This window comes from Singulisphaera rosea (genome assembly GCF_054877945.1).
In genome coordinates this window covers 346,029-461,371 of the sequence record NZ_JBTYIP020000003.1, presented here as the reverse complement: position 1 = coordinate 461,371, position 115,343 = coordinate 346,029, and the positions used below count along the sequence as shown (strand labels likewise).

77 protein-coding genes (2 of these 77 cut by a window edge) are annotated in these 115,343 nt (G+C 65.7%); 37 read left to right on the top strand and 40 right to left on the bottom strand.

Features of this window, described 5'->3' with window-relative positions:
• The 6 genes from ACYOEI_RS08100 to ACYOEI_RS08075 all read right to left on the bottom strand — a co-directional run.
• Positions 1-408 carry the start of a PP2C family protein-serine/threonine phosphatase gene (locus ACYOEI_RS08100; RefSeq protein WP_462848885.1) on the bottom strand. The gene continues 501 nt to the left of window position 1, outside the view, so the window shows 408 of its 909 coding nt (coding positions 1-408); its start codon is at positions 406-408; its stop codon lies off the left edge, out of view.
• Between the two features lie 336 nt (positions 409-744).
• Positions 745-1,248, bottom strand: coding sequence for a peptidase associated/transthyretin-like domain-containing protein (locus tag ACYOEI_RS08095; RefSeq protein WP_462848884.1), 504 nt, complete (start codon positions 1,246-1,248; stop codon positions 745-747).
• Between the two features lie 222 nt (positions 1,249-1,470).
• Positions 1,471-2,520, bottom strand: coding sequence for a DUF1559 family PulG-like putative transporter (locus ACYOEI_RS08090; RefSeq protein ID WP_462848883.1), 1,050 nt, complete (start codon positions 2,518-2,520; stop codon positions 1,471-1,473).
• A 976-nt stretch (positions 2,521-3,496) separates the two neighbouring features.
• Complete coding sequence (locus ACYOEI_RS08085) at positions 3,497-6,649, bottom strand: efflux RND transporter permease subunit (RefSeq protein ID WP_462848882.1); 3,153 nt, start codon at positions 6,647-6,649, stop codon at positions 3,497-3,499.
• Between the two features lie 480 nt (positions 6,650-7,129).
• Positions 7,130-8,449 (bottom strand): efflux RND transporter periplasmic adaptor subunit, encoded by a 1,320-nt coding sequence (locus ACYOEI_RS08080; RefSeq protein WP_462848881.1) that lies wholly within the window; start codon positions 8,447-8,449, stop codon positions 7,130-7,132.
• Positions 8,446-9,072, bottom strand: coding sequence for a TetR/AcrR family transcriptional regulator (locus ACYOEI_RS08075; RefSeq protein ID WP_462848880.1), 627 nt, complete (start codon positions 9,070-9,072; stop codon positions 8,446-8,448). Before ACYOEI_RS08075 ends, ACYOEI_RS08080 begins: the two co-directional genes overlap by 4 nt.
• 251 nt (positions 9,073-9,323) lie before the next feature.
• Here ACYOEI_RS08075 and ACYOEI_RS08070 point away from each other — a divergent pair, with 251 nt between their 5' ends.
• Positions 9,324-9,779, top strand: coding sequence for a protein tyrosine phosphatase family protein (locus ACYOEI_RS08070; RefSeq protein ID WP_462848879.1), 456 nt, complete (start codon positions 9,324-9,326; stop codon positions 9,777-9,779).
• Positions 9,780-9,872: 93 nt separating this feature from the next.
• Here ACYOEI_RS08070 and ACYOEI_RS08065 read toward each other — a convergent pair whose 3' ends face one another.
• Complete coding sequence (locus ACYOEI_RS08065; protein WP_462848878.1) at positions 9,873-10,379, bottom strand: hypothetical protein; 507 nt, start codon at positions 10,377-10,379, stop codon at positions 9,873-9,875.
• 358 nt (positions 10,380-10,737) lie between these two features.
• Between ACYOEI_RS08065 and ACYOEI_RS08060 the strand changes: the two genes are divergently transcribed.
• Complete coding sequence (locus ACYOEI_RS08060; RefSeq protein ID WP_462848877.1) at positions 10,738-13,491, top strand: outer membrane protein assembly factor BamD; 2,754 nt, start codon at positions 10,738-10,740, stop codon at positions 13,489-13,491.
• Positions 13,492-13,674: 183 nt separating this feature from the next.
• On the top strand, positions 13,675-14,736 hold the full coding sequence (locus ACYOEI_RS08055; RefSeq protein WP_462848876.1) for a tetratricopeptide repeat protein: 1,062 nt from the start codon (positions 13,675-13,677) through the stop codon (positions 14,734-14,736).
• Between the two features lie 70 nt (positions 14,737-14,806).
• Here ACYOEI_RS08055 and ACYOEI_RS08050 read toward each other — a convergent pair whose 3' ends face one another.
• Both ACYOEI_RS08050 and ACYOEI_RS08045 read right to left on the bottom strand, forming a co-directional pair.
• A complete protein-coding gene (locus ACYOEI_RS08050) occupies positions 14,807-15,424 on the bottom strand; it encodes a hypothetical protein (protein ID WP_462848875.1) in 618 nt (205 codons plus the stop codon).
• Positions 15,425-15,811: 387 nt separating this feature from the next.
• Entirely contained in the window at positions 15,812-16,654 is an 843-nt protein-coding gene (locus tag ACYOEI_RS08045) for a hypothetical protein (RefSeq protein ID WP_462848874.1), read from the bottom strand.
• A 297-nt stretch (positions 16,655-16,951) separates the two neighbouring features.
• Here ACYOEI_RS08045 and ACYOEI_RS08040 point away from each other — a divergent pair, with 297 nt between their 5' ends.
• Positions 16,952-18,139, top strand: coding sequence for a HEAT repeat domain-containing protein (locus ACYOEI_RS08040; RefSeq protein ID WP_462848873.1), 1,188 nt, complete (start codon positions 16,952-16,954; stop codon positions 18,137-18,139).
• A gap of 609 nt (positions 18,140-18,748) precedes the next feature.
• Here ACYOEI_RS08040 and ACYOEI_RS08035 read toward each other — a convergent pair.
• On the bottom strand, positions 18,749-20,149 hold the full coding sequence (locus tag ACYOEI_RS08035) for a spinster family MFS transporter (protein WP_462848872.1): 1,401 nt from the start codon (positions 20,147-20,149) through the stop codon (positions 18,749-18,751).
• Between the two features lie 217 nt (positions 20,150-20,366).
• Complete coding sequence (locus tag ACYOEI_RS08030; RefSeq protein ID WP_462848871.1) at positions 20,367-21,557, bottom strand: hypothetical protein; 1,191 nt, start codon at positions 21,555-21,557, stop codon at positions 20,367-20,369.
• 335 nt (positions 21,558-21,892) lie between these two features.
• Here ACYOEI_RS08030 and ACYOEI_RS08025 point away from each other — a divergent pair, with 335 nt between their 5' ends.
• The 7 genes from ACYOEI_RS08025 to ACYOEI_RS07995 all read left to right on the top strand — a co-directional run bounded on the left by ACYOEI_RS08025 (position 21,893) and on the right by ACYOEI_RS07995 (position 29,761).
• Entirely contained in the window at positions 21,893-23,410 is a 1,518-nt protein-coding gene (locus tag ACYOEI_RS08025; RefSeq protein ID WP_462848870.1) for a hypothetical protein, read from the top strand.
• Between the two features lie 19 nt (positions 23,411-23,429).
• A complete protein-coding gene (locus tag ACYOEI_RS08020; RefSeq protein WP_462848869.1) occupies positions 23,430-24,446 on the top strand; it encodes a membrane dipeptidase in 1,017 nt (338 codons plus the stop codon).
• Between the two features lie 271 nt (positions 24,447-24,717).
• Positions 24,718-25,791: a DUF1559 family PulG-like putative transporter gene (locus ACYOEI_RS08015; protein ID WP_462848868.1), complete on the top strand. Its 1,074-nt coding sequence runs from the start codon at positions 24,718-24,720 to the stop codon at positions 25,789-25,791.
• A 191-nt stretch (positions 25,792-25,982) separates the two neighbouring features.
• Positions 25,983-26,408, top strand: a complete 426-nt coding sequence (locus ACYOEI_RS08010; RefSeq protein ID WP_462848867.1) for a hypothetical protein — start codon at positions 25,983-25,985, stop codon at positions 26,406-26,408.
• A gap of 403 nt (positions 26,409-26,811) precedes the next feature.
• Positions 26,812-27,102: a co-chaperone GroES gene (locus tag ACYOEI_RS08005; protein WP_462848866.1), complete on the top strand. Its 291-nt coding sequence runs from the start codon at positions 26,812-26,814 to the stop codon at positions 27,100-27,102.
• 72 nt (positions 27,103-27,174) lie between these two features.
• Positions 27,175-28,800: a chaperonin GroEL gene (gene groL / locus ACYOEI_RS08000; protein WP_462848865.1), complete on the top strand. Its 1,626-nt coding sequence runs from the start codon at positions 27,175-27,177 to the stop codon at positions 28,798-28,800.
• 274 nt (positions 28,801-29,074) lie between these two features.
• Positions 29,075-29,761 carry an REP-associated tyrosine transposase gene (locus ACYOEI_RS07995; RefSeq protein ID WP_462848864.1) on the top strand — a complete coding sequence of 229 codons (687 nt, stop codon included), beginning with the start codon at positions 29,075-29,077 and terminating at the stop codon, positions 29,759-29,761.
• Between the two features lie 608 nt (positions 29,762-30,369).
• Here ACYOEI_RS07995 and ACYOEI_RS07990 read toward each other — a convergent pair.
• Positions 30,370-31,161, bottom strand: coding sequence for a DUF502 domain-containing protein (locus tag ACYOEI_RS07990; RefSeq protein ID WP_462848863.1), 792 nt, complete (start codon positions 31,159-31,161; stop codon positions 30,370-30,372).
• Between the two features lie 245 nt (positions 31,162-31,406).
• On the opposite strand from ACYOEI_RS07990, the gene ACYOEI_RS07985 reads away from it, so the two are divergent.
• The 5 genes from ACYOEI_RS07985 (at position 31,407) to ACYOEI_RS07965 (ending at position 37,304) form a co-directional block, all read left to right on the top strand.
• On the top strand, positions 31,407-32,396 hold the full coding sequence (locus ACYOEI_RS07985) for an AAA family ATPase (protein WP_462848861.1): 990 nt from the start codon (positions 31,407-31,409) through the stop codon (positions 32,394-32,396).
• 81 nt (positions 32,397-32,477) lie between these two features.
• Complete coding sequence (locus ACYOEI_RS07980; RefSeq protein WP_462848860.1) at positions 32,478-34,373, top strand: hypothetical protein; 1,896 nt, start codon at positions 32,478-32,480, stop codon at positions 34,371-34,373.
• Positions 34,374-34,480: 107 nt separating this feature from the next.
• A complete protein-coding gene (locus ACYOEI_RS07975) occupies positions 34,481-35,512 on the top strand; it encodes a hypothetical protein (RefSeq protein ID WP_462848858.1) in 1,032 nt (343 codons plus the stop codon).
• A 235-nt stretch (positions 35,513-35,747) separates the two neighbouring features.
• Positions 35,748-36,680 (top strand): riboflavin biosynthesis protein RibF, encoded by a 933-nt coding sequence (gene ribF / locus ACYOEI_RS07970; protein ID WP_462848857.1) that lies wholly within the window; start codon positions 35,748-35,750, stop codon positions 36,678-36,680.
• A 33-nt stretch (positions 36,681-36,713) separates the two neighbouring features.
• Positions 36,714-37,304: a hypothetical protein gene (locus tag ACYOEI_RS07965; protein ID WP_462848856.1), complete on the top strand. Its 591-nt coding sequence runs from the start codon at positions 36,714-36,716 to the stop codon at positions 37,302-37,304.
• A gap of 24 nt (positions 37,305-37,328) precedes the next feature.
• On the opposite strand, the gene ACYOEI_RS07960 is transcribed toward ACYOEI_RS07965, so the two are convergent.
• The 4 genes from ACYOEI_RS07960 to ACYOEI_RS07945 all read right to left on the bottom strand — a co-directional run bounded on the left by ACYOEI_RS07960 (position 37,329) and on the right by ACYOEI_RS07945 (position 41,998).
• Positions 37,329-37,661, bottom strand: a complete 333-nt coding sequence (locus ACYOEI_RS07960; RefSeq protein WP_462848855.1) for a hypothetical protein — start codon at positions 37,659-37,661, stop codon at positions 37,329-37,331.
• Positions 37,662-37,848: 187 nt separating this feature from the next.
• Positions 37,849-39,237, bottom strand: a complete 1,389-nt coding sequence (locus ACYOEI_RS07955; RefSeq protein WP_462848853.1) for a fatty acid desaturase family protein — start codon at positions 39,235-39,237, stop codon at positions 37,849-37,851.
• 365 nt (positions 39,238-39,602) lie between these two features.
• Complete coding sequence (locus ACYOEI_RS07950; RefSeq protein WP_462848852.1) at positions 39,603-41,375, bottom strand: serine/threonine-protein kinase; 1,773 nt, start codon at positions 41,373-41,375, stop codon at positions 39,603-39,605.
• Positions 41,372-41,998: an ECF-type sigma factor gene (locus ACYOEI_RS07945; protein ID WP_462848850.1), complete on the bottom strand. Its 627-nt coding sequence runs from the start codon at positions 41,996-41,998 to the stop codon at positions 41,372-41,374. The genes ACYOEI_RS07950 and ACYOEI_RS07945 overlap by 4 nt, the downstream gene beginning before the upstream one ends.
• A gap of 896 nt (positions 41,999-42,894) precedes the next feature.
• Between ACYOEI_RS07945 and ACYOEI_RS07940 the strand changes: the two genes are divergently transcribed.
• The 4 genes from ACYOEI_RS07940 to ACYOEI_RS07925 all read left to right on the top strand — a co-directional run bounded on the left by ACYOEI_RS07940 (position 42,895) and on the right by ACYOEI_RS07925 (position 53,055).
• A complete protein-coding gene (locus ACYOEI_RS07940; protein WP_462848849.1) occupies positions 42,895-43,089 on the top strand; it encodes a hypothetical protein in 195 nt (64 codons plus the stop codon).
• Positions 43,090-43,275: 186 nt separating this feature from the next.
• Positions 43,276-44,325 carry a DUF1559 family PulG-like putative transporter gene (locus ACYOEI_RS07935; protein WP_462848848.1) on the top strand — a complete coding sequence of 350 codons (1,050 nt, stop codon included), beginning with the start codon at positions 43,276-43,278 and terminating at the stop codon, positions 44,323-44,325.
• A 374-nt stretch (positions 44,326-44,699) separates the two neighbouring features.
• The gene (locus tag ACYOEI_RS07930) at positions 44,700-46,526 is read left to right on the top strand and encodes a hypothetical protein (RefSeq protein WP_462848847.1); all 1,827 of its coding nucleotides are present in this window, start codon (positions 44,700-44,702) and stop codon (positions 46,524-46,526) included.
• An 859-nt stretch (positions 46,527-47,385) separates the two neighbouring features.
• The gene (locus ACYOEI_RS07925) at positions 47,386-53,055 is read left to right on the top strand and encodes a tetratricopeptide repeat protein (protein ID WP_462848846.1); all 5,670 of its coding nucleotides are present in this window, start codon (positions 47,386-47,388) and stop codon (positions 53,053-53,055) included.
• A gap of 133 nt (positions 53,056-53,188) precedes the next feature.
• Here ACYOEI_RS07925 and ACYOEI_RS07920 read toward each other — a convergent pair whose 3' ends face one another.
• From ACYOEI_RS07920 to ACYOEI_RS07910, 3 genes are all read right to left on the bottom strand, one after another.
• A complete protein-coding gene (locus tag ACYOEI_RS07920) occupies positions 53,189-53,485 on the bottom strand; it encodes a hypothetical protein (RefSeq protein ID WP_462848845.1) in 297 nt (98 codons plus the stop codon).
• A 67-nt stretch (positions 53,486-53,552) separates the two neighbouring features.
• Complete coding sequence (locus ACYOEI_RS07915) at positions 53,553-53,741, bottom strand: hypothetical protein (RefSeq protein WP_462848844.1); 189 nt, start codon at positions 53,739-53,741, stop codon at positions 53,553-53,555.
• Positions 53,742-54,260: 519 nt separating this feature from the next.
• The gene (locus tag ACYOEI_RS07910) at positions 54,261-54,542 is read right to left on the bottom strand and encodes a hypothetical protein (protein WP_462848843.1); all 282 of its coding nucleotides are present in this window, start codon (positions 54,540-54,542) and stop codon (positions 54,261-54,263) included.
• A gap of 354 nt (positions 54,543-54,896) precedes the next feature.
• Here ACYOEI_RS07910 and ACYOEI_RS07905 point away from each other — a divergent pair, with 354 nt between their 5' ends.
• Together ACYOEI_RS07905 and ACYOEI_RS07900 are read left to right on the top strand one after the other, a co-directional pair.
• On the top strand, positions 54,897-55,130 hold the full coding sequence (locus tag ACYOEI_RS07905; protein ID WP_462848841.1) for a hypothetical protein: 234 nt from the start codon (positions 54,897-54,899) through the stop codon (positions 55,128-55,130).
• A gap of 21 nt (positions 55,131-55,151) precedes the next feature.
• Positions 55,152-55,505 carry a type II toxin-antitoxin system PemK/MazF family toxin gene (locus ACYOEI_RS07900; RefSeq protein ID WP_462848840.1) on the top strand — a complete coding sequence of 118 codons (354 nt, stop codon included), beginning with the start codon at positions 55,152-55,154 and terminating at the stop codon, positions 55,503-55,505.
• 278 nt (positions 55,506-55,783) lie between these two features.
• On the opposite strand, the gene ACYOEI_RS07895 is transcribed toward ACYOEI_RS07900, so the two are convergent.
• Positions 55,784-56,644 carry an SDR family oxidoreductase gene (locus ACYOEI_RS07895; protein WP_462848838.1) on the bottom strand — a complete coding sequence of 287 codons (861 nt, stop codon included), beginning with the start codon at positions 56,642-56,644 and terminating at the stop codon, positions 55,784-55,786.
• Positions 56,645-56,728: 84 nt separating this feature from the next.
• Here ACYOEI_RS07895 and ACYOEI_RS07890 point away from each other — a divergent pair, with 84 nt between their 5' ends.
• Positions 56,729-57,187, top strand: a complete 459-nt coding sequence (locus ACYOEI_RS07890) for a winged helix-turn-helix transcriptional regulator (RefSeq protein ID WP_462848837.1) — start codon at positions 56,729-56,731, stop codon at positions 57,185-57,187.
• A 140-nt stretch (positions 57,188-57,327) separates the two neighbouring features.
• Here the strand turns inward: ACYOEI_RS07890 and ACYOEI_RS07885 are convergent, their stop codons facing one another.
• Both ACYOEI_RS07885 and ACYOEI_RS07880 read right to left on the bottom strand, forming a co-directional pair.
• A complete protein-coding gene (locus tag ACYOEI_RS07885) occupies positions 57,328-57,924 on the bottom strand; it encodes a hypothetical protein (protein ID WP_462848836.1) in 597 nt (198 codons plus the stop codon).
• A gap of 433 nt (positions 57,925-58,357) precedes the next feature.
• On the bottom strand, positions 58,358-61,423 hold the full coding sequence (locus ACYOEI_RS07880) for a sigma-70 family RNA polymerase sigma factor (RefSeq protein WP_462848834.1): 3,066 nt from the start codon (positions 61,421-61,423) through the stop codon (positions 58,358-58,360).
• A gap of 398 nt (positions 61,424-61,821) precedes the next feature.
• On the opposite strand from ACYOEI_RS07880, the gene ACYOEI_RS07875 reads away from it, so the two are divergent.
• Positions 61,822-62,706, top strand: coding sequence for a carbon-nitrogen hydrolase family protein (locus ACYOEI_RS07875; protein WP_462848833.1), 885 nt, complete (start codon positions 61,822-61,824; stop codon positions 62,704-62,706).
• A 116-nt stretch (positions 62,707-62,822) separates the two neighbouring features.
• Here the strand turns inward: ACYOEI_RS07875 and ACYOEI_RS07870 are convergent, their stop codons facing one another.
• Positions 62,823-63,317 (bottom strand): pyridoxamine 5'-phosphate oxidase family protein, encoded by a 495-nt coding sequence (locus ACYOEI_RS07870; RefSeq protein WP_462848832.1) that lies wholly within the window; start codon positions 63,315-63,317, stop codon positions 62,823-62,825.
• Positions 63,318-63,673: 356 nt separating this feature from the next.
• Between ACYOEI_RS07870 and ACYOEI_RS07865 the strand changes: the two genes are divergently transcribed.
• From ACYOEI_RS07865 to ACYOEI_RS07845, 5 genes are all read left to right on the top strand, one after another.
• Positions 63,674-63,859: a hypothetical protein gene (locus tag ACYOEI_RS07865; protein WP_462848831.1), complete on the top strand. Its 186-nt coding sequence runs from the start codon at positions 63,674-63,676 to the stop codon at positions 63,857-63,859.
• Positions 63,860-63,943: 84 nt separating this feature from the next.
• Complete coding sequence (locus ACYOEI_RS07860) at positions 63,944-64,093, top strand: hypothetical protein (RefSeq protein ID WP_462848830.1); 150 nt, start codon at positions 63,944-63,946, stop codon at positions 64,091-64,093.
• Positions 64,094-64,673: 580 nt separating this feature from the next.
• Positions 64,674-66,065 (top strand): efflux RND transporter periplasmic adaptor subunit, encoded by a 1,392-nt coding sequence (locus tag ACYOEI_RS07855; RefSeq protein WP_462848829.1) that lies wholly within the window; start codon positions 64,674-64,676, stop codon positions 66,063-66,065.
• A gap of 64 nt (positions 66,066-66,129) precedes the next feature.
• The gene (locus ACYOEI_RS07850; protein ID WP_462848828.1) at positions 66,130-69,363 is read left to right on the top strand and encodes an efflux RND transporter permease subunit; all 3,234 of its coding nucleotides are present in this window, start codon (positions 66,130-66,132) and stop codon (positions 69,361-69,363) included.
• 250 nt (positions 69,364-69,613) lie between these two features.
• Positions 69,614-70,069: an Rrf2 family transcriptional regulator gene (locus tag ACYOEI_RS07845; RefSeq protein WP_462848827.1), complete on the top strand. Its 456-nt coding sequence runs from the start codon at positions 69,614-69,616 to the stop codon at positions 70,067-70,069.
• A gap of 11 nt (positions 70,070-70,080) precedes the next feature.
• Here the strand turns inward: ACYOEI_RS07845 and ACYOEI_RS07840 are convergent, their stop codons facing one another.
• The 5 genes from ACYOEI_RS07840 to modA form a co-directional block, all read right to left on the bottom strand.
• Positions 70,081-71,169: an RMD1 family protein gene (locus ACYOEI_RS07840; protein WP_462848825.1), complete on the bottom strand. Its 1,089-nt coding sequence runs from the start codon at positions 71,167-71,169 to the stop codon at positions 70,081-70,083.
• 141 nt (positions 71,170-71,310) lie between these two features.
• Positions 71,311-72,963, bottom strand: coding sequence for a serine/threonine-protein kinase (locus ACYOEI_RS07835; protein ID WP_462848824.1), 1,653 nt, complete (start codon positions 72,961-72,963; stop codon positions 71,311-71,313).
• 228 nt (positions 72,964-73,191) lie between these two features.
• The gene (locus ACYOEI_RS07830) at positions 73,192-74,292 is read right to left on the bottom strand and encodes a molybdenum ABC transporter ATP-binding protein (protein ID WP_462848823.1); all 1,101 of its coding nucleotides are present in this window, start codon (positions 74,290-74,292) and stop codon (positions 73,192-73,194) included.
• Positions 74,289-74,957, bottom strand: coding sequence for a molybdate ABC transporter permease subunit (gene modB, locus ACYOEI_RS07825; RefSeq protein WP_462848822.1), 669 nt, complete (start codon positions 74,955-74,957; stop codon positions 74,289-74,291). The genes ACYOEI_RS07830 and modB overlap by 4 nt, the downstream gene beginning before the upstream one ends.
• A gap of 34 nt (positions 74,958-74,991) precedes the next feature.
• Entirely contained in the window at positions 74,992-75,954 is a 963-nt protein-coding gene (modA, locus tag ACYOEI_RS07820) for a molybdate ABC transporter substrate-binding protein (RefSeq protein WP_462848821.1), read from the bottom strand.
• 253 nt (positions 75,955-76,207) lie between these two features.
• Here modA and ACYOEI_RS07815 point away from each other — a divergent pair, with 253 nt between their 5' ends.
• Complete coding sequence (locus ACYOEI_RS07815) at positions 76,208-77,683, top strand: hypothetical protein (RefSeq protein ID WP_462848820.1); 1,476 nt, start codon at positions 76,208-76,210, stop codon at positions 77,681-77,683.
• Positions 77,684-77,858: 175 nt separating this feature from the next.
• On the opposite strand, the gene ACYOEI_RS07810 is transcribed toward ACYOEI_RS07815, so the two are convergent.
• The 11 genes from ACYOEI_RS07810 to ACYOEI_RS07760 all read right to left on the bottom strand — a co-directional run bounded on the left by ACYOEI_RS07810 (position 77,859) and on the right by ACYOEI_RS07760 (position 95,767).
• Positions 77,859-78,650, bottom strand: a complete 792-nt coding sequence (locus tag ACYOEI_RS07810) for a DJ-1/PfpI family protein (protein ID WP_462848819.1) — start codon at positions 78,648-78,650, stop codon at positions 77,859-77,861.
• Positions 78,651-78,776: 126 nt separating this feature from the next.
• Positions 78,777-79,388, bottom strand: coding sequence for a TetR/AcrR family transcriptional regulator (locus ACYOEI_RS07805; RefSeq protein WP_462848818.1), 612 nt, complete (start codon positions 79,386-79,388; stop codon positions 78,777-78,779).
• Between the two features lie 369 nt (positions 79,389-79,757).
• On the bottom strand, positions 79,758-81,755 hold the full coding sequence (locus ACYOEI_RS07800) for an alpha/beta hydrolase family protein (protein ID WP_462848817.1): 1,998 nt from the start codon (positions 81,753-81,755) through the stop codon (positions 79,758-79,760).
• 241 nt (positions 81,756-81,996) lie between these two features.
• Positions 81,997-83,265, bottom strand: coding sequence for a hypothetical protein (locus ACYOEI_RS07795; protein ID WP_462848816.1), 1,269 nt, complete (start codon positions 83,263-83,265; stop codon positions 81,997-81,999).
• Complete coding sequence (locus ACYOEI_RS07790) at positions 83,262-85,982, bottom strand: PQQ-dependent sugar dehydrogenase (RefSeq protein WP_462848815.1); 2,721 nt, start codon at positions 85,980-85,982, stop codon at positions 83,262-83,264. Before ACYOEI_RS07790 ends, ACYOEI_RS07795 begins: the two co-directional genes overlap by 4 nt.
• Positions 85,983-86,357: 375 nt before the next feature.
• Complete coding sequence (locus tag ACYOEI_RS07785; protein ID WP_462848814.1) at positions 86,358-87,065, bottom strand: hypothetical protein; 708 nt, start codon at positions 87,063-87,065, stop codon at positions 86,358-86,360.
• Positions 87,066-87,220: 155 nt separating this feature from the next.
• A complete protein-coding gene (locus ACYOEI_RS07780) occupies positions 87,221-88,372 on the bottom strand; it encodes a hypothetical protein (protein ID WP_462848813.1) in 1,152 nt (383 codons plus the stop codon).
• A 21-nt stretch (positions 88,373-88,393) separates the two neighbouring features.
• Positions 88,394-89,860 carry a B12-binding domain-containing radical SAM protein gene (locus ACYOEI_RS07775; RefSeq protein WP_462848812.1) on the bottom strand — a complete coding sequence of 489 codons (1,467 nt, stop codon included), beginning with the start codon at positions 89,858-89,860 and terminating at the stop codon, positions 88,394-88,396.
• Positions 89,861-90,514: 654 nt separating this feature from the next.
• Positions 90,515-92,380, bottom strand: a complete 1,866-nt coding sequence (locus tag ACYOEI_RS07770) for a hypothetical protein (protein ID WP_462848811.1) — start codon at positions 92,378-92,380, stop codon at positions 90,515-90,517.
• Between the two features lie 206 nt (positions 92,381-92,586).
• Positions 92,587-94,953, bottom strand: coding sequence for a protein kinase domain-containing protein (locus ACYOEI_RS07765; protein ID WP_462848810.1), 2,367 nt, complete (start codon positions 94,951-94,953; stop codon positions 92,587-92,589).
• Positions 94,954-95,011: 58 nt separating this feature from the next.
• Entirely contained in the window at positions 95,012-95,767 is a 756-nt protein-coding gene (locus ACYOEI_RS07760) for an RNA polymerase sigma factor (RefSeq protein ID WP_462848808.1), read from the bottom strand.
• A 446-nt stretch (positions 95,768-96,213) separates the two neighbouring features.
• Between ACYOEI_RS07760 and ACYOEI_RS07755 the strand changes: the two genes are divergently transcribed.
• From ACYOEI_RS07755 to ACYOEI_RS07735, 5 genes are all read left to right on the top strand, one after another.
• Positions 96,214-97,653 carry a DUF1501 domain-containing protein gene (locus ACYOEI_RS07755; RefSeq protein WP_462848807.1) on the top strand — a complete coding sequence of 480 codons (1,440 nt, stop codon included), beginning with the start codon at positions 96,214-96,216 and terminating at the stop codon, positions 97,651-97,653.
• Between the two features lie 304 nt (positions 97,654-97,957).
• Positions 97,958-102,172 (top strand): hypothetical protein, encoded by a 4,215-nt coding sequence (locus ACYOEI_RS07750; RefSeq protein ID WP_462848806.1) that lies wholly within the window; start codon positions 97,958-97,960, stop codon positions 102,170-102,172.
• A gap of 154 nt (positions 102,173-102,326) precedes the next feature.
• Positions 102,327-105,512, top strand: coding sequence for a DUF1553 domain-containing protein (locus ACYOEI_RS07745; protein WP_462848805.1), 3,186 nt, complete (start codon positions 102,327-102,329; stop codon positions 105,510-105,512).
• Positions 105,513-105,516: 4 nt separating this feature from the next.
• Entirely contained in the window at positions 105,517-106,947 is a 1,431-nt protein-coding gene (locus ACYOEI_RS07740) for a DUF1501 domain-containing protein (protein ID WP_462848804.1), read from the top strand.
• A gap of 285 nt (positions 106,948-107,232) precedes the next feature.
• On the top strand, positions 107,233-108,369 hold the full coding sequence (locus ACYOEI_RS07735; RefSeq protein ID WP_462848803.1) for a sialate O-acetylesterase: 1,137 nt from the start codon (positions 107,233-107,235) through the stop codon (positions 108,367-108,369).
• Between the two features lie 285 nt (positions 108,370-108,654).
• Here the strand turns inward: ACYOEI_RS07735 and ACYOEI_RS07730 are convergent, their stop codons facing one another.
• Positions 108,655-112,194 (bottom strand): CocE/NonD family hydrolase, encoded by a 3,540-nt coding sequence (locus tag ACYOEI_RS07730; protein WP_462849113.1) that lies wholly within the window; start codon positions 112,192-112,194, stop codon positions 108,655-108,657.
• Positions 112,195-112,500: 306 nt separating this feature from the next.
• Here ACYOEI_RS07730 and ACYOEI_RS07725 point away from each other — a divergent pair, with 306 nt between their 5' ends.
• Complete coding sequence (locus ACYOEI_RS07725) at positions 112,501-113,931, top strand: neutral/alkaline non-lysosomal ceramidase N-terminal domain-containing protein (protein WP_462848802.1); 1,431 nt, start codon at positions 112,501-112,503, stop codon at positions 113,929-113,931.
• A gap of 338 nt (positions 113,932-114,269) precedes the next feature.
• On the top strand, positions 114,270-115,343 hold the 5' portion of the coding sequence (locus ACYOEI_RS07720) for a DUF1501 domain-containing protein (protein WP_462848801.1). It continues 291 nt past the right edge of the window; 1,074 of the gene's 1,365 nt are visible here — the first part of the coding sequence; its start codon is at positions 114,270-114,272; its stop codon lies off the right edge, out of view.

Genomic DNA, 115,343 nt, shown 5'->3' with positions numbered 1-115,343 from the left:
CTCGAGTCCCTGGCGGAGCTCGGCGAACAGGGCGTGCTCCTCGAGCCCTTCGAGGTGGAGGAACCACTTGAGCGTGTCCAGGACGAAGCGCTCGACGCTCTCGACGGCCAGGGCGCTCGCGGTCTCTCCCGCGGCGGCCCCCCCCATGCCGTCGGCCACGACCATCAAGTATCCCTCTTCGTCCGAGAAGTGGGTGCCGCCCGCTCCCGGGAGGCTCGTCGAGCAGACCGTCATCGCCTTCGCCAAACGAGCGACCAGGAAGTGGTCTTCGTTATTCTTCCGGACCTTCCCGGGATGCGTCATCGCCCCGTGTTCCAACCTGACCCGTTGCCTCGCCGTCTGGCCCTTCACCGGGAGATCCACGGTCGAATTGGACGAGGGGCCGGGGGTCATCTCGAGTCTTGGCATCGCGGTAATCCTGTTGGAGGGCGGCGGTCGACGGCGGCAACTCTCGCCACGAACAGGATATGCAAAACCAAGGCCGATAAGAATCGCGTCGCGAGATGTCCGAACCTTGTCCTCGAATGCCAGGATGGTGCGGACTGGGCGCGGCTAGTCGATTCGAGTTCGTAGCGATCGGGAAATGGGTCGCGGGTGGGGGGATTCGTGCCGGGGGATTGGTCGAGGGGAATTCGGTGGGAGGGGGATGGGAGAGGCGTTGAAGTCGTCGGTGTCCGTCCCCGTCTCGAAACCCGGTTTTTCAGGAAAAACCGGGTTTCGAGGGCCGTGGTTCGAGACGGACACTCAGTCCGCCAGGTTGATGTCGATCGTGTTCGACTCGGCTTTCACGTCCTTCTGGAGGTCGGAGGTCTCGGCAATCTGATACTTGCCCGGGAGGGCACCCTTTGCCTTCTTGGCGGCCTTGATCTGGAGCTCCTGGGGGATCGCGTTGTAAGTCACGCCTCGCTTCTTGGCGAGGGCGTTGGAGTCGGTTTGGACCTGGTTCGAGTCGACTTGCCGGTCGTCCACCGTCACCTTGTACGACCCGGGCAGGGCGCCGTCTCCGGGGGTGAGCGTCGTCAGCGAGTAGTAACCGTCCTGGACGGATCCGGTGGCCCCGCGCCCATCCGGCGAGGTGGGGATGAAGCTGATGTTCGCCTTCTTCACCGGCTCGCCCTTGTACAGCACCTTACCCGACACGGAGTAGCGCGTCCCCAGGCCGTCATCACCGCACCCCGGCGCGGCGAATGCGGCGATTGCGATGGCGGACGAGGTCGCGAGCGAGCTGAGATTCCATTGCCGTTTCATGTCGGAACCCTGCAATTCCCAAGAGACCGCCCCTGCCCTGACGTTGTCCGATTCACTTCTCGACGAGGGGCAATGTCCGAGGACTGACCTTCGGAAGGAAAAGTCGGGACGGGCGGTCGGTCGCCAGTGGTATGGCCCGATCGGAAGGGGCCAAATCCCAAAATAAAGCCGAGGCCGCGGGCAGGGCGAACCCCGCCGCGACCTCGGGCGATGAGTCGACGATCAATAGGCGTCGGCGCTGATCACTTCGCCGCCGTTGCGGCTGCCGAGGGCCGCGTAGGTCACGCGGTTGACCGAGTTCTTGAGGAACCGAACCGAGCCGTCGGCGAAGAGGAAGTTGGCCCCGCCGGGGTGTCGGCTCTTGAAGCCTCGGGCGGCGTAGCTGAACCGGCAGTTCCAGTCGGACGAGCCGTAGCCGCCGCCGTCGGTGCAAGCCGGCTTGAGCTTGCTGGTGTTCCAGTTGATGGGCACCGTCACGCCCGCCGCGCCACCGGTGAAGCCCCACATCTCGTTGTTCGGGTCGTCCGAGGGGAGGCCCTCGCCGACGATCAGCGTGTTGCTGGTGCCGTCGGTCACCGAGGCGATCGTCGCGGTCTGGCCGTCACGGTAGTCGGCGAAGGCCCGCATCGTCCCGCTGGTGTCCGTCGTGCCCCAGAAGCCGTTGAAGCCGATCCGGGGGTTGGTCGTGGCCCCGACGGGGGTCTCCCAGGGATTCGCGGTGGCGGTCAACGGGCCGATGGCGTAGTTGTCACCGAAGCTCATCAGGTAGTTCGAGACCGGGACATAGTTCCGGTTCGGGTCCGGCGGGGTGATGACCGAGTAGGTGCCGTTATCGCCGTAGGGGACGTAGCCCGCCGGCGCCTGGCCCTGTCCGTCGGAGGGGCAGAGGAAGACGTTGAAGCTCGTGTACCAGATCGTCATCATCGCCGGGCCGGGGCTCTCGTTGAGCTGGAGGCTGAAGTTGATGGTGTTGAACTGGTTGCCCAACTCCATCTGGGGCAGGATCGCCGCCCTCCAGGTCATGCCGTTGCCGGTGAACGCCCAGCCGCCCTTGACGGCCGACGGGGGGAACATGTCTTGCGAGCTAATGTAGTTGTGAATGCCCAACCCGATCTGCTTCAGGTTGTTGGTGCACTGGATCCGCCTCGCCGCTTCGCGGGCCGCCTGGACGGCCGGCAGCAGCAGCGCGATGAGGACCGCGATGATCGCGATCACGACGAGGAGCTCGATCAGGGTGAAACCGCGACTGCGAACCCGCGAACGAAAGAACATGAATCGATCCTCGTAGCCTCAGAATTGATGAGTGCCCCACACCTCGAAATCGAGGTGAAACGATGTCTGCACTAATCGATACAGCGGAAGGGACGGGCGCGATTCACTGCGGGCCATCGGCGAGTACGAAAGCGCAGGACGCTGTCGACGCGGCCAGACGGCTAGCGTGAATCAACCTGGGTCGATCGCATTACTTCACAAAGAAAGTGCAGAGCCAGCGCCGAATTCGCGAGAGGTGGGGGGACCACTGAATACGGTTAACTGGTCTTCGTAGCGTGACAATGCACTGGGGATAGTATCTGCGGATTTAGGCCCGGTCAAGGACCCCCAAGGAAGTAGTCTGAAAAAATCAAGAGATTTCCGGGCCCAACGGCCGCCGTTTGACTTCAACCGACCTGCGGGGCCTCGGAGCCCTGTAAACAGGCGGCCCCCGGGTCGTGGCCGATTCGACAGCTGTCCGGGTGCAGTTGTCATGAAATGAGCAGGAACAAAAGTTTCGCACGACGAACGAGTTGCGGCGAACTCTCCGGAAGCAGCATCCGATGTTAATTAAGACAACTTATGCGTGAGATCCCTGGATCCGTCATGCTCGAATGCGGCTATGTCCATGCGGCCTCGCGTGGGGAAACGTCCCGGAAAATAAATTTGAGGGCGAACTCGATTCGTCTTCAATCGATGCGTACGTGCGTGCAGAGACCCGTGGAGGGTACGACAGACGCTCGGATCGGGCGGAAATCACTCCGCCGGGTGTGTCTTAATAAGATAGGATTCGTGGCCAGCCGTCCCTGCCGATCGGCGAGGTTCCGCCGGGGTGGCCAGAGCCAGAATGCACGGGAGCTTGAATTCTCCCGTACACGCAAGGCGACTCCATGAACGCGAGAGGCCCGCCCCCCCCACTCATGAGGGGGACGGGCCATCCATCCCGGGATCAGTCCCTGCGGCGGCGAGGTGGGTTGATGTTACGAGAGGGCCTCGATCAAGAGGCGCCATGCACGGCCTCGAGCTCCGGCGAGGGCCTGGCCTCGCGGGGGGCGGTGGGCGCGACCGAGAAGCGAATCCCGATGCGCCGGGTGAAGTTCACCCACATGTCGATCAGGGCGTAGAAGACCGGGGTCACGAGGAGCGCCAGGAGGAGCGAGAGCATCTGGCCGCCGATGATGACTTTGGCCATGCTCGCCCGGGCCCCGGCGCCTGGGCCTTGGCCCAGGGCGATGGGCACCATCGCCGCGACCAGCATGACCGTTGTCATCAGGATCGGCCGGAGCCGGGTGTGGTTCGCCTCGATGATCGCGTCGTGGCGCGGGACGCCCTTGGCCCGGAGTTGGTTCGTCGCGTCGACCTGGAGGATCCCGTTCTTCTTGACGATCCCGATGAGCATGAACAGCCCGAACATCGCGTAGAGGTCCATCGGCGTCCGGAAGAAGACCAGCGAGAGCAGGCCGAACGGGACGGTCACCGGCAGGGCCATCAGGATCGAGATCGGCTGGGTCCAGCTTTCGAACTGGGCGGCCAGGATCATGAACATGAACAGGATCGAGAGTCCGAAGGCGATCAGGAAGTATTTGCCCGTCTCGCCCATCGTCTTCGCCTGACCGGTGAAGATGAACGAGTATTGCTTGGGCAAATCCAGCTCCTTGATCGCGGCCTCGGCCCTGGCGACGGCCTCGCCCAGGGGGATCCCCTCGGGGTTGCCGAGCACGGTCACGATGCGTTCGCGGCTGAGTCGTTCGATCTCGGTCGGCCCGCGCTCGTCGACGAGCTTCGCCATGCTCGAGAGGTCGACCAGGCCGGCGACCGGCGAGGGGAGCTTGAGCTGGTAGAGGTCCCGGCTCGTCGACCGGTCGGCCGCCTCGGCGCGGAGCCAGACGTCGTACTGCTCGGCGCCGTCGCGGAACTTCGAGATCGGCATCCCGCCGACCAGGATCCGGAGCGTGTCGGCGATCAGGCCGACCTCGATCCCGAGGTCGCTCGCCCGCTCGCGGTCGACGATCACCTGGACCTCGGGCTTGCGGAGCGAGACCGTCGTGTCGAGGTCGACCAACCCCTGCTTCGCCTTGAGCTTCCGGACCAGCTTGTCCGCATAGTCGGCGAGGCCGTTGATGTCGGGGCCGGACAGGCTCACCTGGAAGGTCTGCGGCCGACGCCCACCCTGGAAGGGCGAGACGTCGTTCACGCTGGCGCGGAGGTCGGGGTAATCCAGCAACATGTCGCGGGCCTCCTGCTGGATCACGAACTGGCTGTAGTCGCGCCCGGCCAGGTCGACCATCCGGACGTAGACCGTCGCCCGGGTCACGTCCCCCTGCCCCTTCACGACCCGCCCGCCCGTCGCCTGGCCGATCGTGGTGAAGAGGTGTCTCGTCCCCTTGAGCTTGCGCAGCCTCGACTCGAGCTCCGCGCAGAGCGAACTCGTCCGCTCGAGGCTATACCCTTCGGGCGTGGTGATGCTGACCTCGAACTCGCTCTGGTCGTCGCGGGGGATGAGCGAGACCCCCATGATCCCCGCGATCGGCACCGTGCTGATGATCACGCCGATCGTGATCAAGACAACGATTGGCTTGAACCGCAGGGCTCCTCGGAGCGTCAGCCCGTAGCCGACGTCGATCAGCCGGTAGATGAAGCCCGACTTGCTCTTGGCGTGCCCCGCCTCGCTCGGGTCGAGCTTGAGGAAGCGGCTGCAGAGCATCGGCGTCAGGGTGAACGAGACGAACAGGCTCATCATGATCGCGAAGGCGACCGTCAGGCCGAAGCTCGAGAAGAACCGGCCGACGATCCCCCCCATGAATGCGATCGGCACGAAGATCACGACCAGCGAGAGGCTCGTCGCCAGCACCGGCAGCGCGATCTCGCGGGTGCCGACCCTCGACGCCTCCATCGCGTCCATGCCGTCTTCTTCCATGTGCCGGAAGATGTTCTCGTGGACGACCACCGCGTCGTCGATCACGATCCCGATCGCCAGGATCAGGCCCAACATCGTGATGTTGTTGAGCGTGAACCCCATATAGCTCATGAACATGAAGGTTGGGATGATCGACGTCGGGATCGCCAGCGTGGCGATGACGGTCGTGCGCCAGTCTCGGATGAAGAGGAGGATCGTCGCCGACACCAACGCCGCGGCGAGCAGCAGGTGGAACTTCACCTCTTCGATGGATTTTTTGATGAACCGCGACTGGTCGCGGATGATCTCGGTGGTGATGTCGCCCGGGAGGGTGGCCTTGACCAACTCGAGCCGTTCCTTGACGGCGTCGGAGACCTTGACCGTGTTCGAGCCCGACTGCTTCTGGATCACGAGGCTGACGGCGTTGACGCCGTCGAGCCTGGCGAGCGTGCGGGGTTCCTCGTACGAGTCCACCGCGCGGCCGATGTCGCGGATCCGGATCGGGTAGCCCTTGCGGTTGGCGACGATCAGGTCGTTGAACTCGACGGCGGTCCGGATCCGGCCGAGCGTCCGCAGGACCAATTCGCGAGGGCCCTGGTCGATCCGGCCGCCGGGGACCTCAAGGTTCTGACGCACGAGGGCGAAGCGGACGTCCTCGACCGAGAGGCCGAAGCCGGCGAGCTTGTTCGTGTCGACCACGACGTTCATGGCCCGGACCCGGCCGCCGACGAGCGAGACCGCGCCGACGCCGCCCACCGTCTCGAGCCGTTCCTTGATCCGCTTCCGCGCGATCTCGGTGACCTCGCGGAAGTCGCGGCGGCCGGAGATGGCGATCGTCATCACGGGGATCGAGCCGGTGTCGAACTTGTCGATGATCGGCGACTCGGTCCCGTCCGGCAGGTCGGCCAGGATCGTGTTGACCTTGTCACGGACCTCCTGGACCCCGACGTTGCCGTTCTTCGAGAGCTGGAACTCCACCGTGATCGTCGAGACCCCTTCCTGGGTCGTCGACCGGAGCTCCTCGATCCCGCTCACGGTGTTGATGATGTCTTCGAGTGGCTTGGTGACCGAGGTCTCCATCTCCTCGACGCTCGCGCCGGTGAGGACCGTGGTCACGGTGCAGACGGGGAAGTCGACGTCGGGGAAGAGGTCGACGCCGAGTCGGTCGTAGGAGACGAGGCCCAGCACGACCGGGATCGCCACGAGGACCCAGGTGAAGACGGGCCGTTTGATGCAGAGATCGGAGATGGTCATGGGACGACCTCAACCTGAAATGGGGGGCCGGGATGCGGCCGGGGTCCGACCCGGGCGGGCCCGGGGCCTTCGCCTTCGCGATTCGTCGGGTGGGATCCGCCCACCGGTGATCCGCCTGCGTCTCGGGCCGTCCGGCCCTCGACTCTCGGCGAGTGACGCCCTCTTCGGCGGCGGAGAGGGCGCGCAGGACGTACTTCGTCCGCCTTACCCGAGTTTCATCCGAATTTCGAGATGTGCACAAAACCGGACATTTTCATGCTAGCAATTCATTGGGGACGTTAGCTGTTTCTCTCGAAACCTGTTTTTTTCCTTAAAAAAACGGGTTCCTGACGCTCTCGGCATCGACAACCCCACGCGGGGATGGCGTCGTGGCTCCCGGCAGAAACCCGTTTCCTAAGAAGAAAACAGGTTTCAGGACCGGGTCCTGAGAGCCAGGTTCCACGAGTTGGTACCCCAACCCGCGGGACCTCCCGGATCCCGTCAGCCCGCCGGACTCGGGGCGGCCTTAGGCGGCTCCGCGGCCTTCGGCGTTTCGGGCTTCGACGTCTCGGGGGTTCGGACGACGACCTCGGTGCCGTCGGCGAGTTGGGTCTGGCCGGTCGTCACCACGCGGGCTTCGGCCGGGAGGGCACCGATGATCTCGACCCACCCCGACCCCTCCAGTCCGGTTTCGACGTTGATGGCGCGGGCCTTCGTCCCCTCGACGACGAACAGCTTCGTGACCCCGGCATACTTGACGACCGACTCGAGGGGGACGACCGTCGCCCGCGAGTTCTGGTCGGTCAGGATCGAGGCCTTCGCGAATCCGCCGGGGCGGAAGAGGCCTCGGTTGTTGGGGATGGTGATCTCGACCTGGAACGTCCGGTTCACCGCGTCGATCGACGGGTTGATTCGAGCGACCGTCCCCTGGATGGCCATCGTCGGGTGCGAGGCCAGGCTCATCCGGGCCGGCTGGCCGAGCTTGACGTCGGCGCTGAAACGCTCGGGGACGTTCGCCCAGAGCTTCAGCGGGTTTTCGATCACCAGCTCGGCGATCGGGTCCCCCGATTTGAGCATCTGCCCTTCGGAGACCGAACGTCGGACGAGGGCGTACGAGACCTCCTCGGTGACCCCTGGGGCCCGTTTCGATGGGAGCGGGACGTGAATATCCATGTCGCGCCTCGCCTGCTTGACGACCTCGACCGCGACCTGGCTCGACTTCGCGTTCGCCAGGGTCGCGTTCGCGTTGAGGATTGCGTTGGCCAGGGTGGCCTTCCCGGCCTGCTCGTCGTTCTCGGCGTTCTGGAGGTCCTGCGTCGTCCCCGCGTTCCGGCGGGTGAGCGAGCGTTCCCTCGCGAGATTCTGTTCGTAACGCTCGAGCGTGAGCTTGGCCTGGACGACCGAAGGCACGGTCGACACGTCGAACTGGCCCTCTCGAGGGACCTCCTTGAGCCCGAGCTTGGCGAGCTCGGCCTGGAGTTCCCGCTCGGCCTTCTTGATCGAGAGGTCGGCGTCGATCGGCTCGAGCTCGATGAGGATCTCGCCCGGCTTGATCCGGTCTCCCATGTCGTGGAAGACCTTGAGAACGCGTCCCTCCTTCTTGGAGCCGACGGTCACGTCTTCCCAGCCCCTGAGCGTCCCGACGGCCTCGACGGTCCGCTCGACCGGCCGGTACTCGAGCGGGGCGACGGTCACGGGCACGGGCTTGGGGGCGGTGCTCGCCTTGGCCGTCGACTCGACGGCCTCGTGGCCGCATCCGCAGAACGAGAACGGCGCCAGTCCGGCCAATCCCAGGGCGATCGCCCATTTCCGAGCGTTCATGATTCTATTCCCCGGCGGGGGGTCTCCGGAGTGCCGAAGCCTGTCAGCAGGTCGCCCACGAGGCGTCCCGCCAGGTCAGGCCCCAATTCCCCGTTCTTGTACAGGAACTCCAGGATCGAAACGAAGATCAGCCCCATGCACGCCTTGGCGAACGACTCGACCCGGTCCGGGTCGATCACGCCCGCCTCGGCGGCTCGGCGAAAGACCTCGAACATCTGACAATCCACGCCGCCCTTGAATCGTTCCATTTCGCCGACAAGGCCCGAGGCGTGGGGTCCGAAGAACAGGGAAAGGACGAACCGCGTGCAATCGGGATCCTCCCGGCAGAACGCGAACCGCGCCTCGACGACCTGGACGAGCATCTCGACCGGGTCTTTCCCCTCGTCGAGGATCTTCTGCAACGCCTCATTGAGGCGGATCATCGGCGACCGGAAGAGGGCTTGCGCCAGTCCTTCCTTGCTGCCGAAGTGGTAGTAAAGCGTCGGCTTGGTAACCCCCGCCTCCTCGACGATCGTCCGCACCGACGTCGCGTCGTACCCCTGCGTGGCGAACAACCTCGCCGCCACACGCGCGATGTGTCGCGCGACCTCACTCGTGGTTTCGCTCGTCGTTTCGTTCGTCAACTCGATCCCCGACATCGGTTGGACGCCCGTCTCTCGGCCCGTACTCGCCCGGCTTATACCGAACGGTAGGTATACCGTATACCGAACGGTAGGTATTATCGGCGAAAGTCCGAAAAGCACAACCGAGAATTTGGGAAATTCTGGCTGTGAGAGGCGGGCGAGGCGGGTTAAGGTCGCAGTCGACGAGCGCGCACCGGGAACCGATTGGCGCGGTGCTGACGATCGAAATCCTCACGAAGGGAGAGTTTGCGATGAACTTCAAGCGCGAGATCACGCCGGGGATTACCATCGGCGATCAACCGTCCGGGCCCGAGATCGAGGCCTTCAAGGGCGAGGGATATGTCGGCGTCGTCAACCTCCGCAACGACGGCGAGCCCGAGCAACCCCTGGGCACGGCGGCCGAAGGCGAGCACGTGCGAGGCCTCGGGATGGATTACCTCCATTACGGAGTCGGCGCCGCCCCGTTGACGAAGGCGGGCGTCGAGTCGGTCCTCGAGTTCCTCGACCGACACGCCGGTTCGGGCAAGGTCATGGTCCACTGCCGCAAGGGGGCCCGCGCCGCCGCCCTCGTCCTGATCCACCAGGCCAAGGCCCAGGGATGGTCACCCGACGAGGCCGTGGCCAAGGGGAAGGCGATGGGGCTCGACGTCGAGGGCGGCCTGAGAAACCTGGCCGAGGCCTACCTCAAGGTACACTCCGAGAACTAGGCCGGGATTCGGTATCCTGTTACCTTGGCCCCCGGAGTGACCGGACGACACCGTCGTGACTGTCGGAGGACGCTGAAGCCGGGGGCTTCGTCCTCAATAAGCGAACTCGGTCCGGTCCCAGCCCCGTTCTTTTACGAGACGTGATAGGTCGGCCTCCAGGGCCTGGAATGCGGAGGGTTGGCGCAGGGGTTTAAAATTATCAAGATATCGCGACACGAGTCGGGCCTGCCCGATCATCGAGGGTTTCCGCAGGTGGCGCCCCTTGAGTTCACTTGCCTCGCGCAGTATTCGAGTGAGAACTTCCTTGGGATCCGGCTCGTGCTCGATCCTGGACATCCGGGGTAGTGCCAGAGGGACCTTGCCGTTCGGGTTACCGGCTGCCTTGCGTATGGCGCCCTCGTCGAAGAGGAGCCACGCTTCCGTCATCCGAACCGGGATGACGCAGATTGCAGGAGGGACCTCCGGGGCCACGATCGAGGCCATGGCGCGCTCGATCTCTTCGCGTCGGCGCTCGGCGGGTTGGTTCTCGGCGTCGCGATGGACGAAGACGTCGACGCCGATCAGGTTCTTGAATCCCGAGGCTTTCAGCCGGGTCAACATCGTCCGCCTGCATCGCCAGTTAGGAGGGCATGGGCTCGAGTCGAGGGCCCAGTCCAAGTCGATTCTAGGGGATGCGGCCCGTCTCGGGAATCATGTCGGCGAGCGAATATGGAACGTCAGGACATCCCGACTGGAATCACAAAGATGACGCCGAGGGTGGCATCGAGGCTGGCCGGATCGGGTTGATCGGGCCGAGTCGCCGCAGGCGATCTTGCGGTCGGAGTCGGCCCTCGGCCGCTTGACGAGGCGGTTTGGGTCGCCGTAGGATTAGGCAGAAATGCATCCGTGCACGAAAGAACGACCTGCGGGGACGGCTCCGCGAGGGGGCCTGCGCCGAGGGTGCCGGGAGGAGCCGTTCATGATGCGCCGTGCGCTTGTGCTGGCCGCGTGGTTCGCCGCGTCCCTGGTGGCGATCGGCCCGGCCCGGGGTCAGGAAGACTTGAGGACGGCGGCGAAATTCGTCGAGGGGCTTCGCGAACGCGGCTACTACGACCTGGCCGAAGAGTTCCTCGAACGGCTCCGGGCGAATCCCGAGACGCCCGAAGACCTCCGCCTCAAGATCGACTTCGAGCAGGCGAAGCTGATGTCGGCCGAGGCGGCGACCTCGGCCGACATCGTGCTCCAGAAAGAGATGCTCGACAAGGCCCGGTCCAAGCTCATCGCGTTCACCAAGGACCACCCGACCCACCCGCAGGCGGCCGAGGCGTTCGTCAAGCTCGGGAGCTTGCTGGTCGAGCGCGGGTACCTCGCGATGATCCGCGCCGAGGACCCCGACGAGAAAGACAAGCCCCGATTCCTCTCCGAGGCCCGCACCTCGTATCGCGAGGCCCGCGACGCCTATGTCCAGGCCGACGAGAAGCTCACCGCCGCTTTCAACTCTTTTCCTCCACACATCCCCGAGAACAAGCCGGATCTCATCGAAGAACGCAATCGCGTTACCAGTGAAAGGATGATGGCCCAGCTTCAGAAGGCGATGGTCGACTATCAGGAGGGGCAGACGTTCCCCGCCGGCTCGAAGGAACGCAACGAGAGCCTGACCAAGGGGCTCACCCAATTCGATGATATCTACAAGCGATATCGAACGATGCACGCCGGCCTCACCGCGCGGATGTGGCAGGCCAAGTGCTACGAGGAGAAGGGCGAATACGGGGCGGCGATGGGCCTCTACAACGAGCTGATGCGCCACGATGCCCCCGAGCTCCGCGGGCTCCAGCGGCATGTCGGATACTTCCAGATCCTTCTCTACAACAAACGCAAGGAATACCCGCTCGCCGAACTCGGGGCGCAGGGTTGGCTCAAGACGTACGGGAGCGCCGCCGAGCTGAAATCGAGCCTAAGTCTCAGCATCGGCGTCCGGCTCGAGATGGCCAAGGCGATCCTGGCGCAGATCCCCGAAGCGTCGACGGCCGGGGAGAAGGCCGACCGCAAGGGGCGGGCCGTCGAGCTGCTCTCTCAGATCGTCCGCTATACCTCCCCCCAGAAGGCGGAGGCGCTCAAGCTCCTGAAGGAGAACAAGCCGAGCGCCGCAGCCCGGTTCGAGGACGTGGCGAGGCTGAACTTCGACGAGGCGATGGGGCAGGCCGAGGAGGCGATGGCCTCGCAGGAGTGGCCCAAGGCGATCCTGCTCCTCAAGCAGGCGATCCGGAGGGCCGACCCGGTCAAGGACGCCGACAAGGTCCTCCTCCCCCGCCATCGGTTGGCGCTCAGTTACTACAACAACCACCAGCCCTACGAAGCCCTGGTCATCTCCGAGCACATCGCCCGGCGCTATCCCTTCAAGCCGCTCGGCCCCAAGGCGGCGGAGCTCGGGATCGGCTCGCTGGCCGAGGCTTACAACACGTTCGTCGAGATCGACCGCGGCAGCGACCTCAATCGGCTCATCGATCTCGCGAAGTACACCGTCGCGACGTGGCCGGACAAGGAGGAAGGGGACTACGCCCGTACGACCCTCGGGCAGATCGCCCATGGCCTGGGCAAGTACACCGAGGCGATCGAGGCCTACGAGTCGGTCCGGCCCAAATCACCCCGACGAGTCGCGGCGCAGACGGCGGCGGGGGCGTCTCACTGGGAGCAGAGCCGGTCACTCTTGCGGGCCGGGAAGACCGCCGAGTCCGACGAGGAAGTCAAGAAAGCCCTCGCGACGCTGAATACGGCGCTGACCGCCAGGCGCGAGGCCGGTACGCCGCCAACCGACGGTGACCTGGTCGGCAACGTGTGCGACATCGCGAACATCCGCCTCGAGACCGGCAAGCCGGCCGAGGCGATCGCCCTGCTGGACCCCCTCGCGAAGGCCCAGGCCGCGTCCCCCGGGCCGTCCTACCCGCGGCTGATGGCGACCCTCCTGAAGGCCCACATCGGCGCGGGCCAGGTCGATCTGGCCCAGGCCGACATGGCCGCGCTCGAGAAGGCCGGCGGCGGAAACAACCTGACCCAACTCTACTACAACCTCGGCAAGCTCCTCGAGAAAGAGATGGACGCGCTGAAGGCCAAGGGCGACAGCGCCGGCCTGGCGAGGACCCGCACCTCTTACCAGAAATTCCTCGCGGCCCTCGCCGACGCCAAGGCGGGGCAAACCTACGAATCGCTCCAATGGGCCGGTGAGAGCATGCTCAAACTCCAAAATCCGAAGGAGGCCGGCGCGGTCTTCAAGCGGATCCTCGAGACCGCGGATAAGGACGCCGGCTTCCTCGGTTCGGAGGGCAAGGACTTGCGCCGGCAACGCACTCGGCTGTCCCTCTCCTCTGCCCTAAGAGGCCAGCGCGATTTCAACGCTGCCGAGGCCATGGTCGCCGGGCTCCTCAAGGATTACCCCAAGACGATCGAGCCCCTCATCGAGAAGGGTCTGCTGCTCGAGGACCAGGCCGCGGTCGACTCGAGCAAGTGGAAGGCGTCGATCGCCTACTGGCAAGGCCTTGCCCCCCGGCTGGGAAAGGCGAGGACCAAGCCCCCCGAGTATTACGACGCCTGGTACCACGTCGCGTATGCCCTCTCGAAAGACGGGCAGAAGGCCAAGGCCAAGCAGATCCTCGGCGGCGTGATGAGGCTCTCGCCCAACGTGGGGGGGGCGGAAATCAAGAAGAAGTACACGAGCCTGCTCGCAAGCCTCAAATAATCAAAAATCTTTAGCCACGGATGGAACACGGATAAAACACGGATAAGAAAATACAAATTATCAAAATTTGTATTTTATTTGCGGTAATCTGTGTCATCTGTCGAGAAATCGCCTTCTCTGATCCGTGTTCCATCCGTGGCAAAAAATCAATCCAACGACCCGACATCCGAGGAGCCCCGCGTGATGAAAGTCCGACGCATCCGTCCGGCCGGGTTGGTGATGCTCGTCCTGGCCGCCTCCGCCGCGGTCGCCGACGAGGTCGTCCTGGTCCCGAACGCGAACGTGAAGAATGCCATCGGGGGGCGGGTCCGCGGGACGATCGAGTCCGAGACGGCCGCCTCGGTCGTGGTGAAGGTCGGGGCGAACTCGACGACGGTCCCCACCGGCGACATCGTCTCGGTCTCGTACAACGCCGCGCCCCCGAGCATGATCCAGGCCGAGACGCGTGAGTCGGCCGGGGCCCTCGCGGAGGCCGCCGATCTCTACAAAAAGGCGATGGGCGAGGCAGAGGGCAAGCCGCTCATCCAACAAGAGGCCCGGTTCCTCCAGGCGAACGCCCTGGCCGAGCTCGCACTTGTCGACGCATCCCGGGCCACCGAGGCCGTCGGCCTCCTGGAAGCCTATTTGCGGGCGCACGCCAACACCCGGCAGGTCGTTCAGGCGTACGACGACCTTGCCCGGCTCCAACTCCAGAAGGGGGACATCCCGGCCGTCGAGAAGACCGTCGCCGCGATGTCGAAGCTCCCCCAGAGCGCCGACCGTGCCGCGGTCTTAAGGGCCAAAGTCTTTGCCAAGCAAGGGAATTATGACAAGGCGATCGAGGAATACGACCGCCTCATCAAAGGGGCGGCCGAGGGCTCGGTCCGTCGTCGGGAGGCCATGCTGGCGAAGGCCGAGAGCCTCGCGGGCAAGAAGCAGTATGCCGAGGCCGAGGCCGCGGTCCGCGCCGTCATCAAGGCCGCCGGACCCGAGGACGTGACGACCCAGTCCGCCGCCTACAATACCCTGGGCGATTGCCTGGCCGCCGCCGGCAAGCCCAAGGAGGCGCTCGACGCCTACCTCCACACCGACATCCTCTACTCCAAGGACAAGGAGCAGCACCCGAGGGCTCTGGCTCATATTTCGAGACTTTGGCGCGTGCTGAAGCGAGACGACCGCGCCGAGGAGGTCTGGCAGCAGCTCAAGAAGGACTACCCGACCAGCCGTTGGCTGTCTGCGGCTTCGGCCTCGGGCGTTACCCCGTAAAAGGAAGCGGCCCGCCGTCCGAGGGGACGGCGGGCCGGGTTCGGGGCGAGGGTCGAGCGGCCAGGCGACGTCAGGTGGTCGTGGTTGGGTTCGTCAACTGGGCCATCTTCTCGGCCTTGTTCTTCAGGATGTCCTTGTGGCTCAGGACGGGGCCGGGCCCGCGGTTCGTGAGGCTGATCGGGACCTGCACGGGGATCGTCTTGCCCGTCCAGCCATCGACGTCCTTGGCCGCGACCGTGATGTAGTAGCGCCGACCGGCCGCGTACTCCGTCACCCGGCTCGCCTGGAGGTTGATGGTGAACGAGAACGAGAACTTCCCCTGACCCAGGTCGGTCAGGCGGAGCGGGGCCGACGGCTCGTCCCGATGGTATTCGTCGACCACCGAGAAATTGGCCTGCTTGGGTCCCAACAGGGCTTTGAAGACCTGTTTATTTCCGACGACCGTGAATTCCTGGAGCGTGCCCGAGACGACGACGGGGACGTAACGCCCGTTCGGCGGCCAGAGCGTGTTCGGGACGGCCGTGAGCGTGTTCATCGAGAAGGAGAGCAAGGAGCGGCCCTCCAATGCCCCGACTCCGGGGGCGAATCGCGGCCGCACCCGCGCGGGCCCGGCCTTGCGCCGGCCGGGACGGAACTCGTCCAGCAGGCGTTTCAGCGCGGCCACGGCCGGGCGGAATCTCGGGTGCATCCCTGCCTCCCTTCCTTGGGACGAGCCTGGTCGTCTTCCTTGACGATCCGATCCGAAACGAGGCCGATGACGTGACGCCTCGAGGTTCCACCGGGCGAATGCCCGGGATTCGGCCAGGGGCCAAAGCGCGGACATTATAAATCGATTTGGGAAGTTGGGGAACGGCTCTTTTGGGAAGAGAACCTCCCCCCCTTCTGCAACCCCATCCCTCGGGTCCTCGCAGTAACGTGGGGAATTCTGGCAAACGAGGTGGACATCGGGGCGGGCCCGACGCGTTCCTCCGAGGAGGAAGATGCGTCGGGCCCGCCCCGATTGAGCTTTCGCGAAGTCCGGCCTCGGTCGGAGGGAGAAACCCAGCCGCCTCGTGCCATTTGACAACCGGTCGCGTCAACGACGCTTGAGGTTTGGGTTGGCCTGGCCGTTGTCCACCAAGGTGGGACGCCCTGTGGATGCCCCTGGTCGCTTCGTCTGGATCACGACGTCGCGGAACTTCTGGCGGACTTCGGAACTCACGTCCGAGGGCTTCATCGTCACCTGGCAGGCCCAGTTCGGGTACATCGCGACGAGCCGTCCCATCAACGAGACGAACCAGCCGGCCTCCCGCACCTGGTCTTCCAGCAGCTTTTCGATCAGCGGTCGGACGGTCCGGGCCACGGCCTTCCAGCCTTTCGAGTCGACTTTGACGTAGGCCTCGATGTCATGCTGGATCCACTGCTCGCCATTCACCTCGCGATAGAAGCCGGAGTGGACGACCAGGACAACCCGCCCTTCGAGGTGGGCCGCACCCCTGGGGCTGGTGTAGTTCAGGTGGCAGAGCAGGACGTGGAGCTTGGGCGAGCGGTGGGCGAACTCCCAGGTCGCCTCCGCCCCCGCGCCGTCGGTCCCTTGATATCGATTCGGCCCGATCTGCTGGAGTCGAACCGGGCTCGTGGCTAAGTCTTGCCAAAGGGCCAAGGTAATCCCTGGCTCATTCAAGAGGCTGAGATAAATCCGAGGGTTGCAAGGGAATGTTTCGGGAGCTCCCTTGCGATAGAAGGTGTTATCTCGGATGACCTCGGCCACGGACTCGCGCATCTCGGGCGCGATCTGCTCGAGCGGGACGACCTGCGCCGGGTCCACCTGCCGCGTCGCGGCCGAGGCGGCGGGACCGCCCCAAGTCGCGAGGGCGAGAAGCGTCGCCAGCCCGACGATCGAGGTCGCCAGCCTTCGACGGTCCAGGGGAGGATACATGGCAACTCCGTTGAGGCTAAGAACCGCCGAACGCCAAAGGGGGTGTTGGAGTCTCCGCCCCCTGCCCCCTGCGTTCACCTGTTCTTTGATCGGTCGTCTTGGCCCGATTCCTGATCGTCACTGTCTGATTGGGGCAATTTTTGGGGTCGTTGGGCAAATAGGGGTTTTGGGGAGACTGATCGTTTCGACGAGAAGAGTCGGATAAATGGTCTTGCCGGGATTTGGATCATCATTAATATGACCGGCCAATTGGTGTGTCCGTCAGCAACTCGCTCGGTCTTTGCAGGGAGGCAAGGCATGCCGGGACGTCGTCGAACGGGGCTGTGGATCGCGAGCGCTCTGGGCTTGGCGATCGTAGCCGGGTTGTCATTCATGGGTGTCCGCAACGGTCGATCGACTCCGAAGGCCAAACCGGTCGTCTTCGACGCGAAGACCCCGCTCGCGGACCTGGTGCCGGCGCTCCGCGACAGCGATGTGCGCGCCCTGAATGCGTTGGCCCAGAGGCTCACGCCGAAGGATGGCGACCCGGTCCTGCCGGTCGAGGAGGCCGAGGCGAAGTCGTGGATCAACGTCCTCTCCGCCGTGCGGACGGGCTTCCCGAAGTTCGGGGGCTACGGCCGGGTGACGGCGCTCTTGGTCACGGCCAAGGTCCTGAACCGATTTTCGGTCGAGACCGCACCCCCCTCCTGGACCAAGGTCCTGCCGCTTACGAGCGACATCTTCATCTCGGGCATGGTGGCCCCCGAAATCGACGTGAAGGTGAACGCCCTCCTCGAAGTCGGCAAGCTTTGGGGCTGGACGCCGGGCAAGACCCCGGAGCCGCTTGAAGAAGATGCGCTGGTGGAATGGAAGTCGAGCTTGCTCCGTTCGGCCACGGGCCGTTGCCTGGGCGACATCCAGCCGAAGGTCCGTGCCGCGGCGGTCGCCTGCCTGGGGAACCTGCCGATCGACGAGGTCGTGAAGCCCGCGGTCGCCTGCCTCGAAGATACCCGTAAAGGCGCCGGGGAAGTCCGTCGCCAGGTCCTCATCTCGTTCGCGAGGCGACGGACGCTCCTGAGCGAGGACGCCGTCCTCAAGCTCCTGTATGATCCCGAGCCGGGCATCCCCGAGATGGCGGAGATCGTGCTCAAGACCCGAGGCCTGACCAACGAGCAGATCAACCTCGGCCGGATGATCTTCCACCCCAAGCCCGAGCTGCGATCGTCGGTGATTACCCTGCTGCGCGACCGGACCGACATCGACCCCGTCGTCTGGCTGCTCCAACTCTCGCACGACTCCGACGAGAGCGTCCGCGCCAACGCCGTCGAGGCTTTGAGCAGCAAGCTCTCGCCCGAAGTTCGCCGCCGGCTCGCCGAGATGGCCAAGACCGACCGGTCGCCGTCCGTCCGCCAGGCCGCGGGCAAGGTCGTCCCGCCCGACGCGGAGAAGACCGCCGCCCTCCCCCCGCTCCCGGGCTCGCCCAACCTGAACCCGAAGGCGAACTGAGGTCGAGGGCGAATCCACACGCCTCGACGACAACCGACCGGCAAGCTCACACCGAAACCCGCCCTCTCGATGAAGAGGGTGGGTTTTTCGTCGTTTGCCTTCCCAGAACATGACGCCTCCAGGATTGCCCCGGCCGTAAAGGGAATGACGGAGGTGTCGAGATCCCGCCCCGGAGGATTGGGGATTCATCGTCGGGAGACCCTCTGCCGGTCCTGCGGAGCTCGGAAACCGGGAAACGGAAGGCCCGTTCCCGGTCCTCACGCCGTCAGGCGACAAGTTCTCCCACTTTCGAGTTGCAACTCTTCGGTACAAGCCCGAGGCGCAAGCGAGTGAATCCTCCTCGATTTCACTCGATGAGATTCACTCGCTTGCGCCTCGGGCTTGTAAGGAGTCATTCCAAGAGAGGTATCGGGAGCATGCAATCCGAGCAAGATCCGCTCGAGGAACTCGCCTCATCCATCCCCAGGGCACGACTACGGATTGTTGCTTGGAATGTCTGTCTGTCCTGACTTGTTCGTTCCCCAGCTCCGGAGGAGCGGTAGGGTATCGCAAGGCTTCGCGAGCCCCGGGGCCCTCGACGTGACCTGCCCCCCCGCACCTTCCGGTCGCTCAATGGCGGACGAATGCATCGGAAGACGGGGGGCCTCCCGACGCGGTTGCGCGGTCCTGGTCTTCGGGGAGGTGGCGTGAGCCGAGGAGGAAGAAGACGAAGCCGATCAGGAGGACGGGGGCGACCGAGAGCATGCCGACGGTGAGGTTGCTGTCCCCGGTCGTTCCGGCTCCGATCGAGGCGAATGCCTGCCCCACGGGGGATGCGGCGATGTTGGCCCTGCCGAACCACTCGGAGATGGCTCCGATCGCGATCGGGGAGCTGATGTCCCCGAGTAGGTGGAGCAGGAAGATGCTCACCGCGTATCCCGCGGCGCGCTGGTTCGAGGGGACGACGTTGGCCGTGACCGTGTTGCAGGGGCCGAGGACCATCGCGAGCAGGACCATGGCGCCGAAGAGGTACGCGAGGGACGTCGTCTGATCCGGGCTGAGGATCCCGAGGACTCCGAACGGAACCGAGGCGAGAACGACGAGGCTGGCCATCAACAGGTAGGCGCGACGGGTGAACCGGAGCAGGAAGTCGGCGAAACCCGTCCCGATCACGATGCCCAGCAGCCCTGCCAGGGCGGTCAGGGCGCCGATCTTCAGGCCGGCGTCCTTCGGAGACATTCCGCGGACCGTCTGATAGAACTCCGAGCCGAACACGGCGTATCCGCCGGTCGCATACGTGACGGCCGCCAATCCCGCGGTGTTATAGAGGAAGGATCGCGTCCGGAAGAGCTTGAGGTAGTCGCGGATCCGAGGCTTCTCGACGAGCTCCCCGGCCTTCCCTTCCGAGGCGCCTCGGCCCGGGTCGTGGATCAGGAGCCCGGCGAGGGCCACGAACAGTCCGGGCAATCCCACGACCAGGAACGCGGCCCGCCAGTTCCAGGCCTCCGCGAGCCAGCCGCCGATCCCGTATCCCAGGGCCCCGCCGAGCGGCAAGGCCAGATAGTAGACGCCCATCGCCCGGCCTCGGGCCTTGGGCGAGAAAAGGTCGGCCAGCAGCGCCGGGGCGATGACGCCGTAGGTGGCCTCGCCCACTCCCAACAAGGCACGCCAGAAGAACATCTCGTTGAAGCTATTCGAGAAGGCGGTCCCGACCGTCGCCAGGCTCCAGAGTCCCACGCCGAAGGCGAGCATGATCCGACGGCTGTAGCGGTCACCGAGCCAGCCCATCACGGGCGAGACGATCGTGTAGGCGATCATGAACGCGGAGCTCAGGATGCCGTAGCGGACATCCTTGATCACCAACGTGGCTTTGACCTGGGTTGCGACGGCGTAGAACGAGTAGCGATCGATGTAGTTCAGCAAGTTCATGCTGAACAGGACCGCCAGGGCGAACGCGCTGGTCGCCGCACTCGGCATCTTGCCCGCACCTCGAGCCGAGGCGACCGCCGGACCAGACGTGGGAGACTGCATGATGTTGCGGGCACCTCGGGGGGAGTCGGGTACACTCGTTGAGGAAGCCCCATTGTTATACACGCCCCCGGGGCGCCTGGCGAGGCAGGTTGGGGCCGCGGCCGGGGCTCAAGGACCGGTCCTTTGGGGACGCCTCGGGCGAAGACGGGAGGCTCAACCCTCGACCTGCGACCCGGCGGCACCGCCGGGAGATCGGGCCGTCGAGCGGATCGGCCGATCACTCCACCTCTTCGTCCTTGGCCTTGGACCGCTTCAGCTTCGGCGCCTCGCGTTCCACGACCTTGGCTTCGATGAAGACCAAGACCTCGTTGTTGTTGGGGCCGGTGCCTGGGATTCGCAGGTTATTGAAGAGGCCCGTCTTGGGCTGGAGGATCCCGGGATGGATCCCGGTCGAGATCAACAGCGTCTGCCCGAGCTGCCACCCTTTGACCATCTTGTTCAGGTGGGTTTCGGAGACTTCGGGGATCTCGAGCGTGATCTCGGGAGTCCCGACCTCGCGTGGGGTGAGGACGCTCGTGCGGTGGTAGTTCCGGACCGTGTTGGCGGTCAAATCGATCGCGGCGTCGATCTTGTCACCGTCGAAGGCCAGCAAGGGGCTGATCCGGAGCGAAACTCCCTCTTCCAGGGCTTCGGCGCGGGGCTGATAGCCGAGCCCGGCCGCACTATCGCGCTGGATGCTCCCGGTGTAGTTCTGCTTGGCCATCGACTTGACGGTGATGGTCTGACCGTTCACGATCGAAACATTCGTATTCGCTAAGCGAACACAGCCGGGATAGATCAGCATTTGAGACTGGACGTAGGGCGTATTCTCCGCGCTCAGCGTCCAGACCTGCTGCCCCTGCGGGCCGCTGAGGACCGGCGTCAGTTGCGAGTAGACATTCGACCGCCATCGGGTGTCGACCGCCCGGATGAACTGGACGTGGAGCGAGAGGTAGTTGTGGGTCGCGTTGGAGAATCGCTCGACGATCTCGGAGACCTGCTTGATGATCTTCGCGTTGTTGTAGACGCGGAGCTGGGTCCGGCTGGCGCTCAGGACGGCGATCTTGTCGCCGTGCCAGGGGGCCGAGGTCGTCCTCCGGATGATCCAGTCGACGATCGAGTTTTGCGGGTCGGCGTGCTCCTTGCCCGTGGCCATGGAGACGTAGTTCGAGATGTCGAACGACTTCCATTGCTGGCCGGGTTCGGGCGGGAGATTCGGGGGGATTTCCTCGTCGTTGGCCGACGCTTCGTGGCCCTCCGACGTCGTTTCCTCGTCGTCCGAGTGTTCTTCGCGCACCGGTTCTAAGGCGACGCGATCTTTCTTTCTCGCCTTGGTCGAGGCGGTGCGGCTCGGGGTTTGCGCGAGGAGGCTCCGAGGGGCGAGGCCTCCCATCAGCATCGTCAGGAACATGGCCTTGCGGCGGTCCATTGCCAGTGGCCTCCTTGCCGGGCTGGCCTCAGGGCGAAGCGATTCGGGCGTCGACGACCGGTCGCGGGGCGGGATCCAACACAGGACGGGCGATCTCGACCCGCGGACAATTCCGGGCGACAGGTCTCGGGACCGGTGCGCGGGGGAAATTAGCAGAGCCGAGGATTTGTCTCAAGCCCAATGGCCTCAGTTCCGACATCCCTTCTTTCCCCCCCGTTGTGACAGGGGGCCGGGGACGAACCGAGGCACGTCAGCCTTGCCCACTTGTGAGGGCTGGGGAGGTTCGCCACAATCACAGGCCTTGGGCGTCGCGTCGTCGGATCCAGGGAGGGCGGATGGTTCGCAACCTGATTTGGGCCTTGATCGTGGTCGGGGTCGGCGATCCGCTGCCCCGGGGCGACGACCCGACCGAGGCCGTGACCATCCGTTCGTTCCGGCCCGACCTCCAACTCGAGCGGATGATCGCCCTCTTCGAGGGGGCGCGCGTCCCCCATCCGGCGGCGGCCCTCGCCGCCTGGAAGCGGGCGACTCATGATCCCAAGGGGCTCGGGAAGGGGCCCGAGGCCGCGATCGCCATGCTCAACCCCGGCATGGTCCGCGAGCTCCGCTCGCTCGACCAGTCGCGGATCGGGGTCGGCTTCGACGGAGACGGGCGTATCCACTGGTATGCCGTGCTCCCGAACGACGACGGGACCTTCGCGGCGGTCGCCCCGGCGCTCGTGCTGACCGACGGTGGGGGCGACGTCCCCTTTCTCGGGGTGGAAGTCGATCGGCTGGGCCCGCCGGGGACAATGGTTGCGGCCCGTGTCCCGGGCGTCACGACGCTCGCGAGTTCCCGCTCCGACCTCCCCTCGGCGCTCCGCCAGGCGACGACCAAGGTCCCGCCTCGAGGCGAGATCGACTCCGGATGGCTCGTTCGGCTCGTCCCTGATCGACTCCTACCGACGGGCTCCGTCGCCCGCAGGCGAGCGGTTGAGGCCGTCCGGACCTGGGGGGGGATCGAGACCGAGGCGATCCTCGGCCTCGAACGCCAAACCCTTTCCCTCGCGATGACCCGGCGGTTCCCCGAAGCCGATGCCGAGCCTGGCATCCGGCCGGTCGTCGAGCCCGGCTGGCTGGAATGGATCCCAAGTGCAAACGCCTCGGCGGTGGTTGCCATCGCGACGGACCGGAGCGCGAAGTCGTGGGATGACCTGTTCGCCCGGATTGATCGGGTTGAGCGTGCCGACCCGTCTCGGGTCGGCGTGGCTCCGGCCCGCTCTCGACTGAATCTCCTGGCCCTGGCCGCCGGCGTCCGACCCGAGGTCGACGTCTTGCCCCACCTCGTCGGACTCTCCGGGGCGGTTCTTGCAGACCCTCGAGGAGAGGCTGACGGGGCCCTGCTCGCCCTCCACATCGACGACCCGACGGCAGCCGAGCGGATCGAGACCCAGGTCCTCCCTCGCCTCGCGGGCCGTTGGATCCCGGACGCGAAACCCGAGGATCGTCCCGAAGGGATCCGCCGGTTCGGCTCGATCTCGGACCGTCCTCTGTCCGTCACTCGACGAGGGACGACGCTCCTGATCGGCTGGGGAGAGTCCGCGCTCTCGCTCGCCCTTGCCGCGAAGGCGGCCCCTGCGACCTCGGCGGCGTCGACCTTCGCCAAGGCCCTTTCGGGACCCCATCCCCGACGCCTTGGCGCGTTCTGGCCGAATTGGATCGGCGGGAAAATCGACGGCGAGACTTCCCCGATCCTCTGGTGGGGTTGGGACGACGGCCGGATCTCGCACGACCGAATACGCTGGGAAGGGCTCCGCGGGGTCGTCCGCCGTTCGCTGGATCAACTCCCCCTCGACCCACCCCCCGACCATTGAGATTGAGGACCGGACCCGGATGCCTGCCCCGTTACGCCTGATCGACCTGCACACGGACTGGATTCTCCAATACACGCCCGAGACCACCGTCTTCGACCCGGCGCTCTACGACGGGGTCGCCGCGCGGCTAGCGCAGGCCGAGGGGTATCTCCAGGGGACTCGCATCGCGATCCTGTCGTGCTACCGCCGGGCCGCGGATTGGGCGAGCCAGAACGACCCGTGGTCGGCCCTCGGTGCCCTGCTGACCAGGATCGAGGCCGAGTTCCCCGGCCGACTTCTCATCGATCGCGCCGACCTTACCCGTTGCCTCGATGATCCCGAGGGACTGTGCTGGGGCATCATCGGGGTCGAAGGGTTCGACACCCTGGTGCGTGCGCCGGAGGACCTCGCGCGACTACCAGGTCTCTTCACGCGGGGTGTCCGCCTCTTCCAGCCCGCCTACCACGCCGACAACGCGCTTGCAGGGGCGTCGACCCCGGGCGATGACCGGGGGCTGACCGATCTCGGTCGGGGCTTCCTCGAGACCCTCGAGCGGATCGGGGCCGAGCCGGCGGGAGCCAAACCTCTCCTCGACCTGGCGCACCTCAACCCGAAGGCCGCAGGGGAGGCCCTCACCTGGTTCGAGGCCGACGACTCGAGGGCCTCGCGACTGATCCCCGTGTACAGCCATGGTGCGCTCGCCCACCCGGGATTCTCGACCCCTCGAGCGATCACCTCGGAGAATTTGCAACGCCTCCGGGCCCTGGGTGGGGTCGTCGGATTTAGTGTCGGCCCCCCCTTCTACTCGACGGACGACGAACTGAAGGCTGGCCTCGAAGCCGCCGCCGCGATCCCCTTCCGAGGCCGAGTCGGCTTCGAGGGCATCGCCATTGGTACCGACTTCCTCGGCGTCGACCAGACCCTCCCCGGCCTCGGCAATGTCCCCGAAGTCATCGACTGGCTCACCTCGACCTTCGACCGGTCGACCGCCGTCGCGATCGTCCAGGGCAATGGGTTCGCGCTCATCGAACGCATGCTAGGCGAGGCCCTCGGCTGATTGGAGAGGGTTCGCCACGAAGGCACAAAGGGCACAAAGAAAACGCAGGGATTTGATATTCATTCTTTGTGGCCTTTGTGCCTTCGTGGCGAGATCCCCTTCCTAGATAGCCTCGGTTTCTCGAATGAGGGGCGGCTTCGAGGCCGTCCGATTTCACCCGAGGGCCGTCTTCGGCAAAGATTCATAATTTTTACATCCGTACCCAACAGAGATCCCTAGGATATCATGCTCCCCACGCCGTCGTGGTCCTTCCCCACCTGGAGCGCTTGCCATGGGTCATCATCCCCGTCATCGGGGCCCGAAGTCGGGCTTCACCCTGATTGAGTTGCTCGTCGTCATCGCCATCATCGCTGTATTGATCGCGCTCTTGCTCCCCGCCGTCCAGTCGGCCCGAGAGGCCGCCCGTCGTACGCAGTGCATCAACAACATGAAGCAGATCGGCCTGGCGTTCCACAACTTCGAGAACACCCGGCAGCTCTTCCCGCCCACCTGGGCGATCTCGAGCGACATCCTCAAGCCGCCCTACCAGCCGATCGACCTGACCTCCCTTCCCGTCACGGATTCCAATTATCAATATCCGTGCCCGACGCAACTTACCGAGGTTTGCAACAACACGAAGGACGTCCAGTCGTGGCCGTCCCTGCTGCTCCCCTTCGTGGAGCAGTCGCAGATGTACACGGCGTACAACCTGACCCAGTCGTTCGCCGCGCCCGTGAACACGACGATTGTGGGGACGCAGCTCAACTTCATGGTCTGCCCCTCGGCCCCCTCTTACCGCACGGTCTCCTACACCGACCCCCTGTCGCAGGCCTTCTACGGGGCGGGCTGGAAAGTCACGCTCGCCGCGGGTGATTACGCCGTCGACGACGGTGTGGACCGAGGCTGGCTCGCCAAGAACAACATTGCGAATGCGGACGGCAGCGACGTCCTCGGGATTCTCCGGGGCAACGTGACGCGCCGGATCGCCGAGATCACCGACGGTACGTCCAACACCATCCTCGTCTCCGAGGACGCCGGCCGCCCGGCCCTCTACCTCAACGGCCGGCAGGCGAAGGTCGGCGATGTCATTGCCGGTTACAACGGCGGCAATCCCGTCGGGTCTGACGTGGGCTCCGGTGCCGGCTGGGCCGACTACAACAGCGAGTTCTACACCGACGGCGACGGGACCAACGAGCACACGAACTGGAGCAACAACAACGAGGTCTACTCCTTCCACTCCGGCGGCGCCAACCACGTCTTCGCCGATGGCTCGGTCCACTTCGTCAAGCGATCCACGAGCCCGGGTGTCTTCACCGCGTTGATCAGCCCCAACCGAGGCGAGGTGATCTCGGCCGACTCGTACTGATCTTCGCCGGCGGATCGTCGACGACCGAAGCCGCGTCGGGCGCTTCCCCGAAGCCCCCGGCGCGGTTGTGTTGCGCCTTCGGGGCCACTTTCCGACGAACACTCAAACGTGATTGCCACCCTTACGAGACGACCATGCCACGAGCGTTGAATGTCCGGTCTCGCCGCCCACGTCGCGTCGGATTTGCCCTGATGGTGTTGGGCCTCATCCTCCTTCCGGCCTGCAACGGCACGCCCGAGGGGCAAGTCCCGGTCTTTCCCGTCAGTGGTCAGATCCAGTTCAAGGGCAAGCCGCTCTCCCGTGCCCTTGTGATCCTCCATCCGGCGGACGAAGCAAAATACGGATCGGGCGTCCCCCGACCTTCCGGCCGTACCGATGAGAAGGGGCAGTTCTTGCTCCGAACCTTCGCGCTGGACGACGGGGCCCCTGCCGGATCTTACCGGGTGAGTGTGTCCACCGTCCCCGAGCGTCGCTCGGAGAGCGGCCTCTTCAGCAACTCCAAGGCCGCCTTGCCCACCGACGTCCTCAAGGGTCGCTATCTCGACCCCAAGAAGACCAGCCTCACCGCCGAGGTCAAGGAAGGGGATAACACCCTCCCGCCGTTCGACCTCCGGTGACCGGGAGAGACGCGGGATGGTTCCGCGGCCTCGCCCTGCGGCGGCAGACCTGGCCTGGCATCTCGAGACCTCTACCTGAGCACCCCCGCGTCTCGACGAAGGCGCGGGGGTGCTGTGCGTTGTGCCAAGGCGGTCCGTAAGAATGGGCTGCCGAAATGGCAGATACGGGGAGGTGTCGTGTCGGAACGGCAGGAGACCCGTCTGGGGCGGTCCGGGGGAAAACTGCGCAAAAGCTTATCTGAAAATACGTTGCGGCCTATTTTTTGTCGGGGTACGCCGGTTGCATAGGGGGAGGGCCGACGCATGCGCCTTCTTCCGTCGGTTGAGTCGACGGATCGGTCAATAATCGAAGACCTTCGGGACTATTCACGGGCGCAGTTTGCACAGCAAGGAGACCGGGTCGATGAATCTCAAGCCGTTGGGCGATCGCGTGGTGGTCGAGCGAGAAGAGGCCAAGGGGACGACCGCCGGGGGGATCGTCCTGCCCGACACCGCCAAGGACAAGCCGCAGAAGGGTAAGGTCCTGGCCATCGGCGAGGGGCGTCTTACCAAGGACGGCAAGCGCCGGGAGCTGCAGGTGAAGGTCGGCGACTCCGTCCTGTTCACCTCGTACGCGGGCGACGAGTTCAAGCTGCCGAACGACAAGAAGGTCCTGCTGATGCGCGAGGACGACATCCTGGCCGTCATCGACTGACGTCGATTTGCAACGCACCCGAATCCACCCCACCGATTCCGATTCAATATACCGAGAGGGAGTGACGGATCCATGGCTGCCAAGATGATCGCGTTCGATCAAGAGGCCCGGCAGGCGATGCAGCGCGGCGTGGCAAAGCTGGCCCGCGCGGTCAAGGTGACGCTCGGCCCCCGCGGCCGCAACGTCATCATCCAGAAGTCGTTCGGCTCGCCCACGGTCACCAAGGACGGCGTGACCGTCGCCAAGGAGATCGAGCTCGAAGACAAGTATGAGGACATGGGCGCCAAGATGGTCAAGGAGGTCGCCAGCAAGACCTCCGACGTCGCCGGCGACGGCACCACGACCGCCACGGTCATGGCCGAAGCGATCTACAATGAAGGCCTCCGGGCCGTCGTCGCGGGCGTCAACCCGATGCTCATGAAGCGCGGGATCGACAAGGCGGTCGCCGACATCGTCGCCGAGCTCCACAAGCTGAGCACCAAGGTCTCAAACACCAAGGAGACCGAGCAGGTCGCGACCGTCGCGTCGAACTTCGACTCCGAGGTCGGCAAGATGATCGCCGAGGCCACCGAGAAGGTCGGCAAGGACGGCGTGATCACGGTCGAAGAGGGCAAGTCGCTCAAGACCGAGGTCGAGTGGGTCGAGGGCATGCAGTTCGACCGCGGGTACCTCTCCCCCTACTTCGTCACCAACCCGACCTCGATGGAAGCCGTCCTCGAGGACGCCTACATCCTGATCTACGAGAAGAAGATCTCGTCGGTGAAGGACCTCGTCCCGGTCCTCGAGAAGGTCGCCCAGACGGGCAAGCCGCTCTTGATCATCGCCGAAGAGGTCGAGGGTGAGGCCCTGGCCACCCTGGTCATCAACAAGCTCCGCGGGACCTTCCGCTGCGCCGCCGTCAAGGCCCCCGGCTACGGCGACCGCCGCAAGGCCATGCTCGAAGACATCGCCGTCCTGACCGGCGGGAAGCCGATCTTCGAGGCCCTCGGCATCGAACTCGAGAACGTCGGCCTCGCCGACCTGGGCCAGGCCAAGAAGGTCCAGATCGATAAGGACAACACGACGGTCATCGAAGGCGCCGGCAAGACCGACGCGATCAAGGGCCGGATCGAAGCGATCCGCCGCGAGATCGGCGACACCAAGAGCGACTACGACCGTGAGAAGCTGGAAGAGCGTCTCGCGAAGCTCGCCGGCGGCGTCGCCAAGATCAACGTGGGCGCGGCCACCGAGAGCGAGATGAAGGAGAAGAAGGCCCGCGTCGAGGACGCCCTGCACGCGACCCGTGCCGCCCTCGAAGAAGGCATCCTCCCCGGCGGCGGCGTGGCCCTGCTCCGCGCGGCCCGCACCGTCAAGTCCTCCGGCCTCACCCACGACGAAGAGACCGGCTACCAGATCATCGTCCGCGCCTGCTCGGCCCCGATCCACCAGATCGCCGAGAACGCCGGCCAGGACGGCGGCGTCGTCGTCTCCAAGGTCGCCGAAGGCAAAGGCAACTTCGGCTACGACGCCCTCAAGGACGAGTACACCGACCTGGTCAAGGCCGGCATCATCGACCCGACCAAGGTCACCCGCTCGGCCCTCCAGAACGCCGCGAGCGTCAGCACCCTCCTGCTGACCTCCGACGCCCTGATCGCCGACCTCCCCAAGGACGAGAAGCCCGCCGCCGGCGGCCAGGGCGGCTACGACGACATGTATTGAGTCGATCCCCGAAAGGGGCCGACCTCGTCGCCTTCCCACAAGGGGCCGGAGCAATCCGGCCCCTTTTTTTGTGGGACGGCCTGTGGCTGATGGGTGCGACGATTGGTGCTTGTGCAAAAATAAAGGCATGAGAAAGGGTGCCACGGGTTCCGTCTTCGGACCCCGTGCGGACCAGGCTCGGCCGACGGAATCTGGCCCACCTCAGGGCTCCTCCGGGGTAGTCAACTCGTACCAAGCCGGAGTCCAGGCGATTCCTTTCCGTTTCTTGTGATCGATGACAAGTCGGAGCTATAGTTGTTACGAATTTGATGCGAAACTAGACTGGGATGCTTCGGGCGTCGACCCGGATCCGTGGGGATGTGCTCTTCGTGGCGTCGTAATCGGGCTTGACCAGCTCATGATTCGTAAAACTTGCCAGCGGAAAAACGATCCCGGGCATGCCCACGAGCCCACGTTTTCGTGCTATCGTCGACTCCCGCTACTCTCTCGAGATCGCACTCGACTTTGGCTGATCGATGCGATTGATAAGGCTCGTAATGAGACGCCTTTCCGGTTGTGGGCCTATGTGATCATGCCGGAGCACGCTCACCTTTTAATCTCCCCTCGGGAAGATCGCTACGACGTGTCCGAGATCCTTTGGAGGATCAAACGGCCGGTCGCGAGGAACGCGTTTTACTTCTTGGAGAAGCATGCACCGCATTGGCTTGAAAAACTGACCGTCAGGCAGCCCGATGCAACCTCCGTCCGACGATTCTGGCAGGCAGGAGGTGGATATGATCGAAACATAGTCCAAGCACAGACCACGAGGAGTGTCGTCGATTACCTGCATGCCAATCCCGTGAAACGTGGGCTGGTCGGGCGACCGGATGAATGGGAGTGGTCAAGTGCCCGATGGTACGAAGGGATTCGCCCTGTGCCTCTGGAGATGGACGAGGGACTTCCACGAATCTACGAACTTTGACGAAACCTAGCTCCGAGCTGGACCTCGCCGGCCGGGTCCGGTCCACACGGGGTCCGAAGACGGAACCCGTGGCACCCAAAAGCTCAGAAGCAAAAGAGAAAGCGACGAGAGCTGCCAGCCGGAACCGTATGCATAGATAGTCTCGGGGCGCATTTGCCGAGGAGCTTGGCCGTTGTCCACCACGTCGAGAACAATCCGATGATGTACGCGGTGACGATCGAGCCCCTCAATACGATTGTCTTCCTTTCGGATCCCCCTGAGGAGGGCGACTGGGACCTCGAAGAGAATATCAGCCTCGATGTTCCGATGAACTTCGCAGACTGGATTGAGGGGACGGAACTGCCGGAGGCCTTGCTTTGCCGATCAACTACAGATGAACGGCATTACAAAGTGTTTCGCTATTCCAGGGACGTGGAATTGACTCGGTATCGCCCGACCGGCCGGATGTTCGGCGGCTTGCTCTCGCGATCCACCTGGCGTCATTTCGTGAAGACTTTGCCAATGATCTTGACGAACCTCGAGATCCGCGAGGAAGACTTTCCGGGGTCGGGAGTTGAGGAGTCACAGTCCTCGACGAAACGCTGACCGTTGGATCGTGTGGGCCCGTCTCACACCGGCTTGCTCTCACCCGCTTCAGGTAGCGGTTCGATCGGGTGGCCGTGGGGGTCGACGATTGGGCCGGTCCCGTCCGAGACGTGGAGGCCGGAGTAGTAGTGGAGGGCCCCCGGGGCGGTCATACCGCCGGAGAGGATGGCTTGGAGGGCCTGGTTGACGGTCCAGCCGATGTCGGTGACCGACTCCTCGGGGACGAAGAGGGTGAAGCCGGCGGGGGGCATCACGCCGGTGAGGACGCAGACGCTGAGGATGGTCTTGTCGGTCTGAACGTCACGGTGGGTGTTCGTCACGAAGGCCAGGGCTCGGGCACCGGGGTGGGGGAATTCCACGAGCACGACACGCTGGTGTCGCTGGTTCTGCATCTGGTTCGCGAGCGACTGGAAGACGTTGCTGAGGCTCTTGTAGATCGGCGTGACGATCGGGACGTGGAGCATGATCCAGTCGATGATCTTGACGATCGACGTGTGGACGAAGAGCCCCAGGACGTAGAGCGAGGAGAGCACGAGCAGGACCGCGGTGATGGGAGCGGCGACGTTGTGCCAGAGGGCCGGCGGGGCGTGGCCGATGAAGTGGACGTAGACCAGCACCATCGGGGCCACGAGGACGCCCTGGATCGTCGCGTAGAGCCAGTAGAGGATCCAAAACGTCAGCACGATCGGCAAGGCGAGGATCAGGCCGCCGAGGATCCGCGACCGAATCGAGGTGATCCCCCCTTGCAAGGTGCCGAACGGACCACCGTCGGGAGGCGGGCTCTGGGGTCTTGGCGAGGGGGTGCGAGGCTCCATAAGCTCGGCTCCGAGAGGCGACGGTCGGCGCGGCGACGTTGTGGCCACAACGTTAGTCATCCGGAGCCGTCTTGGCAATCACGCCGCCGCGTACCTTCGGCGGAGAAATCCGGGAGGGGCCCGAGGTAGGGGCGCTCCCGGATAGGCATCGAACCGTTAGACTGGTGTTGATGAGGTCCCCTAACGCCGTAGGGCCCGCACCAGACCGGCCCCGCTCGAGGACCCGGCCCACGGACCGAGACGCGATGCCAAGCCAGCCGAAGACGGTCGAGTTGGGGGGCGTGACGCTCCACCTGAGCGCCCCCGACACGACCACCGAACAGGGGTGGATCGGTCAGGACGAGATCCTGCGCCAGCTCTTGGCCTGTTGGCTCGTGGTCGACCCGCGCGACCGGCCCCTCTCGCCCCGGCTCCTCGGGGCCCCCGGGATCGGCAAGACGACGCTCGCGATGGCCGCCGCCGGCCTCCGGAAGCAGCCGCTCTACATCGGCCAGTGCACGGCCGACACCCGCCCCGAAGACCTGCTCGTCACCCCCGTCCTCGCCGAGAGCGGCAAGATCGCCTACCACGCCTCGCCCCTGGTCTCGGCGATGATTACGGGGGGTGTCTGCGTCCTCGACGAAGGGAACCGGATGAACGAGAAGTCGTGGGCGAGCCTCGCCCCGCTCCTCGACCACAGGCGCTACGTCGAGAGCGTCGTCGCGGGCGTGACGATCCCCGCGCACCCCGACTTCCGCGTCTGCGTGACGATGAACGAGGACGACTCGACGTACGAGATCCCCGACTACATCCTCTCGAGGCTCCAGCCGACCCTGACGCTCGGCTTCCCCAACCGCAACGATGAGATGGAGATCCTCAAGTACCATCTCCCCTTCGCCAAGCCCGAGCTGCTCGCCCTCACCGTCGACTTCCTCCAGCAGGCCCACGCCCTGAAGCTCGACTTCTCGCCGAGGGACGGGATCAACGTCCTCCGCTACGCGATCAAGCGGATGAGCCAGGACCGCGAACACCCGCTCGGACGCGACGAGGCCTGGCGGGAATCCCTGCTCTGCGTCCTCGGCGAAGAGGCAGGCGACCTCGAGGATCTCGCCCGCCGCAAGCGCCGAGCGATGGGCGGTCAGCACGCCCCGATGGGCCTCGGCGACCTCTTCTTCAACCCGGGAGACCCGCTCCATCCCGACGCGGAAGACGACGACGATGAGGACGAGGATTACGACGACGAACACGGCATCTGACCCGGGCGATAACACTATATTCGCCCGAGGGCGGACCATCAGGCGGCGTGACACTCAGGTTCTGGAACCCCAGGACGTCCCATGACTCCTCCCCGTCCCACCGCCGACGACTTCCTGACGATCGGCCCGAGAATCCGAGTGCTCCCCATCATCCACGGGTCGGGCGACTTCGCGATCCGGGTGCGCGAGGAGCTCCTGGCCCGGCCGTATGACTGCCTCGCGGTCCCCCTGCCCCCTTCGTTCCAGGAGGATGTCGAGGCGGCCATCGAGCGCCTGCCCGAAATCTCGGTCGTGGCCCAACTCGACGCCGACCCGGAGGACGCCGAGCACGGCTTCAGCTACGTGCCGATCGACCCTTGCCAGGGAGTGATCTCGGCCTTGCGCGTCGCCATGGGCGAGCGCATCAGGCGCGAATTCATCGACATGGAGACCCCACGCTTCGAGGCCAGGTCGGGTCACTTCCCCGACCCCTACGCCCTGAAGCGGGTCAGCCCCGAGGGGTTCGCCGCGGCCGTCCTGCCGACGATCCCCCCGCCGACCCCCGGCCAGCATGCCGACCGCATCGCCTGGATGGCCGGCCGGCTTCGGGAGCTCGAGACTCGGCACCGATCGATCCTGCTCGTCTGCTCGCTCCTCGATTGGCCCTGGATCCGGGACGCGTACCAGAAGAAGGTCGAGGCGCCCGAGCCCGACTCGTTCTTCTCGCCGCTCCAGACCTTCGCCGTCGACCCCAAGACCTTGATCTTCTTCCTCGGCGAGCTCCCGTTCCTGACCGGGCTCTACGAGCGCGGACGACGCGAGCTGGAGCCCGACGACAACCTGTCGGTCGACGGCGTGAAGGAAATGGTGCTCCAGGCCAGGGACCGCCTCAAGCGGACGCTGCCCAAGGTCGCCAAGCGGGTGACCCCCCAGCTCCTCTCGGTCTACTTCCGATACGTCCGCAATCTCTCGCTGGTCGAGCGCAGGCTCACTCCCGACCTGTACTCGCTGATCGTCGCCGCGAAGCAGACGGCGGGCGACGACTTCGCCCTGGCCGTGGCCGAGACCGCCCGAGAATACCCCTATGCCGCCGAGGACGGGGCGGGCACGTCGAACACCGACGCCGAGTTCGGCAGCCCAGGCTCCCCCTTGCGGATGGGGATCGACAGGGCCGAGGTCCCCGGCTGGGGCACGGCGAGGATGATCAGCCGGCTCTCGGGCCAGGCGCTTTCCTGGCGTTCGTGCGAGCTGAGGCCGAAGCCCCCCGAACGCGACCGTCAGCTCTGGAAGCAGCGCTGGAACCCGTTGGGGATGTGTTCCTGGCCGCCGGAAGACGACCGGATCGAGAGCTTCCATCGCCACGTCCGCGACCAGGCGAAGGCGATCCTCGGGTCCGACCTCGCCCGTACCGAGAAGTTCACGACGAGCGTGATGGACGGGATCGACATCCGCGAGACCTTGCGGAACTGGCACACCGGCGACCTCTACGTGAAGGTCATCCCGCCGAGCCGAGGGTCGATCGAGGTCGTGGTCTTCCTCTTCGACGTCCCGGCCGACCCTCGGATCTACACCAACCGGGCGACCTGGTACGCCGAGCACTCCGAAGAGTCGACGCTGGCGTTCTTCGCGACCGACCCGATGAAGAACCTCGTGGGCCCCGGGATCGCCCAGGCCGACTACGGCGGGGCCTTCTTCCTCTTCCCCCCTCGGCCGATCCCGGACATCTGGGAAGACCCTCGTCTCGACTTCGCCGACACGCTCGAGGAACGCTTGCTCTGCGCGGCGTTCATGCACAGCAAGGAGCGGCACGTCGCCGTGGTCAGCCCGAAGCCTCCCTCGGGCTCGTGGCGACGGCTGGCACGGCGTTACGGCCGCAAGATCGTCCCCCTGCCCTTGCACCGGTTCGGTGGGCAGCTCATCGAACGGATCCGGCGGTTCCACGTGCTGAACGGCCGGACCGTCCGCTCGTATGCGGCCGACTTCATTCGAGACAACTGAACGGGTCGCACCCGACCGGGGAGGATGAGACGTCGGGTCGCTCGGAGTGTCCGCTTCGATTGGCCCCGAGGCCCCTCCCCTCTTTTGCGAAGGACGGAACAAGAGCCATGCCCTACCTCGCCTTGCTCCTGCCGTTGTTGTCGCTCGCCCCGGACGACGCCCCGGCCCCGACCCCAGCCGCACCTGTTGCGTTCGAGGCCCCGAAGTACGGCGTCAAGGCGACGGTCCCGGCGGACTGGCCGATTGCGCTTCGCGAGGAAGAGGATCGTGTCTTCGTCGCGATGATCCGCCAGAAGGACCCCGACCGTCCCGGCGTGGTCGCCTGCGAGCTCGGCCTCGCCCCGGAAAACCTCGACGAATACCGGACCCGGATCGACGGGAATGCCAAGCGTGGCGGCCGTCCCGGCGGGACACTCACGCGCAACGAGGTCGTGAAAGGGCCGAAGGGGGAGCGGCTCGAGACCGTCTGGGAGTTCCGGCCGGTTTCGGGGGGCCTCTGGCGCGAGGTCAGCGTCCGAAGGCTTGCCAATCGGCAAATGTATACGTTTACGCTCAACGTCGACGACGAGACCTATCCGGCGGCCAGGCTGGCCTTCGATACGTTGGTGGATTCGGTCATCCTCTCCGTCCCCAACACGGGCGCCGACCTCCTCGCCCGGGCGTCCAACCGCTGGGTCCAGCGCGAGTTCAAGTTCGCGATCGACCTGCCACAGGGCTGGGCGCCGGTCCTCGCCCCGAGCGAGGTCGCCCTCTTCTTCGCGAACGGCCCGGCGGCGGGGATCTGGTCCGACAACGTCCTGGTCCTCGCCCAGCCCCATCGCACGCTCAACCTCAAGGACCTGTCGCGCGAGCTCCCCGACCAGCTCCGCCAGGCCGAGCCGAACTGCGAAGTCCTCTCGTGCGAGGTCATCAAGCAAGGTGACCGCGAGGCGCTCGAGACGGTCGTCCGCACCCGACGGGGGCCGTTCTCGATGACCGTGCTCGAGCGCCGGTTCCGCGGCGACCGGTTCGACTACGAGGTCAAGTACACCGTCGAGTCGAAGCGATTCGACGCCCTCGCCCCCACCCTGCGAAAGAGCCTCGACAGCTTCGGCGAACTGCCGGGGGATGTACCGGCGGCGGCTGGGAAGGCCGCGTGATGGGTCGTGCGGGGGATTGTTTCACGACAAGGGCACAAAGACACAAAGAAATTCAAAATCAATAATATTTAGAAATTGATTGATTTTGATTCTTTTGTGTCTTTGTGCCTTCGCGGTGAACACCTCCCCATCCTGCCGACACCCCCGAACGCGGGATTGACCTCACCGAACCCTGGGGGCGATAATGCTCCCCGGGTCTGCATCCGAAGTGCCGAATGGCGGGAGACTTGGGTCGGTGATCACGCTCGAGAACTTCGTCGGGATCGATGCGCGGGTCCGGGGCGCGTACCTCGCGGTCGGCAATTTCGACGGCGTCCACCGCGGCCATTCTCACCTGCTCGGCCGGCTCCGCGCCAAGGCCGAGGCGGCCGGGGCGATGGCCTTGGCCCTGACCTTCGACCCCCATCCGGTCGCGCTCCTGCGGCCCGAGAGCGCTCCGGCTCCCCTTGTTTGGACCGCCCGCAAGGTCGCGCTGCTGAAAGAGGCGGGCGCCGACGAGGTCGGGGTCTTCCGGACCGGCCCCTGGCTCCTCGGCCTGACGGCCCGCGAGTTCTTCGAACGGGTCATCGTCCAGCAGTTCGGCGCGAGGGGGATGATCGAGGGGCCGAATTTCGCCTTCGGCCGCGACCGGGGCGGTGATGCGAACCTCCTGGCCGGCTGGTGCGCCTCGGCCGGGCTCGACTTCGAAGTCGCCAGGCCCACCGCCGTCGACGACGAGCTCGTCTCCTCATCCAGAATCCGGCGCTGCCTGACCGTAGGGCATGCCGACGAGGCGGCCCGGCTCCTGGGCCGCCCGCACCGGATCCGGGGAATCGTGACCCATGGTGCGGGCCGGGGCGCCGGGCTTGGGTTTCCAACGGCCAACCTCGACGATATCGATACCCTGATCCCCGCCGACGGCGTCTACGCCGCCCGCGCGTTCGTCGAGGGCCGAGCCCCACTCTCCTGCGCCTGCCACGTCGGCCCCAACGTCACCTTCGGCGAGCAGGTCCGCAAGGTCGAGGCCCACATCCTCGACTTCGACGGCGACCTCTACGGCCAGACCGTGGAGCTCGACTTCCTCGAGCAGATCCGGACCTCTCGGCCGTTCGCCAACCTCGACGCCCTCCTGGACCAGATCCGGGACGACATTGCGCAGACTCGCGTCATCTGCGACGCTCCCGGTTGATGGGCGACGTCGCCAATGAGGGGAGGCGGACTCATGATCGGCGCCATGTTACTCGGGATTGGCCTGATCGTGGGCCTCGAGCCGGGAGCACAAGCCGGAGCGGCGAAGGAAGCCAAACCTGACGTCGCTGGGGCCGTCCCGCCTCGGCCTCCGGAAAAGGCCAGGGTTCCCGACTTCAAAGTCGTCTTCTGGTTCGACCGGGTCGGGATACGGCACCAGGTCTATGACCTGAGGAAGGGCCAATACACCCAGGCCGTCGACGATTGGGTGAACCGGGTCGAATATGACGCGTCGGGCTTCGTCCTCCCCGGACACCTGGCTACGGTCCGTACCGTCTTCCTGGATCCCGCGTCGCCGAAGCCGGAGTCCGAGCAGCTCGCCGAGGCGATCGCTCGACAGGAACAACGGATCCTGGGCCGAGGAGGCTCGGGGTCGTCGAGCTTCGGCTCCGCTTACCGTCCGGTTCCGCGTGTGATGCGCGATCGACCGGCAAGATCCTTGCTCGACTCACGCCTTCGCCTCGGCGGCGACGCGTCGTTGCGTCCTTTCTTCGGTAACCTGCCGGCCAACTCCCCGGGCCCGCTCTATCCCCAACCTGTGCCGTATTCGAGGCCCCATCCCTGACGACAAGTCGAGTTCGGGGGCCGATCAATTGTTCTCGGGCGACGACCAGTTCGGCGGGATGCGCGGGAGGTCGATCGGCGGGGTGTCCTCCCCCTTCAGCTCCCCGAGGATCTCGATCGTCTTGCCCAGGATCGTGTGGTGTCCCTGGATGATCCCGAAGAGTTGCGCCTGATTCTCACGATCCTCGAAGACGATCTTCGCCAGGCTCCTCGAGGTGAGGATCTCGGCCCGCAACAGGGCGCTCAGGCCCCGCGCCACCTCCCAGAGCGACCGGACGGTTTGCTCGGTAACGGGGACGTCGTCGGGGAGCTCTGGTATCTCGGGGATCTCGGGAAGCTCCGGGAATTCCAGGGACATGGACCCCCCTCATGTTGGTGGACGGAGTTCGAACCACGGATGAAAGAAATCGGATTTGAGCCACGGATGAAACACGGATGAGGAAAACGAGGATTGAAAATTCTGATGGTTGAAAAGTGACAAGTGTCGTTCGATTTCGCTGTGTCTTGTGGCTTATCCGTGTTTCGTCTCGTGCAAGGGGGTGCAATCAGAGTGGCGTGGCGCTGTCTTGGGCCTGCCATTTCGAGGTGGGAAGCATCAAGGGAGGGGTGGCGGACTTGACATGGTCCTGGGCCAAAGGCTGGATTTGGGCCTGTGGATTGGGACGCGGTTCGGAGAGAGTGTCGAGGATGGTGGGGTGGCCGTTGCTATTGGAGAAGGTGCCGTAGCACTCCACGACCTGGGCGGCGTAGTCGGCGTGCTGGTCTTTCAGGAGCTGGTGGAGGCTCGGGAGCCGGTAGTGGGGGACGGCCGGGAAGAGGTGATGCGGGATGTGCATGTCCTGGCCGTAGACGAAGACCGCCCAGCGCGTGAAGGGGTCGGCGAAGAAGACCCGGGTGTTCGTCAGGCGGCCGTCGTCGGCGTTCGTGTGCTGGTAGACGTCGCGAAGGAGCATGAAATAGGAGAACGTCGAGCAGATGGGGAGGACCCAGAGCAGCCAGACGTAGACGATCGACCAACCCCCGGTCGCCTCGCGCAACAGCCCCAACCCGACGATGCACCAGGTGTAATAGACGAGCCGAAGCAACCCTGAGACCCGCGACGAATAGGGCTGGCGGAACGGCGAAGGGTAGTAGGCCCGGGCTGGCAAAAGCGTCCCGACGCCCAGCACCAACAGCGAGCCGACGAGGCCCGCGAGGAGGAGCATGGCGGTGTGTCCACCCCCGACGCTCACGAGCCGCTGCGCGACCATGAAGGCGGCGAGGTAGACCAGCCCGAGGATCACTCCCGAGCGTGGCCAGGCGCGGCCCGAGTTCGCCGAGCCCTCCGAACGAGCGAGGTAGACGTTCTCCGACCGGCCGATCACGTTGATGTCCATGTAGTCGCGCTGATATTTCAGGAGCTCGAGCGGCTCGGTGAACGCTCGCAGATAGATCGACTTGATGAACTCGAGTCGTCCCATCGGGAAACGGTCGACCATCTTGCTCCCGCCCAGGCTGACGAGGTCGGGATCGCGTTTCGGGTCGTTGGTGTACTGGTGGTGCGCCATGTGGAAGACGCGGTAGAAGTGCACCGTCGCCATCAGCGGGAACATGCAGAGGAAGTCGCCGACGAGGTCGTTCGCCAGCTTGTTCTTGAGCAAGGTATAGTGTGACGCCTCGTGCCCGAGCCCGGCCAGTCGGTGTTGCAGCGCACCGATCAGGATGACCGCGATCGCCACGACCGGGACCTTCCAGCCCCAGGCCAGGCCCCAGCCGCGTCGCGATTCGCAGAAGACGATAGTGCTACCTGCGACGATGGCGATGCAGAGGTATTCGAACGCGAGGTAGAGCAGGTTGGTCGTGTTGTCAACGGCCCGGAACCGCATGATCTGGTCGCGCAGCTCGGGAGAGTTGAAGGCCGGCCTGGGACTGGTCGGCGGCGAAGTCACGGACATGGGCTTCCAGCCTCGGATAGCGGCCCGCGGACTCGGAGCGTTCGTCACTGAGCGCCCCGCTGATTTCCTCATCGGTTCGCATACCACGTGGTCGCGAGCCGATGTACGGATTACGCGCCGGGAGCCTAGATTAAATCTTCCCTATTTTACCGAGTCGAGCAAGCTTTCCGGGCAAGTACGCCGCGATTCCATGGCGGGATGTACTGATTTTGCGGAATGTTACGAAAAACGCGAGTCCCTACGCGTTTGCAAAAAAGGGTATCTATCTCCCTTCAAATGACGCCGATCATGGACACGGGTGTGTCGCTGAGTGGTCGACTCCGTGGTCGGGCCGCCTCGATCGCGCGGGACTTCGGCTGCCCGTCTTAGGCGGGAGGTCGGAGCTCGTAGTAGGTGCTGAGGGCCCAGATCCGCTTGACCTGCCGGGCCACGACGAAGCCGGTGACGGCGAGGGCGGCCATGAAGATGTTGGGGTACTGGGCCAGGTTCTGGGCGTGTTGCGTCTGTCGCAGGTGGTCGAGGTAGAGGAGCCCATAGCCGAGCTCGGCCAGGGCGGTGGTGAACCAGACGAGGCGGACGCGGAACCAGAGGCCCGAGGCGGCGATCAGCAGGGGGTAACCGACGAGGAGGCTGCTCTGGAACCCGTCGAGGATCCGCAGGATCTGCGTGACCAGGGCGACGTCGGTGGCCGCCCAGAGGAGCCGGACCACGTCGGCCTTCCAGCCTCGGCGTAGGCACACCTGGAAGCCGACGGATGCCGTCGCCCAGAGGCCCAGGCTGAGCATGACCTTGACGTGGATCTCGACGCTCGGGTTGACGGTGTTCATGTGGTTGAACTGCGTGAGCAAGGCCATGACGGCCAGCCCACCGAGCCTGGAGACGAGCTCGGGCTCGCGGCGCGTCCAGCGTCGGAGGCGTCTCCGGAGGCCCGTCCCCTCGACGTCCTCGCCCCGCAGGTAGCGCTCGAGGTTGTCGGCCAGGGCCGCGGCCGAGGGGTAGCGGTCCTTGGGGGACTTCTCCAGGCATTTCAGGCAGATCTCCTCGAGCTCGCCGGGGACCCCGGGCCGGACCTGGCTCGGCGGCTGCGGCTCGAGCTCGAGGACCTGGACGACGGTCTCCATCAACGTCGGGGCCCGGAACGGGGGGCGTGCCGTGAGGAGCTCGTAGAGGATCGCGCCGAGGCCGTACACGTCGGCCGCCGGGGTGAGCTCCTGACGACGCCCCGACGCCTGCTCGGGGGCCATGTAGCTCGGCGTCCCCAGCACGGCGCCTGAAACCGTCAGGGCACTATCGTCTCGGAACCGTCGGGCGAGGCCGAAGTCGGTGACGTGCGGGGCCCCTTGGGAATCCAGGAGGATGTTCCCAGGCTTCAGGTCGCAGTGCAGGAACCCTTGCTGGTGGGCGTGCTCGACGGCCCGGGCGACCGTGACCAGGAGCCTGGCCGCGGCTTGCGGGTCGGCCGAATCGCGCCGGACCCGACGCGCCAGGCTGCCGCCGTCCATCAGCTTCATGCTGAAGTAATGGTTCCCTTCGTGTTCGCCGACTTCGTAAATCGGGACGATGTGCGGGTGGTCGAGGTTGGCCGCGAGCTCGGCCTCCTGGTGGAAACGCTCCCGATCGCTCGCCGAGGCGAACTGCCCCGAGAGGATCATCTTGAGGGCGACGATTCGCTTCAGACGCTTCTGCCTGGCCTTGTAGACCACGCCCATCCCACCACGCGCGAGCTCCTCGAGCAGCTCGTAGTCGCCGAAGCTCGGCAGCGATTCGGGAGGGGGTGGGCACCCTCGCGGCCCTTGGGGATAGACCACGGTCGGCTCGAGCCCCGGGTCGGGGTCGGTGTCGGGCGGCGCGAGGCAAAGGCCTTCGATGAGTCCGGCGTGGCCCGGAAACCTCGCGAGGTAGTCGCGAGCGTCGGGCACCTCGCCTCGCCCGACGAGCAGTTCATGCTCCAGGACGATCAGCTCGGCGAGGAGCCCCGCTCGTGTGTCCTCCGGGACGGTCGCGACGACGTCCTCGATGATGGGACGTCGTCCGGCCCGCCAGTCGGCCTCGAACGTCTCGCAGGCCGTGTTGATGCGCCTGGCCCGCGCCAGCTCGGACGGCCCTTCGCTACCGGGACGGTCGGCGTCGACGATCAAGGCGTATCCTCCGCCGCCCAGATCCTCCGGATCAGGTCGAGCCGACGGGCCACGGTCCTTCGGGCGCAGCCGAGCCGGTCGGCGATCTCGTCGTTGGTATACCCTTCCATCCGATCCACGGCGACCTGGCGGAGGGCGTCGTCGTCGAGGAGGTCGAGGAGCCGTCGGTATTCCTCGGCGACCATCGCCGAGAACTCCGGGGTCGGCTCGGCGCCGATGAGGACGTCGAGCCCGACGGGCCGTACGTCGCTCGAGGCCCCCGGCAGGGCGGCCTCGTCCAGGAGGAGCTGGCCTCCGCCTCGCTTCTGGCGGGTCCGGCGCTGGACCTGGGCGCAGGCCTTGCGGGCCGTGATCACGACCAGGAGTCGCCAGAGGTCGTCGCGGTCGCTGAGCAGGGGGAACCGCCCCAGCGCCGCCCCGGCGCAGAAGCTGTTGAAGGCGCTCAGGGCCGCGTCCTCCTCGTCCTCGACCACGCCCGGCCGCCGGGTCGCCCGCAGTTTTGCCCGGGCGAGCCGGACGAGCTGGGCAAAGTACCGTTCCCAGAGCGGCTGGACGGCCGCGACGTCCCCCGCCTTGAGCTCGCCGATCCAGCGCGAGACCGACCCCTCGCCGTCTGACGACATCGATCCAGCCTCCCCGGGCCTCGTCGGGCGCACTCCGCGATTCTAACCGACCCCGCCTCGGGAGTGTGTCAGGATTTTCCGACCCCCCAAATCGGGCCGAAGTGCCGCCGTCTCCCCTTGGCGGTCGATCTCACGACATTGCTCGTGTCATATTGTGCTCACAATGCATCGGGGGCACGATTAAGGTTGGCGCAAGGTTTCTTGCTGTTGTGGTATTCGTACGCTATGATGTTTACGAAACGGGACTCCGCGTTAAAGATTGTTAGTTCTTGCCCGAAAGCGGCGTCCTCGACGAGAAGTGAGGTTGCTGGCGGTCCGGGAGTTGGTGTCAACTCAGAATCGGCAGCAAAACAGGCCCAAAGTCGTGTCACAATCGTCACGATCTAGAGCTTTCAAGAAATCGTCGTGAAATAACGACCACGTCAACATGGCACGAAGAGTGTGCTTTAAGACGGACGTGAATCGCGAGAGGGAATGGTTGGTTCGGCACCTTATGTCAGCTTGCGGAAGACCCAAGGTGTATTGCACGAAAGGTTTAGGACTGAGCGGCGTTTCTCGAAGGACGCCACAAGGTCATCTCGATAAAGTCAGTTGAAAAGGTACTCGGCGACTCACGATTTCGGTTCAGATGACGATCGACTGTGATCATTTGCTCCCCCTGCTCCGAATCCTCCCGCGTGCGGTCGAATAGACGTTTTTCAGGCGACCCTGCCCCGTTGATTCCCAAACCGTGGTACGCCCTCGGCGGCCAGCCGCAACGACAACGATTTCGACGGACACCCCCCGCCGACACCGCATCCCTGGATCATTACGTGTCCTGACGAATCGCTCTCCGAGAAAGCCCGTCGGCCCACCAGGCCGGATTGCTCGTCGTGAATCCCCGGGACTGAGTTTCCATGAAGAAGCCGCGTACTTTGCTGGGCGTTGCGTCAAGTTTTTCGCTCGTTGTTGCGTTCTCGCTGATGGGGTTGCCCGGGTGTTCGTCCGAGGTGAACTCCATGCCCGAGGTGAAGAAGTCCAAGGACGAGATCCAGAAGGAGATGTTCGGCGCCCCCCCCAAAGGAAAGGCCAAGTCTCGGGCGAAGCGGTAAGGCCGGATTGTCCGAGGCTCTCGGTGTGGTCGGTCCTCCATCTTCCCTCGGAATCATCCATCCCCCTACGCTTCACGATCTCAGGGTGCCGTCGGTCCGGATCGGATTCGAATCGAAGGCTCGTGAGGTGTCACGAATCTCTCGCGCGGTTCTTGACCAAACTTTCTCGTTTCCGGAGTCCTTCACGTGGTTAGCAAGACAGAGCGTCAGGGATTGTCACGAGGTTTCACGCTCATCGAACTCCTCGTCGTCATCGCCATCATCGCGGTCCTCATCGCGTTGCTCCTCCCCGCCGTCCAGGCCGCCCGCGAAGCCGCTCGCCGCGTCCAGTGCGTCAACAACTTGAAGCAACTCGGCCTGGGCCTCGCCAACTACGAGAGCGGCAACGGCTGCTTCCCGATGGGCTCGTTCCTGATGCCCCCCCCGGGCAACCCCGGCGGGACCGTGTGCAGCGGTGGCCACGAGCACAGCATCTTCGTGGCGCTGCTGCCGTTCTGCGAGCAGGCGAACGTCTACAACTCGATGAACTTCTCGATCCACTTCCAGAACATCCAGAATTCGACGGGCCAGATCGCCGGCATGCCGGCCCTTTGGTGCCCCAGCGACGGCCTCGTCTCCCAGCTCAACTTCTCCTGCTTCACCTGGGGCGAGCGGATGTCGAGCTATCACGGCAACTCCGGCACCTGGTTCTCGCCGGGCCGCTATGCCGACCCGAACTGCACGTCGTACAACTTCGGCACGCAGAAGTCGCAGGCGAACGGGATGTTCTTCTTCTACAGCAACGTCAAGATCGCCGACGTCACCGACGGTACCAGCAACACGATGGCGCTGGGCGAGTACGCCTGGGGCAAGACGAATAACGGTGGCTGGGGCTGGTGGAACTCGGGCAACTACTGCGACTCGATGTTCACCTCGTCCTACCCGATGAACCCGTTCAACAAGTCGCCGAATGAAGGCACCGGCTCGGCCATCAACACCGGCAGCGACTACTTCTGCGCGGCCTCGAGCTACCACCCCGGTGGTGCCAACTTCTCGTTCGTCGACGGCTCGGTCCGGTTCATCAAGGACACCATCCAGCAACCGCAGCAGGGCACGGCCGCGGGCTCGGTGCAGCCCTTCGCGATCAACATCTCCGTCGGGGCCGCGAACACCTACACGCTGGTCGCCCCGATGACCATCTACCAGGCCATCTCGACCCGCAACGGCGGCGAAGTCGTCAGCTCCGACGCGTATTGAGCCCTGGCCAAAACGTCATCCCCGAAGGCCGTCCGATCGACTCGATCGGGCGGTCGATCCGAAAGAGAGACGCATGACCGTGAACGTCGGGAGCTGCCTACAGCGGCGCCCGGCGTTCATCTCGTTTCACTGCCGAATGGATCCGGACCGGAGACGCAGCCCCCTTCTCCTCGGGCCGGTCGTCACGCGACAATGGGACGCCTGGGCGGGGCTCGGCCTTCCTTGATAACCCTTCGAGACCTTCGCGGCGGGTGGTCGCCGGAGGCAATTCCCTCGTCCGACGGCTGGTGACGCTGATGTCTGCCCCAGGAACACGCGGAAACCGTCGGCGATGGTGGATCCTCGGCTCCGTCGCCCTGGTCGGGATCGCCGGCATGGCTTTGCTGTGGCTTGGCGGCTCGCCACTCGGGATCCTCGACCGGGTCCCCTGGCTGTCGACCGACCGGGAGAGGGCCGCCCTCGCATATCGCCGAGGCGACTGGCAAGGGGCCGCCGACCTCGCCCGAGCCCAGCTCCGTTCGAACGACGGCAGCCCGGAGATCCTCAAGACCTACGCCCGGTCGCTCTCCCGGCTCGGTCGCGACGACTCCGCCTGGATGATCTACAACAACCGGCTCAAGGTCGACCAAATGGAGGGCGAAGACTACCTCCTCCTCGGCGGCCTCCTTTTCCGCCGCAACCAGTTAGAGCCGGCCTTCGAGGTCTGGACCAAGGGGGTCAAGCTCGCACCCGAGCACCCCGAATTGCTCGACCAGTTCGCTCGACTTGCCATCCGTTTGCAACGGCTCGACCGGGCCGCGGACGCTTCGAAACGACTCGCGAAGCTCCCGGGCTGGGAAGCCCGAGGCTCCTTCCTGTCGGCGGAAGTCGCCTCCCTCCTCGACGACCCGAAGGGGGTCGTGGACGAGGTCCGGAGAGGCTTCACCGCCGATCCGTCGGCCAAAGGGGCCTCGCTCCCAGTCTTGGAGTACCGGCTTCTCCTTGCCCGCAACCTGCTCCGACTCCACCGTCCCGACGAGGCCGCCAAGGCCCTCGCCCCGCTCTCGGGGGCTTCTGATCATACGGAGTCGACGACGTCGCTCGAGGTCCACTGGCTCTTGAGCCGGGCCTATCTTCAGCAAGGTCGTCCGGCCGAGGCCTTGGCGGAAGGCAAACAGTCCGGAACCTACCGGGCCGACAACCCGATCACCTTCGAGCCCGCCCCCTACCTGGGCGAGGCGTCGTGCGCGTCCTGCCACCCCAAGGAGAGTCGAGAGCACGCCGGGACCCGACACGCGAGGACGTTCCACCACGGTGCAGGGCTGCGCGACTTGCCGATCCCGGACCGGTCGCTCGCCGACCCGGACGTCCCCGGTGTCACCCACACGTTCCGGCGGGACGGCGCGCAGATCCGCGTGCAGACGAAGACCGCCGATCACACGTACGACGCCCTCATGGAGTTCGCCTTCGGCACCCGAGACCGCTACGTGACGATGGTGGGGAAGGATGAGGACAAGACGGCCCGCTCGCCGCGCCTCTCCTTCTACCACGGCAAGGACGGCCTCGGTTGGGACCGGACCTCGGGCGACCTCCCCGACCCCAACCCGCTCGAAGACCTTCGCGGCGAGCGGGTGAGCGTCCGCGATGGGGTCGTCCGGTGCTTGTATTGCCACGTAACCCGGTCTCGCGACTTCCGGTCACCCCCACCCGAAGAGGGAATCGGCCCCGAGGCCGCCGATACCGCGATCGGCTGCGAACGTTGCCACGGTCCCGGCGGGAACCACGTCGCCGCGCTCAAGGCCGGTTTCCCCGACAAGGGGATCGTCAACGCGGGGACGTCGTCCGCGTCCTCGGTCGTCACGCAGTGCGCCGATTGTCACATCGTCGGCGTCCCCGAGCAGATCCTCGACACGCCGGACGACCCGCAATACGTTCGAGCCCCTGGGGTGACGTTCACCGCGAGCCGGTGCTATACCGAGAGCGCGGGGACCATGAGCTGCCTCACCTGCCACGACCCCCATCGCGACGACGAAGGCTCCGCCAGCGTCTTCGAAGCCAAGTGCCTCGGGTGCCACTCCCCGACGACCACGTCTCAGAAAAGCTGCCGGGTCAACCCCACCAAAGATTGCCTCAACTGCCACATGCCAAAGGTCGAGCTGCCTCACCTCCATACAACCTTGACGGATCACTATATTCGGATTCGAAAAGGTCCGAGAGGATAAGGCGACGGTGGCGCGCGAGATGTCCTCGATCCTCTGGTGACCGGGTCCGATCGCGGAGACCTGGTAGGCGCGGCTAAAGGTGTTGAGGACGGGTCGGCTGGTCGGGCGATTCCTGGCAACAAGCCGGTCTCGTCTCGAGGAGCTGGCAGCCCGCCTGACCAGCGTCGAGTGGCGAACCTCAACGGGGGTGCTTCCGTGTGACGGCCGGTCTGGTTCAAACGCGGCCCGTCACATCGTCGGCTCGGTCGAGTCATGTGTGCCCGGGGCTTGGGAACGTTGGCCTTCTGACTCCGGAAGCTCGTAAATCGCCTCGGCTGGCTCCGGGTACGTCGTTGGCATGGCCTCTTGCTTTGCATCTCCTTTTGCGGCGGTCTCCGCACCTCGCGAGGTGGCGAGAAGTAACGAGGAGGCGGGCCTGGTTGGCGCCAGGCACGCCTCCTCGTGATTAACCTCCGTCAGCTCTTGCCCGCTATCCTGCCGGCTCCCGAGGGTCTCACACGAACGACGACGGGTGCATGGCGAACCGCTTCGCCAGGGCCTCCCGGACCCGCTTAGAGAAATCCGTCTTGCCGGATGCGACCGCGTTCAGGGTCGAGACGGGCAGGCCGGTCGACACGGATGCATGAAGAGCGGCCGGATCGGAACACAGCGACGCCCTGACCTTCTTGACGATCCGCGGCGTGGCTACGCTCCGACCCGGCCACCTCGGTCACGCTCCCTCACGCACCATCAGCCGAAGCTCTACCGATTTCCGCGAAACCACGTCGTCACGTGGCACGCTCCGGGGCCGTTTGGACAGTAATCGTTTGGCGGACGGAGTCTTTGGTTCGCCGACCTTTTGCGCGACGGAGCCTCGCCCTTGAGCGACACAACGAAAATCCCCCCGCAGTCGACACCTCAAGAGCGTGAGGAGTTGGCGTCGATCGCCTACTTCCTCGGGCGAATCGATGCGATGCGCACCAGGGGGCTGATCTCGGGCGAGGCGCACGCGACCGTTGTCGCCGAGTCGAACGCCCGTCGGGACGAGATCGAACGCGCCGGTCGCTATCGTGCGGCGATGGCGAACGCTCGGCAACTCATGAACTGGAAGCCCGTCGAGGCGTTGGCCTGGGCGGGACATGCCCGGGCCCTCGACCCTGCGAACTCCGAGGGCTGGATCCTCTCATTCGACCTCTTGAAGCGTCTGAAGCGGCTCGACGAGGCGAGGACGCTCGGAGCCGAGGCAGGCGACCGCTTTCCCGAACTCCTGGCCAGGGTCGAGGAGATCGCCGTTCGCCAGGCGGGGCCTGGTGCGGCGGCCAGCGAGTTGGCCGAGGCGAATGCCGCCCTCCAGCGCGGGGACGACGACCGGGTCATCCGCCTCTGCGAAGCCCTCCTCGATCGTCAACCCAACCACATCGACGCCCTGGTCCTGAGCGCCTTCGCGCTCCAGCGCCTCGGCCACGTCGAAGAGAGCCTCGTGATTTACGGTCGGCTCTGCCGGATGCAGCCCGAGAGCGAGGTCTGGCCGAAGTGGGTGCGCGACCTCGAGGCGAGGCGCAAGGCCCCCGAGGCCTCGCGCCCTGCCGTCGTCGATCCGCCCGTCCCGACGCCCGAACCTTTGGAGCCACGGTTGTCGTGGTCGAGCGTCGCGGGCGAGTTCCTCCAGGACCACTGGCAGAAGTTGATCCTGTGCATGGCGGTGCTCCTGATCGTCGTCAGCTCGACGGTCGGTGCCCACCTGTTGCTCGGCCCCAAACTCTGGTCGCCGATCGGCAAGTGCACCCTCGCGCTGGTCTACACGGCGATGTTCGCCGCCTTCGGCGCCGGGCTGACGCGTTGGGGGGCCGAACGCGCGGGGCGGATGATGCTCCTCACGACCCTGATCGTCGTCCCGGTCAATTTCATGCTCGTGGGCGAGACGCGACTGCTGACCGATCCCACGGTGTCGAGGCTGGGGTTATTGTTACTCGACGCGGCGGCCCTCGGCCTGTTGACCCGGATGGTGGTCGGGGCACTCGGCCTTGGGTCGGGGGCCAACTTCCTCGCGATTGCGCTCGTCGGAATCAGCGGCTTCGACGCGGCGACGACCTGGGGTGTCCCCTTCGAGCGAGGCTTTGCGGCGTTCCTCCTGGCCCCCTGGGCGTTCCTCGGGTCGGTCTGGTGGCTCAATACTCGCTATCGAGGCGAGTCGGACGAAGAGCACCGCGAGTTCGCCCCGCTCGCCCTCGGCCTCCTCGCGTTCGCCCTGCTCTCCGGCTCGATCCGCGCCGGGGTCGTGCTCCAATTGGCCCCCGCGCTCTTCTCGGTGCCGGTGATGATCGCGGCGATCGCCTGCGTCCACACCGCCCACCATCTTTTCCGGTTCGAGAAGGACCCGGGCCGGACCCTCTCGATCCGGTTCGGCGGCGTCGTCCTCTCGGCCCTGGCCTTCGCCCTGGCCCTGGCCAGGCCGCCGGGGCCGTCTCCCTTGTTCAGCGGCAACGCCCTGGCGACCGCCCTGCTCGGCCTCGGGCTCTACGCGGCGATGCTCCGCGCCTATCGCCAACCCGCTTACCTCTACTTCACCTTCGGCGCCCTGTTCTTCGGCTACTTCGGCGCGTTCTACTTCGTCGTCGACCTCCTGCGGGCCGTCGAGGAAGTGGCTCGGCAGGCGCTCGGGTACGAGCAGAAGCTCCCGGTGGCGTTCAAGTCGCTGAACGGCCTCGTGTTCAACGCGGTCCTTGCCCTCCTGTCCCTCCTTTTCTCCAAACGCTGGCGCGACGATCGGCTGGCGAGGCACTGCCATTACATCGGAGTCCCCTTCTCCATCGCCGCGTGCGTCCTGAGCGGATTCGAGCCGAAGGCGGCGGTCCTGTGCATGGGGAGCTACGCGGTCCTGTACTCGGTCGCGGCCTGGCTCTTCGTGCAGCCGGTCGTGATCTACCTCGCGTGTGCGGCCCTCTCGGGTGCCCTCGTCTTCGGCTCGATCATGATCCCGGGCCTGACGCTCCCGGCGAGGGCCCTGGGGATCGCCGACCTCGGCGCCCTCTTCTGGGTCGTGAGGACGATCCTCTGGCAACGCGCAACGGACCGGTCGTTCTACCTGCCGCTGGCCCGCTCGGCGCTCGTGGCGGCCGTCGCGGCGATCGTCGCGGCCACGGTCGCCACGATCCCTCCCGATCCCGTCTCGTTGATGTCGATGTCGGCGTTCCTCCTCGCCGGGATTCTCTGCGGCCTGATCGCCGTCGAACTGCCGAGGGGGGCGGTGGTTCACCTCGCGGTCACGGGGGTCGTCGGGGCCTTCCTGTGTGCGCTGGAGCTTGCGAACGGCCCGGATACGCTCGCGAACTCGAGTATCGGCGTCGCCGTCGGGGGCTGCGCTCTCGGCCTCCTGACGTTGACGGAATGGACGCGAGGACGGACCTCGACCCGATCGACGCTGTTCACGACCGCGATGCCGGACTCCGTTGGCGTCCTGGTCGTGGTCGCCGTCGCCCTGGCGACCTCCGGCCTCGGTTCGAGCCTGCCGCCGGTCGCCCTGGCCTACGCCCTTGGCGCATCGGTCTTGCTGTGGTTGTCGAGGTTCCGTCGAGAAGGCCGACTCGTCGGGCTCGGGATCGGCCTGGCGGTCGCCTCGGCCTACGTGCTGAGCTCCTGGCGGGTCGGTTGGGACGACGTCGCCCTCGGCATGGGGTGGATCTCCCTGGTCTCCGCCGTCGCGGCGGCCCTCCTCTGGGGCGTCGGGACGGCCTGTCGGCGACGTTGGAATGACGAGTTTTACGCCGTCCCCTGCTTTCTCGGGTCGTTCTCGCTCGCGTCGCTCGTCTTCGTGACCGCGATCGAGGGGAGGCTCCACGCCCGCACCGCCTTCCCGACGGCGTCCCTCGCGCTCCTGCTCAACGGAGTGGTCCTCCTGCTCCACACGACGACCTGGCGACGCTCGGCCTTGACCTTCGCGGCGGTCGCCTCCCTCGTCTCGGCGACCTATCTGGCCCTCTTCAGCGTCGGGACTCCCTCGCCCGACAAGGCCTACGTCCTCGGCCTGGTCGCGGTCGTGGAGGCCCTGAGCTTCTGGGCGGTCGCGCAGTTCGTCCCCTGGCGTCCCCGCGAGGACTGGGAGCGGCTCTACGCCTTCCCCCTGTTCGTCTGGTCGTTCTTCCTGACCGTCTTCGCCGTCCTCCCGGCGCACGCGTCGCCGGTCTCGATGACGCTGGTGGGCGTCTCGTTCCTCCTGATGGTCAAGAACCTCCCCGCCCCCGGCTGGCTCTATGCTTCGCTCGGCTCGTTCGCGACGGCCCTCTGGTTCGGCGTCCTCAAGCCCCTCCCGGCCGATTGGTTGATGGGCTCGGCGCTCCTGGGCGCGTACGTCCTCTGGGGGATTGGTCTCCTCACACGTCGCCACATCGTCGGACTTCGCAAACGGCTCGCCTTGCCCGAATCGGCGTGGGACATCCCCTTCTTCAACACGGCGACTCTCGCGGCGATTCTCGCGGCGTTCCGCTGGTACGACGCGAGCTCATGGCACGCCGGGGCCTGGGTGGTCCGCGCGGGGGTCCCATTTGCCCTGGCGTTCTTCTGCCTGTTGATGCTCAAGCCCTATCCCACGCTCCCCTGGGTCCACGCCTCGGTCGCCTTGACGTCCACCGGGCTCGCGTTGACGGCCTCGGCATGGCTCAACACCCCGTCGGCCTGGATCCTGGCGAGCATGGTCACGGCAAATGCCTGGCTCGCCATTTCTCGAGGGCTCGCGAAGGGAGAGCCGGCCCTCTGCCGGACGTTCGGGATCGCTCGAGGCGGATACGACCAGTCGGTCGAGCTCTGGTCGAAGCTCTTCTTCGGACTCGCCGCCGTTTCGGCCGGGGTGGTCGTGCTGTCGACGACCGTCACCACCGTCTTCGATTCGTCTCCGCTCGTCGCGATCGGCTCGATCGCGGACTGGACCTGCATCCTGCTGGCCTTGCTGCTCGCGGGCGTCTTCGTCACGGCCGAGGCCGAGTCGAATGATGAGATCCCGAACGGGCTGCGGTTCCTCTACGTCCTCCTCGTGCTCGGCCTCTGGTGGCTCGGGGTGTCGCCGTCGCCGGCGTTGGGCTTGCTCCATGTCGCCTCGGCGGACTATTTCCCGATCACCACGGTCGCCCTTGCGTTCGCAAGTGTTGTTTTAAGCATGCGCCCAGCACAGGCGGAAGGGGCCGAGGTCGGGGTCAACCGGTCGGCCGAATTCGCCAGGTTCCTGTCGAGGGGCGGGTTCGTCCTGGCGGTGGTCGCGGTGCTGTTCACCGCGGGTTCGTTCGGGCCGACGACGCTCGTTACCTTGGTCGCGGCCTCCCTCGCATTTGCGTTCCTGTCGGTCGTGCGGCACCGGGTCGAGTCGGGCTACGCGACCGGCCTGGCCTGGCTATCGGCGTGTGTCCTTTCGGTGCATGTCGCGAGCCCCCTGCCCAATGCCCTCGTGCTCGCGCTGGGGGGGATCGTCGGGGTCTTCTCCCTCTGGGCCCTGACGACCTGGCTGCGAGGGACGACCATCGGCCTGAAGTCGCGAGGCGTCGAACGGCGAGGCCGGGTCGTGCTCGCCCTCGAGCGGATTTGCCTGGCGGGATCCGTCGTCGCGGCCCAAGCCGCATTCCTCCTGTCCTTCACCGGGGGAGACGTCGCGGGGTCGTCCGGGCTCATGGCGGTCGGCATCCTCCTCGCCGTCGCCGTCTTCGACATCTCGCTCGCCCGGCGTTGGCAGGCGGAGTGGCTGGTCTACTTCGCCCAGGCGACGCTGCTCGGCGCCTACATCGTCGAACGCCAGTTCCAGCACGCGAGTCCCGAGACCGACGCCTTGGTCCTGCTCACCTTCGGGTATCTCGACCTGGGCCTCGCCGAGGTCCTCCAACGCCTCCGGCTGGGGCTCTACGCGCGGCCGACCCTTTATATGTCGCTGATCCTCCCCCTGCTCCCCCACGCGCTCTCCGTCATCAACGGCCGCTTCGACGAGGTCAACCTCTTCGCCTTCTTCGCGACGGCCACCTTCTACGGCGTGGCCGGCTATACGCAGCGGTGGCGGTCGCTCGGTTTTGCGTCGGCCGTCCTCTTCAATGCGCTCCTCTGGCTATTCTGGTCGCGCGTCGGCTGGCGGTTCGCCGACCACCCGCAGTTCTTCCTCATCCCGGTCGGCTTCTCGGCGATCCTCTTCGCCGAGGTCAATCGCCGCGAGCTCGACCGCTCGACCGTGAACACGATCCGAGGGCTCGGCCTCACCCTGGCGTACGTCTCGCTCGCCATGCCGATCTGGCAATTCCAGAGCTTCGGCGCCTGGCTGACCCTCCTCTCGTTCTCCCTGGTCGGGATCTTCGTCGGCATCGGGCTCCGGATCCAGTCGTTCCTCTGGCTCGGCCTCGTCGGGTTCGTCCTCGATGTCGTCTACCAACTCGGGCGCATGGGCGCCGAGCATGTGATCGCCAAGTGGGCCATCATGCTCGGCCTCGGGATCCTGTTGATCCTCTTCGTCGCCCTCAACGAGAAGAAGCGGATCGTCCTGACCATGCGCGAGTTCTACAAAGAAGCCAGGCAGTGGGAGTGACGGGCGAGTCTCGCTTCTGTTCCCAAGCTTTGACGATTGGTCTGGGATGGGCAGCCTCAACGGATGTGGGTTCCAGGGGACAGCGAGGAGAACATCTCCTCCACAATCCTGGGGCTCACGTCCTCTCGAGGATTCAGGGTTTGTTCGGTGCCTTTCGGAACGCGGCCGAGACCAGGAGCGAGAGGCAACTGCCCCACGCGATGAGCAATAACGGCCCGATGAGCACGATGTCGGCTCGAATATCCACGCGCCTCGGCATATACCCATTGGAGACGTATTCCAGGGCGGTTGCCACCGTTGAGAGTGCGACAGCAACCCCCGCTCCCCATCTGGAGTTGAACCGAGCCACGATCAATGGGACGACGACGGCCGTGACGCCAAAACCCATGGCCCAGCCCCAGAGTTGCATCGCAAGCTCTTCCGACTCCATCAGGAAGCCTCCAGTGTGGGATGACGAGTGGCTCGATTTTCACAGGAGGTCGTCGAACTTATCGTGTTTAAAGTATTCTGAGATAATGACGCCATATGGGAAAAATGCCTATCGTGCAGGCTACGGAAGCCGATCCGTAGAGCCAGCGGACTGCGGGGAATCCGGGAGGCTCGAAGCTGGCGAGGAATCCGAAGCCGCAGAAGGCGATGATCGTGACGAGGATCAGCGTCAGCGCCATCTTCCAAGCGATTCGCATGATGGCTTCCTCCGAACGGGCTCGAGATCCCGAAACAACTCGCCTATCCTCATGTTTCTGATCCTATATGTTGTGTCCTGGCGAACTTCGTCGCTGACTTCGGCATCCCTTCACTGTCGGAAACCAAGCCCCCAGGCGAGGAATAGCAGGGCCGTGACGGGCAGGGTGAGAGCAGTCCCAAAGAGCCGCCGACGACCGCCTCGCGATACCCGAGACGCCCCGGAAGCGGATTCGCCACGCGTCGTCCGTAAAAGCCTAGGAGCAGGGCGAGAAGGCCTGTGGCTGGGCCGAGTCGAAGAGAAAGGAAGCCGAGCCCGGACACGAGCGTCAGAACGAGCCGTAGCGGGTCGGGGAGTCGGTCCACGAGCCCGGCAACCGCGGGCAAGAACCTTGCCAGGATAGTGAGCAGGAGCGCGACTGTTGGCAAGGACGCGAGCCGTCCGATCGCCAGGGAGGCTCGAGCGGTTCGGATTCGAGGCGAGGCCTCGGTCGATGGTCCGGATGCTCTCATGGTCCATCCTAGCCATCAATGCGTTTCAACGTCTTGTCCTCGAGCTGTCCCAGGATGATAAAGCCGAACACCGACAAGAGCCCCAGCAGGCACCTCGATGGCCTGCGGCCCTTCGCGATGGCGTAATACCCCAGGCCGATGAACAACAGGATCGTGCCGACGAGGATACTCCCTCGTTGCAAGCTTGTCTGTTCCGGGGAGATCACGGATAAGGTGAACGAGACGACAAATTGAAGGATCAGGCCGGGGATGCCAAACTGTAGGCTCTTTCGATTGTATCGGGCGATCATGAAATGGATGCACCTCCCATGCTTAAACTCGACTCGACCACGTGTCACGAAATCGGATCGAGTCCCAGCTCGGATTATGCTACGTGACAATCCTGATAGCGTACGAACAGATTCACGCCGCAGTGCTGTTGGTCGTGATGTTATCCGAGCCCATAATCTAACTCAACGGCTTCGATAGACGGCCACTTGGAATGAAATGCAAGGCACCGATCATCCGAGAGAATGCGTGCCAGTCGTGGGTAAAACGAATCGCCAAGCTTCGTGCAAAATCGGGCGACGGCTGAAGCACAGGATGAAGTGAGATCGCCACGTTAAGTCGAATCGCTGGCTCCAGGCGGTCCTCGGGGTGAGGGCATGTTTGGCGCCGCCCTCGGCGACTTGATCGAGGGCTCCACCACCGGTCAAGACGAGGCGTCCGACCGCGAAGCCAACATCCGAAGAGCATCGACGGGAGAGCCGGTATCGAAACCCGAGCCCAACCTGCTCTTCGCGTTTGATGCGTCGACGTCCGACAACGTCTCGGGGTGGCTGCGTGAGATCGAGAGGGAACCGGACGAATTGCTCGAAGCCCCGGGCAGGTGGAGCTGACGAGCCATGGAGAGTGGCCCAATGAGGATCAACCGGGGTGACATCTTCTGGGTAGGACCGGGAGATGCAGGAGGTCTTACCCTGAATCACCCTCATCCCCACGTGGTCGTCCAGGAGGATCTCTTCAACGATTCGCGGCTCACGACCGTGATCGTGTGCGGGATTACGTCGAATCTTCGCCGGTCGAGCGAGCCGGGGAATGTCCTGCTCGACGCCGGCGAAGCCAACCTCACCAGGCCGAGCGTTGTGGTCGTCGGTCAGCTCTTAACGATTCAGAAGTCCGGCCTGGGCGAACGAATCGGATCGCTATCCAATGCTCGGGTACAGCAGATTCTGGATGGACTGCGATTTCAACAGTCATTCTTCGAGAGATGAGCATCCCCGACCCTTCGAGCGAAGGCGATGGTTCTGCGAGGGGATTCCTACCCACGTTCGAGGGCCGGCCGATCGTGAAACCGTCGCAATCGGCGAAGGGGGTGCCGGGGATGCCTCTCAGGCCGATCGTCGGTGGGTGGGGCACTCTTTGCCCGCGGCTCCCGCAGGAAGAGTGAGGCAGGAGTCCCCCACCTCTCGGGGGGACGTCCGTGCGGTCCTGTGCGTCTGTTGACAACGAATGCGGCCACGGCACATCCCGAATCAAGGCTTGACGGGCATCAGGCCCTGATTCGCTCAGCGACCACCTCCGAGAGGGGCGTCGTCGGCCGCCCGATGAGGTGGCTCATCTGCCGGGTCTCGTCGAATAGGCCGCCCCGAGAGGCGACCGCGTCGCTGTCGGCCAGCAGTTCCGCGAAGTTTTCGGGGATTCCCGCCCCGACGAGCAAGGCCCGATAGTCCGCCTCGGACATGTCCCGGTACGCAAGCGGTTGGCCCGTCTGACGGGCGACTTCGGCGGCGAAATCGGACAGGGTGTGTCCCTCGTCTCCCGCAAGCTCGTAGATGCGACCGGCATGCCCTTCGGTGGTCATCACGACGGCCGCCGCGTCGGCATAGTCGGCCCGAGCGGCCCAGGAGAATTGCCCCCCGCCGGCGCAACCGGGGAGTTGGCCATGCTCCAAGGCCAAGGGAAGAAACGCGGCCCTGTTCTCGGTGTACCAGCCGTTCCGCAAGAACACGAACGGGACGCCGGACGCCTGCAAGATCACTTCGGTGTCGCGGTGCTCGACGCCCAGGAGCAATTCTGTCGTGTTGGCGCGTAACACGCTCGTGTAGGCCAGGAGTTCCACACCGGCACGTTTGGCGGCCTCGATCACATTGCGGTGCTGGGGGACGCGGCGGCCAACCTCGCTGCTCGAGATCAGAAGGACCCGGTCGATACCCGCCAGGGCCGGTTCAAGGGTCTCGGGCCGGTCATAGTCTGCCTCGCGGACCTCGACCCCGAGTGCCGAGAGTTCATTGGCGTTCTCGAGGTTACGGACGGCGGCGACGACCTGGGCGGCAGGCGTCGACTCGATCAACTTGGCGACGACGAGCCTGCCAAGTTGGCCTTTGGCGGCGGTCACGAGAATGCGGGGCATGAGCGGTCTCCCTAACCAGGTCTCTTTTGGTAACCTGGTGAAGGATAGGGACCACCCCCGAAGCCCTCAAGGAGGCAGGAATTCGTGACAAGGTTACCCGAAGGAGACCGCCCCGAGTGCGTCCGGAAGGCCCTGTCGACTCGTTTCGACACCTGGACCCAGGATGAGCTCGACCCGGAACAGTGCCCGGCGCGCGACGCTTTCGACCGGATCGGCGACCGCTGGACCGCCCTGATCATCGTGGCGCTCGCGCAGGAGCCACGCCGATTCGCCGCATTGCTCCGGCTCATCCCCGACATTTCCCGGAAGATGCTGACGCAGTCGCTGCGCGGGCTGGAGCGGGACGGCCTCGTGACCCGGCACGTGTTCCCTACCAAGCCGCCGTCGGTCGAGTACCGGCTGTCGCCGCTCGGCGAATCGATGCTGGAACCGCTCGTCGGGCTGGTGAGCTGGGCGGAGCGGACTCGTGCCGAAGTGCTGAGTGCTCGCGAGCGATTCGACCGGGCCGAGACCGCGCAGCCCCTCGAAATTGGCAAGAGTTGATTTTAACCGATTTGGTTTTCGGAGATATTTGGAATCGCAATAGCAAATTGTGGCAAATCCGGTGGTCCATGCCTCGGGATGCAGGTCACGACCTCGAGCAGAGACGCGAGGCATAATTTTTGCGCAATCATCTGACGATCTCATCGCACCCGACCTGTCTTTCGCTCCCCATTCGGATGTTGTCCGTCGCTCGCCTCACCCAACGCGTAAAAAGTGCGGCCAAGCAGGCTACCTAGGAGGCCGAAGAGGATTGCCGCGAGGATGTGGCCAATTCGACGATAGTGGTGCAGATTGACCACCCGCCCGGTGTAGGGCGCCGTCGTTACGACGTTCCTGGTGCCGGGTACGGTCGTCGGCACCATCGGCGGCGGTTCGGTGCTCATCTCTCCGGCCGGGCCGCGATCGATCGTCATGACCGTAGGAGTGTTCGAGGAGGGCTGTACGGCGTCCAGCAACGCCTTGGTCAAGAAGGGCGGGGCCGTCACGCCGTTAGGCACGGGCCAGAGCCAGAACGTCGTCAAGAGATAGGCCCATCCGAAGATGCTGAAACCAAGAAAGGTCATCCGGGAACGGCCCCGGCTCGTGGCCACCCCGAGTAGAGCGGCGGTGAACAAGGTTAAGGTGAACGTGAAAAGAGCACTCGCCCAGAGGGCCGAGGCGGTACGGAGGCCTGCAAACCCGATGGCGAGCAAGAGCACCACGACCATCAGAGTCGCAATCGATGTACGAGTTTGCAACGGTGCCCCTTCGCGTCATTGGTGCCGTGACCGATTGCCTGTCAGGCTGTGATGACCTCAAGCTCACGCTGGGAGGATGGACCGTAACACATGACTGTTCGCCGGGACAGCCAAGCGACGGGGCCATTCGAGTCGAGAGTGGTGTTGCGCCTGACCCGGACCAGTACGTCGGTTCGGGAATGGTCGTCGCCACTTGTAAGGCACGGTTAAAGCGAGAGATCGGAGGATTTTTCAACAGATGACGCAGATAGGCACGGATTGCAAATTCAATAAAATATGATCAATCGTCAATTTTTTTTGAGTTCGAAAATCTGCGTTATCTGTTGATGGGTCTCCTTCTTCGTGTTATCCGAGTTCCATCCGTGGCAGAAGTGCGACCTCGATCCTGGATTCCCGGGACAGGTTGCTGGGGGTAGGGATGCGACGGCCTGCGTTATCGGGGTCCCGGGGGCGGTGGGTTCGCGTCGATCGCGGCCTTGTCGGCGTTGACCGGCCTGCCGAGCCGCAGGTCGCCCAGGTCGCGGACCTCGCCAGGGGTGAATTTCAAGCCCTCGAAGGCAGGTCCGCTGGGGAGGCCGACCCCCAGGTACAGCGTGGCGCCGTAAGATAGGCCGGGGACGAGCCCCTCGGCGCGGAAGCGACCGTGTTGGTCGGTGGTGACTCCCGGGAAGACACCGACCTCGGGATTGTCGCGGGCCGCGGAGTCTCGCTCCGTGTCCGACGTAATCGAGGCATTCGGTTGCGGCCGGCCTTGTGCGTCCACGACCCGACCGGTGACGCTGGCCCACGGGACCATCCGGACGGTGTAAGGGGCCTCGCCGTCGCCTCGGGCGATCAGGAGGCCGATGAGCGTGCGGTCGTCCTTGGTGAACGTGATCCGGCGGGCTCGGTCGGGGTGGAGGCCCGTGATCGGGATGGTCGCCGCGCGGAGCAAGGGCTGTCGTCCCCGGGCTGGCTCGTCCAGCCCGGTCGCCTTCGCGCCGACGACGGGCCGGCCTTCTGGATCGAGCAGGGTGACCGATCGGGGTTTGTCGATGACGACCGTGGTCGTGAGCTCCAACGGACCAGAATTCTCAGGCGGGTTGACGAGGAGGATCGAGGCATACCCGTGTTGGTCGACCCATGCGCCTCCATAGAACGTGCTGACGAAAAGCCAGTCGTGGTTGCCGTAGTGGGACGCCCGCTCCTCAGGAGTCCAGTCCATCTTTCCCGGCGCGAAGAAGGACTTAGGGTCGACGTGCGCCGGGCGATAGCCCGCCCTTCGGGGCGTCTCCACCAGGATGACACCCGGTCCCGGAAGCGCCACGCCTCGGTAGGAGCCGTCGGCCTGTCGAGCGGCCCTCGAGAGGGGCGACCCGGCCTGGGCCTGGACGTATTCGACCACCCTGCTGAAGGACGGATTCGGTGCGACCGCCGAATACGTGACCTCGGCCTCGACCGGACGGCCCGTCTCGTCATCGATCGTCAGGTGGAACGGGATCCCCCGGGGGCATTCCACGACGGCTTCGCCCGCGTCATTCACTCGGCCCTTGGCCAGGAAATAGGGTTGGCCCGGCTTCGGGACGGCCAGCACGATGTTTTCCGATTGAAATCGACCCAACTCCAGGAGCCTGCCGTAATGGAACTCCTTGAGATCCGCCGAGTTCCCCTCGAGGGCGAAGCGGCCTCGCGCATCGGTGACGTTCAGGGCGTCGCCCGTCTCGAGGGCCGAGATCGTCCTCAATCCGGGGCCGACCCAGACGTCAGGGAGTGGCTCGCCCGACGTCTTGTCTCGCACGACGCCCGTCACCGTCCGGCTACGCTCCATCGAGAGCGTAAAGCTGGCCCCATGGACGGCGTCCTCGTCGCGAGTCCCCGGGACCCCGGTATGGAAGTCCGTCGTCTCGCGGGTCATCACGACGATCGACCGTTCGACGACGCCCGGCCCCTGGATGCTCAAGTGGGCGAGCCGCTCACGACCCAGTCCCCCGAGGCGGAATCGGCCGTCGGCGTCGGTCTTCGCCTTGGTCGCCACACCGGGCAGTACGCTGGGCGTGCTGAGGCTCCGGTCGTAGTTGATCGAGCCGAACAATCCCAGGGGCCTCTTCAGCCTCTCCAGGTGGGCGTTCAGGTCTTTCTTCCAGGGGACGTCGAGGCCGGTCAGCTCGACGGTGGCGCCGGCAAGGGGTCGACCGTCGGGGCCGAGGATCCGGCCTCGGATCGGCACGTCGTCGCGCGGGAGCGTCATGGTCATGTCGGCCCCCCGGGTCGGGTCGAAGTGGGAGATGAACGTCGAGCCCCCCTGCCCCCAGGTCTTCATCCAGTCCGGCCCGTAGCCTTCGGCGGCGACCATCAAGAGGCCGGGCCGACGCGCGGGCAGGCCGTCGATCGCGGTGAACGTCAGGTCGTTGGCCGAGAACCGGAACTGGCCGCCCATTTCGGTTACGGCCCGTACGGCCCCCGGATCGGAGGGGACTGGGCTCCGGCGTGATTCGGTCCAGGGGAGGATGTAGACCTTCACGCCGTCGAGCGGCTTGCCCTCGCCGTCGACGACCTTGCCGGCGAAGAGTCCGGCCGTGGCGGGGTCGTCGGGGTCGATCGCCGACTGCCGCTCAATCCGGGCCCGAGGGGCATCGGGCTTGGCCGTCGGCGCTTTCGGTGGATTGTTTTTTGGAGGGCCCTCGGCCCGGAATCCGAGGACGGTGGTCCCCGTGGCGGCCCCGAGCGTGATCAGGGCCGCCAACGCCACCGGGAGCCTTGCCCCGAGCAGGCCGCGCGAGGCCTTCTCTGCCAGTCGCGCGGCGGCCGTGTGGGCGCCAGCCGCTCCATGGGCGGCCGAGCTTGCGACGTCGATCGCGCGCCGGAAGAGTCGTGACAGATCCTCGGACGGCGTCGAGAGGGTAGCGGGCCACGCCGGCATGAGCTGGACCCCGCGTCGGGAGAGCCGGTCGCGGAGTTGCTCCCTGGCGCGGGCGAGCCTCCCCGCGACCGTGCCCGGAGGACAGCCGATCGCCTCGGCCGCCTGGTCGCGGGTCAGGCCGTGGAGGTCGCATAGCAGGATCGGCATCCGATATCGTTCGGGCAGGAGGGCCAGCTCTTGCTGGACCAGGCGGCGGAACTCGTCGAGGGCGGGGTCGTGTGAACATGCGTCCGCCCCCGCGCCCGCCGCGACCCGCTCTCGCCTCCGCCGTCGCGACGCCTCGATCCGGGCCTGACGCGCGACGCGCCTCGCCACTCGGTAGAGCCACCCCGACAACGAACCCTGCAAGGGGAACGAGCCGGCCCGGCGCACCAGCACGAGGAACGTGGCCTGGAACGCGTCCTCGGCGTCGGAGGCGTCGTTGGGTCCGAGGGCCGACCGGCAGACGGACAGGACCATGGCCCCGTGTCGCGCCACGATCGCCGCGAACGCTTCGCCATCGCCTCGGTCGGCGAACCGTTCCAGGAGCTGCACGTCCGAGAGGCCCGCGAGCGGTCCCGCGGAGAACACGCGACTGATCTCGTCGAGAGCCTTCTTCATGGCCGTGACACCCCTCAGGTCTTCGGCCCCAAGGTGCTCGGGGCCCCTTCCATTCACCATCATGGGCGCCGGCGCGGTTCCTGATACGCTTTTCTTTGTCGGAAATGTCGACACCCCTCGCCGAACCCCACCGAGCCTTCGCCGGGAGAGCTCTGCACCACAAGGGCCCCAAGGTACCAAGGTACCAAGGGCGTATTCCGCAAGAAGGAATCCCTCTCGAGCTTCCTCTGGGCTCGCTTTGTCTCTTTGTGCCTTTGTGGTGAATCACCAACGAGGGCCAACGGGCCGGACCTGGATGGCCCCGCGATGCGGCTTTCGGTGTCGCACGATAGAATGGCCCGGCGATCACCATCCCGGACGGATCGGTGCGTCGGCCGGTTCAATCGCGAGATGATCGTATGCTCAAAGACGTGCGGATTGCCGCGGTGGCCGTCGATACCCAGCCCGGACGCCAGGCGGAGAACCTCGAGAAGATCTCCGTGTGGGCCGGGAAGGCGGCCTCCTCGGGCGCCCGGCTGGTCCTGTTCCAGGAGCTGTCCCTCTCGGGCTTCATCCCGAACCACCCCACCGGGGACCATGACTCCTGGCTCCGCGAGGCTTTGCAGCTCGGCCGTCGGATGGCCGAGCCGCTCGACGGCCCGGGTGTACGGCAGCTCGCGCGGATTGCAGGCGAGCACGACGTGATGATCTCCGCGGGCCTGCTCGAAGACGCCGGGAACGTCCTCCACAACACGCAGGTCCTGGTCGATCGGACCGGCCTCGTCGGGCATTGGCGGAAGATGCACATCCCGATGTATGAGATGCCATTTTACAACGGCGGCGGCGTGCCCGACGTCGTCGAGACGCCGATCGGCCGCATCGGCGCGAACATCTGTTTCGACACCTTGATGCCGGAGTCGACCCGTCTGCTCGCCATCGAGAACGCCGAGATCGTCCTCTTCCCGTTTGCCTCCGACCCGCCGCCGGTGACGCCCCAAGGGTGGGCCGATTGGGCGGGGACCGCGCTCCGGTCCCGTTGCATCGAGAACGGCGTTTATGGCGTCGCGTGCAATTATGTCGGCACGGTGACTTGTGCGTCGGTCCGTCAGTTCTTCCCGGGCGGAGGGATGGTCGTCGACCCCCGCGGCCGGATCCTCGAAGGCTGGACGGCCCCTACCGGCGAGGCGGGGATGTTGGTCACCGACCTCTCGGCCGACCTCCTCCGCGAGGCGAGGGCCGAGCCGGAGTACCTCTACCGCTTCCGCCGCCCCGAGCTTTATGGGCCGCTCGCGACCGTACGTTGACCTTCGCGATGCACGGATCGATGCCGAGGCTCGAAGAGTCGATGGCGAAGTGGGGTCCGAGATCGCAATCGCCCCGCGGGAGCGCGGGGCGTTCGCACCGCCCGCCCCGACTCGCGTTACAAAGTCACCTTGGCGTGGACCTTGGGGTCTTCGCCGACCTCGGGTCGGGAGCCGGTCAGGAGCGCCTTGCCCGCCTCGATCAGATACGTGACCCCGCTCGTCCCGCTGTTGTCCCAGTATTCGCCGGTCTGGCCGTCGACTCGCAGCAAGACGATGTTCGGGTCGTCTTCGCCTTCCGGGAACCAGACCTTCCATTCCAGCTTCCAGAGCCGAGCCACTCGCTCGCGATCCTCGACCGGCCTGGCCGTCCCGCTCAGGGAGACGAATTTGGACGCGGACTGCATCGTCACCAGGGCGTGCCCGTCCTTGGCAAGTTCGTCGATCTTCCCGGAATGCCGGTCCGAGAGGAACCACAAGGTCCCGTCCGCCTCCACCTCGGCGAGCGCCATCGGCCTCGCCCGAAGCTCTCCCTCAGCGGTCCGCGTGACCAGCATCGCGACGCCGAAGTCTTCAAGGAGTTCCCGCAGCTTCTTGTACGGAGAAGTCGTCATGTCTCTTCTCGGGAGCCGTGGATGTTGTCTCGATGACTTGAATTTTGGTGCAAATCTCGGGCCGACCCTCAGACTCACTTCGCGAAGCGTTCAGGGGAGGAACCCAATCCTCATTTTATTGTGGTCGAGAGGTTTTGATTTTAAAGATTTATTGATTGTTGTGGTTTGCGGAGAGTTTTTTTGGCTGCTTTCTGGCCGATTGGGGGGGGTTATGGGGATGACGGGGGTCTTGGTTGCTTTGGTTCCGGATGGAATCCTGAGACGTGATAAGTTACAGTGGATTCCGATGCGTCGTTTGGTGAAGAGCCTCGTCGGTATCGACCGATTTTTTAGCCGCTCGAGGTCATCTCTCGGTCATGGCTAGCGAAGATCCCATCCTGGAGCTTTCGAAGAAGCTGGGTAAGGAACGGCCGGCGATTCTGGCCGCGATCGCGTCGTCGTCGAAACGGCGCAGATCGCTCGAAGCGGCTCTGGAGAGGTTCACCTCCGAAGACACCAGTATCGTGGTCTTCGGGTCACTCGCCCGCCAGGATCGGCCATGAATTCCTGCGGTCGCTCGACTCCATGCGTTTCGACCCGGACGTCAGCCCTCAGATCTATGAGTTGACGCGAACGTATGGAGTTTTATGATGCGGCCATTCGGCTTCTCCACCGGGGCGTTGTCGCCAGGTGATTTCGATCGGGCCCTCGAGATGCTCGATGGTGTCGTCGTCGAGGCCATCGAACTCTCGGCCCTCCGCAATCGCGAGTTGCCGATCCTCCTTTTGCCACCTTGATCCGGTAATTCGACGGCATGCTGAGACGAGCGCAAATCGACTTTGATGGGCAAGCCTCGGTTTTCGGGTGCTGGTTGTAACACCTTAAAATGAAATGGTTTGTGAGTTGAGGGATTGGGGCGGATCGACTCTCTAGTGTCACCGAGGGTTGACTTCGAGTTAATCGCAACTAGCATAGTTGCAATTCGAGGGGCGAGACGAGAGAGGCGAGATAATCGCCTCGTGACTCTCGCCCTGATTGATTTCGGCCCCGATGGGGCGGCTGGGGTGTCAACGTCTTGGTGCCGGCTCAGATGCGAATGTGAGCGGATGGAGATTTGGAGACGTCTGTCGGGCCGAAGACGTTGACGAACCGGCGAAGTCGATTGTTCGGACGATTCGCGTCCCGTCGCGATGGCGGATGGGTGCGCATCGTCTGAAGGGAAGAACGGTGTGGCCAAGGGGTTCGGCCCTTCGAAGGGCCGGGCGAGACGCGTCGGCGGGGTTCCGCCGACGGCCGCGGATCGAGTGCGCACCTCGCGTGTTGTGGGGATGCGCCCGGGATCCCCGGCCGAGTTGCGATCCATCAGGAATCGATGCCATGACTCACGATCACCGACACCCCCCCGAACGGGTGAGTCGCATTCGCCTCGGCTCGTTGGCGGCGACGGCCTTCGTCGCCCTGGCCCTGGCGGGTTGCCAGAAACCGGCGGCCCCGATGGTGCCGCCGCCGCCCACGGTGGGCGTCGTCGAGGCCAGGCGGATGAGCGTGCCCGTGACCGTGATGCCGAACGGTACGACCCGCGCCCTCGAAGATGTAACGATCCGCGCCCGCGTCCGGGGCTTCCTGAGCGAGCGGCACTTCACCGAAGGGGCGCTCGTCAAGAAGGGGCAGCTCCTCCTGGTCATCGACGAGGAGCCTTACAAGATCGCCCTCCAGTCGGCGCAGGCGAGGCAATCCGAGGCCGAGGCCGCGCTCAAGAAGGCCGAAGAGTCGAGGGGCCGCGAGGTCACCGCCGCGGCGGTGGCGCTCGACCGGGCCCAGCTGTTCCTCGCCCAGGTCCAGGAACGTCGCAGCCGGATGCTCCTCTCCCGCAACGCCGGCACGGCCGAGGACATGGATAAGACCGAGGCTGACCGCCGCAAGTGGGAAGCCCAGATCGAGGCCGACCGCGCCAACCAGGATCAGGCCAAGGCCGACTACGAGGTCGGGCTCGCCTCGGCCCGAGCCCAGGTCGAGGCGGGGAAGGCGATGGTCCGCGACGCCCAGTTGAACCTGGGGTACTGCCGGATGCACGCCCCGCTCGAGGGGCGGATCGGCGAGGCGAAGGTCAAGGTCGGCAACCTCGTCGGCCCCGAGTCGGGCGGCGGCGGGGCGTTCACCGAGCTCGCGACGATCCAGCAACTCGACCCGATGGGCGTCGACATCCGGCTCAGCTCGCGAGACCTCGAGCGGACCACCAACCTCGTCCGCAAGGGCCTGACCGTCCGACTGACGCGCCCCGGGATCTCGGGCAATACCCAGCATCCCCAGGACGGGGTCTGCTACTTCATCGACAATACCGTCGACGAGACGACCTCCACGTTCCTGGCCAAGGTCCGGATGCCGAACCCCGGCGGTACCCTCCTGCCCGGCGAGTACGTCAAGTTGAAGATGGTCGTCGAGCATCTGGATAACGCCGTGGTCGTCCCGGCCCCCGCCGTCATGGAGACCGACACCGGCCCGGTCGTTCACATCGTCGACCCCAAGGGGAAGGTCGCCGTCCAACGCGTCGAGGCGGGCCTGACGTTCGACGGCCTGCGGGTCATCTCGAAGGGGCTCGAGTCGGGCGTCCCGGTCATCGTCGACGGCTTGCAATTGATCCGACCGGGGATCGCCGTGAAGACCGAGCCGGCCGTCCTCCCCCAGAGGATCACCGACCGCTTCAAGGCCTCCGAAGGCCAGGTCACCGACCGAGCGATCCCGGGTCAGGCGACCTCGCCGAAGTCCTGAGGCCGGGTCGCCCCGTCCCCCTCAGAAACATTTCCCCCGATCCCCCGGAGAGACCTGACGCGCCATGGTCGACTTCTTCATTCGACGGCCGATCTTCGCCACCGTCTCGGCCCTGTTGATGATGCTCATCGGCGGGATCTGTGCCTTCCTGCTGCCGATCGCACAGTATCCCCAGATCGCTCCTCCTCAGGTGCAGGTGACCACGACCTACACCGGGGCCGACGCCCTCAGCGTCGCGAGGACGGTCACCACGCCGATCGAGCAGCAGATCAACGGCACCAAGGGGCTGATCTACTACAACTCCGACAGTACCAGCAACGGTGTGTCGAACATCGTCGCGACCTTCGACGTCGGCTACTCGCAGGACATGGCCGCCGTCGACATCCAGAACCGCGTGCAGACCGCCCAGGCCCAGCTCCCCCCGGAGGTCAAGCAGTACGGCGTCTCGATCAAGAAGACGTCGACCGACATGGTGTGCGTCGTCAACCTGATCTCGCCCGACGGGCGTTACGACGCCAACTACCTGGACAACTACGGGCAGATCTACATCGCCGACGTGCTCAAGCGGATCAACGGCGTCAGCGACGCGAACGTGCTCGGGCGCAAGTACGCGATGCGGATCTGGATCGACCCCGACCGCCTCTCGAACATGAAGATCACGCCGAGCGAGCTGATCCAGGCGGTCCAGCAGGAGAACGTGCAGGCCGCGGCCGGCAAGATCGGCGGCCGGCCCGTCCCCACCGGGCAGGACTTCGAGCTCCCGATCACGGTCAAGGGGCGGCTCGAGAAGGCGTCCGAGTTCGAGGAGATCATCGTCAGGCGGCGCGACGACGGCTCCATCGTCCGCGTCAAGGACGTCGCCCGCGTCGAGCTCTCGTCCGAGAACTTCGAATCGGCCAGCTACATCGACGGCAAACCCTGCGGCGGCATCCTGATCTACCAGTACGCCGACGCCAACGCCCTGAACATCATCCACACCGTCCGCCAGGAAATGGACCGGATCAAGAAGAGCTTCCCCGAAGGGCTCGACTACACGATCGTCTACAACACGACCGATTATGTCGAAGAGAACATCAAAGAGGTCCAGCATACCCTTGTCGAGTCGTTCATCCTGGTCATGATCGTGGTCTTCGTGTTCCTCCAGGGGTTCCGGGCCACGATCATCCCGATGCTGGCGATCCCGGTCTCGCTGATCGCGACGTTCGCCGTCATGGCGGCCTTCGGGTTCTCGATCAACTCGCTCACGCTCTGCGGCCTGGTCCTGGCGATCGGGTTGGTGGTCGACGACGCGATCATCGTGGTCGAGAACGTCGAGAAGTTCCTGCATCGCGGCCTCTCCCCCCTGGCGGCGACCCGGGCGGCGATGGCCGAGATCACCACGCCGATCGTCACGATCACCCTGGTACTGGCGGCCGTGTTCGTCCCCGTGGCGTTCATGCCGGGGATGACCGGGATGCTCTACAACCAGTTCGCGATGACGATCGTCTTCTCCTTCGTCTTCTCGGCGTTCAACTCGCTCTCGTTCAGCCCGGCGATGTCGCGACTGTTCCTCCGCCAGAAGCATGGCGAGGTCCGGTTCTTCCTCTTCCGCTGGTTCAACGCGGTCCTGAGCTGGATCGAGAATTCGTACGACGCGGTACTCGAGTTCACCGCCCGGCACTGGTGGACGATCGTCGTGCCGTCGTTGGCCTTGCTCGTCATCACCGGCTGGATGGTCACTAACCGGCCCAAGTCGTTCATCCCGACCGAGGACCAGGGCTATGTGATTTGCGTCGTGCAAACCCCCGACGGCACCAGCGGCGAGAAGACTGCCGAGGTCATCAAGCGCGTCGAGGGACTCGCCCGAGGCGAGAAGGGGGTCTGGCACACGGTCGCGATCGAGGGCTTGAACGTCATCACCTCGACCAACCAGACGAACTGCGGCGTCGTCTTCGCGAGGTTGACCGACTGGCACGAGCGCGGGACGCCCGACCTGCGTGCGGCGGGCCTGGTGCCGAAGCTCCAGGCGAAGATGGCTTCGGTCCGGGACGCGATGGTGATTGTGCTCCAACCGCCGCCGATCCGAGGCTTGAGTCAGACGGGCGGGTTCGAGCTGATGATCGAGGACCGCTCCGGCAAGGGGGTCGACGCCCTCCAGCGGGTCGTCGACCGATTCCAGGACGAGGCCCGCAAGCGGCCCGAGCTAGCCGGCGTGTTCTCGACCTACTCGGCCCGGGTGCCTCAGCTCAAGTTCGACGTCGACCGCACGAAGGCCAGACGCCTCGACGTGCCGATCGCCGACCTCTTCGCGACGCTCCAGGCCAACCTCGGCGGCTACTACATTAATGACTTCGACCTCTACGGCAAGGTCTGGAAGGTCATGGTCCAGGCCGAAGGGGAGGTGAGGTCCAAGCCCGAGGACATCGCGAACCTCTACGTCATGAACCGCAAGGGCGAGCGGGTGCCCCTGAGCTCCCTCGGCGAGGTCCGCTACGCCCTCGGCCCGATCGACGTCCCCCACTACAACCTCTATGCCTCGGCCAAGATGAACGGCGGACCCGCCCCGGGATTCAGCTCGGGCCAGGCCCTCGTCGCGATGCAGGAGGTTGCCAACCAGGTCTTGCCCGAAGGGTTCGGCTACGAGTGGACCGGCACGACGTTCCAGGAGCAGAAGACCGGCAACACGGCGACGTACATCTTCGCCCTCTCGGTCGTCTGCGTCTTCCTGTTCATGGCCGCGTTGTACGAGAGCTGGATCCGGCCGATGGTGATCATCCTGACGGTCCCGCTCGCCACCTTCGGCGCGGTCGTCGGGCTCTGGCTCTACGACATGCCGCTCGACGTCTTCGGCCAGATCGGCCTCGTGATGCTGATCGGCCTCGAGACGAAGAACGCGATCCTCATCGTCGAGTTCGGCGTCGAGATGCGCAGGACTCGAGGGATGAGCATCCTGGAGTCGGCGAAGGCGGCGTCTCGCGAACGGTTGCGGCCGATCCTGATGACCTCGTTCGCCTTCGTCATGGGCGTGCTGCCGATGGCCAGGGCCACCGGGGCCGGGGCGTATAGCCGGAACTCGCTCGGCATCGTCATCGCGTTCGGGATCGCCGTGAGCACGATTTTGGGGCGGTTCGTCATCCCGATCTACTACGTCCTCGGCGAGCGGCTCATCGACTACTTCGGCCGAGGGAAGGTCGAGGAGGACGAGGGGCCGAGTGGGCACCATGGCCACCAGGTGGCCCATCACGGGGCCAACGGCCACGCATCACTCGTCGGTGCTGTGCCGGTGACGGCCGGGAGCGAAGTCGCGTCGGGGGTTTGAGCCCGAAACCCGGTTTTTCCTTGAAAACCGGGTTTCTGACGACTCGACGCGGGCAAACCCTCCCGGGATGTCGCCGTCTCCTCGCAGAGAAACCCGGCTTTGAAGAAAGAGCCGGGTTTCGGGATCGGCATCATGTGAGGATGCGATCGCAGGGTTGATCGCGGGGTCGTCCCGCCCTACTCTGGGGGCGGGTGGGTCGTGGGTGTATCTTGTCAAGGGTGGTTCCGGCGATCGCCGGCGAGGGGGCTCGTTGAGCACGAAGCTGAGCGTCGGTACTCACATCCTGACCGTGCTCGCCCTCTATGAAGGCCAGTCGCTGACCTCCGAGGAGATCGGCTGCAGCGTGAAAACCAACGCCGTGGTGATCCGGCGGTTCCTCGGGCTTTTCCGCAAGGCCGGCTACGTCGAGTCCAAGAAGGGGGTCGGCGGTGGCTGGATCCTGACCAGCGACCCGGACCAGATCACCCTCCTCGACGTCCTCCGCACGGTCGAGCCCGAGAACGAGCTCTTCGGCCTCCATCGCTGCAAGCCGAACCAGGAATGCCCGGTCGGCCGGAACATCCAGGGCGTCCTGATCGAGATCTACGCCGAGAGCCAGCAAGCGATGGCCTGCCAGCTCGCCCGATCGACCATCGGCGGCATCACCCAACGCCTCAAAGATCGAGGCCTCGCGGACGTCCCCAAGCTCCCCTGGGGCGCGCACTGAACCCGATTGCGTCAGTGCCGGAAGAGGGCCAGGACGATCTCCATGGCGATGAGCACGACCACGATGATCTCGAGGGTCTCCATGCGGGTCCCGCCGGCCTGCTGGACGAGGAGGTCGTAGACGTCGCCGACGGTGTCGAGCTTGCGGCGGATCGACTGCTGCCAGTCTCGGAGGTGGAACCGGGTCGAGGCGAGGTCGAAGATGCGCGAGAGGTACTGGTCGCCGATCAGCTTGAGGGCGTTGTCGGCGCGTTCGAACAGGCTGGTGGCCTCGATCTCGAGCTCGCGGACGTTCCGGAGTGCGTCGTTGTGCGACCGGCCGAAGATCGGCGGGCGGCGATCCTTGCGCTCGGGGCCGATAAGTCGGTAGGCGGCCTCGAGGCGGTCGTCGAGGCGGTCGTCGATGTGGCGGAACTCCAGGAGCTGGACGTTCGCGAACTCGATGACCTGGAGCGTGTCGGCGCATTCGCGGTCGGCGACGAACCCGGCCGCCCAGTCGAGCGTGACGAGGTCATTCGGCGCGTACGAAAGGCTCAGTCGGGTCGCCTCGCGGATCTCGGCGGGGCTCAGCGGCCCCGACTCGAGCCGGACGAGGCCGGCGATCCAGGCGGCCTGGCCCGCGAGCCATTCGGTATAGGCGTCCCCCACCTGGAAGACGATGTACTCCTCGCTGATCTCGCTGAATTCGTACTCGACGACCGCGGGTCGTAGTCGCTCGATCCAGGGGGTCAGGAGCTTCCTCGCGTCCGCATTCACCGAGGCGGGCTCCGCCAGCTCCCCGGCCAACTCGAGCAACTCCCCCGGGGTCATCCGGACCGGAAACTGCACCGCCAGCGAGATGGCGCCGAAGTCGAAGATCGAGAGCTCGGCCCGGGGCGGCTGGACTTTCGCCGATGCGGGCATGCCCGGCAAGCTCATCTCGCCCGCGTCGAGCGCAAGCCGCAACGGCGCGGGGCGATAGCGGATCGACTCGGGCGTCCGGCGTCGACGGGGTAGTCGGCCCGATTCGCCCGGCAACAACGTCCCCGCTCGTTCGAGGTCGATCTCGTAGCCGATGTCGAAGGCAAATGCCAGGTGGATCGTCGCGTCGATCGCGTCCATGAACTTGTAAGGTGGGCATCGCCCACCGATTCCTTGATTGAAAGAGGGAATGTGCGTTATGGGTATGATGGTCGTCTTGGTCGTGTTGGGCCATGCCCACCCCACAAAATGAACTGATGCGGCATGTGCATTGCGTGGCCTTCAGGCGGAGTATTCGGCCGTCGGCAGGAGGGGGTGGAGGGATCCCGGCGGGGCGGCCTTGAGGGTGCTCCACCAGTGGGCGGCCTGCCTTCGCGACCACTTGCCGGCGGACTCGCACGAGCTGAGGGCCTGTTCGAGCGAGGCGGCGTCGGGGTAGCGTTCGGCGGGCTCCTTGGCCAGACAGCGGAGGATGACGCGCTCGAGATCCTCGGGTGCGTCTTGACGGAAGACGGAAGGGGGGATCACCGCGTCTCGCGTGTGGGCGATCATCACGCCCAGAGCATTCGCGCCGTCGAAGGGGGGGCGTCCGGTCAGTAGGTAGTACGCCACGGCGCCGAGCGAGTAAATATCGCTGCGGCGATCGGGCCGATGGTTCCCCGTGGCCTGCTCGGGCGACATGTAGAGCGGCGAGCCGGTGACCGTCCGCTCTTGGGAAAGCTCGATCGGCGAGGTCTCCGAGGCCGACAGCACGAGGCCGAAGTCGAGGAGCTTGGTCACGTCGTCGTGCCCCCCGCGCTGGGCGGCGAAGATGTTGGCCGGCTTGATGTCGCGGTGGATCAACCCGGCCCCGTGCGCCTCCTCGAGCGCCTGGCACGCCTGGGTCAGCAGGTGGATGATGCGCTCGGGGGGCATCGAGCCGTACCGCTCGACGATGTCGGCCAGGCTCAGGCCGGGCAGGTACTCCATGACGTAGAAGAAGGTCCCGTCTTCGGTCCGACCGTAGTCGAAGATCTCGACCGTGTTCCAGTGCGACAGCAGCGCGGTGGCCCGGACTTCGCGTTCGAAACGGACCAGCGCCTGGGGGTCGGCGGCCCGTCCGGGGCGGATCAGCTTGATGGCGCAGGGGCGTTTCATGAGCTGGTGCTCGGCGAGGTAGACCTCGCCCATCCCCCCTGCCCCGAGCATCTCGCCGAGCCGGTACTGGCCGAGCTGGCGGGCCTCGAAGACCTCGGTCCGCAGGGTGTTGATCAGGTGCGTGCCGAAGATCGAGGTCCCCGCGCCGAGGAGCAGCATCAGGAAGTCGTCGCTGACCTGCTCGAAGCTGGAGAGTTGGAACAGCGACGGCCGCTTCACCTCCGGATGGGTGACGCCGAGGACCGCGACCACGAGCGGGGGCGTCAGCGCCATCGGCACGACGACCGTCGCGGCCCGCCGCCAGGAATTTGGAATGAAAATTCCATAAAGAGCCATGAGTGCAAAAATGTCGATGACGCTGTTCTTGATCCCGGCCACCGCGCCGGCCATGTTGTTGTCCCAGTCGCGGGTCAGCAGCATCCGATATTGGGCGGCCGCGAAGAAGATCGTCGTCAGCCCGAAGACGAGGAGCTCGATCGCCCGCAGCCGTCGGAGCGACAGGGAGTGGCGGCCCGACAAGGGGACGAGGCTCGACGCGAGCAGCAGGAGGAGCACGGCATGGTAGGCCAGCATCGCGAGGCTGCGGTCGGGCAGGAACAGGTCGCGGAAGAAGAACAGGGAGAGCCCGATGAGGAGCATCAGCGTCGCCCCCCACAGCCGCTTTTTCAGCAACGCCTGGGTCTCGGTCGAGAGCCTGGGGGTGCTGCCGTCGAGGACCGCCGGCTTCGGCGTGAAGCTGTCCTCCGCCGGTGGGGAGTTCGGCGAGGTGTAGTCGGCGGTGACCTCGAGTCCGGACATGAGAACGCGGGTCCTTTCGGGATAGGGGCACGCGGAAAACCGAAGTATCCTCGGAGGCTTGGCTTCACGCAAGACGCGCCGCTTTTGGGCGGAGGATCAGGTTATTGGACTTTTAGCCACGGATGAAACACGGATAATGAATTTAACAGTTAATTAACCTTGTAAATCATTAAAGTTATTCGTGTTTCATTCGTGTTCAATCTGTGGCTAAAATTGGGTCGAATTTGATCATGGTCCCGATCGCTCCAGGATGTGGCAGCTCCGGGCCTTGATGATGAGATAGACCAGATCATCCGGGGCCAACGCGAGCTCGGCCAGGGCTGGGGTCACGACGCTGACGATCCAGGTGACGGAGCCGGTTCGGACCAGGACCTCGGCCTCGGCGCCGTGCGACACGACCCGGTCGACCGTCGCGGGGATCAGGTTCCGCGCGCTCAGCCCAGCGATCGGCCCGCGTGCCAGGAGGATGTCATCGGCATTAACCTCGACCGCGAGCCGTGTGCCGATGGGCCGATCGAGACGAGGGATGATGAGGGGCGGCCCGTCGACGAGGCGAAGCCGAGTCTCTCCTTCGTCGTGGCCCTCGACCGTCGCGGAGACGATGTTGCGGACCCCATCGAGTCGCGTGACTCGGCCGGCTTTGGGGGATGCGAGGACGTCGAGAGGAGGCCCGCGGTCGACGACCTTCCCTTGCGAGAGGAGGAACAGGCATGTCCCGAGCGCGATCGCCTCGGCGGGGCTGTGGGTGACGTAGAGGACGGGGATCGACTCGGCCCGGCGGACGTCCCGCAGGCGTTCGATCAACGTGTGCCGACTCGCCAGGTCGAGCGCCGAGACCGGCTCGTCGCAGAGCAGGAGCCGAGGGCGAGGGGCCAGGGCCCTCGCCAGGCCGACGCGTTGCCGCTCGCCCCCGGAGAGGGTCGAGGGTCGACGCCCCAGGAGGGCCTGGACTCCGCAGAGCGTCGCGACCTCCTCCACGCGAGAAGCCACCTCGGCCCGAGGCCACCCCTTCAGGCCGAACCGGATATTGGCCGCGACGTCGAGGTGCGGGAAGAGGAGGTCGTCCTGAAAGATCATCCCGACCTGCCGACGGCGGAGCGGCCGGTCGACCCTGGTCGCGGAGTCGAAGAGGAGTTCGCCGTCGAGTCGGACGTGCCCCGAGTCGGGACGCTCGAGGCCGGCGATCAGCCGGAGCAACGTGGTCTTGCCCGCCCCCGACGGCCCGAAGACCACGCCGCATTCGCGGCCCAAGGTCAGGGCGAGGTCGAGCGAGAGGCCGGGGTGGATCCGGTGGGAGAGCCGGAGGTCGAGGGCGTCGGGCTCGTTCAACGTCGGTGCCCTCGCGTGGGGAGGGTCCGCTGGACGATCCACAGGGCCGCGATCGAGATCAACGAAACGCAGAGGGTCAGGCGGGCGGATCGGGCCGAGTCGTTGACCTGGACGGCGTCGTAGATCGCCAACGAGGCCGTCTGCGTCAGGCCGGGGATGTCGCCGGCCACCATGAGCGTCGCGCCGAAGTCGCCGAGGGCTCGGGCGAAGGCGAGGACGGCCCCGGCCGCGAGCCCTCGCCAGGCCAGCGGGATCGTCACCGCGAGGAAGACCGAGAGCTCGCCCCGGCCCAGCAGCCGGGCAGCGTCTTCGAGGGCGGGGTCCACCTCCTCGAAGGCCCCCCTCGCCGGCATGAGGAAGAGCGGGAACGCCGCGACCGCCGACGCCAACACCGCCCCCGACCAGTGGAAGACGATCGTGACCCCCCACGTCCGCTCGAGCCACTCCCCGAGCCAGGCCCGCCGGCTCAGGAGCTGCAGCAGGTAATAGCCCAGGACGGTCGGGGGCAGGACCAGGGGGAGGACCAGGATCCCCGAGAGCAGGCCCTTGCCGGGGAACCGGGCCCGGGCCAGGAAGAGCGCGAGCGGGACCCCGAGCCCGACGATGGCGAGCGTCGCCAGCGTCGCGACCCGGAGCGAGAGCCAGAGCGGAGCGAAGTCGGGCATGGACCCTTGGGTCTCGGGGCGTCAGCCGTTCGGGTCAGCGGCTCGGGGCTGGGGTGGGAGCCGGGGCGTCGCCGGCCGCCGTCGGGTCGACTCGCGAAAACCCCGCCTTGACCAGCATCGTCTGCCCGGTCTCGCCGAGGATGAACCGGGTGAAAGCTTCGGCCGCCTCGGGCTTCCCGGTCTTCTCGACGATGCCCAGGGCCTGGATAATCGGCTGATAGAGACCGGCGTCGACCTCGACGATCCCCACCGCGGCCACCCTCGCGCTAGCGAGCCCGACGAAGCCGGCCTCGGCGTTCCCCGACTCGACGAACTGGAGCGCCTGGCGGACCGACTCGGCCTGCACGATCTTCGGCTCGACGCCGGCCCAGAGCCCGGCCTTCTCCAAGGCCTGCTTACCGGCCGTCCCATAAGGGGCCGTCGCCGGGTTTGCGAGCGCGATCTTCTTCAACTCGGGGAGCGCGAGATCGGCGAGGGTCTTGACCTTCCCGCCAAGATCTTTCTGGATCGCCAGCACGAGCGAGCCTTGCGCATAGTCGGCGACCGACGACCCCCGGACGAACTGACCCGCCGCCAGATCCTGGACGAACGCACGGTTGGCCGCGAGGAAGACGTCGAACGGGGCCCCGGCCTTGATCTGCTGGGTCAACTGGCCCGAGGCGCCGAAGGTCAGGGTGACCTCGACCTTGCTCTCGGCCGTGAACTTCTTGGCGATTTCGGGGAGTACGTTCCGGAGGTCGCTCGCGGCGGCGACCCGCAGCGGGGTCGAGTCCGCCGGTGTCGCCTTGGTCGGTGTTGGCTCGGGGGGCGTGGCGGCCGTCGGCGCCGGGGTTTCGCTCGGCTTCGGTTCCGCCCCCGAGCCGCAGCCGAGGGCCAGCAGGGCGCCGGAGCCGGCCAGGGACAAGAATCGACCGAGCCAGGCCCGGCGAGTTCCGGTCCGGCCCGGGGCTTGCGGAGTGTACGACACGAGGGTGTCGGGGGGGACGGGCTGGCTCATTCTAGAATACGCGGCGGGATGCAGGACGCCGCACCTCCTCCGGTTTGTAGGCGTGGTTTGCCCCGCCGGCCCAAAGCCCGTGGGTTCGTACGTCGTGGGCATTCTCCGGCTCGGGTGTCGTGCCATGGTAGGGCCGGGGGCCGTCTTGCGTCAATCGACCGTGATTGCGGTGAAGGCGACGGATCGGGTAAGACGATGAATGGCGAGAGGGTTGTCCGACGTCGCGTGGCCACGGAGGGGAATCGAAGGAACGATGAAGATCGAACAGTTCTTGAACCACCATGGGATCGTCGGCAATCCGTTCAGCGAAGAAGACGCCCAGACTGATCACGTCTTCAAACGCCAATGCATGGCCACGATCCACCACCCGGCCTGGGACAAGTTCTTCGGGAGTCCCGCCGACCCGTCGACGGCCCTGGTCTTCGGGGAGAAGGGGAGCGGCAAGACCGCGCTCCGGCTCCAGGCGACCTCGGAGCTCGAGAAGTACAACCGCGAGCATCCCCACGAGCGGGTCTTCGTCATCTCCTATGACGACTTCAACCCGTACCTCGACCACTTCCGGGATGCCATCCGCGCCAAGGACACCGCCCAGGCGTTGACGCGTTGGCGACTCCAGGACCACATGGACGCCATCCTGGCCCAGGGGGTGACCCAACTCGTCGACTCGCTGTCGACGGAGCGGGTCGACCTCTCGTCCCTGACGGTCGACCAGCGTCGCGACCTGCTCCTGCTGGCCGCGCTCTACGACCAGTCGACCGGCGAGCCGATCGAGCGGCGCTGGAGCCGCTTGCGGAGGCGGTCGGGCTTCCGCCCACTCTGGAGCCGCCGCGACCTCCAGATCGGCTTCGGCACGACGATCGTCGTCATCGCCCTGCTCGCGGCCTTCCCCAGCCTCCTGAAGAACTGGAGCGTGCTGCCCTACCTCATCCTGCCGATCCTCCTCGGTTGGCTCTACTGGGGCTGGCGGCTCGCCCGCGCCGAGTGGTTCGCGAAGGATATTCGCAAAGGTTTGCGCGTCCTCAGCCGCGACCCCGCCGCCTTGCGTTGGGAGCTACTCTGGTTCAAGCCGAGCGAGCTGGGGGGGCAGCCCTTGCCGACCCTGGGCAAGACCGGGGGTGAGGAACGCTACGAGCTGCTCCGCAAGTTCCAGGGGGTCCTCAAGCCGTTGGGCTATGCGGGGATCATCGTCCTGATCGATCGGGTGGACGAGCCCCAACAGGTCGAGGGCGACCCGCGTAAGATGCGGGCGCTCATCTGGCCGCTCCTGGAGCACAAGTTCCTCCGACATCCCGGCATCGGAGTGAAGCTCCTCCTCCCGATCGAGCTGGCCTACTACCTCGAGAAGGAAGACAAGGAGTTCTACGACCGCGCCCGCCCCGACAAGCTGAACATGATCAAGCCGCTGCGCTGGACGGGGCCGTCCCTCTACGACCTGGCCGGCGACCGCCTCCGCGCCTGCTCGACCGCCGCGGCGACCCAGGGCGAAGGGCCCAGGCTCCGCGCCCTCATCGACGAGGCGATCGGCGACGACAGCCTGAAGGACTCGCTGGGCAACCTCCGCACCCCTCGCCAGCTCTTCAAGTTCCTCCACCGCCTGATCGAGGAGCACTGCCACCGACACACCGAGGACGCCCCTCGCTGGTCCGTCGACGCGGACACCTTCCGCACGACCTACACCGCCTACGTCCGCGACCTCGACGCCTTCGACCGGGGCTACGGCCACGGCTGATCGCTCGGCCGGAAATCTCCCCACCGACCATCGACACAACGCCCCGATGCGCGCACCGCGAGCGCCGGGGCGTTTCGCCTTCGTAAAGACGAACACGTCGATGTCGAGGCCCGAGAGCGGGACCTCGCAACAACCCCCGATCGCGGGATCATCGGGAGTTGATCAAATCAGGCTGTTACTTCGGCATCGCTCGGCCGGCCTTCTCGGAGGCGTCGCGCATCACGGTGCCGAACGGACCCATCCAATCGAGCACCTTCCTGGTGACGTCGGGCCCAGCCTCGGCGGGGGTGCCGGCACGGAAGGGAGGTTCGGGGTCGTACTCCAGCGCGAGCTGGGTCATCTTGGCGAGGTCTTCGCCGAGCAAGGTGGTGAGGAGGACCAGGCCGAAGTCGATCCCCGCCGTCACCCCGCCGCCGCTGATCCGGTTGCGGTCGACCACGACGCGGGCCTCGACCGGCGTCGCGCCGAAGAGGGGTAGGAGGTTGCGGCAAGCCCAGTGGCTCGTCGCCTTGTAGCCCCGGAGAAGCCCCGCGGCGCCGAGCATGAGCGAGCCCGAGCAGACCGACGTGACGTACTTCGCCCGAGCTCCTCGGTCGGCCAGGAACCGGACGGTCTCGGGGTCGTTCATGATCGCGAACTGCCCGGGCCCGCCGCCGACGAAGAGGGCGTCGAGGTCCTTGGGGCAGTCGGCGAACGTCGCGGTCGGGCGCAGGACGATCCCCGTGTCGGACTCGATCAGGTCCCGGGTCTTCCAGACGAGGTGGACGTTGGCCGAGGTGGCGAGTGCGGTCTGCGGGCCGAGCAGGTCCATCAACGTGAGACCGGGATAGAGCAGCATTCCGATCTCCGGCTTTCTCCCGTCGTGCATCGGCCGGAAGCGTGCCGGCGGGCCCTCGGCCGCGTTCGCCGCGACCGCCGGGACGGCCAATGCCGAAGCGATCAGTCCACTGAATTCTCTTCGATTCATGTCAACATCCTCAGGTCTGAGAGGAAACCTCCCGGGCGGCCCCCGCGCGCAGCGGGGCACGCCGCCCCATCGGGCGTCTCGCCGAACGCTCGGCGTCTCGACGCGATGTTCCTCGCTCCCTCGTCCCTACGACCTCGGCGCGTGGCCGGCCCGGGCCCGCTCGACCAGGGCCTGGAAGGCCGTCCGGGCGCGGGCGTCGGAGTCGTCGTGTCGGAGGAAGCGTTGCGATACGTGGTGGCTCAGGTAGATCCCGCAGAGCTCCCAGATGAATTGTTCGACGTCGAGGTCGGCGCGGAGCTCCCCGAGCTCGATGGCCTTCTCGACGAGCTGCCGCAAGAGGCCACGCCACTCGGCCTCCATCGCGACGACGTGGTCTCGCACCGGGCTGTCCACGTCGTCCAGCTCGAACATCGCCGCCGCCACCGGACACCCCCCCGGCAGCCCCGCCCGAGGCGCCCACCCGAACCAGTGCCGGACCAGGGCCTCCAGCCTCGGCAGCCCCTCCGGGAATGCCATCGCGGGCGCGACCACCAGCGCCGAGGCGAACTGCCCCATGTGGTCGAGCAAGCCGATCTGGACCTCGTCCTTCGACCGGAAGTGGGCGAACACACCGCTCTTCGACATCCCCACCCGCTCGGCCAACTGCCCGATCGTCACCCCCGCCAGCCCCTCCTGGCTCAACAGGGCCAGCCCTTGCCGCAACAACCGCTCACGCGTCTCATGCAGTTTCTTCCCCATGGATGAAAAATAGCACGACCGGTCGTTGGATGTCAAGTTGTTTTAGCACGACCGGTCGGTTTTGGTGGCCGCTCTTCTCTCACGGAGGAATGAGGGCGATGCGGTCACACCGTACGCGGCCGAGGGCTGATGACTTGTCTTGTGTGAACGGTAAATTTTGAGTCCTGTTCACAGTCTCATTCGTATGAGAAGGATCCTCCGGTGGCGGGGCACTCCCTTCCCCGCGGCTTTCGTCCTGTCTCGCGCGGCATGCTCCCCCCGGTAGGCGGGGCAAGAGTGCCCCGCCTACCGGCGGGGATCCGTGCGGTCTTGTGCGACTGATGATGACGAAAGCAGCTATGACACACACGGAATCAAGGCTTGAGGGCACTAGCCGCGAAGCCAGTCGGTGAGCACGCGAGGGTCGGCGCTGAATTTCTTGTCGACGACCGTTGCCGAGGGGGCGAGGGAGGCCGGTTTGCCGACACCTGTGGCGATGAGGACGCGACGGGGGGCGATCCGGGCCAGGACGTCGGGGATGTCGCCGAAGTCGCGGAGCATTCCGGGGAGGATGCTGGCGGCGTTGGTCGCGAGCCCTTCGGGGGAGAAGAGCGGGAGATAGCTCAGGAGCATCTCCTCGGTGGCGACTCCGACGATGCTCGGCTCGACGGCTGCGGCGAAGCAGGCGACGAGGGCGGCGTCGCGACGGCCGCAGAGGATGACCTGGCGCGGGGGACGGCGGTCCCGTGCCGCGACGTCACGCACGGCCGCGAGGACGTCCGAGACGCGGAGGCCCAGGAGCGATTGGCCGACGAGGAAGGCGTTGTAAGCGAGGTTCTCCTCGACGCCCGAGAGTGGGTCGGCGTAGTCGTTGCCTCGCTTGAACTTGAGGTCGAGGTGGCGGGAGCCTGCGCCTCTCGGGTCGACCACGGCGACCGCATGGCCCGACTGCTCAAGTGTGCGGAGGACGGCCCGCTGCTCTCGCCAGTCGGACGTCTCATTCCCGTTGATGCACAGGACCAAGGGGGCCCCGTCGCCTGACCCCGCCGAGAGTTCCTCAACCTTGGGATTCGCCTCGCCCGGGTTGACGCCGAGGACCTCGCGGAGCTCCCTTCGCGTCGACGCGGATTGGCCGCGGAACTCCTCGAGGGCGAGGGGAAGGAGTGGCCGGGAGTGGAACGTGACCGCGGCCTGGCCCTCGGCGCAGACGAGGAGGTCCTTGGCCGCCCTAGGTGTTACGGGGATCTCCTTCTCGGGACCAGGGTTGTCGCGGCCGGCCAGCCAGTGGCCGAACCAGCCGTAGACCGACTCGCGGAGCGGGAGCGTCATCCCGTGTGGCTCGGCTGCCTCCGCCATGGCCACGCGCTCGCCTACGCCTGCGGCCTCGTACAACCGCTTCGCCTCGGCGAATGTCTCACGAGCCCCCTCGATCGGGAAGAAGTCGAGCTGGGCGGAACCGATGAGTGTCGGTCTCGGGGCGCACAGCGCGAGCAGGCCGGCGTGGTCGATCCCTTCGCCGACGAAGCCGAAGATGTCTTGCTCGGGGTCTGCCGACGGATCCTCCTGCGTCCGGTTGGCCATCCGACGCGGGAGGGTTGTGATATAGCAGCCGATGGCCGCCGCCGCCACGCGAGAGTCGAGCGCGGTGATGTAGGCGGTGAGGGTCCCACCCCCCGAGTTACCCACGCATCCGATCTTCGAGGCGTCGACCTCCGGCAGCGAGGCCAGGTAGTCAATCGCTCGCATCCCGTCCCGGATCCGGTATCGCGCGAGGTTGCTGCCGAGGAGATACAGGGCGTTGCCGATTACCGCGTGCTCGCCGCAACCGAGGTTGAAGCGCGTACGTTGGGCCTCGGCGTCCCAGAACTGGCTCCGCTCCCCCTGCCCCACGGGGTCGTAAGTCAGGACGACGAACCCCCGTTTCGCCAGGTTGATGTGCAGGATCTGATACGGGTCGGCCGCCTTCCCGACCCCGGAATGTCCGCAAGGACTGATTACCGCCGGCGCCTTTCCTTTCAGTCCTTCGGGGCGATAGAGCAACGCCGGGACGAAGTATCCGGGGACGCTCTCGAACGCGAACTTCTCGATGGAGTATCCGTCACCGCGGATCTGTCCCGTCTTCGAAGTCGGCGGGATATCCCTCTCCGCCTCGGGCAAGCCGCCGAGGAGTCGCAGGAAGCTCTCCCGGAGCGAACGCTGGAGGGCCTCCAACTCGGCCTTCGTCCGAACGGCGGCGAACTTCGCCCGCCGCGCCCTCTCCTGTCGCGCGGCGAGGTCAAGGATCTGACGATGGACGTCGACCGTGCCCCCCTCCTTTCCGAAGGCCAGGCCTGCCGACGCCGCCAGCCCGCACGCGAGAAAACCCCGACGAGACAGACCTGCCATCATCACACCTCCGGCCTCGTTCCCAAGGGGAGCCAAGAGTTGTCCGCGCGTCGATTCTACCTTCGCGATTTCGAGTCGCCAGACCGCGGTTCGAGAGTCGACCCTTTCGAATGCGGGGCAAGAGTGTCCCGCCTACCGGCTGTTTGCGGGGCGCGTGTGAGCAGGCGGGGCACTCTTGCCCCGCGAGAGAGACCGAGGAGCGACGCGTCATGAAGTCCTAAAACAACAACGGCAAATCGCCTCTCTATTGTTCGCTCCAGGGTCGGCCCGGGGGGGGCGGCGGGGGATCTTGCCAGCGCCAGGTGGGTTGATAACGGACGTCGAGATAGGGGGTCTCGATCCGGACGCCGTCGCGGACGTGGGACTGGAGCAAGGCGTCGAGCACGCCGCTGGTCAGGAGGGTCCGCTCGACGGGCCAGGTGGGCTTGCCGGAGAGCATCATGGACTCGATGCCCTTCAGGAGCAGGCTGAAGTGGGCGCCTGGGCGGGCTTCCTGGGTCCAGAACTGGGTGGACTCGACCGGGCGGCCGTCCTCGTAGCTCCAGGCGGCCGTCCAGACGCCGATGGCCGGGTTCAGCTCGACGAGGGACGCCTTGAGGCCGTCGCGGTATTCGATGGTCATCAGTTTCGGATCGGCGACCGCCTTGCGGTCGAGCGGCTCTCCCTTCTCGTATCCGGGCACGCGCTTGAGGGCGGCCGCAAACAGGGCGGGGTCGAGCGCCCCCGAGTCGATCGCCTTCCATGCGGCGTCGCCGTGGAGACAACGCACCGCGACGACACCGGTCTCGCCCCCCCGGCGCTGCTCGGCGAGGGCCTGCACGGCCTCGAGGCCGTGGAAGCCGTAGGCGTCGGTCGAGCCGTAGGTGAACCCGACGATCTCCTTGAGCGTCGCGCCCCTCGCCACGTCGGCGGCCGGGTGTCGCCAGGTGCCCGACACGGAGGAGCCCGCCATGAGGGGGATCTTCAACTCTCGGGCCGAGTCGTAGATGAACTTGGCGTCGGCCCAGTTGTCGGCCAGGTGCTTGTCGATGAAGACCGGGACGACGCGGCCGCTCTTGCGGAACACATCGACGGTGGCCTCCCAGAATCGTCGCTTGGGGTACTGGTGGTTGCCCGAAGGCGAGAACGGGTAGTCGCCGTGTTCGGCAATCAGGAGGACCCCTTCGACGGCGAGCTTGCCCGTGCCCAGGGTGAGGGTGTCGGCGATGTTGTCCTCGACCGGGAAGCGCTGCGAAGCGGCCAGGAGCCGGCTGATGTCGTTCGGAGGCTTCTGGTCGGTGTAGAGCGAGGCGAGCTTCAGCAAAGACTCGGGCCCCTTGCCGTCGAGCGTGTCGGTCAGGAGGAGCCGGCTCGTGATGATGTCGGCATGCGAGTTGTGACGGTACTCGGTCACGACCGAGGCGACGCGCCGGGTCGGCATCTCGGCGCCTATACCGGTCGTCCCCGCCGCGAGGGCGAGGAGGACCGGGAACGACCGCGGGATCGGGCACGCGGATGGGGACATCGCTTTCATCGGGCCTCCGGTTTCTTGGGCTGGGGATCGCTGAGGAGATAGGCCAGGAGGTCGAGCACCTGGTCCTTCTCGAGGACGTTGACGATCCCGAGCGGCATATTCGACAGGTTCGACTTCTTGCGTCCGGCGACATCCGACTTCGCGAGTGTCACGACCTCGGCCGCCGAAGGGGGACGGATCACGACGACCCGGTCGTCCTCACGCTCGACCCGGCCCGAGACGACGGTGCCGTCCTGGATTTCGATCAAGGTATCGGCATATTCGTCGGCGATGACCTTCGACGGCAGGAGGATCGACTCCAGGAGCGCGTTCGGCTTGAGCCGGCGTGCGACCCCCGCGAGGTCGGGGCCGACGCTCCCCCCCTCCCCTTCGACGCGGTGGCACTGGATGCAGCCGACGCTCCGGAAGACCTTCCGGCCCGAGTCGATGGATCGTCCCGCCTTGAGCCCGTCGAGCGACGGGGTCAGGTCGTCCATCGTCCACGCGCGGACGAAGGCGTGCTCCGGCTTGAGCGTGGCGATCCACGCGCGGAAGAGGGCCACGGTCCCTTCGTCGACCCGGTTCGAGACGAGCGGGGGCATTTGCCCTCGTCCTCGGTGTGACAGGCGATACAGCATCACTGAGCGGTCGGGTTCGCCTGGGGCGATGAGCATGGCGTCGGTGATGCCGAAAGTGTCGTGCAGCGGCCGGGCACCGAAGAGGTTCATCTTGTCTTTCGCGGTCGCCAGCGCCAGTTGCATCTGGGCGTTCCCGCCCCCCGCCTCGATGTGGCAGACCGCACAGTTGACCTGGAGGTAAGTCCGGGCGCGTTGCTCGAGGTCTTTCGATGCGTCCGACGGGCTGACGAACGCCTCGAGGTCCTTCGGGGGTTTCGACAGGGCGGCCGAGAACAGGCCGATATGATCGATCGCCCGAAGCTGGTTGTCGCGCAGGCCCGCGCGGTACTCGTGCTCGCGGTTCAACTGCGCACCCGTCGCCCCGAGCACGAAGCCACCGGCCCGGGAGTGGCAGGCCATGCACTCGGCTCGGCTGGGGAGGCGATATTTCTGGCGAATCGGGGCTCCGGATGCGTCGCGACCGTTGGTCGCGAGCTCGATGTCCTCGCCTCCTTTCGCCACGAGGGTCGCGTCGGTTTGGTTGGCGTTCCAGCGGTAGGTGTAGCCGATCCATTCCGCCTGCTGGAGGAGGAGGACGCGGGTTTCGACGCGTGACCGCGAGGCCGCGTTACCCGGTGTCCGTTCGACCGAGAGCGTCTGCACGAGCGCCGTGCCTTCGGGGAACGTGAAGGCGCTCGAGGCGTTGAACCCGACCTTCGCGTCGCCGGGGATCGCCATGAACCGCTCGGCGACCAACCCATCGACCCACCCCGGCGCGTTGACCGAGTAAGGGATCAGGGGCCGCTCGACGCGATGGTCCTTGGTGGAGGAGAAGAGGCCCGTCCGGCTCAGCAGGGTCGGGAATGGGGGAGCGGGCTTGTCCTTCGGCCTCGGGATCATCTGGTAGATCGCGCCGGCGTTGTCGACGATGAGGATCTCGCCACGCTGGTCGACCCGAAAGGCCGCGATCAAGATCGACGTATCGGCGACCTCGCGATGCCAGAGGACCTTCCGGCCGTCGTGTTTCATGCCCCAGATCCGGCCGCTCGAGTAGTCGCCGTAGAGGTAGGCGCCGTCGAGGTCGGGATACTTGCTCCCTCGGTAGACCACGCCCCCGGTCAGTGAGCGGAAGTCGGCGTGAGAGTGCTCGATCGTCGGTGGGGTGTGGGGCGTCGGCCCTCGCTTGCGCTCGAGGTAGAACGGGTGGCTCCCCTCGAAGACGCTCCAGCCGTAGTTGTCACCGCGACGGATCAGGTAGGCGGTCTCCCAGAGGTCCTGGCCGTTGTTCCCGACCCAGATGTTCCCGTTCTTGGGGTCGGTACACATCCGCCAGGGGTTGCGCAGGCCGTAGGCCCAGATTTCAGGGAACGCCCCCGGCGTCTTGAGGAACGGGTTGTCGGGCGGGATGGAATAGGGCTTCGACCCTTCGCGACGGTCCACGTTGATACGGAGTACCGATCCGAGCAGGTCGTCGAGCGTCTGGCCCGAGACCCAGGTGTCGGAGTCGCTCGTGCCGTCGCCGGCGGTGATGTAGAGCATCCCGTCGAGACCGAAGGTCAGGCCGCCGCCGTCGTGCCCGGCCGACTTCCACTCGAGCACAACGAGCTCGGACTTCGGGTCGATCTTCCACGGCTTCTGCCGTCCCACGGTATAACGGCTGACGCGGTTCTTGCGGTCCTCCTTGTCCTTGGGACCGTTGCTGAACATGTAAACGTAGCCGTTCTCGGCGTACTTCGGGTGGAAGCAGACGGTGTAGACCAGCCGGTTCGGGACGTCGAGCAGCACCTCCGAGTCGCCCGAGCTCGGGTCGTCCTTGATCCGGACGATCTGGTAGCCCTTGTCGGCATCCGCCCCCACCTGGATCACCCAGAGCCGATCCGTCCCCGGCTCGTCCACCACGTCGATGGGTGCTTTCCATGTCTGCTTCGTGAACGTCTTCTCCACCGTATACGGCAACGGCGGCTCCGGCGAACCGGCCAGCCGGCTCCCATCCCACGGGACCCTCGCTTCGAGCCCGAACGGCGGCTCCGCCCCCCTCGCGACCTCCCCAGACAACCCCGCGAACAGCGTCGACGCGATCAAAGCCCGGATCGCGAGGGTGGAGATCGGCCTGGGTCTCATGATTCGGCCTCATCATTCCTTGGGAGGGGGATGGTCACTTCCCAAACGCTCGGTTCGTGCGCGCCGACACCGGATCCTGGCCTACCCTTCGTTTACCCGAGGGACCAGCCGAATCGTTTCGTCAGTGATCGGATCACCACGTTCAAGAAAGTCTCATCGCTCGTTTCGGCCCGGGCGGTGGTCGAGCAAGGCGGGTTTGGGATCTTCACCTCGGGGTCGAGGCAGGCCGAGAGCGAACGAATCAGTATGGACCGGATTTCTCGACGATTCAACAACCGGATCCCGGAGAATTGACGCAGCCCCGATCCCGGATGAGGCCGGATTCCTTAAGAGAGGGCCTGGCCTGATTTCGATTTGTGTTTTTATGTGAAGCTGCTATTGTTTTCGTAGGATCTGGCTTGGCAACGCCATCAGGTCGACGGCGATGTCGGCGAAGATGGCACGGCCCTTGGTGAGCCATGCGGCCGCGAAGGCCCAGACGGCGACCCACTCGCCCCAGAACAAGAAGTGGTAGTCATTGAGACGACGCTGCCATTCCGCGGGGAGTAGGAAGAGGTAGGTCCCCATCCCGACGAGGCTGAGCAGGATCACGACGCCGCTGGTGCGATAGACGAAATTGCGCTCCCCCTCGTGCGGGGCCGGCTCGCACGTCTCCGCCTTGGAACTGGGGAAGTGATACAAGGAATAAAAGGCCAGCGTCAGGAAGAACACCCCCCCGCTGACCGTGTGGAGATATCCGACAACGGACCTCTGATGCAACGGGTCGCTCCCGGCATCGAGCGGGAAGAACGCGACGCCCAGCGCCGAGAGACAGCCGAAGTTCGCGGTCCAGCTTTCGATCCAGTCGTATCCTCGGTAGCAGAACAAGAAGACCCCGATGGTACACATCGCACCCACGAACACGTCACGCAATGCGGTGTGATAATAGCTGCTCATGTTCTCCTGGATGTCGATCCCGAAGACGAGCCAGCCCACGGGGCCGAGCAGGATGGGCAAGATCAGCCCGACGGTGCCGATGGCACGTCGGACGCCCAGGTAGGAAATGACCAGAGTGCGCGTACTCTTCGAGATATCGTGGATCATGGGTTCGACCAAAGACGGGCCGGGAGCGGTTGACAAACCTTGCCGTGACTCTGGTCCTTGCAAAGCTCGGGCCCTGGGCCATCTCAGGCAACCTTTCGTCCCTCGCGGATCGGCCGGGGTCGAGGCGTCGAGGCCGGTAGGTCGCGAGACGTCGGTTATTCGTCGGTGGCAGGCGCCGGCCGAGGGATGGATACCGTGATCCGTGTGGTCTGGTCCTTGATCAGGGTGAAGCTCAACCCGAGTCTCCGGTAGGTGAGATCCGTCGCGTGCCCCGAGGGTATTGCGGCGGCACCGGCGTCGGCCGCTTGCGGGGGCGGCTCCGCCTCATGGTCGGGGGGGCCGTAGGCCTTGAGGATCTCGGCCCGGGTGGCCCCCAGGCCGAGGCCCTGGTCGGTCTTTCCCTGGAAGGGGCGGAGCTCGTGGGAAAGGTCATCCGTCGTGCGGACGCAGGAGACGCGATCGAGGCCGGGAGCCGGGCGACCCGACGGGGCGATGGAGAGCTCGAATCCGCGTGAGTCGTAAGATTGGTAGGTGCTCTTCCCCTGGACGAATTCGCGATCCGGCTTGCCGAGGACTTTGATGACCTCATCTTTCGTCATGCCGAACCGTGCCGGGCCGATCCCAACGAGGGGGATGACCTCTGGAGACGCGAGGGCCCGGTCGGTGGGCAGAGGCGCGAGTGGCGTCACGTCGAGCGTAACCTTGAACGGCCAAGGACCCTCCTTGAAGCCTTCAGGCGGGGTCATCTGGGACAGAGACTCATCGAGGGGTCGGTCGAAGACGATCTCTTTCGTGACGACCTCGAACGCGACCTTGTCGGCTTTTCGGGTCTCCTCGAAACGGACCGGCCGTCTGGACTGGGGATCGGCCCGGACCGTGACCTCATAGCCGTGCCAGTTGCCCACGAATCCGACCGCCGGTTTGCCATCCACCTCACGTCTGGGGAGGACTTCGGTCGGGTCCTTGGCGATGTCCGTTAGCTTCTGATAGAAATCGAAGGGACCGGCTTTGGACTCCGGGAGCGACTGGAATTCGACGGACTTCTCGAAGTTGCGGACGGTCATCAACCGCAGCGCCTTGAGGTCGGTGACCGTGTATCCCCCGTCGTACTCGATACGGATCAGGTGCGGGCCCGACCTCAGGATTTTCATCGACCGTTGCGGGTCGTCGTTGATGCGAGTCGTCGTGGTATAAGTCACGGTCCGGGCCGTCGTGACCTGGCGTTCGACGTCGGCGAGGCCGAAGGCCGCCGAGGTCTCGCGGGGGACGAGCACGAACAGGACGGCGGCAAATCCTGCCGCGGCCAAGGTGGGAGCGCCCCCCTGCCGTCACGGGGCCAGATGGACCGGTTCCACGACCGTCTGGGTCGCCTCGTCGATCAAGTGCGTGAACTCTTGATAAGGAGTTTGTGCCTCGAAGGACACGGGCTCGTTCCCTTTGAGCCGTTTCAGGCAGTAGAAGGCGTTCATCATTGCGCACATCAAGAAGGCGCCGAGGCGGAGCCGGCCGAAGGACCTGACGATTCTGAGGAAGGAATACTTGAGCGAAAAGGCCTCGCGCCAGAGGGCACGGTGCGCCCAGAGCAACTGCTCCGGCGACATCTGGTTCGGCCGGAATGACACGTTGTATCCGTTGTAGAACTCCCAGCCACGGCCGGACAGGATCCTCCCCTCGGCCGCCATCTTGGCGTAGGCGGGGGTGCCTCGATAGGGGGTCAGGATGCTCAGGAACGGGACGTCGACGCCCGAGTCGTAGAGTTGCTTGGCCATCGCGACGATCGTCTCGGGCGTGTCCCCGTCGAACCCGGCGATGAATCCCGCCATGACGCAAATGCCCTTGTCGTGCAGCTTGCGGATCCGAGCACGGTACGAGTGGACCTTGTTCTGAGGCTTGTGGGCGTCCTTCAACGACTCGACCCCGAAGGACTCGATCCCGAAGAAAATCCCGATGCAGCCCGACCGCTCCATCAGGTCGAGGAGGGCTGGGTCTTCGGCGATGTCCATGCTCGCCTGGGTCAACCACCACTTGCGCAGGGGGATCATGGCTTCGAGCAGGCGCTTGATGTAGGGTCGCTTGATCGTCAGGTTGTCGTCCCAGAACCAGACGATCTTGCGCTGCCACCAGTGGCGGAATCGGTCGTACTTGATGTCGTCAATCACCCGGGCGATCGGGCGGGTGCGGAAACCTGGGTTGAGGGTCGGGACCGTGCAGAAAGAACATGTGAACGGACACCCTCGCGTGGCCTGGACGACTCGCTGGACGAAGAACGTCGACGGGAGCAGGTCGTAGCGGGGCGTCGGGACGTCGTCCAGGGGAAGGGCGCGGCCTTGATACCGTTCGAGGAGCCGGCCCTCCTCGGCGTCGGCCAGGAGCTCGGCCCAGCATGATTCCGCCTCGCCGATCACGACGCTGTCGAAGTAGGTCAGCACCTCCTCCGGCGCGAAGGTGGAATGTGGCCCGCCCGCCACGACTCGCTTGCCGCGCTTCCTGAACTCGCGAGCGAGGCGGTAGGCCTCGGGGGCGAACCCGCTGAAGAACGAGATCGCGACGAGATCCGCCCGGCTATCGAAGTCGATCGGATCGACCTGCTGGTGACACACGCGGACCTCATAACCTGGCGGCGTCAAGGCCGCCAGGTGGATGCCCGTGATCGGCGGCACGAAGTGGGCCTCGTGGCCATGACGATAGCGTTGCACATAGACGACGATGATATCGATCCGGAAAGGGCGAGACCCTTCGCGGTCGACGGCCGACGATCCACGGAACGTCGGGCTCCCGACGGTCAAATCGGACATCGTATCGCCCTCCACTTTGCACGGCCAAGAATAGGTGAGCCCCGATTCCCGGACGCGATTGACACGTCGACTTCGGGGTAAAAGGCGTGCCATCCCTGGGCCAATTGCCCCTCGATGCTACCCGAGAACGAGGGGGAAGGTTGATCTTCGGTTTGCGATGCAAAGTGATCTTAGCTTTGTATTGCAAAGCTGAGTTGTCAAGGTTTTTCGCGAACGGATTTCTGACGGCTTCGCCTCCCATGCCGGCTGGCTCGAGGCGAAGCTTCGCCTTTGGAACGGGGGATCGGGGGTAAGGAGGGGGCGATTTGGTGAAAAGCGGGATGCGAGATTAGGACGTAAGTGGACGACTTGGGTCCAGTCGTGTGGGACCTTTAGAGAGGTCCTGAATATCGTGCAAAGTATCTATTTTGTAATTAATATATGATATAATAAACTGTTTTGTTATATATATTGGTTTGTTTTGATAGGCGTGCAAGGCCGCATGGATTCCCGCCCCCCCCGGCAGGCGGGGCACTCTTGCCCCGCTCTTCCTGCGGGAGCCGAGGCTATAGGCGGGGGCACTCTTGCCCCGCCTACCGGGGGGATCTTCTTGTTTGATGAAAAAGGAGATGTTGAAAAGTTGATTTCTGGTTGGCGAGGCCCATGGATCGAGGCTCAGTCCGCCGGCTGGTATTCGATGCGGGCGACGCCGTAAACGAGAAACTCGGGGATTTCGAGGCGGACACGGCCCTCGACCGTCTTCGCATCGATGAGACGTCCTTCGGTGTGTTCGGGCGTGAGGAACCGGACCGACCGCAGGGTGGCTCCGGCCGGGAGGGGGACGTCGGCCGTGACCCCGGACACGGCCAGGGGCTTTTCGTCGGCGATCCCGGCGCCGGCGTTGGGCTGGCCGTCGGCGCGGGGGGCGGGTTCGTCGCGGTTGTAGTTCACGAAGTGGAGGTCGATCTCGCCGGCGGTGTGGGAAGGCCGGCTCGCGGAGACGCGGACGGAGTACGGGGCCTGGAACCGGCTGCGAGTGTCGGGGAGGGTCGCTAGGACGCCGTCGAGGGGCGTCTCGACCGTGACCACCCGGGTGTATTTGACGCGCCGATCCGCGTCGAAGAGGTCGTCGGGCCAGACGTCGAAGAGGATGTGGGCGTCGAGGAGGGCCTGGCCGAGTTTGCGGAACGCCTCGACCCCGGCGACCTTGCCCCGGTGGACGTCGCGGCGGGGGAACAGCAAGGCGACTTCGCCGTGGGGGCGGTTGGCCCGGTAGATCCGGTCGTGGAGGCGGAGGAAACCGTAGTAGCGCGTGATCTCGGCGCGGGCGAGCGGGTCGGTAAAGGACGTGTAGAAACCCATCGGGGCGCCGCCGTTGGCCGCGAGCTCGGCGATGGCGGTGCGGATCCGCGTCGATTCGTATTTGCCAAGCGTGAAGGGTCGGTCGTCGAAGGCGCCTCGGATGTAGCGGGCCTGCAAGGTGGCGTCGCCGAGGAAATGGGATTTCAGGTCGGTGTAATAGGCCGACGATCCGGTGCTGTACCACAGGTAGGATTCGTCACGTCCCCAGAGGTCCGCGGGGAGGAGGCAACGCTCGTCGCCGTCGATCTGGGAGAGATTCCCCAGGTGATTCCACTGCGCGACCATCAGGTCGGGCTTGAGAGATCGCCCATGACGGACGAACACGTCATCAAAGACTGCTTTGTTCGAGACCTGGGAGAATCGGAGCATCTCCAGCCGGAGCGGAGACGTTTTTGAGGCGTCGTGCCAGGAGACGATCTCCGAGAACTTGTGCGCGTCGAGGTCATCGATCCCGAACGACTCGCGGAGTCGCTTCGGGTCGAACCGCTCGCGCAAGTATCGCTTGAACCCGGCCTGGCAGTGCTCGCAGAGACAGTTGTGGCGATAGAAGTAGTTGATGATGAAGCCGTCCACACCTCGACGAATTCCATGCGCGACCCAGGCTTTGAGGACGGTTTGCCAGGCAGGGTTGCGGAGGCAGGCCCAGTGTTCGTTCATGCCCCCAATAGAATAGTTGCGATCTTTGATCGGCGTCCCGTCCGCGTTCTTCTCGAGCAGGCTCAAGGGATCGGCGACCGGCTTGGGGCCGAGCACCTTCTCGTCCCAGAGGTCTCGGTAGAACTTGAAGAAACCGGTCGGTCCGCCGGGGCCGTCGGGGTCGCCGACGAGGAACTCGACGTTGAAGTGGCCGACGACCTTCGTGCCACTCGCGTGGAGCTTGCGATTGAGGTCCTCGAACCAGTCGCCGAGTTCGTTCAGCCCGCGGACCGGGAAATGGGCGGGGTAGCCGTTGTACTGGGGCGTGTGGCCGAGGCTCCAGAAATGCGCCCCGTAGAACCCGACCTGCGCGACCTCCGGCCGGGCTTCCTGGATGAACTTGAGATAGGCCGGGTCTCCGTACTCGGCCCAGTGGGCGACCATCGTCGTGAACTCGACGCGGGGCGGTTCGGCCGCCCCGGCTCCGGCGACGACCCCGAGGAGCCATAAGAACACGCCGACGAGAGAGAGCGATCGGGCCATCCTCGGGGCCTCCGGGTGCGGCACCTCCCCCCTCTGAACAGGAAGGGAAGGCCTTAGGACGATCCGCAGATTGACGCAGATAATTTGAAAAATATTCAAAAATTTCAACTGCGTCAATCTGCGTCATCTGCGGATGAATTCGCCTTCTCTCGGGACAGCTCCTGTGTTGGCTGAGACCACGATGCCGAACGTTCACGCCCCGACCGTCAGAAATCCATCTCGGGCCGGGGTTTCCTGTGTCGCAAGGCGGGCCACTTGGCGAAGGCGAAGCCGAGCCAGATGCCGAAGGCGAGCAGCGGGACGACGACCAGGATTCCCACGGCCCAAGGGCTTTCGGCGAAGGCGCGGTCGCGTTGGTAAGTTGGTGTGTCGGCGATCCGCGGGTCGAGCCTGGTCGGCTCGTCGAAGGAGGCGATCGATTCGTCGAATTCCCCCGACTTGATCGAGGCGGCTCGCCTGCCGCGATGGGCCATGCTGTTGCTCGGATCGAGGCGGATAGCTTCGTCGTATTCGTACAACGCCCGATCGAACTCGTACTTGTTCAAGGAGGCGTCGCCCCTCCACCTGTGGGCCTCCGAGTGATTCGGGGCGATTCGGATCAACTCATCAAAGGCGATGATGGCCTGATCGTATTCCCCCCGCTTGAACGCGAGCAGGCCACGCCCCGCCGCTTCGTCGAACTTCGGATTCCGGGGCCTCGGTCGGAGCAAATCGGCGACGAGCCTGGAGCGTTTGTAGTAAGGAGTGTTGGCAATCGTCGGATCGGTCCGGATCGCTTCATCGAAGGATGCGATCGCCTTGTCGTATTCGCCCCTCCGGATCGAGACGGCGCCCCGGCCGTAATAGGCCATGCCGTTTCTCGGATCGAGGCGGATGGCCTCGTCATAGTCGTCTCGCGCCTGGTCGAGTTCCTGTGTGTTCAAGTAAGCGTCGCCCCGCCACCTGTGGGCCTCGGGGTGATCCGGAGCGATCCGGATCAACTCGTCGAAGGCGACGATGGCCCGCGCGTACTCCGTCCTCTGGAATGCATCCAACCCGCGCCTGGCGATTTCGGCGAATTTCGGATTGCGAGGTCCTCGGGGCATCGACGCCGACTCGGCGATCATCCTGTGGCGTTTGTACACGGGCAGGTTCGCGATCCGGGGGTTGAGTCGGACCGCCTCGTCGAACGTGGCGATCGCGACGGCAAACTCCCCCAGTGCGACCGAGACGATCGCGCGACCGCTGTAGGCCATGCCGTTCTTCGGATTGAGACGAATTGCGGCATTATATTCGTGGATGGCTTTATCGAACTCGTATTTGTTCAGGGAGGCATCGCCCCGCCATCTGTGGGCCTCCGAGTGATTCGGGTCGATCCGAATCAGCTCGTCGAAGGCCACGATGGCTTGATCGTAATCCGCCCTCCTGAAGGCTTCGGCGCCTCGGCTGGCGATTTCGGCGAACTTCAATTTTCGCGCCTCGGGGGATTCGCCCGAGAAACGGACCCGGAACGGATCCAGGAGTCCCATCGAGGCGGCCAGGAGCCATGCAGCCGGAATGATCGCGATCGGCAACACCACACGCAAGAAAGAAGTACGTCGGACGTTCGAGGTCTCGAATCGATGGACTCTCGCGGCCGGCGGCGGCGTTTCCCTCGCGATCTTCGTCAACGTCTCCACCGCCGTCTTCATGTGTTCGGCGTTTTGGAACCGGAGCTCCGGTTCGCGGTTGAGCGCACGCAGGACGATCTCGTCGAGCCGTACGTCGATCTGGACCTTGCGCGACGGGGGCTCGAACGGCCTCGCGGGCAGCTCGCCGGTCAGCATCTCGAAGAGGACCACGCCGAGGGAGTAGATGTCGGCGCGATGGTCGGCCGCCCGGGGGGTCGCGTGCTGTTCCGGCGCCATGTATCGCGGGGTGCCGACCCCTTGCTCTTCGTCATGCGTCCTGTCGCCGCCCAGCAGCTTGGCGATGCCGAAGTCGGCGATCTTGACCCGGCCGGCCTTGTCGATGAGCAGGTTCTCCGGCTTGATGTCGCGGTGGACGACGGCATGATCGTGCGCGTACTGCAGGGCTTCGCAGATCGGCGGCACGATGGCCAAAGCCTCCTTCGACTCGAGCCGGCGCGAACGGAGGAGCTGGCGCAAGTTCACGCCGTCGACATACTCCATCAGCAGGTAAAACAGCCCGTTGGCCCGACCGAAGTCGTAGACCGTGACGATATGCGGGTGGCTCAATCTCGCGAGCGCCTGGGCCTCTCGGGCGAAGCGCTCGGCGAATTGCGGATCCTTCTCCCGCTCGGGGGCGAGGATTTTGAGGGCGACGAGCCGGTCGAGCGATTTCTGCCGGGCCTTGTAGACCACCCCCATGCCGCCGCGCCCCAGGCAGGCCAGGACCTCGAGCTGCGGGAAATGCGGCGCGATCTCTTCCCTCGAGAGGGGTTCCGATCGCGGCACGTCCGCCCCGGTCAGGATGCTGTCCGCCGTGAAGTTCAGATTGGCCAGACAGCGGACGCAGAGGCCCTCGGGCGCATCCGCAGCCACTTTGGTGCCGCAGCGAGGGCAGTCCGGATGGGGCGAGGTGGTTGCGGTCATGGTTCACCGATCATTTCTAGAAAATTATCTAGGAATGTTGACGAGTCTGTTCGGATCTCTAGCCGCCGCGGAGCGCGGCCACCACATAACGCAGCTCGTCCTCCAGGTCGTCCGGGCTGGAGATCGTCTGGGCGATCTGCTCGCGGAAGAGCTCGCGATATCGTTTGCGGAGTCGGTGGACGGCGGCCCTCGCCGCGACGGCGCTGACGCCGAGCGTCGAGGCGACTTCGCCATAGGGGATCGTGCCCCGCTCCGCGGTCAGGAATTCCTTGAGACGCTCGAATTCGGGTAGCCTCTGCAGCCGTTCGTACTCGGCGCGGAGCCGCACCAGCGTTTGCTCCAACACCGTGACGGCCCAACGCCGCTCGAAGATCCGCTCCGGGGTCATGGCGTCCGAGGGCTCCGTCTGATAGCGACTCTCGGCCTCCGAGGCATCCAACGGGACGTGGATGCGGTTGCCTCCCCGCTTGAGTGTCCGGGCTCGGTCCCACTCATTGGCGAGGAATCGCTGGAGCGCGACGAGCAGGAAGGTGCGGAAGCGGCCTTTTTCCGCCGCCGCCGCATGGAGATATCCCTTTTCCAGCAGCCTCGAGAAGAACTCCTGCGTGAGATCCTGCGCATCGTGCGAGTTCCGCCCCCCTCGCCTCACGTACGCATACAGCGGATACCAATAGGTGCGGCAGAGCTGCTCCATCGCCTCTGCCGAAGCCGGCGAGGACGCGTCCCGCGCCGTCAGGACGTTCGACCAATGCGTCGTGTCGAACCGCGACGAGCGCGAATGGAAGCCATCGGTGACCTCGCGCGGTTGAGGCATGCGGACCAGGACTCGCATTTTGGTGATGGGCGATTTCCCAAACGATTCCGAGTTCCCGAGCATTGTAACCCGCCCAAGGAGATTAAGGATTCGTCGACGTTTGTTGTCGCCCTTGTCGAAAATCGCGAGCACTCCGGGCCCGGAGCACCCCCCGCTCGAAATATCGGAGATTAGAACGGTTGACAGATGTATGGCCCGAAAATGCGGGGCACTCCCGCCCCGCGGGATCAGGCAGGGAGAGGGCACACCGACGTGACAAAGCCCGTGTGCAAGTCGACCGCCAACCGCTCTAGGGCCACACTTGCTGCGGGAGTTGACGCGTGGCTCACGCGGTTGAGCCGTTGGCAATCAATTGTTGAACAAAAGGGGTGCGTCCGTTAGACTGGCTCGCACGACTGGGTCGGAGACCTGTGAATCCCACCTCTCCTCCTTAAGGGGTTCGAGCGATGATCACGATGCTTGGCAGTCCCAAACGGTGCTGCGACGGGGTGACCCGGCGGGAGGCGTTGCGTGCCGGGGCCCTGGCGTTTGGGGCGGGGCTGGGGATCGGGATGCCGGATTTGTTCCGGGCGGAGGCGGCGGGGACGGCTCGGCCGGGGAAGGCGAAGAGCGTCATCGTGCTCTACCTGCTCGGCGGGGCCGCGACGCAGGACATGGTCGACATGAAGCCGGACGCGCCCGCGGAGGTGCGCGGGGAGTTCCGGCCGGTCGCGACGAAGGTCCCGGGGCTGGATATCTGCGAGCACTTGCCGAGGATGTCGCGCTGGGCGGAGAAGCTGGCGGTCGTGCGGTCGATGACGCATCGGGGAGGTTGCCACAACCCGCTCCCGAGTTACACGGGGTGGGAGACGATCCCCCCCGACATCGTCTCCACGAGCGAGACGTACCCGCCGAGCATGGGCTCGGTCTGCGAGTACTTGAGGGAAGGCAATCGTCCCTTGCCCGACTACATGTTCCTGCCGTGCTACCTCGGGTGGGGGCAGTCGATTCGGAGGCCCGGGCCGTATGCGGGGTTCCTCGGGAAGCGGTACGACCCGCTCTTCACCGAGTGTAACCCCTACCTCGAGCCCGGTACTCCCGAAGAAAAGCCGTGGTACCCCCAGGTGCTCCGGGGTGTGCCGCAGATCCCGAGCTCGAACGAGGGGGCGGGGATCACGATCGACCGGCTCGACCGTCGCCGGGGGTTGCTCGGGCAGATCGAGGATCGGCTTATTCGGCCCGGGACGCAGGCGGCCTACGACCAGTACGACCGCAGCCAGCGCCGGGCGTTCGACCTACTGACGTCGACGCAGTCCCGCGAGGCCTTCGACCTGTCGAAGCTCGACCCCAAGCTGATCGACCGCTATGGGCGCACGCTCTTCGGCAACAGCGCCCTGATCGCCCGTCGGCTGGTGGAGGCCGGGGTCCGGTTCGTGAACGTGACCTGGGACGTCTACTGGGAGCGGCTCAAGCTCCAGCACGACGGCTGGGACACGCACGGGCGGAACTTCGCGATCATGAAGGAATACAACCTGCCGTACTTCGACATGGCGTATTCGGCCTTACTCGAAGACCTCGAGGTGCGCGGGCTGCTCGACGAGACGCTCGTCGTGGTGATGAGCGAGATGGGTCGAACGCCGAAGATCAACGGTGCCGCCGGCCGAGACCACTGGACGTACTGCTACAGCGTGACACTGGCCGGCGCCGGGATCCGAGGAGGCACGGTCTACGGGGCCTCCGACGGGCAGGCGGCCTACGTCAAAGATCTCCCCGTCCGTCCCGCCGACCTCTGCGCCACGATCTACCACTGCCTGGGGATCGACCCCGAAATGTCGGTCGTCGACCGGACCGGGCGTCCTCTCTCGATTTCTCAAGGGGGACGACCGATCATGGAGATCCTGGCCTGATCGGCGGGAAGCCTGGGATCGCCTCGGCCCCCTCGGTCTCGACCGCTCCGACGGAGTTTCATCGATGGTCATGCGTCCGGTCGAGACTCACGAGGCGATCAGGGACACCCCCGGCGAGATCGGCGAGCCCGCGAGTGTTTGTCTCGAAACCCGGTTTCTTCTTAAAAACCGGGTTTCTGGCCCGCTCGACGTCGACATTCCCTCGCGGGAAATCCTCGCCTCATGGCGCAGAAACCCGGTTTTGAAGAAAAAACCGGGTTTCGAGACGCGGCTTTCGGGGCAGCCTCGGAGATGGCCGGACCCCTTGCGAGCGTGCTGGGCCTTGATCCTGGGGCTCCTGCTCTTGGCCCCATCCCTGGCGTTAGCCCGGGCCGAGGGTCCGCTCGACGTCGACCCCGAGGACCTGAGGCCGGGCCTGGTCGCGACCTATCGCTCCCTCGATCCCGGTGTTCCGGAAGTCGTCCGACGGGTCGACCCGAAGCCGGCGTTCACGCTCGGGACGTCGAGCCCGCACCCTCGGCTCCCGCCCGGGCCGTTCGAGGTCGTCTGGGGGGGCGTCCTCCAGGTCCAGGATCCGGGGCCGATCCGGTTCTCTGCGTTCGTCGGGGGCGAGTTGGAGATCCAACTCGACGGGCAGGTTGTCCTCAAAGGTACCGGGACGTCGGACACGAGCCGCTTCGATGGGGAGGCGCCAAACCTCAAGCCCGGGCTCTCTCGGCTGGCGATCCGCTATCGATCCCTCGAAGGAGTTCCCGCGAGGGTCCAGCTTTTTTGGGAGGGACCGACGTTCGCGAGGGAGCCCTTGCCGGCATGGAGGCTCACGCACCTTGCCGACGCGGAGTCCCCGGAGTTGGCCCACGACCTGAAGGCCACGGCCGGTCGTGAAGCCGTCGGACGCCTGGGATGCGTGCGTTGCCACCGGGGGGCCTTCCCCGGCGTCGATGACCCGCCGCCGGGGCCTTCGCTGGCCGATGCGTCGCGACGTCTCGACCGGGATTGGATCCTCCGCTGGCTCGAAGCTCCCTCGAAAGTTCGGCATGGGTCCCGGATGCCGGAACTCTTCGGGGAAGGGCGGACGGGCTATGTCGAGCGCTGGATCGTGGCCGATGCCCTCGGCCACGCGCCCGGTGGTCGGAAGGCTGAGGTGGCAAAGGGTGATCACCGGGCGGGGCGGATCTCCTTCCTTTCGCTCGGGTGCGTGGCTTGCCATTTCGTCTCCGAGCAGGACCGCGTCGGCCAGGCGGACATGGGACGCGTCGCGTTCGACGGTCTCGGCGATCGGATGGGCGAGGACGACATCGCGACCTTCCTGGGCAACCCCCTGGGCCGTTTCCCCGACGGGCGGATGCCTCGCCTTCCCGTGGCGCCCGACGTGGCTCGGGACATTGCGGCGTATCTCCTCCTCTGGTCGCCCACGTCGTCGTCAAAGGCGTCCCAGGAGAAAGCCCCGACGTCCGACGAGATTCGCGATGTGGGTCGACGCCTGGGCGTCTCCGGAGGGGGCAAGGCTTCGGCCGTTGCCAATGCGCTGATGGCCGAGGTCGGCTGTACCTCCTGCCACACCGGGCTCGGGCCGACGATCCCGAAGGACCTCCCGCTCCACGCCGACGCAAAGGCCGGTTGCCTCGCCGGGAAGGGTAAATCGCCGAAATTCCAAGTCGACGATGCGACCCGCGAGGCTCTTACCGCCTACCTCGGGGTAGCCTCGCGAGATATCCACTCCTCGCCGTTCGCGGCTCGGCAGGGGGCACTTGCGCGGGCAGGGTGCGTCAAATGCCATCAACGCGATAGCGACCGGCCAGCTCCGCTCGAGATCGCGGGTCGATCGCTCGGCGCGGGGTATCTCGAAACGATCCCGTATCAGCGCGTCCCCCGGCTGACGAACCCGCACCGGAAGCTCGAGGACGATTACCTTGCCGACACCGTCCGCGAAGGAGTCGCCGGGCTTCGTCCGGCCAACTACACGTACCGGATGCCGGCCTTCGGCCCGGCGGCCGACGAGCTCGTCCGGGCCGTTGCTGAGGCCGACGGCGAGCTCCCCAACGAAGCCGTCCCGCCGCTCCGCCCGGCCGACGACCCGACGCTCGCCACGCTCGCGGGCCCCGAGCTGGTCGGGCCGCAGGGGTACGGCTGCATCTCTTGCCACGTCTGGGACGGCAAGCAACTGTCCCAGCCCGACCCGGGCGCGATCGGCCCGGACCTGACCCGCGTGGTCGGCCGAGTCCGCCGCGACTGGTTCGACCGCTTCGTCGAGGATCCCGGCCGGGCGTTCCCCGGCACCCCGATGCCGACGATCTTCCCCCGAGGGCAGAAGGCGACATTGGCCAACGTTTTGGACGGCGACGCCGCCCGGCAGAAGGAGGCCCTCTGGCGTTACTTCTCCCTCGGGAAAAAGGCCCCCGCGCCCAAGGCCCCGCCTCCCCTGCCAATCGCGGGCCCATCGGCCGGCGAAGGGCCGCTGGTCGCCCAGGTCCCGGTCCGCTTGCCGGATGGGACGACCGTCGAGTCGCTCTGCGTGCTCACCGCCTCGCACGACCTCGTGGTCTACGACCTGGCCTCGAGCAGCCCGGTCGCCGCGTTTGTCGGCGGCCGGATCCTCCGCCATTCGCAAGGTCGGACGCGCCAGTATCTCGCCGACGGGACCTCGGCCGGCCTCGCCTTCCCGGGTGGGCCCGCGTTGCAGCTCGCCGTCGCCCCCGCCGAGACCCAGGCGACGGAATCAAAGGTCCTCCACGGGTACGACCGCCTCGCCGACGGGGCCCTGCTCCGGTACAAGGCCCGGTTCAAGGCCGGCGACGTCGAGGTCCGCGAGACGCTTCGGGTCCTCCGTGGCGATGCGGGAAGCCATCTGGCTCGCGAGCTCCGGCTCGACGGGATCCCGAAGGGGGCGTCGCTCGTCGTCCGCTCGAAACCAGGCTCGCCGCAAGGGCTGACGGTCGAGGCCTCGACCGGCGCGGCCGAGTCGCGGACCGAAGGCGACATTGTCTCCGTTCGCCTGACCCCCGACCCCGCGGGGAAGGCGGTCGCGACCTTGCGTTACGAGCTCCCGGCGGCCCGCGTCGCCGCCCTCTGGGAGGGCAAGCCGCGCGAGATCTCCGACCCCGAGGTCGGTTCCCTGGAACGGCCCGGTTACCGGGCGGTGGCATTCCCGAGGCCCAAGCTGGAGTCGGGCGAGGACCGGATCATGCCCGCCGCGATGGCGGTCGACCCCCGCGTCGGGACGCTCTTCGTCTCCTCGCTCAAGACCGGCGAGTTGTTCGCGGTCGAGGGGCCCCGGGGCGAGGCGGGCTCTCTCCGCTTCAAGAACTACGCACGGGGGCTCTTCCAGGACAACTTCGCGATGCTCGCCGAGGCCGACGGCCTGAACGTCCTGCATCGCCGCAACCTGACCCGCGTCACGGACTCGGACGGCGACGGCCTGGCCGACCGGTTCGACCGGGTCGAGCCGCTGCCGCATGGCGTCGCGGATACCTATGATTATGCCTATGGACTGGTCCGCGACCGCGAAGGCCGATTCATCCTCAGCTATGCCCCCTATGCGAACACGACGATGCCGGGGTCTGGTGGCGTCCTGCGGCTCGTCCCCGGCCGAGGCCCCGAGGAGGTCGCGTTCGGGCTCCGCAATCCCCTGGGCTGGACGACCGGGCCGGGCGGGGAGGTCTTTTACACCGACAACCAGGGAGAGTGGGTCGCCGCGAACAAGCTCACGCACGTCGTCGAGGGCCGGTTCTTCGGCTTCCCCAACCCTGCCCAGACGCAGCACGCCAGTCGGCCGCTCGCGAAGCCGGCGGTCTGGATTCCCTACAGTTGGGCCCACTCCGTCAACGGAGTCGCCTTCGACCGGACCGGCGGCCGGTTCGGGCCGTTCGACGGTCAGTTCTTCCTGGCCGAGCTGATGTTCGGCGGGGCGATCGTGCGGGCGAATGTCGAGATGATCAAGGGCCAATACCAAGGGGCGTGCTTCCCGTTCTGGGGCAAGGGCCTCCTCGGTCCGGTGAGCCTCGCGTTCGACCCGAAAGGGCCTCTTTACGTCGGCGGGATCACCGAGCCCGGCTGGATGGCCCAGCCCGATCGCGGGGCCGTCTTCCGGATCGATTTCAACGGGACGACCCCCTTCGAAATCCGGTCGATCCACGCCCTCCCCGGCGGCTTCCGCCTCGTCTTTACCAAGCCGGTCGAGGCCCAAGTGGCGGATGACCCGAAGTCGTATCGGCTGGAACGCTATCGCTACGAATATACCGGCTCTTATGGATCTCCCGAGCTGGATCGCACGGCGGTTTCGGTCGATGGGGTCGTCCTCGCGCCCGATCGGCTGAGCGTCGAACTGGCCACCGGGTCGCTCGTCAAGGACCGCGTCTATCGGATCGCCGCCCCAGGGGCCCGGTCGGCCGACGGCGAGCCTCTCGTCCACGACACCGGCGTCTATACCCTCAACGAGATCCCGGATTCTCCAACGTCGAAGTCGGGCACCAACCCCAGGGTGTCTCAGTCAACACGGGGGTGCCATGAGCCTTTGTAGGGTGGGTGTTGCCCGCCGTCATCGGGAAAGGCTGGTGGGCGGTGCCCACCCTACAAATGCTGATGAATGCAATTCGAGCGTGTTCTGCATCCTCTCGAGGGCCGACGAACGACGATCTGCCCCTGCCGAGGTCACGACGATGGGACTTGTTGAGATGAGATCATCGGACCGGCTCTGCTTCGGGCACGCGGCACATCAGTCGTTGCCCATACTGGCCCTGGTCCTGGCCCTGGGGACATTCGCCTCGGCCGCCGAGCCGGCCCCAAAAGTCGACTTCGCCCGGGACGTCCGGCCGATCCTCGCCGAGCACTGCTGGAGTTGCCACGGGCCCGACGAGGCGGCCCGAAAGGCGAAGCTGCGACTCGACCGCCGCGAGGATGCCATCGCCCGGCATGCGATCGTCCCCGGCGTCGTCGACGCCAGCACCTTGGTCGAGCGGATCGACTCGGACGACGACGAGGAGCGGATGCCTCCGCCTCAGGCGAAGAAGGTCCTCGATGATCGGCAGAGGCGTCTCCTCCGCGACTGGATCGCGCAAGGGGCCGAGTATCGCCAACACTGGGCCTTCTCCGCCCCGAGCCGGCCGGAGGCCCCTGCCCTCCGCGACCAAACCGGGGTGAGGAACCCCATCGACCGCTTCGTCCGCGATCGGCTCGAGAAGGCCGGCCTGGCCCCGTCGCCCGAGGCCGACCGGCTCACCCTGCTCCGACGCGTCTCGCTCGACCTGACGGGGTTGCCGCCGACCCTGGAGGATCAAGACGCGTACCTCGCAGACACCTCGAGCGAAGCCTATGAGCGCGCGGTCGATCGCCTCCTCGCCTCGCCGCGATACGCCGAGCGGATGGCGATGGCCTGGCTCGACGCCGCCCGATATGCCGACACCAACGGCTACAACAACGACGAAGACCGGATGATGTGGCCCTGGCGCGACTGGGTGATCGCGTCCTTCGAGCGCAACCAGCCGTATGACCAATTCCTCATCGAACAGCTCGCCGGCGACCTCCTCCCCGCCCCCACTCTCGAGCAGAAGGTGGCCTCGGGGTTCCACCGGAACCAGGGGCACAACACCGAAGGGGGGATCATCCCCGAGGAGTACCGCGTCGAGTACGTGGCCGACCGAGTCCACGCCACCGCCACCGTCTTCCTCGGCCTCTCGATGCAATGCGCCCGGTGCCACGACCACAAGTATGACCCGATCTCCCAGCGCGAGTATTACGAGTTCTACGGCTTCTTCAACAGCCTCGACGAGGTCCAGGGGGGCTACGGCGGCAACGTCGCGATCGAGCCGTTCGTGAAGGTCCCATCGAACCCTCAAACGAAGGCCCTGGCCGCGCTCGAGGCCGAACGGAAGGAACTCGATGGTCGCCTCGGGACGCTCGAGGCGCGGGCCCCGGCCGCGTTCGAAGGCTGGGAGAAGGGGGCGACTCCGGCCGACCTGGACCGCCTCAAACAACGGGGACTTCGCGTCCATGCCTCGCTCGATGAGACCTCCGGCGCGTCGATCAAGGACGAGGCGAACCCCGATCGGCCGGGCAAGGTCGTCGGGACTCCTCGTTTCGCGGCCGGGGAGATTGCGGGGGCAATCGAATTCGCCGGCGGGTCGTACGTCGACCTCGGCGACAAGGGGGCGACCGACGGCACCGCCCCGTTCTCGATGTCCGCCTGGGTCCGCCCCGATGCGACGGGGACGATGGCGATCGCCTCGAGGATGGACGAGGGGGCCGGGGCCCGCGGATATGACCTGCTGCTGGACGGCGGCCATGTCGTCTGCCACCTGGTCCACCACTGGCCCGAGAACGGGCTCAAGGTCACGTCGAAAGAGGCACTGACGCCCAAGGTCTGGCGACACGTGCTCATTACCTACGACGGGTCGAGGAAGTCGACGGGCTTGAAGCTCTACCTCGACGGCAAGGCCGCCCCGTTCGACGTCAACAGCGACACCCTCAACGGTTCGATCGCGACCGCCCAGCCCTTGCGCCTGGGGCTTCGCCAGACGAGCCTGCCGTTCTCGGGGGCGATCGACGACTTCCGTTGGTTCGGCGAGGCACTCGGCGAGGAAAACGCCGTTGCGCTCGCTACCGGGAAGGCACCGGTCCTCACCGGCGATGCCCTGGCGGTCCCGGCCGACCGGCGGACTCCGGAGCAACGCACTCGTCTCGGCCGCCTCTACCTCGAGCTCCTCGACACCGACTATGCGCAGGTCCGGGGCCTGCGTGCGGAGAGCCTCAAACGCAAGGAAGAGCTCGACAAGGCCCTGCCGATCACGATGGTCATGCGCGACCTCGCGAAGCCCCGCGACACGTTCATCCTCAAGCGAGGGGCGTATGACCAGCCGGGCGAGAAGGTCGAGCCGGATGTCCCCTCCTCGCTCCCCCCCCTGCCCCGTGGCACGCCTCGCAACCGGCTTGGCTTGGCCCGTTGGCTCGTCGAACCGGCGAACCCGCTGACCGCACGGGTGGCCGTCAACCGTTGGTGGCAGATGTATTTCGGCTTGGGGCTCGTGAGGACCGCCGAGGACTTCGGCGCGATGGGCGAGCTGCCCAGTCACCCGGAACTCCTCGACTACCTCGCCACCGAGCTCATCCGCACCGGCTGGGACGTCAAGGCATTCCAGCGCCTGGTCGTGACCTCGGCGACGTACCGCCAAACGTCGCGGGCGACCGCAGAGCAGCTCGAGCGCGACCCCGAAAACCGGCTCCTCGCCCGAGGCCCCCGGTTCCGCCTGCCGGCCGAGACCGTGCGTGACAACGCCCTGGCCGTCAGCGGACTTTTGACGGGCCAGGTCGGCGGCCCGAGCGTCAAGCCGTATCAACCCGAAGGGCTCTGGGAGGACGTCTCCGTCGAGCGCAAGGCGAAGTATGTCCCCGAGCGTGGGCCCAACCTCTACCGGCGCAGCATGTACACGTTCTGGAAGCGAACGTGTCCTCCGCCGGCCCTGACGAACTTCGACGCGACCAACCGTGAGGTTTGCGTCGTGCGCCGGGGGCGGACGAACACGCCGCTCCAGGCCCTGATCCTGATGAACGACCCGACCTACTTCGAGGCCGCCCGCAAGGTGGCCGAGCGAGTGCTCGGAGCCGAGGCTGATGCCGAAGGACGTCTCACGCTCGCGTTCCGCCTCGCGGCGTGCCGGCCGCCTCGCCTCGAGGAGCGGGCGATCCTCAACGACGTCTATCGCGAGGTCCTCGGCCGCTATCGCGACGACAAGGCGGCCGCCGAGGCGCTGCTGTCGGTCGGCGACTCCCCGCGCGACCCGAAGGCCGATCCGGCCGAGCTCGCCGCCTGGGCGGTGGTGTGCAGCACGATCCTGAACCTGGATGAAGTGATCAGCAAGAGGTGAATCGATGGGACCGAATTCCGGACATCTGCCGGGTGCCTCGCGCCGCGATTTCTTCCGGGGAGCCTCCGGCGCCATCGGTTCGTTCGCGCTCGCCTCATTGCTCCGGGGCGAGGCACGAGCGGCGACGGATGCTCTACCCCACTTCGCGCCGAAGGCGAAGCGGGTAATCTACCTGTTCCAGTCGGGGGGGCCTTCGCAGCTCGAGCTCTTGGATTACAAGCCGGAGCTTGCGAGGTTGCACGGCAGCGAGCTGCCGGACTCGATCCGCAAAGGCCAGCGCCTGACGGGGATGACCTCGGGGCAGAAGAGCTTCCCCGTGATCGCCCCGAAGTTCAAGTTCGCCCGGCATGGGGCCTCGGGAGCCTGGATCAGCGAACTCTTGCCCAATACGGCGCGGGTTGTCGACGACCTCTGCATCGTTCGCTCGGTCCATACCGAGGCGATCAACCACGACCCGGCGATCACCTTCCTCCAGACCGGTTCGCAGCAGCCCGGCCGCCCCTCGATCGGCTCATGGCTGAGCTACGGCCTCGGGAGCGAGACGCAGGACCTTCCTGCCTTCGTCGTGATGATCTCGCACGGCAGCGGCCAGGACGCGAACCAGGGGCTCCTCGACCGGCTCTGGGGCAGCGGCTTCCTGCCGACGAGCCATCAGGGCGTCAAGCTCCGGGGCGGCCGCGACGCGGTCCTCTACCTCTCCGACCCGCCCGGGATCGACCGCAAGCTCCGCCGGTCCATGCTCGACGGCCTCGCCCGGCTCAATCACCAGGCTTTTGAACAGGACGGCGACCCCGAGATCGAGACCCGCACCTCGCAATACGAGATGGCCTTCCGGATGCAGGCGTCCGTCCCCGAGCTGACCGACCTGTCCCGCGAGTCGGCCTCGACGTTCGAGCTCTACGGCCCCGAGTCGCGCACGCCGGGGAGTTTTGCCGCGAACTGCCTGCTCGCCAGACGTTTGGTGGAGCGCGGGGTCCGGTTCGTCCAACTCTACCACCGAGGGTGGGACAACCACGGCGGCCTGCCCACGAACATCCCCAAGCAATGCCGCGACATCGACCAGCCCCAGGCCGCTTTGATTTCCGACCTCAAACGGCGCGGACTCCTCGACGAGACCCTCGTCATCTGGGGCGGCGAGTTCGGCCGCACCGTGTACGGCCAGGGGGGCCAGTTGGCCGACTACGGCCGCGACCACCACGGGCGGTGCTTCTCCATGTGGATGGCCGGCGGCGGAGTCAAGCCCGGTATCGTCCACGGGTCGACGGATGACTACGGCTACAACGTCGTCTCCGACCCCGTCCACATCCATGACCTCCACGCCACGATGCTCCACTGCCTGGGCATCGACCACGAACGCCTGACTTATCGCTACCAGGGTCGCGATTTTCGGCTGACGGACGTACATGGAAAAATCATTAAAGGTCTTTTGGTTTAAATGCCATGGATTTGGATTGAGTGGCACTGGTTGGAACAACCCGTGCCACCCATCGGAGTCATCGGTGTGGTGCGTAAGGAATTCGTAGGGTGGGCATTGCCCGACGATATTACGGAAGGCCCGGTGGGCCGTGCCCACCCTGCCCGGTGCTCGATCAGCCGGGTCTGCTCGGGATGACCCGTTTCGACGTCCACGGTTTCCGAAATCCGATCTTGAAGATACTGCCGGGTTTCGGAGACCGTCGTCACAGTGTGTCGAGCACTCTTTCGAGGAAATGAGGAGTTGATGGAACGGGCGTCGGCGGTCGTCTTGTTGTTGGCGTATGGGGCCGCGGCCCGAGGCCAGGATCCGGCGGGCGGGGCGCGCCCGCGGATTAACGTGCCGGTCCCCTATCAGGTCGTCCAGCGGCAAGGTTTCGTCCCGGAGCACGCCCACGAGCACGAGCCGGGAGGCCCTCAACTCGGATTTGGTCTCGTGCCGATCACGATCGACGTGCCAGGGCCGATCCCATCGAGATGCGAGTACCGTGTCGTGCGGCTCGAGGGTGCTTTCGGGCGAGGGACCGACTGGGCGGAGTTGGCCGTGCGGCAAGACCCGCCAAAGACGCTTCAGGCGCAGGCACGCGTCCCTGCCGGGGGATGGTATCGCCTCGAACTCCGCTGGCTCAAAGAGGGGCAAGTGACGGAGACCGCAGCCGTCGAGCCGATCGGGGTCGGCGAGGTTTTCGTGATCGCGGGGCAGTCGTACGCCGAGGGGGCCAATGATGCTCATCTGCGCGTCGAAGATCCCCGGGGACGTGTCGTGGCGCTCGATGTGGCGAAGGGGACGTGGGGGGTCGCGAACGACCCTCAGCCCGCGATGAACAACGGGGGGACGATCTGGCCGCCTTTCGGGAATGCCCTCCTCCCGATGGTTCGCGTGCCGATCGGGTTCGTCAACGTCGCGGTCGGTGGGACCTCGTCACGCCAGTGGCTCCCGGGGACGCCCTTGTACAAGCGGCTCGAGGAGGCGGGGAAGGCCGCCGGCCGATTCCGCGCGGTCCTCTGGCAGCAGGGGGAGTCGGACGTCATCGAGAGGGTCTCGGCCGAGACCTACGTCGCGAACATCAAGAAGATCCGCGAGGCTTTGGCGCAGGACTGGGGTTTCGAGCCCCCCTGGCTCCTGGCCAAGTCGACCTTGCACCCGACGGTCTACAATGACCCGGCCCAGGAGGGGGTGATCCGCTCCGCGATCGGCCAGCTTTGGGGCCTTCCCGGCTTTCGCCGAGGGCCGGATACCGACATCCTCGACGGGGAGAACCGCGGGCCTATCGGCAGTCGCCAGCATTTCTCGGAGATCGGCCAGCGGCGAGCGGGGTTAATGTGGTTCGCCTCGGTCTGGGGAGAGCTGCATCGAGAGGCTCCGCACCTCAAGACGCCGTGACTACCCGGCGCGGTTGACGTTCGCGTCGCATTTCTCTTACCAGCCCGAAGCGCAACCGAGTGAATCTTTCTTGATTTTAGGAAGATTCACTCGGTTGCGCTTCGGGCTGGTAAGAAGTCTTCTTGAGTTAGCACCAGGCGTCCCTCCGGTAGGTGGCGTACGACGAGTGCCACCTCAACCCTTGATTTGGGGTGCCGTGGTGGGTTTCATCGTCCTTGAGTTCATGAATTTCTGCTTGCGACCCCAACCTCTCGCGTCGAACCAGCAATAGGCCGCGTCGCGTCCTCAACGTGCATCGGCCGCGGGGAACTGCCAGCGTTCGTCGAAGTAACCCGTCCGGACGACCTCCTCTTTGGGAGGCCCTGAGGAGGCCGCGCCGACCTTCACCAGGGCCCAGTCGCCGATTTTCGGGAAGAGCAGGTAATTGAGCGTCGAGAGCTCGGCCTCGCGGAACGTGTGGCCGCTGTTGAGGACGACGTAGTGCTCGGGGGCGACCGGGTTGGGCTGGATGAGCTGCCAGGCGTGGTCGGTCGCCGAGTATTCCTTGCCGCCGACCTCGCAACGCTCGCGGGTCCATCGGATCGGGAGATCGGGCAAGACCCGTCGGATCCAGGAATTGCTCCCCGGGTCGCCGAAGAGGATCAGGTTGTAGCGGTGGGTATCGTCGTCCGTAACCTCGGTGTCGTTCCTCACGAGAAGCTTGCCTCGGAAGTAGCGATCCCACTCGCGGGCGAATCGGTCGAGGTTCGCGTCGGCCCACGCCTGCACGGCCGGGTTCCAGGGCGTGCCGGTCCCTCGGACGCACAGGAATGGCGCCGTGAAGGCGTCGTCGATCGGCCCCTGGATCCCCGGACGCTTGCCTGCGGCAGCCGTCTCATTGGCCTCGACCCAGGCCCCGTCCCGCGTCTCGAGGACGATCCGGGGGGAAGGTTGCTCCTCATGGACGGGCCCAATCGAGACGGCCTTGCCCCCCACCGTGACGGACCGCTTCGCCCCGATCGCCGCCGGGGGACGGAGCGCGAACCTTGTGATGTTCTTCGGCTCCGCCACGACGATCGTCCCATCGTCGGCGACCTTCGCGTCGATCTCGGCGCGGTCGTAGTGGGCGTTCAAACCCAGGACCTGGAGCCAGTGGCATTGGCTGTACTTCAAGGTCCAGGTGACGAACCGAACGTGCCTTGGCGCGTGGTCGAGCCCCTTCTCCGCGATCTGCCCGATCCGGCGCATCTGCTCGCGGTGGGTGGCCGGGTCGATCACGTGTCCCGTCCCGTGCGAGATCAGGTTGACCATCGTCAAGCCCTCGGCGGCCATGGCTCTGCCCATGATCTCGTGGGCCTGGAAGAAGATGTCCTGGTCGCCGATGCAGGCGATGGCCGGGACGACCCCGGCGTTGGCCGCGTAGTCGACGGAGTCGAGCATATGGAGGCCCTTCTCCTGGTCGCTCGGCAGCGGGCCCACCTTCACGAAGTTCGGCAGGGGTGTCTCCGAGAACTGGTGAGTGTCGACATACCCGCAATACGGCCCGAGCGCGACGAAGCGGTCGGGGTGCTTGAGCCCCAGGTGCCAGGTCCCGGAGGCACCCATCGACATCCCTCGGAGGACGATCCGGTCGCGGTCGATGTTGTAGCTCCGGCACACGGCTTCGATCGCCTCGAAGACGTCGGTCTCCCCGGCCCAGCGATAGCCGTTCTCGACGCGGCCCAGCGGGTGGAGCTCGATGTAGTCGGCCTCGGGGGCTTCCTTCGCCTCGTCGAATCGACTCATGAAGCGGAGCTCGCTCATCCCCGAAGGCTTGGAGCTGCCGTGGAGGACGACGTCGAGGCGGATCGGTCGCTTCGGGTCATATCCTTTCGGGACGATTACTCCATAAGGCTGCACTGAGCCGTCGACCTTCGAGACGAAACCCCGAACGAGCTGGCCCGTCTTCTCGGTCCAGGGCCTTCGACCTTGCTCGATTGCCGTCAGTCGTCCCCGGGCGAGTCCGGCTGCCTTTTCGATCTGCCCGATGTCGGCGGGCGTGAGCGTCGATTCGAACCGCAGCGCCCAATCGATCCCCTTCACGAAGACCGCGGCGTTGGCCAGAGTGTCGGGCTTGATCCCAATGGCGTTGTGTCGTGCGTCAACCCATTCCTGGAGCTTCTGGAGAGTCTGGCCGAGCGTCTTGCGAACCTCGTCGGGGTCGGCCTTCGGGCGGCCCGGGGCGATGATCCGCGAGGGGTGGGCCTTCTCGTGGTGGACCGTGTTCGTGGCAACAACCGTCCTCGCGGGAGGGTCGATCGTCAGGGGTTCCCCCGTGTTCGGGTTGGGCTCGTAGAACGGGGCGCCGGTGCTCGCGAGCGTGATCCGGATCCGATGGCCTCGGTTGAAGACCTGGCTCGTCCAGCCGACGTCGAACGCGACCTTGGCGACCTGGCCGGGCTCCAGGAAGACCTCTCGGTCATAACCTTCCCGGTAGCGCACCCGGCGGATGTAGTCCATCAGCAGGATGGAGCGGCCATCGGGATAGACGTCCGAGATCCGGACGATGACGTCGGTGTCCTTTGCCGTCGACGAGAGGTAGACCTCGGCCTTCACGTTGCCCGTCCACTCGACGGGCTCGGTGAGGACCTCGGTGGTGAATGTCCTCACCTCCGGCTGCTTCTCGACCTCGCGGGCGTCCTTCGCCCCCGGGAACGCTCGGCCGGGGATCTCGTTGGGGTGGACCGGGTCGGCGAGGAAGGTCGTGGTGGAGCTCGGCTCGTTCGGGGACCGGCCGTCGAGCTTGCCCTCGGCGTGGAGGTAGAGCGCCTCGGGCTCGACGGCGATCGGCCAGTCGTCGGTCGTCCGCCACTCGTTGCCCGGGGCGCCGGGCTCGCCGACTGCGCCCATCGTGTAGTACCGGACTTTCGGCTCGCGCTCGACACCGTTGTCGATCCCTTTCAGGTAGTGATCGAACCAGCGGATCATATGGGCGTCGTTCGCGAACCGGGCGTTCTCGGGGAAGGTCAGGTCGCCGGTTGAGTTGGTATCCTTGAACCGGCTATGCAGCCAGGGGCCGAGCAGGAGCTGCTGCGCCCCCTTCGAATGCGGACCTCCCCGGTGTTCGCGGCCGACGTAGCTCTCGACCGAGCCGACGCACATGTAGTCGAACCAACTCCCGATCGTGAAGCAGGGGACGTCCATCTTGTCGATGTGTCGGGTGCAGTCCTCCTGGGCCCAATAGGCGTCGTAGGTCGGGTGCGCGAACCAGTCCTCCATGAGCCGGCGGTTGTCGGCCGGGTTGCGGCAGACGGGGTCCATCGTCTTGAACCGCTCCGGTTTCGTCACGCCACCGATCCGATAGCCCTCGTGGAAGAGGCTGAGGCCCGTATCGATCATGTACTGGCAGGTCAGATGTGGCGGGGCCGCCACCGCGAGGAAGTTCTGCGCGAAGCCGGCCTGCGAGCTGCCGAACGTGCCGACCTTGCCCGTCGCCCACGACTGCCTGGCGAGCCACTCGACCGTGTCATATCCGTCCTGAGTCTCGCCCCAGCCGAGGGCCCGGTACCCGACCCAGACGCCCTCCGAGAGCCCGGCACCCCGGAAGTTCTGCGCGGCGACGACGTACCCGGACGAAGCCAGGCGGGCCATCCCCTTGCGCGTCTCTGCCCCCTTCAGGTCGGCGTAACGCTGTTCGTAAAGAACCGGCCAAGGGCCTTTCCCCGAGGGCGTGTAGAGGTAGGTCGAGAGCCGGACCCCGTCCCGCATCGGGACCATTACGTGGGTCTCGGTAATCCCGCCGAGGTCAACCGTCGGCTCGGCACCTCGGCCATTCGCGGTCGTCGCCGCGATCAGGCCGACCAACATCAGAACGGATCGCTCGGTCTTCACGGGCCCATCCCTCGCGGCAACTCGGGGCAGTTACGACTCGCCGATTGTGGAAGAGCCGTCGTCGCCAAGCAAGCAGGAGCTCTTTCGTCTCAACCTCGAGGCAGCATTTGCCTATTCGGCAAATCCGCTCCGGTTTTCCAGCCCTCCGAAAAGTTCCCACTTGCATGGGGGGTCGGGGTGTTTAACAATAGTTCTACGTAAGGCCGGCAGGTCCGGTGCCCGATGCGCCGCGCCGCTCGGGATCGGTCAGGTCTGGCGGGATTGAGCGTCGGAGGTCCGGTGATGACGCACGCGAAGAACCGCGGGACGAGCCTCGGGCGGGTTGGGCAACGCTCGGCGATTGTGATCGTCTCGATCCTTGCGACGGCCTTGTCCGCGGGTATCGGGCTCGCGGACGAACCGAAGCAACCCGCCTCGGCGCCTTGGAAGGCCGGGATCGCGAAGGTCGTCGTTACGCCGACGACCTCGGTCTGGCTCGCCGGGTATGGCGGCAGGCGGGCGCCTGACGGGAAGCTGCACGACCTCTGGGCGAAGGCCCTGGCCGTCGAGGACGAGGCCGGTCGTCGGGCGGTGCTGATCACCAGCGACTTTCAGGGCGTCCCCAAGGGGATGAGCGATCGGCTCTTCGAACGGCTCGAGGCGGCTTACGGGCTCAAGCGTCCGCAAGTGATGTTCGCCTTCTCGCATAATCACTGCGGGCCGCGACTCGGGGAGGACCTGGTCGATTACTACCCCGTCGACGACGAGCAGGTGAAGCTCGTCGACGAGTACACCACGGCCATGGTCGGGACGGTCGCCGACCTCGTCGGCAAGGCCATCGCCGACTTGAAGCCGGCGTCCCTGGCCGTCGGCGAGGGCCGGGCGACGTTCGCCGTAAACCGGCGCAACAACCGCGAGGCCGACGTCCCCGCGATGCTGGCGAAAGGGACTCCCCTGGCCGGCCCGGTCGACCACACCGTCCCGGTCCTGACCGTGACCCGTCCCGACGGAGGGCTCGCGGCCGTGCTCTTCGGCTACGCCTGCCACCCCACCACGCTCAGCTTCACCACCTGGTGCGGCGACTACCCGGGCTTCGCGCAAGTCGAGTTGGAACGAGCCCATCCCGGTGCGACGGCCATGTTCGTCAACACCTGCGGAGGAGACCAGAACCCCTTGCCCCGCCGAACCGTCGAGCTCTGCCAGTCGTATGGACATCGGCTGGCCGTCGGCGTGGAAGAGGCCCTGAAGGGGCCGACGAAGCCGGTTGCGTCGTCGATCCGCACCGCGTTCTCGTACGTCGACCTCCCTTACCTCAAGGTCGCGTCACGAGAGGAGCTTGTCGCCTTCACCCGCGATCCTCATGAGATCCGGGCGCGTTGGGCTGCCCGGATGCTGCGGAAGCTCGACGCGGGCGAGACCTTCCCCGCGTCCTATCCTTATCCCGTCCATGCCTGGCGGCTCGGGCAGGACACGCTGTTCGTCGGGCTCGGGGCGGAGACCGTCGTCGACTACGCCCTCCGATTCAAGAAAGAGTTCGGGCCCGGCACCTGGGTCTGCGGCTATACGGACGACATGATTTCCTACATCCCCTCCCGGCGGGTCTGGGAAGAAGGGGGTTACGAAGGAGGGTCCAACCTCTTCGAATACGGCCGACCGGCCCTTCGCTGGGGCGGCGAGGTCGAGGACCGGATCGTCGCGACCGTGCGATCCCTCGTGAAGCAGGTACGCGAATGACGAATCGACGGAGAAGGGTGAGCGGGACCAACGTCCTGTTGCCAAAGCGACACCGGGGCGATTCGGGCTGGTGCGCCACGGAAAGATCGCCTATCGTACGAGAAGACGACCCTCGACCTCGAATCGCTCGTCGACGAAGACGGGCCCTCTGCACTGAAGTCCGACCCCACCGGCCTCCCGGCCTTCTCGCCTTGGTTTTTTGAGGATTAGAGACCCTCGACCTCGACCGAAGCCTGCCGAACCGACGCGACGTCGGCGAATTTCAGCGAGATTGCGATGGCAGGGCGACGCCGACGGCGGCTCGCCCGCGAATGTCCCACTGGCGACAGGATTTCCTGATGTTCACGATCCTCGGCGAACGACCTGCGGACCATTGCGACGGCCACTCGCGTCGGCATTTCTTGAAGGTCGGGGGCCTCGCGCTCGGGGGCCTCGCCCTGCCCCAGGTGCTGAGGGCCGAGGCGGCCTCGAAGACCCCGACGGGCAAGCCCCGCGGGCTGTCGCACAAGGCCGTCATCATGATCTACCTGTCCGGCGGCCCGTCGCACCAGGATATGTTCGACCTGAAGATGGATGCGCCCGTCGAGATCCGCGGGACCTTCAAGCCGATCGCCACCAACGTCCCCGGGATCGACATCTGCGAGCATATGCCGAGGCTCGCGACGATGATGGATAAATTCACCATCATCCGCTCGCTCTACGGCTGCCCCGACCAGCACGCATCGGACCTCTGCCTGAGCGGTTACCCGATCGGGTCGAAGGGCCAGCAGGACGGCCACCCGTCGCTCGGGTCGGTCGTCTCGAAGCTGCAAGGGCCGGTCGCGAGCGCGATCCCTCCGTTCGTCGGCCTGACGACCAAGACGGGGCACGCCCCGTACTCGAACCCGGGCGTGCCGGGCTTCCTCGGGCTGTCCCACGCACCGTTCCAGCCGGATGAGACCGGCATGCGGAACATGCGGCTCAACGGCATCACGCTCGACCGGCTTCGCGACCGGAAGTCGCTCCTCGCAGGGTTCGACGGCTTCCGACGAACCGTGGGCGAAGACCCGACCGCCCAGGGGGTCGACACCTTCACGCAGACGGCGTTCGAGGTCCTGACGTCGAGCAAGCTCGTCCAGGCGCTCGACCTCGAGAACGAGGATCCGAAGCTGCGCGACCGCTACGGCCGAGGGAGCAACGCCCCGGCCTTCGGCGAGGACGCCGGCCCGCACTGGATGGACCAGTTTCTCATGGCCCGGCGACTGGTCGAGGCGGGGGTCCGTTGCGTGACCCTGTCCTTCGGGAGCTGGGACCGCCACGGCGGCAACTTCGAGCGGCTCCCCGAGCAGTTGGCCCGGCTCGACCAGGGGATCACGGCCCTCGTCGAAGACCTCCACGCCCGAGGTCTCGACCAGGACGTGAGCGTCATCGCC

Bases quoted from the DNA above. Each gene is read 5' to 3' on its own strand.
- ACYOEI_RS08095 (WP_462848884.1), bottom strand. From the start codon at position 1,248: ATGAAACGGCAATGGAATCTCAGCTCGCTCGCGACCTCGTCCGCCATC.
- ACYOEI_RS08090 (WP_462848883.1), bottom strand. From the start codon at position 2,520: ATGTTCTTTCGTTCGCGGGTTCGCAGTCGCGGTTTCACCCTGATCGAG.
- ACYOEI_RS08085 (WP_462848882.1), bottom strand. From the start codon at position 6,649: ATGACCATCTCCGATCTCTGCATCAAACGGCCCGTCTTCACCTGGGTC.
- ACYOEI_RS08080 (WP_462848881.1), bottom strand. From the start codon at position 8,449: ATGAACGCTCGGAAATGGGCGATCGCCCTGGGATTGGCCGGACTGGCG.
- ACYOEI_RS08070 (WP_462848879.1), top strand. From the start codon at position 9,324: ATGAACTTCAAGCGCGAGATCACGCCGGGGATTACCATCGGCGATCAA.
- ACYOEI_RS08065 (WP_462848878.1), bottom strand. From the start codon at position 10,379: ATGTTGACCCGGCTGAAAGCCTCGGGATTCAAGAACCTGATCGGCGTC.
- ACYOEI_RS08060 (WP_462848877.1), top strand. From the start codon at position 10,738: ATGATGCGCCGTGCGCTTGTGCTGGCCGCGTGGTTCGCCGCGTCCCTG.
- ACYOEI_RS08055 (WP_462848876.1), top strand. From the start codon at position 13,675: ATGAAAGTCCGACGCATCCGTCCGGCCGGGTTGGTGATGCTCGTCCTG.
- ACYOEI_RS08050 (WP_462848875.1), bottom strand. From the start codon at position 15,424: ATGCACCCGAGATTCCGCCCGGCCGTGGCCGCGCTGAAACGCCTGCTG.
- ACYOEI_RS08045 (WP_462848874.1), bottom strand. From the start codon at position 16,654: ATGTATCCTCCCCTGGACCGTCGAAGGCTGGCGACCTCGATCGTCGGG.
- ACYOEI_RS08040 (WP_462848873.1), top strand. From the start codon at position 16,952: ATGCCGGGACGTCGTCGAACGGGGCTGTGGATCGCGAGCGCTCTGGGC.
- ACYOEI_RS08035 (WP_462848872.1), bottom strand. From the start codon at position 20,149: ATGCAGTCTCCCACGTCTGGTCCGGCGGTCGCCTCGGCTCGAGGTGCG.
- ACYOEI_RS08030 (WP_462848871.1), bottom strand. From the start codon at position 21,557: ATGGACCGCCGCAAGGCCATGTTCCTGACGATGCTGATGGGAGGCCTC.
- ACYOEI_RS08025 (WP_462848870.1), top strand. From the start codon at position 21,893: ATGGTTCGCAACCTGATTTGGGCCTTGATCGTGGTCGGGGTCGGCGAT.
- ACYOEI_RS08020 (WP_462848869.1), top strand. From the start codon at position 23,430: ATGCCTGCCCCGTTACGCCTGATCGACCTGCACACGGACTGGATTCTC.
- ACYOEI_RS08015 (WP_462848868.1), top strand. From the start codon at position 24,718: ATGGGTCATCATCCCCGTCATCGGGGCCCGAAGTCGGGCTTCACCCTG.
- ACYOEI_RS08010 (WP_462848867.1), top strand. From the start codon at position 25,983: ATGGTGTTGGGCCTCATCCTCCTTCCGGCCTGCAACGGCACGCCCGAG.
- ACYOEI_RS08005 (WP_462848866.1), top strand. From the start codon at position 26,812: ATGAATCTCAAGCCGTTGGGCGATCGCGTGGTGGTCGAGCGAGAAGAG.
- groL (WP_462848865.1), top strand. From the start codon at position 27,175: ATGGCTGCCAAGATGATCGCGTTCGATCAAGAGGCCCGGCAGGCGATG.
- ACYOEI_RS07995 (WP_462848864.1), top strand. From the start codon at position 29,075: ATGACAAGTCGGAGCTATAGTTGTTACGAATTTGATGCGAAACTAGAC.
- ACYOEI_RS07990 (WP_462848863.1), bottom strand. From the start codon at position 31,161: ATGGAGCCTCGCACCCCCTCGCCAAGACCCCAGAGCCCGCCTCCCGAC.
- ACYOEI_RS07985 (WP_462848861.1), top strand. From the start codon at position 31,407: ATGCCAAGCCAGCCGAAGACGGTCGAGTTGGGGGGCGTGACGCTCCAC.
- ACYOEI_RS07980 (WP_462848860.1), top strand. From the start codon at position 32,478: ATGACTCCTCCCCGTCCCACCGCCGACGACTTCCTGACGATCGGCCCG.
- ACYOEI_RS07975 (WP_462848858.1), top strand. From the start codon at position 34,481: ATGCCCTACCTCGCCTTGCTCCTGCCGTTGTTGTCGCTCGCCCCGGAC.
- ACYOEI_RS07965 (WP_462848856.1), top strand. From the start codon at position 36,714: ATGATCGGCGCCATGTTACTCGGGATTGGCCTGATCGTGGGCCTCGAG.
- ACYOEI_RS07960 (WP_462848855.1), bottom strand. From the start codon at position 37,661: ATGTCCCTGGAATTCCCGGAGCTTCCCGAGATCCCCGAGATACCAGAG.
- ACYOEI_RS07955 (WP_462848853.1), bottom strand. From the start codon at position 39,237: ATGTCCGTGACTTCGCCGCCGACCAGTCCCAGGCCGGCCTTCAACTCT.
- ACYOEI_RS07945 (WP_462848850.1), bottom strand. From the start codon at position 41,998: ATGTCGTCAGACGGCGAGGGGTCGGTCTCGCGCTGGATCGGCGAGCTC.
- ACYOEI_RS07940 (WP_462848849.1), top strand. From the start codon at position 42,895: ATGAAGAAGCCGCGTACTTTGCTGGGCGTTGCGTCAAGTTTTTCGCTC.
- ACYOEI_RS07930 (WP_462848847.1), top strand. From the start codon at position 44,700: ATGGCTTTGCTGTGGCTTGGCGGCTCGCCACTCGGGATCCTCGACCGG.
- ACYOEI_RS07920 (WP_462848845.1), bottom strand. From the start codon at position 53,485: ATGGAGTCGGAAGAGCTTGCGATGCAACTCTGGGGCTGGGCCATGGGT.
- ACYOEI_RS07915 (WP_462848844.1), bottom strand. From the start codon at position 53,741: ATGCGAATCGCTTGGAAGATGGCGCTGACGCTGATCCTCGTCACGATC.
- ACYOEI_RS07910 (WP_462848843.1), bottom strand. From the start codon at position 54,542: ATGATCGCCCGATACAATCGAAAGAGCCTACAGTTTGGCATCCCCGGC.
- ACYOEI_RS07905 (WP_462848841.1), top strand. From the start codon at position 54,897: ATGTTTGGCGCCGCCCTCGGCGACTTGATCGAGGGCTCCACCACCGGT.
- ACYOEI_RS07900 (WP_462848840.1), top strand. From the start codon at position 55,152: ATGAGGATCAACCGGGGTGACATCTTCTGGGTAGGACCGGGAGATGCA.
- ACYOEI_RS07895 (WP_462848838.1), bottom strand. From the start codon at position 56,644: ATGCCCCGCATTCTCGTGACCGCCGCCAAAGGCCAACTTGGCAGGCTC.
- ACYOEI_RS07880 (WP_462848834.1), bottom strand. From the start codon at position 61,423: ATGAAGAAGGCTCTCGACGAGATCAGTCGCGTGTTCTCCGCGGGACCG.
- ACYOEI_RS07875 (WP_462848833.1), top strand. From the start codon at position 61,822: ATGCTCAAAGACGTGCGGATTGCCGCGGTGGCCGTCGATACCCAGCCC.
- ACYOEI_RS07870 (WP_462848832.1), bottom strand. From the start codon at position 63,317: ATGACGACTTCTCCGTACAAGAAGCTGCGGGAACTCCTTGAAGACTTC.
- ACYOEI_RS07865 (WP_462848831.1), top strand. From the start codon at position 63,674: ATGGCTAGCGAAGATCCCATCCTGGAGCTTTCGAAGAAGCTGGGTAAG.
- ACYOEI_RS07860 (WP_462848830.1), top strand. From the start codon at position 63,944: ATGATGCGGCCATTCGGCTTCTCCACCGGGGCGTTGTCGCCAGGTGAT.
- ACYOEI_RS07855 (WP_462848829.1), top strand. From the start codon at position 64,674: ATGACTCACGATCACCGACACCCCCCCGAACGGGTGAGTCGCATTCGC.
- ACYOEI_RS07850 (WP_462848828.1), top strand. From the start codon at position 66,130: ATGGTCGACTTCTTCATTCGACGGCCGATCTTCGCCACCGTCTCGGCC.
- ACYOEI_RS07840 (WP_462848825.1), bottom strand. From the start codon at position 71,169: ATGGACGCGATCGACGCGACGATCCACCTGGCATTTGCCTTCGACATC.
- ACYOEI_RS07835 (WP_462848824.1), bottom strand. From the start codon at position 72,963: ATGTCCGGACTCGAGGTCACCGCCGACTACACCTCGCCGAACTCCCCA.
- modB (WP_462848822.1), bottom strand. From the start codon at position 74,957: ATGCCCGACTTCGCTCCGCTCTGGCTCTCGCTCCGGGTCGCGACGCTG.
- modA (WP_462848821.1), bottom strand. From the start codon at position 75,954: ATGAGCCAGCCCGTCCCCCCCGACACCCTCGTGTCGTACACTCCGCAA.
- ACYOEI_RS07815 (WP_462848820.1), top strand. From the start codon at position 76,208: ATGAAGATCGAACAGTTCTTGAACCACCATGGGATCGTCGGCAATCCG.
- ACYOEI_RS07810 (WP_462848819.1), bottom strand. From the start codon at position 78,650: ATGAATCGAAGAGAATTCAGTGGACTGATCGCTTCGGCATTGGCCGTC.
- ACYOEI_RS07805 (WP_462848818.1), bottom strand. From the start codon at position 79,388: ATGGGGAAGAAACTGCATGAGACGCGTGAGCGGTTGTTGCGGCAAGGG.
- ACYOEI_RS07800 (WP_462848817.1), bottom strand. From the start codon at position 81,755: ATGATGGCAGGTCTGTCTCGTCGGGGTTTTCTCGCGTGCGGGCTGGCG.
- ACYOEI_RS07795 (WP_462848816.1), bottom strand. From the start codon at position 83,265: ATGAAAGCGATGTCCCCATCCGCGTGCCCGATCCCGCGGTCGTTCCCG.
- ACYOEI_RS07790 (WP_462848815.1), bottom strand. From the start codon at position 85,982: ATGAGACCCAGGCCGATCTCCACCCTCGCGATCCGGGCTTTGATCGCG.
- ACYOEI_RS07785 (WP_462848814.1), bottom strand. From the start codon at position 87,065: ATGATCCACGATATCTCGAAGAGTACGCGCACTCTGGTCATTTCCTAC.
- ACYOEI_RS07775 (WP_462848812.1), bottom strand. From the start codon at position 89,860: ATGTCCGATTTGACCGTCGGGAGCCCGACGTTCCGTGGATCGTCGGCC.
- ACYOEI_RS07770 (WP_462848811.1), bottom strand. From the start codon at position 92,380: ATGGCCCGATCGCTCTCTCTCGTCGGCGTGTTCTTATGGCTCCTCGGG.
- ACYOEI_RS07765 (WP_462848810.1), bottom strand. From the start codon at position 94,953: ATGACCGCAACCACCTCGCCCCATCCGGACTGCCCTCGCTGCGGCACC.
- ACYOEI_RS07760 (WP_462848808.1), bottom strand. From the start codon at position 95,767: ATGCCTCAACCGCGCGAGGTCACCGATGGCTTCCATTCGCGCTCGTCG.
- ACYOEI_RS07755 (WP_462848807.1), top strand. From the start codon at position 96,214: ATGATCACGATGCTTGGCAGTCCCAAACGGTGCTGCGACGGGGTGACC.
- ACYOEI_RS07745 (WP_462848805.1), top strand. From the start codon at position 102,327: ATGAGATCATCGGACCGGCTCTGCTTCGGGCACGCGGCACATCAGTCG.
- ACYOEI_RS07740 (WP_462848804.1), top strand. From the start codon at position 105,517: ATGGGACCGAATTCCGGACATCTGCCGGGTGCCTCGCGCCGCGATTTC.
- ACYOEI_RS07735 (WP_462848803.1), top strand. From the start codon at position 107,233: ATGGAACGGGCGTCGGCGGTCGTCTTGTTGTTGGCGTATGGGGCCGCG.
- ACYOEI_RS07730 (WP_462849113.1), bottom strand. From the start codon at position 112,194: ATGTTGGTCGGCCTGATCGCGGCGACGACCGCGAATGGCCGAGGTGCC.
- ACYOEI_RS07725 (WP_462848802.1), top strand. From the start codon at position 112,501: ATGACGCACGCGAAGAACCGCGGGACGAGCCTCGGGCGGGTTGGGCAA.